General features: G+C 61.5%; 102 protein-coding genes and 2 pseudogenes (2 of these 104 running past the window's edge). 47 read left to right on the top strand and 57 right to left on the bottom strand.

Annotation, left to right across the window (positions count from 1 at the left end; translation table 11 throughout):
* On the top strand, window positions 1–1,590 hold the 3' portion of the coding sequence (locus tag PQR32_RS02060) for an ATP-binding response regulator (RefSeq protein WP_408221908.1). Its footprint begins 996 nt before the window's first position; the window shows 1,590 of its 2,586 coding nt (coding positions 997–2,586); its start codon lies beyond the left edge, outside the window; its stop codon occupies window positions 1,588–1,590.
* 46 nt (window positions 1,591–1,636) lie between these two features.
* Here PQR32_RS02060 and PQR32_RS02055 read toward each other — a convergent pair whose 3' ends face one another.
* Window positions 1,637–2,803, bottom strand: a complete 1,167-nt coding sequence (locus PQR32_RS02055) for an ATP-binding protein (RefSeq protein WP_408221907.1) — start codon at window positions 2,801–2,803, stop codon at window positions 1,637–1,639.
* Window positions 2,804–3,109: 306 nt separating this feature from the next.
* Here PQR32_RS02055 and PQR32_RS02050 point away from each other — a divergent pair, with 306 nt between their 5' ends.
* The gene (locus tag PQR32_RS02050; protein WP_408221906.1) at window positions 3,110–4,945 is read left to right on the top strand and encodes an ABC transporter ATP-binding protein; all 1,836 of its coding nucleotides are present in this window, start codon (window positions 3,110–3,112) and stop codon (window positions 4,943–4,945) included.
* A 34-nt stretch (window positions 4,946–4,979) separates the two neighbouring features.
* Here the strand turns inward: PQR32_RS02050 and PQR32_RS02045 are convergent, their stop codons facing one another.
* The gene (locus PQR32_RS02045) at window positions 4,980–5,207 is read right to left on the bottom strand and encodes a hypothetical protein (protein WP_408221905.1); all 228 of its coding nucleotides are present in this window, start codon (window positions 5,205–5,207) and stop codon (window positions 4,980–4,982) included.
* 423 nt (window positions 5,208–5,630) lie between these two features.
* Between PQR32_RS02045 and PQR32_RS02040 the strand changes: the two genes are divergently transcribed.
* From PQR32_RS02040 to PQR32_RS02025, 4 genes are read left to right on the top strand one after another with little or no spacing between them, the layout of a single operon-like run.
* Complete coding sequence (locus PQR32_RS02040) at window positions 5,631–6,902, top strand: efflux RND transporter periplasmic adaptor subunit (RefSeq protein WP_408221904.1); 1,272 nt, start codon at window positions 5,631–5,633, stop codon at window positions 6,900–6,902.
* 15 nt (window positions 6,903–6,917) lie between these two features.
* A complete protein-coding gene (locus PQR32_RS02035; protein WP_408221903.1) occupies window positions 6,918–10,043 on the top strand; it encodes an efflux RND transporter permease subunit in 3,126 nt (1,041 codons plus the stop codon).
* Entirely contained in the window at window positions 10,040–13,360 is a 3,321-nt protein-coding gene (locus PQR32_RS02030; protein WP_408221902.1) for an efflux RND transporter permease subunit, read from the top strand. The genes PQR32_RS02035 and PQR32_RS02030 overlap by 4 nt, the downstream gene beginning before the upstream one ends.
* Window positions 13,357–14,853 carry an efflux transporter outer membrane subunit gene (locus PQR32_RS02025; RefSeq protein ID WP_408221901.1) on the top strand — a complete coding sequence of 499 codons (1,497 nt, stop codon included), beginning with the start codon at window positions 13,357–13,359 and terminating at the stop codon, window positions 14,851–14,853. Before PQR32_RS02030 ends, PQR32_RS02025 begins: the two co-directional genes overlap by 4 nt.
* A 31-nt stretch (window positions 14,854–14,884) precedes the next feature.
* On the opposite strand, the gene PQR32_RS02020 is transcribed toward PQR32_RS02025, so the two are convergent.
* A complete protein-coding gene (locus PQR32_RS02020) occupies window positions 14,885–15,604 on the bottom strand; it encodes an ABC transporter substrate-binding protein (RefSeq protein ID WP_408221962.1) in 720 nt (239 codons plus the stop codon).
* Window positions 15,605–15,851: 247 nt separating this feature from the next.
* Between PQR32_RS02020 and PQR32_RS02015 the strand changes: the two genes are divergently transcribed.
* The gene (locus PQR32_RS02015) at window positions 15,852–16,508 is read left to right on the top strand and encodes a GMC oxidoreductase (protein ID WP_408221900.1); all 657 of its coding nucleotides are present in this window, start codon (window positions 15,852–15,854) and stop codon (window positions 16,506–16,508) included.
* 131 nt (window positions 16,509–16,639) lie between these two features.
* Here PQR32_RS02015 and PQR32_RS02010 read toward each other — a convergent pair whose 3' ends face one another.
* Window positions 16,640–16,867, bottom strand: coding sequence for a hypothetical protein (locus PQR32_RS02010; protein WP_408221961.1), 228 nt, complete (start codon window positions 16,865–16,867; stop codon window positions 16,640–16,642).
* Between the two features lie 299 nt (window positions 16,868–17,166).
* On the opposite strand from PQR32_RS02010, the gene PQR32_RS02005 reads away from it, so the two are divergent.
* The 3 genes from PQR32_RS02005 (at window position 17,167) to PQR32_RS01995 (ending at window position 20,069) form a co-directional block, all read left to right on the top strand.
* Entirely contained in the window at window positions 17,167–17,679 is a 513-nt protein-coding gene (locus tag PQR32_RS02005) for a hypothetical protein (protein ID WP_408221899.1), read from the top strand.
* A gap of 204 nt (window positions 17,680–17,883) precedes the next feature.
* Window positions 17,884–18,951 (top strand): catalase family protein, encoded by a 1,068-nt coding sequence (locus tag PQR32_RS02000; RefSeq protein ID WP_408221898.1) that lies wholly within the window; start codon window positions 17,884–17,886, stop codon window positions 18,949–18,951.
* Between the two features lie 251 nt (window positions 18,952–19,202).
* Window positions 19,203–20,069 (top strand): helix-turn-helix domain-containing protein, encoded by an 867-nt coding sequence (locus PQR32_RS01995; RefSeq protein WP_408221897.1) that lies wholly within the window; start codon window positions 19,203–19,205, stop codon window positions 20,067–20,069.
* On the opposite strand, the gene PQR32_RS01990 is transcribed toward PQR32_RS01995, so the two are convergent.
* On the bottom strand, window positions 20,070–20,126 hold the full coding sequence (locus PQR32_RS01990) for a hypothetical protein (RefSeq protein WP_408221960.1): 57 nt from the start codon (window positions 20,124–20,126) through the stop codon (window positions 20,070–20,072). It lies immediately after the preceding gene.
* A 10-nt stretch (window positions 20,127–20,136) separates the two neighbouring features.
* Between PQR32_RS01990 and PQR32_RS01985 the strand changes: the two genes are divergently transcribed.
* On the top strand, window positions 20,137–20,319 hold the full coding sequence (locus PQR32_RS01985) for a hypothetical protein (RefSeq protein WP_408221896.1): 183 nt from the start codon (window positions 20,137–20,139) through the stop codon (window positions 20,317–20,319).
* A 30-nt stretch (window positions 20,320–20,349) separates the two neighbouring features.
* On the opposite strand, the pseudogene PQR32_RS01980 reads toward PQR32_RS01985, so the two are convergent.
* The 14 genes and pseudogenes from PQR32_RS01980 to PQR32_RS01915 form a co-directional block, all read right to left on the bottom strand.
* Window positions 20,350–21,094: pseudogene (locus tag PQR32_RS01980) on the bottom strand (SDR family NAD(P)-dependent oxidoreductase).
* Between the two features lie 169 nt (window positions 21,095–21,263).
* Window positions 21,264–22,385, bottom strand: coding sequence for a porin (locus tag PQR32_RS01975; RefSeq protein ID WP_408221895.1), 1,122 nt, complete (start codon window positions 22,383–22,385; stop codon window positions 21,264–21,266).
* On the bottom strand, window positions 22,382–22,750 hold the full coding sequence (locus PQR32_RS01970; protein WP_408221894.1) for a Rieske (2Fe-2S) protein: 369 nt from the start codon (window positions 22,748–22,750) through the stop codon (window positions 22,382–22,384). Before PQR32_RS01970 ends, PQR32_RS01975 begins: the two co-directional genes overlap by 4 nt.
* A gap of 12 nt (window positions 22,751–22,762) precedes the next feature.
* Window positions 22,763–23,626 carry an intradiol ring-cleavage dioxygenase gene (locus tag PQR32_RS01965; protein ID WP_408221893.1) on the bottom strand — a complete coding sequence of 288 codons (864 nt, stop codon included), beginning with the start codon at window positions 23,624–23,626 and terminating at the stop codon, window positions 22,763–22,765.
* An 8-nt stretch (window positions 23,627–23,634) separates the two neighbouring features.
* Window positions 23,635–24,720 carry a branched-chain amino acid ABC transporter permease gene (locus tag PQR32_RS01960; RefSeq protein ID WP_408221892.1) on the bottom strand — a complete coding sequence of 362 codons (1,086 nt, stop codon included), beginning with the start codon at window positions 24,718–24,720 and terminating at the stop codon, window positions 23,635–23,637.
* Window positions 24,721–24,736: 16 nt separating this feature from the next.
* Window positions 24,737–25,603, bottom strand: a complete 867-nt coding sequence (locus tag PQR32_RS01955; protein WP_408221891.1) for a branched-chain amino acid ABC transporter permease — start codon at window positions 25,601–25,603, stop codon at window positions 24,737–24,739.
* Window positions 25,600–26,310 (bottom strand): ABC transporter ATP-binding protein, encoded by a 711-nt coding sequence (locus PQR32_RS01950; protein ID WP_408221890.1) that lies wholly within the window; start codon window positions 26,308–26,310, stop codon window positions 25,600–25,602. Before PQR32_RS01950 ends, PQR32_RS01955 begins: the two co-directional genes overlap by 4 nt.
* 2 nt (window positions 26,311–26,312) lie before the next feature.
* On the bottom strand, window positions 26,313–27,035 hold the full coding sequence (locus PQR32_RS01945; protein ID WP_408177171.1) for an ABC transporter ATP-binding protein: 723 nt from the start codon (window positions 27,033–27,035) through the stop codon (window positions 26,313–26,315).
* Window positions 27,036–27,055: 20 nt separating this feature from the next.
* The gene (locus PQR32_RS01940) at window positions 27,056–28,345 is read right to left on the bottom strand and encodes an ABC transporter substrate-binding protein (RefSeq protein ID WP_408221889.1); all 1,290 of its coding nucleotides are present in this window, start codon (window positions 28,343–28,345) and stop codon (window positions 27,056–27,058) included.
* A gap of 41 nt (window positions 28,346–28,386) precedes the next feature.
* Window positions 28,387–29,445, bottom strand: a complete 1,059-nt coding sequence (locus PQR32_RS01935; protein WP_408221888.1) for a maleylacetate reductase — start codon at window positions 29,443–29,445, stop codon at window positions 28,387–28,389.
* 6 nt (window positions 29,446–29,451) lie between these two features.
* The gene (locus PQR32_RS01930) at window positions 29,452–30,915 is read right to left on the bottom strand and encodes an aldehyde dehydrogenase family protein (RefSeq protein ID WP_408221887.1); all 1,464 of its coding nucleotides are present in this window, start codon (window positions 30,913–30,915) and stop codon (window positions 29,452–29,454) included.
* A 95-nt stretch (window positions 30,916–31,010) separates the two neighbouring features.
* Window positions 31,011–32,006: a hydroxyquinol 1,2-dioxygenase gene (locus tag PQR32_RS01925; protein ID WP_408221886.1), complete on the bottom strand. Its 996-nt coding sequence runs from the start codon at window positions 32,004–32,006 to the stop codon at window positions 31,011–31,013.
* Between the two features lie 34 nt (window positions 32,007–32,040).
* Window positions 32,041–32,532: a cupin domain-containing protein gene (locus PQR32_RS01920; protein ID WP_106301548.1), complete on the bottom strand. Its 492-nt coding sequence runs from the start codon at window positions 32,530–32,532 to the stop codon at window positions 32,041–32,043.
* 164 nt (window positions 32,533–32,696) lie between these two features.
* Window positions 32,697–33,662 carry a LysR family transcriptional regulator gene (locus PQR32_RS01915; protein ID WP_408221885.1) on the bottom strand — a complete coding sequence of 322 codons (966 nt, stop codon included), beginning with the start codon at window positions 33,660–33,662 and terminating at the stop codon, window positions 32,697–32,699.
* Between the two features lie 348 nt (window positions 33,663–34,010).
* On the opposite strand from PQR32_RS01915, the gene PQR32_RS01910 reads away from it, so the two are divergent.
* The 4 genes from PQR32_RS01910 (at window position 34,011) to PQR32_RS01895 (ending at window position 40,086) form a co-directional block, all read left to right on the top strand.
* The gene (locus tag PQR32_RS01910) at window positions 34,011–35,600 is read left to right on the top strand and encodes an MFS transporter (protein ID WP_408221884.1); all 1,590 of its coding nucleotides are present in this window, start codon (window positions 34,011–34,013) and stop codon (window positions 35,598–35,600) included.
* A gap of 429 nt (window positions 35,601–36,029) precedes the next feature.
* Window positions 36,030–37,316 carry a c-type cytochrome gene (locus tag PQR32_RS01905; protein WP_408221883.1) on the top strand — a complete coding sequence of 429 codons (1,287 nt, stop codon included), beginning with the start codon at window positions 36,030–36,032 and terminating at the stop codon, window positions 37,314–37,316.
* Window positions 37,313–37,825 (top strand): (2Fe-2S)-binding protein, encoded by a 513-nt coding sequence (locus PQR32_RS01900; protein ID WP_408221882.1) that lies wholly within the window; start codon window positions 37,313–37,315, stop codon window positions 37,823–37,825. The genes PQR32_RS01905 and PQR32_RS01900 overlap by 4 nt, the downstream gene beginning before the upstream one ends.
* Window positions 37,822–40,086 (top strand): xanthine dehydrogenase family protein molybdopterin-binding subunit, encoded by a 2,265-nt coding sequence (locus tag PQR32_RS01895; protein WP_408221881.1) that lies wholly within the window; start codon window positions 37,822–37,824, stop codon window positions 40,084–40,086. Before PQR32_RS01900 ends, PQR32_RS01895 begins: the two co-directional genes overlap by 4 nt.
* Before the next feature lie 36 nt (window positions 40,087–40,122).
* Here the strand turns inward: PQR32_RS01895 and PQR32_RS01890 are convergent, their stop codons facing one another.
* Window positions 40,123–41,055, bottom strand: a complete 933-nt coding sequence (locus PQR32_RS01890; RefSeq protein ID WP_408221880.1) for a LysR family transcriptional regulator — start codon at window positions 41,053–41,055, stop codon at window positions 40,123–40,125.
* 119 nt (window positions 41,056–41,174) lie between these two features.
* Between PQR32_RS01890 and PQR32_RS01885 the strand changes: the two genes are divergently transcribed.
* From PQR32_RS01885 to PQR32_RS01870, 4 genes are all read left to right on the top strand, one after another.
* Window positions 41,175–41,828 (top strand): DsbA family oxidoreductase, encoded by a 654-nt coding sequence (locus tag PQR32_RS01885; protein WP_408221879.1) that lies wholly within the window; start codon window positions 41,175–41,177, stop codon window positions 41,826–41,828.
* A 93-nt stretch (window positions 41,829–41,921) separates the two neighbouring features.
* Window positions 41,922–43,136 (top strand): MFS transporter, encoded by a 1,215-nt coding sequence (locus PQR32_RS01880; protein ID WP_408221878.1) that lies wholly within the window; start codon window positions 41,922–41,924, stop codon window positions 43,134–43,136.
* Between the two features lie 297 nt (window positions 43,137–43,433).
* Window positions 43,434–44,390, top strand: a complete 957-nt coding sequence (locus tag PQR32_RS01875) for an AraC-like ligand-binding domain-containing protein (protein ID WP_408221877.1) — start codon at window positions 43,434–43,436, stop codon at window positions 44,388–44,390.
* 259 nt (window positions 44,391–44,649) lie between these two features.
* Window positions 44,650–45,960, top strand: coding sequence for a carbohydrate porin (locus PQR32_RS01870; RefSeq protein ID WP_408221876.1), 1,311 nt, complete (start codon window positions 44,650–44,652; stop codon window positions 45,958–45,960).
* A 53-nt stretch (window positions 45,961–46,013) separates the two neighbouring features.
* Here PQR32_RS01870 and PQR32_RS01865 read toward each other — a convergent pair whose 3' ends face one another.
* The 11 genes from PQR32_RS01865 to PQR32_RS01815 all read right to left on the bottom strand — a co-directional run bounded on the left by PQR32_RS01865 (window position 46,014) and on the right by PQR32_RS01815 (window position 58,785).
* Window positions 46,014–46,979, bottom strand: a complete 966-nt coding sequence (locus PQR32_RS01865; RefSeq protein ID WP_408221875.1) for an AraC family transcriptional regulator — start codon at window positions 46,977–46,979, stop codon at window positions 46,014–46,016.
* Window positions 46,963–49,686: an ATP-binding protein gene (locus PQR32_RS01860; protein WP_408221874.1), complete on the bottom strand. Its 2,724-nt coding sequence runs from the start codon at window positions 49,684–49,686 to the stop codon at window positions 46,963–46,965. Before PQR32_RS01860 ends, PQR32_RS01865 begins: the two co-directional genes overlap by 17 nt.
* Before the next feature lie 577 nt (window positions 49,687–50,263).
* Entirely contained in the window at window positions 50,264–50,620 is a 357-nt protein-coding gene (locus tag PQR32_RS01855) for a BON domain-containing protein (RefSeq protein ID WP_408221873.1), read from the bottom strand.
* Between the two features lie 212 nt (window positions 50,621–50,832).
* Window positions 50,833–51,900: a porin gene (locus tag PQR32_RS01850; RefSeq protein WP_408221872.1), complete on the bottom strand. Its 1,068-nt coding sequence runs from the start codon at window positions 51,898–51,900 to the stop codon at window positions 50,833–50,835.
* Window positions 51,901–52,085: 185 nt separating this feature from the next.
* On the bottom strand, window positions 52,086–52,823 hold the full coding sequence (locus PQR32_RS01845) for an alpha/beta fold hydrolase (protein ID WP_408221871.1): 738 nt from the start codon (window positions 52,821–52,823) through the stop codon (window positions 52,086–52,088).
* Between the two features lie 336 nt (window positions 52,824–53,159).
* Entirely contained in the window at window positions 53,160–53,816 is a 657-nt protein-coding gene (locus PQR32_RS01840; protein ID WP_408221870.1) for a c-type cytochrome, read from the bottom strand.
* 37 nt (window positions 53,817–53,853) lie between these two features.
* Window positions 53,854–54,792 (bottom strand): fumarylacetoacetate hydrolase family protein, encoded by a 939-nt coding sequence (locus PQR32_RS01835; RefSeq protein WP_408221869.1) that lies wholly within the window; start codon window positions 54,790–54,792, stop codon window positions 53,854–53,856.
* A 155-nt stretch (window positions 54,793–54,947) separates the two neighbouring features.
* On the bottom strand, window positions 54,948–56,237 hold the full coding sequence (locus tag PQR32_RS01830) for an MFS transporter (protein ID WP_408221868.1): 1,290 nt from the start codon (window positions 56,235–56,237) through the stop codon (window positions 54,948–54,950).
* Between the two features lie 99 nt (window positions 56,238–56,336).
* Window positions 56,337–57,542, bottom strand: a complete 1,206-nt coding sequence (locus PQR32_RS01825) for an acetamidase/formamidase family protein (RefSeq protein ID WP_408221867.1) — start codon at window positions 57,540–57,542, stop codon at window positions 56,337–56,339.
* A 37-nt stretch (window positions 57,543–57,579) separates the two neighbouring features.
* Window positions 57,580–58,143 carry a GlcG/HbpS family heme-binding protein gene (locus tag PQR32_RS01820; protein WP_408221866.1) on the bottom strand — a complete coding sequence of 188 codons (564 nt, stop codon included), beginning with the start codon at window positions 58,141–58,143 and terminating at the stop codon, window positions 57,580–57,582.
* A 363-nt stretch (window positions 58,144–58,506) separates the two neighbouring features.
* Window positions 58,507–58,785, bottom strand: coding sequence for a YciI family protein (locus PQR32_RS01815; RefSeq protein ID WP_408221865.1), 279 nt, complete (start codon window positions 58,783–58,785; stop codon window positions 58,507–58,509).
* Between the two features lie 508 nt (window positions 58,786–59,293).
* Between PQR32_RS01815 and PQR32_RS01810 the strand changes: the two genes are divergently transcribed.
* Window positions 59,294–60,427, top strand: coding sequence for an FAD binding domain-containing protein (locus PQR32_RS01810; protein WP_408221864.1), 1,134 nt, complete (start codon window positions 59,294–59,296; stop codon window positions 60,425–60,427).
* 134 nt (window positions 60,428–60,561) lie between these two features.
* On the top strand, window positions 60,562–60,999 hold the full coding sequence (locus tag PQR32_RS01805; RefSeq protein WP_408221863.1) for a hypothetical protein: 438 nt from the start codon (window positions 60,562–60,564) through the stop codon (window positions 60,997–60,999).
* A 5-nt stretch (window positions 61,000–61,004) separates the two neighbouring features.
* On the opposite strand, the gene PQR32_RS01800 is transcribed toward PQR32_RS01805, so the two are convergent.
* Together PQR32_RS01800 and PQR32_RS01795 are read right to left on the bottom strand one after the other, a co-directional pair.
* Complete coding sequence (locus PQR32_RS01800; protein WP_408221862.1) at window positions 61,005–62,429, bottom strand: efflux transporter outer membrane subunit; 1,425 nt, start codon at window positions 62,427–62,429, stop codon at window positions 61,005–61,007.
* Window positions 62,426–63,400, bottom strand: a complete 975-nt coding sequence (locus PQR32_RS01795; RefSeq protein WP_408221959.1) for an HlyD family secretion protein — start codon at window positions 63,398–63,400, stop codon at window positions 62,426–62,428. Before PQR32_RS01795 ends, PQR32_RS01800 begins: the two co-directional genes overlap by 4 nt.
* A gap of 54 nt (window positions 63,401–63,454) precedes the next feature.
* Here PQR32_RS01795 and PQR32_RS01790 point away from each other — a divergent pair, with 54 nt between their 5' ends.
* Window positions 63,455–63,595 carry a hypothetical protein gene (locus PQR32_RS01790; protein WP_408221861.1) on the top strand — a complete coding sequence of 47 codons (141 nt, stop codon included), beginning with the start codon at window positions 63,455–63,457 and terminating at the stop codon, window positions 63,593–63,595.
* 414 nt (window positions 63,596–64,009) lie between these two features.
* A complete protein-coding gene (locus PQR32_RS01785) occupies window positions 64,010–65,149 on the top strand; it encodes an FAD binding domain-containing protein (RefSeq protein WP_408221860.1) in 1,140 nt (379 codons plus the stop codon).
* Between the two features lie 65 nt (window positions 65,150–65,214).
* On the opposite strand, the gene PQR32_RS01780 is transcribed toward PQR32_RS01785, so the two are convergent.
* Complete coding sequence (locus PQR32_RS01780; RefSeq protein WP_408221859.1) at window positions 65,215–66,519, bottom strand: porin; 1,305 nt, start codon at window positions 66,517–66,519, stop codon at window positions 65,215–65,217.
* A 342-nt stretch (window positions 66,520–66,861) separates the two neighbouring features.
* Between PQR32_RS01780 and PQR32_RS01775 the strand changes: the two genes are divergently transcribed.
* The 8 genes from PQR32_RS01775 to PQR32_RS01740 all read left to right on the top strand — a co-directional run bounded on the left by PQR32_RS01775 (window position 66,862) and on the right by PQR32_RS01740 (window position 75,487).
* A complete protein-coding gene (locus tag PQR32_RS01775; RefSeq protein WP_408221958.1) occupies window positions 66,862–67,767 on the top strand; it encodes a LysR family transcriptional regulator in 906 nt (301 codons plus the stop codon).
* 292 nt (window positions 67,768–68,059) lie between these two features.
* Window positions 68,060–69,172 (top strand): alkene reductase, encoded by a 1,113-nt coding sequence (locus tag PQR32_RS01770; RefSeq protein ID WP_408221858.1) that lies wholly within the window; start codon window positions 68,060–68,062, stop codon window positions 69,170–69,172.
* A 267-nt stretch (window positions 69,173–69,439) separates the two neighbouring features.
* On the top strand, window positions 69,440–70,078 hold the full coding sequence (locus PQR32_RS01765; protein ID WP_408221957.1) for a TetR/AcrR family transcriptional regulator: 639 nt from the start codon (window positions 69,440–69,442) through the stop codon (window positions 70,076–70,078).
* A gap of 295 nt (window positions 70,079–70,373) precedes the next feature.
* The gene (locus PQR32_RS01760; RefSeq protein ID WP_408221857.1) at window positions 70,374–70,859 is read left to right on the top strand and encodes a VOC family protein; all 486 of its coding nucleotides are present in this window, start codon (window positions 70,374–70,376) and stop codon (window positions 70,857–70,859) included.
* A gap of 2 nt (window positions 70,860–70,861) precedes the next feature.
* Window positions 70,862–72,085: an FAD binding domain-containing protein gene (locus tag PQR32_RS01755; protein WP_408221856.1), complete on the top strand. Its 1,224-nt coding sequence runs from the start codon at window positions 70,862–70,864 to the stop codon at window positions 72,083–72,085.
* A gap of 79 nt (window positions 72,086–72,164) precedes the next feature.
* Complete coding sequence (locus PQR32_RS01750; protein ID WP_408221855.1) at window positions 72,165–72,527, top strand: DUF485 domain-containing protein; 363 nt, start codon at window positions 72,165–72,167, stop codon at window positions 72,525–72,527.
* Entirely contained in the window at window positions 72,524–74,158 is a 1,635-nt protein-coding gene (locus PQR32_RS01745) for a cation acetate symporter (protein ID WP_408221854.1), read from the top strand. Before PQR32_RS01750 ends, PQR32_RS01745 begins: the two co-directional genes overlap by 4 nt.
* 372 nt (window positions 74,159–74,530) lie before the next feature.
* Entirely contained in the window at window positions 74,531–75,487 is a 957-nt protein-coding gene (locus tag PQR32_RS01740; RefSeq protein WP_408221853.1) for an AraC-like ligand-binding domain-containing protein, read from the top strand.
* Window positions 75,488–75,545: 58 nt separating this feature from the next.
* Here the strand turns inward: PQR32_RS01740 and PQR32_RS01735 are convergent, their stop codons facing one another.
* Entirely contained in the window at window positions 75,546–76,919 is a 1,374-nt protein-coding gene (locus tag PQR32_RS01735) for an MFS transporter (protein ID WP_408221852.1), read from the bottom strand.
* A 138-nt stretch (window positions 76,920–77,057) separates the two neighbouring features.
* Complete coding sequence (locus PQR32_RS01730; RefSeq protein ID WP_408221851.1) at window positions 77,058–78,191, bottom strand: porin; 1,134 nt, start codon at window positions 78,189–78,191, stop codon at window positions 77,058–77,060.
* Window positions 78,192–78,730: 539 nt separating this feature from the next.
* Between PQR32_RS01730 and PQR32_RS01725 the strand changes: the two genes are divergently transcribed.
* Window positions 78,731–79,288: a 4-hydroxylaminobenzoate lyase gene (locus tag PQR32_RS01725; protein ID WP_408221850.1), complete on the top strand. Its 558-nt coding sequence runs from the start codon at window positions 78,731–78,733 to the stop codon at window positions 79,286–79,288.
* Window positions 79,289–79,423: 135 nt separating this feature from the next.
* Here the strand turns inward: PQR32_RS01725 and PQR32_RS01720 are convergent, their stop codons facing one another.
* The 3 genes from PQR32_RS01720 to PQR32_RS01710 form a co-directional block, all read right to left on the bottom strand.
* Entirely contained in the window at window positions 79,424–80,005 is a 582-nt protein-coding gene (locus PQR32_RS01720) for an NADPH-dependent FMN reductase (RefSeq protein ID WP_408221849.1), read from the bottom strand.
* Window positions 80,006–80,249: 244 nt separating this feature from the next.
* A complete protein-coding gene (locus PQR32_RS01715) occupies window positions 80,250–80,939 on the bottom strand; it encodes a nitroreductase (RefSeq protein WP_408221956.1) in 690 nt (229 codons plus the stop codon).
* Between the two features lie 120 nt (window positions 80,940–81,059).
* The gene (locus PQR32_RS01710) at window positions 81,060–82,031 is read right to left on the bottom strand and encodes a LysR family transcriptional regulator (RefSeq protein WP_408221955.1); all 972 of its coding nucleotides are present in this window, start codon (window positions 82,029–82,031) and stop codon (window positions 81,060–81,062) included.
* A 104-nt stretch (window positions 82,032–82,135) separates the two neighbouring features.
* On the opposite strand from PQR32_RS01710, the gene PQR32_RS01705 reads away from it, so the two are divergent.
* Window positions 82,136–82,408, top strand: coding sequence for a hypothetical protein (locus PQR32_RS01705; RefSeq protein WP_408221848.1), 273 nt, complete (start codon window positions 82,136–82,138; stop codon window positions 82,406–82,408).
* Window positions 82,409–82,526: 118 nt separating this feature from the next.
* Here the strand turns inward: PQR32_RS01705 and PQR32_RS01700 are convergent, their stop codons facing one another.
* Window positions 82,527–82,808 (bottom strand): hypothetical protein, encoded by a 282-nt coding sequence (locus tag PQR32_RS01700; RefSeq protein WP_408221847.1) that lies wholly within the window; start codon window positions 82,806–82,808, stop codon window positions 82,527–82,529.
* 328 nt (window positions 82,809–83,136) lie between these two features.
* On the opposite strand from PQR32_RS01700, the gene PQR32_RS01695 reads away from it, so the two are divergent.
* On the top strand, window positions 83,137–83,349 hold the full coding sequence (locus PQR32_RS01695) for a hypothetical protein (RefSeq protein ID WP_408221846.1): 213 nt from the start codon (window positions 83,137–83,139) through the stop codon (window positions 83,347–83,349).
* Window positions 83,350–83,672: 323 nt separating this feature from the next.
* Window positions 83,673–84,845, top strand: coding sequence for a porin (locus PQR32_RS01690; protein ID WP_408221845.1), 1,173 nt, complete (start codon window positions 83,673–83,675; stop codon window positions 84,843–84,845).
* Here PQR32_RS01690 and PQR32_RS01685 read toward each other — a convergent pair whose 3' ends face one another.
* Window positions 84,846–85,253 (bottom strand): hypothetical protein, encoded by a 408-nt coding sequence (locus PQR32_RS01685; protein ID WP_408221844.1) that lies wholly within the window; start codon window positions 85,251–85,253, stop codon window positions 84,846–84,848. It lies immediately after the preceding gene.
* Between the two features lie 139 nt (window positions 85,254–85,392).
* Here PQR32_RS01685 and PQR32_RS01680 point away from each other — a divergent pair, with 139 nt between their 5' ends.
* The 3 genes from PQR32_RS01680 to PQR32_RS01670 all read left to right on the top strand — a co-directional run bounded on the left by PQR32_RS01680 (window position 85,393) and on the right by PQR32_RS01670 (window position 89,147).
* A complete protein-coding gene (locus PQR32_RS01680) occupies window positions 85,393–87,012 on the top strand; it encodes a class I adenylate-forming enzyme family protein (protein WP_408221843.1) in 1,620 nt (539 codons plus the stop codon).
* A 130-nt stretch (window positions 87,013–87,142) separates the two neighbouring features.
* Window positions 87,143–87,598 (top strand): TerB family tellurite resistance protein, encoded by a 456-nt coding sequence (locus tag PQR32_RS01675; RefSeq protein ID WP_408221842.1) that lies wholly within the window; start codon window positions 87,143–87,145, stop codon window positions 87,596–87,598.
* A 373-nt stretch (window positions 87,599–87,971) separates the two neighbouring features.
* Window positions 87,972–89,147: an FUSC family protein gene (locus PQR32_RS01670; RefSeq protein WP_408221841.1), complete on the top strand. Its 1,176-nt coding sequence runs from the start codon at window positions 87,972–87,974 to the stop codon at window positions 89,145–89,147.
* A gap of 21 nt (window positions 89,148–89,168) precedes the next feature.
* Here the strand turns inward: PQR32_RS01670 and PQR32_RS01665 are convergent.
* Together PQR32_RS01665 and PQR32_RS01660 are read right to left on the bottom strand one after the other, a co-directional pair.
* Window positions 89,169–89,807, bottom strand: a pseudogene (locus PQR32_RS01665) (electron transfer flavoprotein subunit alpha/FixB family protein); the annotation flags it as partial.
* A 143-nt stretch (window positions 89,808–89,950) separates the two neighbouring features.
* The gene (locus PQR32_RS01660) at window positions 89,951–91,681 is read right to left on the bottom strand and encodes an FAD-dependent oxidoreductase (RefSeq protein WP_408221840.1); all 1,731 of its coding nucleotides are present in this window, start codon (window positions 91,679–91,681) and stop codon (window positions 89,951–89,953) included.
* Between the two features lie 78 nt (window positions 91,682–91,759).
* On the opposite strand from PQR32_RS01660, the gene PQR32_RS01655 reads away from it, so the two are divergent.
* Window positions 91,760–91,972 (top strand): hypothetical protein, encoded by a 213-nt coding sequence (locus PQR32_RS01655; RefSeq protein ID WP_408221839.1) that lies wholly within the window; start codon window positions 91,760–91,762, stop codon window positions 91,970–91,972.
* Window positions 91,973–92,010: 38 nt separating this feature from the next.
* On the opposite strand, the gene PQR32_RS01650 is transcribed toward PQR32_RS01655, so the two are convergent.
* On the bottom strand, window positions 92,011–92,316 hold the full coding sequence (locus tag PQR32_RS01650) for a DUF4148 domain-containing protein (protein WP_408221838.1): 306 nt from the start codon (window positions 92,314–92,316) through the stop codon (window positions 92,011–92,013).
* Window positions 92,317–92,589: 273 nt separating this feature from the next.
* Between PQR32_RS01650 and PQR32_RS01645 the strand changes: the two genes are divergently transcribed.
* Entirely contained in the window at window positions 92,590–93,012 is a 423-nt protein-coding gene (locus PQR32_RS01645; protein WP_408221837.1) for a VOC family protein, read from the top strand.
* 26 nt (window positions 93,013–93,038) lie between these two features.
* On the opposite strand, the gene PQR32_RS01640 is transcribed toward PQR32_RS01645, so the two are convergent.
* On the bottom strand, window positions 93,039–93,560 hold the full coding sequence (locus PQR32_RS01640; protein WP_408221836.1) for a GlcG/HbpS family heme-binding protein: 522 nt from the start codon (window positions 93,558–93,560) through the stop codon (window positions 93,039–93,041).
* A gap of 342 nt (window positions 93,561–93,902) precedes the next feature.
* Here PQR32_RS01640 and PQR32_RS01635 point away from each other — a divergent pair, with 342 nt between their 5' ends.
* The gene (locus PQR32_RS01635; RefSeq protein ID WP_408221835.1) at window positions 93,903–94,910 is read left to right on the top strand and encodes a TIGR03571 family LLM class oxidoreductase; all 1,008 of its coding nucleotides are present in this window, start codon (window positions 93,903–93,905) and stop codon (window positions 94,908–94,910) included.
* Between the two features lie 79 nt (window positions 94,911–94,989).
* Here the strand turns inward: PQR32_RS01635 and PQR32_RS01630 are convergent, their stop codons facing one another.
* From PQR32_RS01630 to PQR32_RS01610, 5 genes are all read right to left on the bottom strand, one after another.
* Window positions 94,990–95,349: a LysR substrate-binding domain-containing protein gene (locus PQR32_RS01630; protein WP_408221834.1), complete on the bottom strand. Its 360-nt coding sequence runs from the start codon at window positions 95,347–95,349 to the stop codon at window positions 94,990–94,992.
* Window positions 95,330–95,458: a LysR family transcriptional regulator gene (locus PQR32_RS01625; RefSeq protein WP_408221833.1), complete on the bottom strand. Its 129-nt coding sequence runs from the start codon at window positions 95,456–95,458 to the stop codon at window positions 95,330–95,332. Before PQR32_RS01625 ends, PQR32_RS01630 begins: the two co-directional genes overlap by 20 nt.
* A 318-nt stretch (window positions 95,459–95,776) precedes the next feature.
* Window positions 95,777–96,391, bottom strand: a complete 615-nt coding sequence (locus PQR32_RS01620) for an HD domain-containing protein (protein WP_408221832.1) — start codon at window positions 96,389–96,391, stop codon at window positions 95,777–95,779.
* An 88-nt stretch (window positions 96,392–96,479) separates the two neighbouring features.
* Window positions 96,480–97,529, bottom strand: coding sequence for a patatin-like phospholipase family protein (locus tag PQR32_RS01615; RefSeq protein ID WP_408221831.1), 1,050 nt, complete (start codon window positions 97,527–97,529; stop codon window positions 96,480–96,482).
* Window positions 97,530–97,647: 118 nt separating this feature from the next.
* Window positions 97,648–101,106, bottom strand: coding sequence for an adenylate/guanylate cyclase domain-containing protein (locus tag PQR32_RS01610; RefSeq protein WP_408221830.1), 3,459 nt, complete (start codon window positions 101,104–101,106; stop codon window positions 97,648–97,650).
* 314 nt (window positions 101,107–101,420) lie between these two features.
* Here PQR32_RS01610 and PQR32_RS01605 point away from each other — a divergent pair, with 314 nt between their 5' ends.
* From PQR32_RS01605 to PQR32_RS01595, 3 genes are all read left to right on the top strand, one after another.
* Window positions 101,421–103,121: a 3-(methylthio)propionyl-CoA ligase gene (locus PQR32_RS01605; protein WP_408221829.1), complete on the top strand. Its 1,701-nt coding sequence runs from the start codon at window positions 101,421–101,423 to the stop codon at window positions 103,119–103,121.
* A 225-nt stretch (window positions 103,122–103,346) separates the two neighbouring features.
* Window positions 103,347–103,832, top strand: coding sequence for an adenosine-specific kinase (locus tag PQR32_RS01600; protein WP_132382561.1), 486 nt, complete (start codon window positions 103,347–103,349; stop codon window positions 103,830–103,832).
* A 48-nt stretch (window positions 103,833–103,880) separates the two neighbouring features.
* Entirely contained in the window at window positions 103,881–104,804 is a 924-nt protein-coding gene (locus PQR32_RS01595) for an ATP adenylyltransferase family protein (RefSeq protein WP_408221954.1), read from the top strand.
* A gap of 70 nt (window positions 104,805–104,874) precedes the next feature.
* On the opposite strand, the gene PQR32_RS01590 is transcribed toward PQR32_RS01595, so the two are convergent.
* Window positions 104,875–105,648 carry an MBL fold metallo-hydrolase gene (locus tag PQR32_RS01590; protein ID WP_408221828.1) on the bottom strand — a complete coding sequence of 258 codons (774 nt, stop codon included), beginning with the start codon at window positions 105,646–105,648 and terminating at the stop codon, window positions 104,875–104,877.
* Window positions 105,649–106,153: 505 nt separating this feature from the next.
* Here PQR32_RS01590 and PQR32_RS01585 point away from each other — a divergent pair.
* A complete protein-coding gene (locus PQR32_RS01585) occupies window positions 106,154–106,903 on the top strand; it encodes a response regulator transcription factor (protein ID WP_408221827.1) in 750 nt (249 codons plus the stop codon).
* Here the strand turns inward: PQR32_RS01585 and PQR32_RS01580 are convergent.
* Window positions 106,845–108,644 carry a hybrid sensor histidine kinase/response regulator gene (locus PQR32_RS01580; protein WP_408221826.1) on the bottom strand — a complete coding sequence of 600 codons (1,800 nt, stop codon included), beginning with the start codon at window positions 108,642–108,644 and terminating at the stop codon, window positions 106,845–106,847. The genes PQR32_RS01585 and PQR32_RS01580 overlap by 59 nt on opposite strands.
* A 625-nt stretch (window positions 108,645–109,269) precedes the next feature.
* On the opposite strand from PQR32_RS01580, the gene PQR32_RS01575 reads away from it, so the two are divergent.
* Together PQR32_RS01575 and PQR32_RS01570 are read left to right on the top strand one after the other, a co-directional pair.
* Window positions 109,270–109,539 carry a hypothetical protein gene (locus PQR32_RS01575; protein WP_408221825.1) on the top strand — a complete coding sequence of 90 codons (270 nt, stop codon included), beginning with the start codon at window positions 109,270–109,272 and terminating at the stop codon, window positions 109,537–109,539.
* 9 nt (window positions 109,540–109,548) lie between these two features.
* Window positions 109,549–109,839, top strand: a complete 291-nt coding sequence (locus tag PQR32_RS01570; RefSeq protein WP_408221824.1) for a hypothetical protein — start codon at window positions 109,549–109,551, stop codon at window positions 109,837–109,839.
* Here PQR32_RS01570 and PQR32_RS01565 read toward each other — a convergent pair.
* The 5 genes from PQR32_RS01565 to PQR32_RS01545 form a co-directional block, all read right to left on the bottom strand.
* Window positions 109,817–111,808: a sigma-54-dependent Fis family transcriptional regulator gene (locus PQR32_RS01565; RefSeq protein WP_408221823.1), complete on the bottom strand. Its 1,992-nt coding sequence runs from the start codon at window positions 111,806–111,808 to the stop codon at window positions 109,817–109,819. The genes PQR32_RS01570 and PQR32_RS01565 overlap by 23 nt on opposite strands.
* Window positions 111,809–112,166: 358 nt before the next feature.
* Window positions 112,167–112,373, bottom strand: coding sequence for a hypothetical protein (locus PQR32_RS01560; RefSeq protein WP_408221822.1), 207 nt, complete (start codon window positions 112,371–112,373; stop codon window positions 112,167–112,169).
* A 100-nt stretch (window positions 112,374–112,473) separates the two neighbouring features.
* Window positions 112,474–114,111: a molecular chaperone GroEL gene (locus PQR32_RS01555; RefSeq protein WP_408221821.1), complete on the bottom strand. Its 1,638-nt coding sequence runs from the start codon at window positions 114,109–114,111 to the stop codon at window positions 112,474–112,476.
* A 41-nt stretch (window positions 114,112–114,152) separates the two neighbouring features.
* Window positions 114,153–115,025, bottom strand: a complete 873-nt coding sequence (locus tag PQR32_RS01550) for an iron-sulfur cluster assembly protein (RefSeq protein WP_408221820.1) — start codon at window positions 115,023–115,025, stop codon at window positions 114,153–114,155.
* A gap of 5 nt (window positions 115,026–115,030) precedes the next feature.
* On the bottom strand, window positions 115,031–115,343 hold the final stretch of the coding sequence (locus tag PQR32_RS01545; RefSeq protein WP_408221819.1) for an amidohydrolase family protein. The gene runs 713 nt beyond the window's last position; only the last 313 of its 1,026 coding nucleotides appear in the window; its start codon lies beyond the right edge, outside the window; the stop codon is at window positions 115,031–115,033.

The following is a 115,343-nucleotide window of genomic DNA, read 5'->3' as shown; positions in this document are numbered from 1 at the left end:
TTCAACCTGATCAAGAACGCGCTGCATCATATCGCCACGCACCCGGCGGCCACGCTTACACTGACCATCGAGCAGCAGTCGGTCATGGTTCGCGACACCGGTCCCGGCATTGCGCCCGACATGCTGTCGCATCTGTTCGAGCCCTTCCGTACAGCGGGCAACTCGGACGGCACGGGACTCGGACTCGCCTATTGCCAGCGCGCGATGCGCGCCTTCGGCGGCAGCATCAGTTGCCGTTCGGAAGTCGGCAAATTCACGGAATTCACGCTGCAATTTCCCGTCGTCCCGAAGAGCGAAATCGTGGACCACGAGCGGCAGATTTTTGAACGCGCCACGCCTGTCTTCAAGGACAAACGCATTCTCATCGTGGACGACGACGCGGGCCAGCGCGCGCGAGCCTGTCGCGCGTTGTCGAAAGTGGGCGCATACCTGAACGAAGCGGAAAACGGCGCGATCGCATTGACCGTACTCCGGGAATCGGCTCCCTACGACCTCGTGTTGATGGACATCAACATGCCGGTTCTGGATGGCTACGCGACGGCCGAGGAAATTCGCGCGGGTCACGATTATCCGAGCTGGAATGTCCTGATTGCCGCCTATACGGCCGAGCCCGGAACGGTGGTGCGCGTGCTCGCCCGACGCGCCGGCATGGACGAAATCATCAGTAAATCCTGCAGCGTGCTCGAATTGATCACGACGCTCCAGGCGCTCTTCGAAAACGGCAACCGGCACCATCTGAGCCAGCAATCCGACGCGTTCTCCGGCAAATCGATCCTGGTCGCGGACGACGACACCTACAGCCGGCTGGTGGCCAAAGCCTATCTGGAGCGATGCGGAGCGAGCGTCGTCGAGGCCGAGCATGGGCAGGCCGTGCTCGCGCATCTGCAGGCGGACGGCGTGATCGACGCCATCGTCATGGATATGAAGATGCCGGGAATGGGTGGCCTGGAAACGACCGCGTCGATTCGCGCCCGCGCCGACTCGTACGCCGCCGTGCCGATCATCGCCTTGACCAGCCAGTCCGATATCAAGGCAGTCCAGACCTGCCTGGCTGTGGGCATGAACGAAGTCATGATCAAACCCGTGCAAGCCAGTTCTCTCTATGCGTGCCTTGCGAGACAGTTTGCACAGCAACGCGGCTCGACCGTGGCGACGACGGCCGGTCTGCCGCCGTCGCCGCCGACCACGCCGGCCGGCAGGCTGCCCATCGTGACGGAAAGCGAACTGCTCGACGAGAAACACCTCGAAGAACTGGCGTCGCTCGATCTGCTCGACGAATCGTTCCTCAAAGGCATCGAGCAGATTCGCCAGCTCGTGGCGCGGCTGGCGACCAGTGTCGCGGCCGCCGACCTCGAATCGACGCACGGCGCGCTGCACCTCCTGCTTGGCGTCAGCGGCAATATCGGCGCACGAGCGCTGCATCAGTTCGCGCGGCAAATCTATCCGCGCGTGGTGGAAGGCGAATGGCCGGTGGAAACCGATTGGCTCGCGCGCATCAGCATATTGAGCGAGCGTTCAACCGATGCGCTGCAGACGTATTTCGCCACGGCCAAGGCACGCCGCGATCATCGGGATTTTCTGAGCGACTAGCGGTGATACACGCGACCATGCAAGCGGCCATGCAGGCCACGCGATTTCATCGCGAGGCCACCTGACTGTCGGACGGTTCTTCGTCGTCAGCGGTGTGCATGTGGCTATTGAAACTCGGAAAGCCCATGGTCACCGTGGTCCCCGCGCCGACCGTGGATTCGATCCGCAGGCATCCGCCGAACGACTGCATGATGCGGTTGCAGAAGATCATGCCCATGCCGTGGCCGCCGGCGCCCGCGTAAGTGGTGACCGGATCCTGCAGCAGACGCGCTTTGACCTCGGGCGCGATCCCCGGGCCATTGTCGCGAATGCGGATCTCGGGCTCAGGGAACGCCACCACTTCGAGGCGCAACGAAGGCGCGCTGCTGCCGTCGAGCGCGCGCAGCGCGTTGGACAACAGCGAAGACAACACGAGCGCCACGCAATTGGGCATGGCGTGCACGACAAAATCCCCTTCCACGTCGACCTTGACCCAATCGCGCTGCGACGCGACAAACGGATAGGTGTCGAGCAGCGTGGCGATCAACCGCGTCGCTCTGACCGCGCGCGTGCCGCCGCCCGAGGCGGACTTCTGGCCGCCGCTCTTGTGCACCGTCGCCCAGAAAGACGAGATCAGCGTCAGGCAATACTGCGCGTTATTCAGCATCGACTTTGCCGCGAGGCCGATCTCTCTTTGACGCTCCGGATCGTATTGCTCGGCCACGTCGTTCTCGACGGAGCGCGCGAATAGCGAAATCGTGGCCAACGGCGTATTCAGCTCGTGGGCGAGAAAAGCAAGTGTCTCGTCCATCGCCAGCAGCCGCTGTTGGCGCGTTTCCCGCTCCGTGTAGCGCGCGGTTGCCAGTTGCAGGACCTCGCGCACCATGTCCGTTCGCAGCGGCTTTTCGATAATACGGAACACGTCGCCCGTATTGACCGTTTGCAACAGCATGTCCTTGTCGGCATAGGCGGTCACGAGAATGCGCACGATTTGCGGATACTCCTGCGCCACCTGGCGCAGCAGATCGTCGCCGTCGCGTCCCGGCATGCGGAAGTCCGTCACCAGCACGGCAATCTCCGAAGCGTGCTTGCCCAGCACCGTCATCGCCTCATCGGCGCTTTGGGCGACATACACTTTGTAATCGGCACTCATCGCGCGCGCGAAGTGGTTGCGCGACATCTCGTCGTCGTCGACGAAGAGAATGGAAAACGGCGGCTGCATAGGATCACTCATCGCATTCCCAGCGGATGGCGGCGGGTCGACATTGCACGGATCCCACGTTGCGGATGATAAAAACGGCTTGCCGGTGACACGCGCCGGACCGTTTTGGAGTTTGGAAGTATAGGGTATCGCGTCAGACAAAAAACGGGGAAACACCGCACGCCCTTACCCAATATGCATCGCCGCCGTCAGACCGGCTCGCTGCTTGCGAAGGCACGCCGCTTGCGTGCTGCCGGAACCGGACTTCTCGACTGTCGGCTGCCTGTCGGGGCGGCACAGCATGGACGCCCGACTCCTTCCACCTGGGCAAGCGCTGTCATGGAACTGATCAAGGATGCCGACACCGGCCGGGCCGGGCGCGTGCGCAGGCGGCGGCAGTCCCGTGTGCTGTCCCGCTACGCCGGGCGGCCCCTGCGGCTGATCTGGCGTTACGTGGCCCGTCACAAGCTGGCGCACGCCATCGTGCTGGCCAGCGTCGTGGCGGCGGTCGGCTGCGCGCTGGGTTCGCAATATGGGATCCGCAATCTGATCGACGCGTTGCCGGGGGGCCGCGCCCATCCGCAACACGTGATTCATGCGTTTGCCGTGCTCGTCGCGCTGATCCTCGCCGACAATCTCTTCTGGCGCATTGCCGGCTGGATTTCGGCGCGCACGTTCGTGGCCGTGACGGGCGACATCCGGCGCGAGATGTTCGACTATCTCACCGTGCACGCCCCCACCTTCTTCGCCGACAAGCAACCCGGCGTCCTGTCGAGCCGGATATCGGCGACGGCCAACGCGGTCTACGTGATCGAAAACACGGTGGCGTGGACGGCCTTTCCACCGTGCCTGACCGTGGTCGGGGCGATCGTCATGGTCGGCGCGGTCAGCGTTCCCATGAGCCTGACGCTGGTCGCCATTTCCGCCGCGCTGGCGTTCTGCCTGTTCCTGCTGGCACGCAAAGGCACCGCCCGGCACGAGACGTTCGCCGCCCAGGCTGCCTCGGTCGATGGCGAACTCGTGGACGTCATCGGCAATATGGGGCTGGTCCGCGCCTTCTGCTCCGTGGTGATCGAGCGGCGGCGCTTCGACGCGCTGCTCGCCGCCGAAGGCGACGCCCGCAAGCGCAGCCTGCTTTATCTCGAGAAACTGCGCCTGTTGCACGCGTTCGCCACCTGCATTCTGTCCGCTTGCGTGCTCGGGTGGACCGTGTGGCTGTGGAGCGTCGGCCGTGCGACCACCGGCGACGTCGTTCTGGTCGGCTCGCTGGGTTTCTCGATCCTGCACGGCTCGCGCGACATTGCCGTGGCGTTCGTCGACCTGACCCAGCACGTCGCCCGGCTTGGCGAAGCGTCGGAGACACTGCTGATCCCGCACGCCATGCCCGAACCGACCAGGGCGACGCCGCTCGAAGTCCGGCAGGCCACCGTGGACTTCGAAGACGTGACGTTCGCGTATCCGGGCCGCCGCCCGGTGTTGACCGGACTGAACCTGCATATCGGCGCGGGCGAGCGCGTCGGTCTCGTCGGCCCCTCGGGGGCGGGGAAATCGACCATCCTCGCGCTCCTTCAGCACTTCTACGAGCCGGGCTCCGGCTGCGTGCGGATTGCGGGCCAGGATATCGCGCATGTCACGTTGCAAAGCTTGCAAGGCGCCATCTCGGTCGTGCCGCAGGACGCGTCGCTATTTCACCGCTCGCTGCTGGACAACATCCGCTACGGCTGTCCCGACGCGAACGAGGCCGACGTGCGCCGCGCGTGCGAGGACGCCTATTGCCTCGATTTCATCAACGCGATGCCCGAAGGGCTCAACACCGTTGCGGGCGATCGCGGCACCAAACTCTCCGGCGGACAGCGGCAGCGCATCGCGATCGCCCGGGCCATTCTGAAAGACTCGCCGATCCTGCTGCTCGACGAAGCGACGTCGGCGCTCGATACCGCATCCGAGATCGCCATTCAGGCGGCGCTCGAACGGCTCATGAAACATCGCACTGTCGTCGCGATCGCTCACCGGTTGTCGACCTTGCAGTCCTTCGACCGGATCGTGGTGCTCAACCGCGGCCGCGTCGTTCAGCAAGGCACGCCGGCCGAACTGGCCGCCGTGCCGGGCATCTATCGTGACACGCTGGCGCGGCAGATCAGACGCACGCCTGCCCCGCGCCCCGATCTCATGTGATTCGCGACGCAGGCGGCGGCGCCAGGGAATCCGCTCACGCGCCGTCGCGGTCGCCGTCGCCAAACAGCCGGCGCACGAGTTCACGGCCCCGGCTGGTCAGCCGCAGCGTCGACGTGCCGCCCACTATCACGCCCTCCTCGCGCCGGTCGATTTCGATCAGGTCGTATCGGCTCAGCGCGAGCACCTCGGGATCGATGGCCTCCGGACGCCGCCCGGTGCCCGCGAGACGCAGCAGTGTCGCGAGTTCATGATGGCTCAGCATCGGTTACCTCGTCGGTTGAGACTGGACAATGCCGTCATGCTAGTGCGCGAGTCCGACATTCAGGCTACGGTTCTGTTGCGTCAAGTTACGCGGTTACATGTCGGCGCAGCGCGCGTGATTCCCCTGCTCCGCGATGACAGCCCACGTCGTCGCTACTTTTTTCCGTATGGCCGCGCTCGCGCCTGGACAGACGGCAAGGCGCCACCGCCCGGCCGATCGTAACAAATCGAAACGCCCGTCAAGGTACTGTCGTGAGAATTAGCTCCACAGTCGGATAGACTCTGCTAGTGATTGTCTGGATTCCTGTCGCCGGCGACGGCGATGCCCCATCCTGGGAGTTCGTATGACGCTCTTCGACAGCAATTGGCCGGGCCGTCCTTCGACGGCGTTCGCCGGGTGCCACGGATCCGGCGGGAGACCGTCATGAGCGAAGCGTCGTCAAGCCCGGTCAAGCGTCCGCGGCGTGGCCGCATCGTGTTCGCGCTCGTGGTGCTGGCGCTGATCGCGCTGGTGGTGTTCCATCTGTTGCGTTCGAAGCCGGCCAAGCCCAGCGTGGCGCCCCAGGTCGTGACGGTCGCCACCGCCACCACGGGACCGATGCCGGAGACGCTGAGCGAACTGGGCACCGTGACACCCGTCGCCACCGTCACCGTGCTGCCGCAACTGAGCGGCTACCTGACCGCCGTCGGCTATCGCGAAGGCCAGGATGTTCAGAAAGGCCAATTCCTCGCGCAGATCGATCCGCGCCAGTACGAAATCAGCAAGCGGCAGGCCGAGGCGCAACTCGCCAAGGACAAGGCGGCGCTCGCCCAGGCGCACGCCGATCTCGCGCGCTTTACGCAACTCAACGAGCGCAAGTCGATCGCCGAACAGACCTATGCGGATCAGCAGTTTCTCGTCCAGCAGGACGAAGCGGCGGTCAAGGCCGACGAAGCCAACGTCGCGCAATTCGTTCTCGACCTGATCTACTGCCATATCACCGCGCCGGTGTCGGGCCGGGTCGGATTGCGCCTCGTCGATCCGGGCAACTACGTGACCGCGTCGAGTCAACCGGGCATTGCGGTGATCACGACGATGAAGCCGACCACCGTCGAATTCACCGTGCCACAAACCGCGCTCGACAAGGTGCTGCAGCGCGTCAACGTCGGCGCGCAGCTACCGGTCGCCGTATTCAGCAGCGACAATTCCCGGCAAATCGCGACCGGCACGCTGTACGCGATCAACAACCAGATGGCGACCGCGACCGGCACCGTCACGCTGCGCGCAACCGTCCCCAACGACGACGAGGCGCTCTTCCCCAACGAGTTCGTCAACGTCAAGCTGCTGGTCGATACGCTGCAAAACGCGGTGCTGGTGCCGACACCCGCGGTGCAGAGCGGCGCGCCTGGCGACTATGTCTATCTCGTCAACGCCGACAATACCGTATCGGTGCGCAAGGTCACGCTGGGACCGGGCGACGGCCAGCATACGGTGATCACGTCGGGGCTCGCCGCGGGCAACGTGGTCGTTACCGACGGTATGGACCGCTTGAGCGACGGCGTCAAGATCAAGGCGTCGGCGACGCGGCCGGGGTCGGGTGCCGCGGGCGCGTCCGGCGCGTCGGCTGCGACGCCGGCGGCACCGCCCGCCTCCGCGTCCACTGCGCGGCGCACGCCTCCCGCGTCCGCGCCCAACACGGCTTCCACGGCCTCATAGCAGGCCGCCCCGTCGATGAACTTCTCCCGCCTGTTCATCCTGAGACCCGTGGCGACGTCGCTGCTGATGGTCGCGCTCGTGCTCGTCGGCCTGGTCGCGGTGCGCTTCCTGCCGGTGTCTTCGCTGCCCGACGTCGACTATCCGACCATCCAGGTCCAGACCTTCTATCCTGGCGCGAGCCCGAACGTGATGGCGACTACGGTCACCGCGCCGCTCGAGGTGCAGCTCGGCGAGATTCCTGGCCTGCAGCAGATGGTGTCTTACAGTTCGGAAGGCGCGTCGGTGATCACGCTGCAATTCGATCTCTCGCTGAATCTCGACATCGCCGAACAGAACGTGCAGCAGGCGATCAACGCCGCCAACAGCTTCCTGCCGGCTGGCCTGCCCGCGCCGCCGACCTACGCCAAGGTCAACCCGGCCGATCAGCCGATCCTCACGCTCGCGGTCACGTCGAAGTCCATGTCGCTGACGCAGTTGCAGGACACCGCCAACAATCGCCTCGCCACGAAGATTTCCGAAGTCCCTGGCGTCGGTCTCGTGACAACCGCCGGCGGCAACGTACCGGCCGTGCGTGTCGAAGCGGACCCGCAAAAGCTCGCCGCCTACGGCCTGAATCTCGACGATCTGCGCACGCTGCTCGCCAATGTCAACGTCAGCCAGCCGAAAGGTAATTTCGACGGACCGGAGCTCGACTACACGATCAACGCGAACGATCAGATTGTCGATCCGCAAGACTATCTGGCCACCGTGATCGCCTATCAGAACGGCGCGCCGGTCTATCTGCGCGATGTCGCGCGCGTGAGTCAGGCCGCGCAGGACGTGGAACGCGGCGCGTGGTACAACCGCACGCCGGCCATCGTGCTGAATGTGCAGCGTCAGCCGGGCGCGAACGTGATCGCCACTGTCAATCAAATCATGAAGCAGTTGCCAGCGCTCGAATCGACGCTGCCCGCCGGCCTGCAGGTCACGGTGGTGGCGAACACCACCGGCGTGATCCGCTCGTCGGTTTCGGACGCCGCGTTCGAACTGGTGCTCGCCGTCGTGCTGGTCGTGCTGGTGATTTTCGTGTTCCTGCGCAATGTGCCCGCCACCATCATTCCGAGCATCTCCGTACCAGTGTCGCTGATCGGCACGCTCGCCGTGATGTACCAGCTCAACTATTCGATCGACAACCTCTCGCTGATGGCGCTGATCATCGCGACAGGTTTCGTCGTGGACGACTCGATCGTGATGATCGAGAACATCGTGCGCTATCTGGAGGAAGGCAAGACGCCGCTCGAAGCCGCGCTCGAAGGCGCCGGGCAGATCGGCTTCACGATCCTCTCGCTGACGGTCTCGCTGATCGCGGTGCTGATTCCGCTGCTGTTCATGGGCGGCGTGATCGGCCGGCTCTTCAGCGAATTCGCGATCACGCTCGCGGTGACGATCGTGATCTCGGCGGTGGTCTCGCTGACCGTCGTGCCGATGCTGTGCGCGCGTCTGTTGCGCGCGCAGGCGCAGCGCCATCCGAGCCGCTTCGAGCGCATCAGCGAAGGCCTGTTCGACAAGACGCTCGCCGCATACGAACGCGGCCTGCGCTGGGTACTCGATCACCAGATGCTGACGCTGGTGGTCGCGCTGATCACCGTCGCGCTCACCGCGATTCTGTACATCGTGATCCCAAAGGGCCTGTTCCCGGTGCAGGACGTCGGCGTGATTCAGGGCATCAGCGTGGCCGACAACTCGGTGTCGTACACGGCGATGGTCCGGCGTCAAAGCGCCCTCGCCGACGCGATTCTGAAAGATCCCGACGTGGTGTCGCTCACCTCGTATGTCGGCATCGACGGCACCAATCCGACGCTGAACAACGGCCGCTTCCTGATCAATCTGCGCCCGCGCGACGACCGCTCGGTCACCGCCGAGGAAATCGGCCGACGCATCCAGCAGGAAGTCGCCGACGTGCCCGGCATTCGTCTCTATCTGCAGCCCGAGCAGGACCTGACGCTCGACACGTCGATCTCGCGCAACCAGTACAACTTCGTGCTGCGCGGGCCGAACCAGCAGGCCTTCAACCAGTACGTGCCCGCGCTGATTGCGCGCATGAAGCAGATTCCCGCGATCACGGACGTCACCAGCGATCTGAACACCAACGGCCTGAGCGTGAACGTCGAAGTGAACCGCCAGCTTGCCGCGCGCTACGGCATCACGGCGGCCACGATCGACAACGCGCTGTACGACGCGCTCGGCCAGCGCATCGTCTCGACCATCTTCCAGCAGTCCGACCAATACCGCGTGATTCTGGTGGCGAAGCCCGAGACGATTCCCACGGTGCAGTCGATCGGCAATCTGTATTTGCCGAGCCAGACCAGCAGCACCGGCCAGGTGCCGCTGTCGGGCATCGCGAAGATCAGCATCACGCAATCGCCGCTGTTGATCAGCCATCTCGCGCAGTTCCCTTCCGTCACGATCTCGTTCAACCTCGCGCAGGACGCGTCGCTCAGCGCAGCCGTTGCGCAGATCCGCGACGCCGAGAAAGCGGTGGATCTGCCGCCTTCCATCACGACGTCGTTCCAGGGCGCGGCCCAGGCGTTCGAAGATTCGCTTTCCAGCGAAGTGTATCTGCTGATCGCCGCGCTGGTCGCGGTGTATATCGTGCTCGGCGTACTGTACGAAAGCTACATCCACCCGGTGACGATTCTCTCGACGCTGCCGTCGGCCGGTATCGGCGCTCTGCTTGCGTTGATGATCGCGGGCAGCGACCTCGACGTGATCGGCATCATCGGCATCGTGCTGCTGATCGGCATCGTCAAGAAAAACGCGATCATGATGGTCGACTTCGCGCTCGAGGCGGAGCGCGTGCACGGCAAGCCGGCGCGCGAAGCGATCTTCGAAGCGTCGCTGCTGCGCTTCCGGCCGATCCTGATGACCACGCTCGCCGCCATGCTCGGCGCGCTGCCGATGCTGCTCGGCACCGGCACCGGTTCGGAACTGCGCCGGCCGCTCGGTCTCGCGATCATCGGCGGGCTCACGCTCAGCCAGGTGCTGACGCTGTTCACGACGCCGGTGATCTATCTGTTCTTCGACCGCGCCGCGCAGCGCGTGAAGAACCGGCGCCGCGCCGCGAATGACGGCGCCGCCGCGCCGCCGGAGAACGCACCGTGAACATCTCGGCGCTCTTCATCCGGCGTCCGGTCGCGACCGCGCTGCTGGCGGTCGCGATCCTGATCTCCGGCGCGCTCTCGTATTTCCGGCTGCCGGTCGCGCCGCTGCCGAATATTGCCTTTCCGGTGATCGCGTTGCAGGCGAACATGGCGGGCGCGAGTCCGGAAATCATGGCCGCCACGGTCGCCGAGCCGCTGGAGCGGCGCCTCGCCACCATCGCCGACGTCAGCCAGCTCACCTCGATCAGTTACGTGGGTTCGTCGCTGATCATCGTCGTGTTCGGCCTGAACCGCGATATCAACGGCGCGGCGCGCGACGTGCAGGCCGCCATCCAGGCCGCGCGCGCCGATCTGCCGACCACGCTGCGCAGCAACCCGACGTATCGGCAGTACAACCCGGCCGGCGCGCCGATCATGGTGCTCGCGCTGACCTCCGACACGCTGACCAAAGCGCAACTCTACGACTCCGCCGATTCGGTGATCCAGCAGCAGTTGTCGCAGATCGACGGCGTCGGGCAAATCACGCTCGGTGGCGGCGCGTTGCCCTCGGTGCGCGTCGAACTGGAGCCGGGCAAGCTGAACAGTTACGGCATCGGCCTCGAGGACGTGCGCGCGGCGATCGGCGCGGCGAACGCGAACAGCGCGAAAGGCCATATCGACCAGGGCGAGCAGCGCTACGTGGTGACGTCGAACGATCAGATCAGCAAGGCCGCGCCGTATCGCGACGTGGTGATCGCCTATCGCGACGGCGCGCCCGTCCTGCTGCGCGACGTCGCCCAGGTGCGCGACTCGAACGAGAATATCCGCAATGCCGGGCTCTATAACGGCAAGTCGGCGGTGCTCGTGATCGTCTATCCGACGCCGGGCAGCAACGTGGTGCAGACAGTTGGGCAGATCCGCGCGCGCCTGCCGATCATCGAAGCCGCGTTACCGAGCGCGATACACGTGAACGTCGCCATCGACCGCTCGGAGTCGGTGCGCTCCTCGGTGGCCGATACCGAGCGCACGCTGTTCATCGCGGTGCTGCTGGTGGTGGGCGTGGTGTTCGTGTTCCTGCTGTCGCCACGCGCCACGCTGATTCCGGCGGTCGCGCTGCCGCTCTCGATCGTCGGCACCTTCGGACCGATGTATCTGCTCGGCTATAGCATCGACAATCTCTCACTGATGGCGCTGACCATCGGCACCGGCTTCGTGGTCGACGACGCCGTGGTGGTGCTGGAGAACATCGTGCGTCATCTCGAGGCCGGTCTCGAGCCGAAGGAAGCCGCGCTGCGCGGCAGCGCCGAGGTCGGCTTCACGGTGATCTCGATGAGCCTCTCGCTGATCGCCGTGTTTCTGCCGATCCTGCTGATGCCCGGCATTGTCGGGCTGCTGTTTCACGAGTTCGCCGTCACGCTCTCGATCGCGATCCTGCTGTCGCTGCTCATCTCGCTGACGATCACGCCGGTCATGTGCGCCTACCTGCTCAGCCGCGAGCGCGCGATGCATTCGCCGTCGCGCTGGGCACGCTGGGTCGAGGTGCAGTTCGAGCGCTTCAAGCAGGCGTATTCGCGTTCGCTTTCGACCGCGCTCGATCACGCGCTCGCGGTCGTCCTTCTGCTGATCGGCCTGCTCGTGCTCAACGTGTTCCTGGCCCGGTTCCTGTCCGCGACGTTCTTTCCGGAGCAGGACACCGGCATTCTGATCGGGCAGATCATCGCCGATCAGAGTGTCTCGTTCAACGCCATGGAAAAGAAGCTCGCGCAATTGCAGGCGATCGTGAAGCAGGACCCGGCGGTGGCGTCGGTCGCGGGCTTCACCGGCGGACGCGCGCTGAACACCGCCAACGTGTTCATCGAACTCAAACCGCTTGCGCAACGGCACCTGTCGGCGACGGAAGTGGTCAACCGCCTGCGACCGAAGCTCAATGCCGTTTCGGGCGCGCGGCTCTTCCTGCAGGCGCAGCAGGATCTGCAGATCGGCGGACGCCAGGCCGCTGCCGAATACCAGTACACGCTCACCAGCGACGATGCGAACGCGCTCTTCACGTGGGCGCCGAAACTCGTGACCGAACTCGGCAAATACCGCGGCAAGCTGGAGGACGTGAACTCGGACCTGCAGCAGAACGGCTTGCAGACCTACGTGAACTTGAGCCGCGCGACCGCCACGCGCTATGGTTTTCAGCCGAACCAGATCGACAATGTGCTGTACGACGCCTTCGGCCAGCGCACCGTGTCGACCATCTACAACCCGCTCAATCAGTACTTTGTCGTGATGGAAGTCGCGCCGGCCTACTGGCAGTATCCGCAAGCGCTCAACCAGATTTACCTGAGCACGGCCGCCGGCAACGCGAACGGCACGCAGCAGACGCAGATGTCGAGCGCCACGGTCAAAGCCGTACAACAGGCGGCGGCGGTCAGCAGCGCGTCGAGCACCAGCGCAAATACGAACTCGCTGAACGCCGATGCGGAAGCGAACCAGCAGACCAACAGCATTTCGAACAGCAAGGGCGGCAACTCCAGCGGCAGCGCGGACAGCACCGCCGCCGAAACCATGGTCCCACTCTCCGCGCTGATGACCTTCTCGAACAGCCACACCGCGACGCAGGTGAACCACCAGAGCGGCCTCGTGGCCGGCACCATCTCGTTCAATCTGCCGGCCGGCGGATCGCTCAGCGAGGCCGGCGAGATCATTGCGCAGGCCGAGCGCGACATCGGCATGCCCGCGTCGGTGCACGGCGCGTTCGCGGGCGCCGCGCAAGCGTATGCGCAGTCGATGGGCGCCGTGCCGTTGCTGATTCTCGCCGCGCTGGTGGTGGTCTACCTCGTGCTCGGCGTGCTGTACGAGAACACGGTACACCCGCTCACGATTCTGTCGACGCTGCCGTCCGCGGGCATCGGCGCGACGCTGGCCTTGCTGATTTTCGGCACGCCCTTTTCGGTGATCGCGATGATCGGCATCATTCTCCTGATCGGCATCGTCAAGAAAAACGGCATCATGATGGTCGATGTCGCGATCCAGTTGCAGCGCCATGACGGCATGAATGCACGCGATGCGATTCACGAGGCCGCGGTGGTGCGGCTGCGCCCGATCATGATGACGACCGCGGCCGCCGTGCTGGGCGCGGTGCCGCTGGCGATCGGCATCGGCCAGGGCGCGTCGCTGCGCCAACCGCTCGGCGTGACGGTCATGGGCGGGTTGCTCGTGAGCCAGGTTTTTACGTTGTACACGACGCCGGTGATTTATCTGTACCTCGACCGGCTGCGCGCGCGACTCGCGAAATGGTCAGCGCGCCTGCCGTGGAATCGCCGCGGCGAAGCACCGGATACGAGCGCATGATGAAGACGATCTCCCCCACCCGACTGGCTGGCGCGATGCTGGCCTTATCGACTGTGTTGACAGGCGGCTGCACGGTCGGCCCCGACTATCATCGGCCGCCCGTCGCGACGCCCGCCACGTGGAAGGAACTGCCCGGCTGGACCGAAGCGCAGCCCGCCGCCGAGCGTCCAAAGGGCGACTGGTGGACGGGCTTCAACGACCCGCTCATCAATGAGTTCGAGCCGCTCGTGTCGGTGTCGAATCAGACTGTGCGCCAGGACTATGCGAACTACCAGGAGGCGCTCGCCGAAGTGCGGCTTGCGCGTAGCGCCCTGTTCCCGACGATCGGCGTGACCGGGTCGGTGACCCGCGCACGGTCGTCGACCGGCAATTTCAATAGCAGTTCATTCGGCGGCGCTGCGGGCGCGAGCAGTTTCCAGCGCGTGAACAACGCCGGCTCGCTCGAAGCCAATGCGAGTTGGGCACCCGACCTGTGGGGCCTCGTGCGACGCAACATCGAGGAGAGCGCCGCCACCGCGCAGGCCAGCCAGGCGACGCTCGCGAACGCCACGCTCTCCGAGCAGATCGCGCTGGCGAACGCCGTCATCGATCTGCGCGTGACGGATGCGAATATCGACTTGCTCACTCACACCGTCGATGCGTTCGAGCAATCATTGCGCGTCGTCGCCGAGCAGGACAAGGCGGGCACTGTGCCGCCTTCCGATCTGGTGACCGCGCAGACGCAACTGGAGTCGGCGCAATCGAGTCTGATTGCGCTGGGCGTGGCGCGGGCTCAAAACGTTCATGCGATTGCCGTGCTGGTCGGCAAGAATCCGGAAGAGCTGGACATCCCCCCGAACACCACGCTGCCGACGCTGCCATCCATTCCGGTCAGCGTGCCGTCCACGCTGCTGGAGCGCCGGCCCGACATTGCCGCCGCCGAGCGTCAGATGGCGGCGCAAAACGCCGCGATCGGCGTGGCCGTTGCCGCGTATTACCCGACGATTTCGCTGTCGGCGCTGGACGGCTTCACGCAGTCGCCGTTGGCCGGCCTGCTGCACATCGGCAACTATGTCTGGTCGTTGGGCGGCCAGGCGAGCGAAACGCTTTTCGATGGCGGGCAGCGCAGCGCGCAGGTCGACGCGGCAAGAGCGTCTTACGAAGCGGCCGTGGCCAATTATCGCGGCACCGTTTTGACTGCGTTCCAGGGTGTGGAGAACGACCTTGCCGGCTTGCGGATCCTCGCGCAGCAAGCCGAGGTGCTGGAGCGCGCCGTACGCGATGCGACGCGCGGCACCGAGATCGCGCGCAATGAATATCAGGCGGGGACGGTGGACTTTACGACGGTCGCGACGGCGCAAGCCACTCAGTTGAATCTTCAGCAGACCGCATTGAACGTGCAGCAAACACGGCTGCTCGATGCGGCGTCGTTGATCGGCGACCTCGGAGGCGGCTGGTCCGCGAGCGAACTGAGTGATCCGCGCAAGACAGGGCAACAGAACGCGTCGCCCTAAGGCTGCCTCGTCGGCCCATTGATGTATGGTGCTAGTCGTTGGCTTTCGCCACCACCGCGCCGGTGATCCGATGCCGCGCCAGCGACGCCGTGACGAAGCCGGACGCTTTCATGTCCTCGACGAATGTCGACAGGTATGCGGCCGCGTCGTCGCCTTTCGCTTTAGGTACGCCCATCGCCTGACGGATCACCATGAAGCGCTGGTCCAGTATGCGCACTCCGCCTGTTTTGGCGGCGTCCTTTTCGAGCTGCTGCTTGACGCCAGCGGCCACGTCCAGATGCTGATCGAGAAAGCCTTGCACAACAGCAGGAGAAGTTGGAATCCGCACGAGCGTCGCGTGGTGTAGTTCGCGGGTCAGAAACAGATCGTAGGCGCTGCCTTTGCCGACCGCGACCGTCACGCCGGGTTGATCGACCTGCTCGTTGGTGGCGATCGGCGATGCGGCGCGCACGAGATAAAAACCTTCTATCAGCACATACGGCTTCGTGAATGCAATTTCCTGTCCGCGCTTCGGATCGACCGCGAAGAAACCGATGTCGGCCTTGTCCTGCTCGACGTTCTCAACCGCGGCGCCCGCCGACTTCACCGCGACGAGTTGCAGCGGCACGCCGAGCCGTTTGGCGAATTCGGTGGCGAGATCGACGGACACGCCGACCGGCTTACCCGTTGCCGGATCGAGCGCCGCCAGCACGGGATTGCCGAGATTGATCGACGCGCGCAACGTGCCGCTCGGCGCGAACACAGCGGCCATCGTGGCGCTTGCTGGTCTCGACGTTGTGGCTTGCGGGGCGCTCGCGTCGTTGGGTTGCGCGAATGCGGGCAAGACCGCGCTGGATACCAGGAAGGATGCCAACGTCGTGAACACACCGCTGTGTCGTTTCATGATTGAAAGCTTCTTCGTCGTGGATGGTGTTTGATCAGCGTACCAGAGTTATGCAAGCGCTCGGCCTGCCGCGCATCTTTCCGAATTCAACATTGCAACCGTCGCTGATCTGCCCGTGGGAAATCGGCTGCAGGACCACCCGTTTTTCTACAACGTCTACGCACTCAAGCGTGAAGCAAATTCGATGAAGCCCGCCGCCGGCGCGTTGGTGTGGACACGCTCCCAGAGCGCGGCGCCAGGCGATCTCGATCTGCACATCTCGGGCACGCATCTGATCGACCCAAAGGTCAGCCCCACCGGCGGCGCGATCGTTCTGGCCTGTGCGGTGACGCTGCCGAAGTCAGTCGGTCGGTTGCGACTCTCGAGCCGCGATCCACGCGCTGAACCGGATATTCGCTACAACTTTTTCGATGACCAGAATGATCTCGACCGCCTGGTCGAAGCCGTGCAACTGTCCCGCCGGATTGGCCGAAGCGCACCGTTGCTGGACGTGATCGATCACGAGATGGCGCCGGGCAATACCGTAGACGATGGCAAAGCGCTCAGGGCGAACATCGTTTCGAATGCCGCCGCATATCTGCACCCGACTTCGACCGTGCCGATGGGCGCCGACTCCGATCCCACCGCTGTGGTCGACGCGTGGGGCAAGGTACGCGGCGTCGAAGCGCTGCGGGTCGTCGACGCATCGATCATTCCCGACATCCCGTCGGCTGCGACGAACGTCACCACCATCATGGTGGCCGAACGCATCGCCGCGAAATTGTCCGCGTGAGTCAGCGCGGATTCCAGCTATGACAGCATCCTGGAGAACTAAACATGAGGACCCAAGCATTGCTCGCGCCGACAGAAGGCCCGAGGCTACGTTCAACACCGAATGCGTGGCGCCAGCGCCCCACATCTCCCTCAGGATAGCGAAGCAAGCATGTTCGACAGCCGTCTGATGTGAGCCTTGAAGGCGTCGCTCGCCTCACGATCGGTGGTGGGATTCAGATGCGACGTCTCAGCGAATTGAGCCTGCTCGTGGAAATCGTTAGCGACCGCGCGTCGCACGTCCGAAGGCAACGACCGTACGATCGAGACCAGTAATGCCTCTTCGGCGTGAATCATGCCCAGAATCGAATGCGTGTCCATGAAAACACCTCCGTTGATGGCGCGATAAGTCAAATCTAGCATGGTCCGCGCCGAGTATTCCGGTTACTTCCGCATACCTCTCGTTACAAACCGCCAGCGGGCGGTTGGTTATGATGTGCGATCGCATCGCTCTGAGCACCCGTTGGCTAATTATGAGGAATATCGGAAAAGCATTGGTAGTCGGCCTGGTGCTTGCAGAGGTCGCATTCGCTGTTTATCTACTGTCCCCAAAAAGCGACCCGTCGACGCGCGCGCCCGGCGCCGTTACAGACGGCTCCCCAGCGTTGGCCGCAGATAAGGTGCAAACCGGCACCCTGCATGTGACCGCCGACAACGCAGCCGGCACGCTGCCGCGCAGCGCAAGCACGGACGACTCCGCTCGCGTCCCGATGCAATCTGTGGAGGGACACATCGCGCCTGCGCCCGAACCGTCGACCCAGCACGCCGCAGAAGTGCCGCGGCAAGAAGCACAGCCGCATCCGCAAACCCCGCAAACCCCGCAAACGCCCGCATTGGCCGCGGCCCCTGCCCCCGCCGATTCAAAAGCAGCCGCCGTGCAACAGACCGGACACGGCCGTGACGGTCTGCACCGCCGCGATTCGAGTTCAGTCTCTTCCGCGGCGACGGACGAACTCGTCAAGGAATCCGCCAAGCTCGATCCGGCTCTCCCGCCGCCTGAGCCATTTGTGCACGATGATCAGCCACATCGCAGCTCGAACGCCGTCGCGGCCGCGATGACGCAACAGCTCGTTAAAGAGTCCGCCAAGCTCGATCCGGCATTGCCGCCGCCGAACCCGTCGGGCATGCACTGAACGGGTGAACCGCCGCGCGCGCGATCGCGGTGATCATGGTGATCACCGCGATCGCGCGCGCCGGATGCTGAAGCGATCATGCGTTCGATTGCGCCGTAGTCTACGATGTAGTTCAGATCCATGCGCTCCGGCAGCGGCACGATGGCTACCTCAGCGCGGGCTTGGACGCATTCCCATCGCGGCGAACCTTGATGGAGGACGAGCATGGCCAACGACTCCCCCGACAAAGCAGAACGCGGCGCAGGCTGGATCGACCAGCCCGAAGACGCAAAGGTCATCGCCATCCTCGTCGAGAAAATCAAGGCGCAGCAGGCGGCGATTGCAGCCAGTAGCAACACTCATCTGGACGGCCGCATCGACCGCGGTCAGCATCAGAAGCAAACGCTCGGCGCCTTCGGCACGCTGCGGATCTTCGAAACGATACCCACTGCGCTCAAGCATGGCCCCTTTGCGAAACAGGACGATCTGGCGCCGTCGCTTTGCTACCGGGTCGCCTGCCGCTTTTCTAACGGGCAGCCCTGTCCTTTCTCCGACCAGGCCGCCGACGTTCGCGGTGTCGCCATCAAGTTCTTCACCCCGCAAGGCATTGAAACCGATCTCCTCATGACCAATGAGGGCGGCCGCTCGCATGCGAGAAACGCGGTGCAATTCATGGACTTCGCCGATATCCTCGTCGCCCAGATCGCCAAAGGCGCGCTTGGGGCACTGGAGCAGGCGTCGATGGAAGTGCTGAGCGGCAAACTGGGGCCCGTCGAGACAGCCCGCATCATCGCGATCGTCGCCAAGGAGACGACCCTGCACTCCGTCGAGAGTCTCACGACCGAGCGGTTCTGGGGCTCGGTCGTCAAGCTGGGCGCCGCGGCCATCAAGTACTCGCTTCAGCCCGAAGATACAACCGTGCAAGGGACGAACGGCGACCGCCACGGCGACGACTATCTGCGCGAAGACCTGCTGAACCGCTTAAAAACCGGCCCGCTCAAATGGCAACTCTGCGTGCAGTTCTTCGTGGATGAAGAAAGCACGCCGGTCAACGATGCATCGGTCGTATGGACGGGGACGCCGATTGCGATAGGCGTGCTGGAGATTGCGTCACTGCCCTCCGCCGACGAGGAAGCGCGCATCAACCAGATGGCATTCAACCCGGGCAGCGGCTTCGAACCGCTCGGCATCACGCACGCACGCAAGGACGTGTACGCGGCCAGCGCCGCGAACCGCAAGGACCGCGGCGTATTGTCGAGCGATGAGGCGCGCCGATATATAGAACCCATGTGAAGTTCGAGTTCGAGCATAGCGACGCCCTGCGACCGCTCACTGCCGCTCGACCCAACTTGCGAATGGCGGCGGCCTCAGCACGTTTCTACTCATTGACGCATCTCCTCTCATTTGTTTAAGTAGAGCTTACGAGAACAATATCCCGATGTCCGTGACATCGAATCGAACCGCTGACTTAAGCGTCTTTTTTTGTTGAGTCGAAGGACCGCTGCTGCGCACGGTAGCCGAGGTTCATCGAGGAGAAGTGTGGCATGACAACAGTACCAACCGACGGCGACAAGCCCGTCTGGATCCTGCAGGGCAGCTTCGGCCGGGCAACGGTGAATTTCATCAGCCGTCCGCTTGTGGCTCACGCGCATTCTCAATACCAGTTCCTCTTCAAACTCGGCGGAAGCGATTGCGTGTTCCGCATCGGCGCTCAAGACCGCACGCTGAGCGCCGAACGCGCGATCTGCCTGAACCCGTGGGTCGAACATGCAAAGGGCGGCAGCGACGACCAGCCGTCGTTGATACTCTCGCTCGTTATCGAGGCGCCGTGGCTGCGCGCGCGATTGCAGCTCGGTGAACACGGTACGGCGAACATCTTTCCGGAACCGCTCGTCGTGGTGACGCCCGACGTTCACCATCACGTCGAACGCCTGGCCGCTGCGATCACCAATCATCTGGTGGCTCAGGACGACGGCTGCATGAGCATTCTCGAAGATCTGATTACCGCGCTTGGGCGTGACTTCGCAGACCCGGCCCTGACCGCCGGCATCACGCCGTCGGGCCGGCCGGTCGACTTCCGGATCCACAAAGCGCTGAACTTCATCAAACACACTTCGCTCGCCAATCCAACGGTGGCAGAGGTTGCCGCACAGGTCGGATTGTCGCGTTCGCGCTTCTTCGAGCAGTTCCGCCGCTGCATGGGCGTTTCTCCGCAACACTACATCGACTGGGTTCGTATGTCGCACGCAATCCAGCTGCTCGGCACGAGCGATAAACCGCTGTCCGACATCGCCGCGGAACTCGGCTTCGAAGAGCATAGTCACTTCACGCGCTTCTTCTCGCAGCATATGGGCGTCCCGCCCAGCGAGTTCCGCAGACGCTCGGTAACGCTTAACGTGCACGCCGGTTAATCATTCAGACTCATCGGCATCCGACGGCGCGCCGCTGGCGCCCAACGCGCCGACCAGATGACCGTCGATGAAGATCGGCAGCGCACCTCTTCAGTTCAAGCGTACGCTGGCAACTGAAGGGCACCGTGATCAAAAGGCCCACGGATTTACCACTGAGTCCGATAATTTTTTCGATGCGCCATTGAGCGTCGGCTCGCGCAACGGCGAGCCCAGCCTCTTTCTGTTATCGATGCCGCATCGCGTGCCATGATGTTCGTGTGAGCTACGCCAGCTAGCGGGCTCAATTCAGGCGGCGGCCACCGTCGACGACTATGGTCACGCCCGTGCTGAACGTCAGATGCGTCGCGCACGCCTCGATTGCGGAAGCCACATCGTCCGGCGTGCCGATGCGGCGAAGCGGTGTCGTCGCCGCGACTTTCTCATTGAAGTCGGCGCCGCGCCCGGGCACGAAAGTCGTATCGACCGCTCCCGGAGAAACGTTCAATACCCGAATGCGCGGCGCCAGCGCGCGGCCCAATGAAGCCGCCATCACGTCGAGCCCCGCTTTGGCGGCACAATAGGCGATATTGCTGCCCTGTGGTGCCCGAGATGGACGAGACGTTGACCACCAGTCCGTCGCCGCTTGCATCGAGTAACGCACGGAAAGCGCGGATCGCCGCAAACTGCGCTCGCCAGTTCACGGCAAATATCTGGTCGATCAACTCGTCCGTGAGTGCGTCGAGATTCGCGTGCGGCACCGCCTGCGTGATGCCGGCCGTATTGACCAGCACATCCGTGCGCCCATATTCGGCTTGCACTTTCGCGGCCAGATCGTTGAGCGCGCTACTGTCGGTGATCGAAACCGCCGCGGCGAGATGGCCGCTCCCCGGCAGCGAGCCGGCAACCCCTTGCGCCTTCTGCAAATCCCCATGACTGGTCACGACGATCCGCGCGCCCAGTGCCGCCAGGCGCCTCGCCGTCGCACTGCCGATACCGCCGGAACCGCCGATTATCACGCAGACCTTCCCTTCCAGAGACTGTGCCATGTCAACGCCTACGCATGATTGGAATACCCATTGTCACGCCGTACGAGCGACGCCGTAACGACAGCGTCAGTGGGGCCCTCTAGAATGGTACCGTTTCCCGAAAAGTACGCCTGACAACCACTTTCGAAATTCGGACATTCCTTGGGCTGGGCCGCGCACGCCTGGGTCGTCAGAAGCTGGTACGCAAACCGACGCGCGCAAGCGTCTGCGACCGGTTGCTCGCTGCGCCGTCCGGTTGCAGCAAACCGTTGATCCATGCCCGCGTCACAGCCGCGTCGCCACTGGCGCGCTGATAGATCGCTTCGACATAGGCGGTGGTGCGTTTCGAAAAGCTGTACTGCAACGCGGTGGTGACCTGTTGCGCCTTGTTGTTCAGCAGCACATCGTTGCCCTTCATGTACGCGTAGTCGAGACCGAGTGTCCACGGACCTGATATCGTCCACGACGCGCCGCCCTTGTAGACGTCGATCTTCGCGCCGCTCGCGGTGTTTTTCGTGTTGGTGTAGAGCAGCATCCCCAGCACGCTGCCGAAGTTGTAGTGCGCGCCGAAGCCGAAATTACGAATGCCGTCGTGACCGTCGCCCAGTTGCGGATACTTCACCTCGACATACGCCGCGCCGACGCCCAACGGACCGCTCGCATAGTTCGCGCCGAAGCTCATCGTCGAGTCCGACGAGAACGAGCCGGGCACGCCACCGAATCCATAGAGCGCACCGAACGTGAACCCCGCGATGTCGGGACTGCGATACTTGACCGAGTTCCCTACGCGTGTCGTGCCCGCCATGCGGTCGAAATCGAATGAACCGGTCGGATTGTTCGGCACGCCCAGCGCGGTAAACGGCCCCTGGCGAAAATCGTAGATGCCGCCGAACAGGAACGCGCCGTCATACAGGCCGAGCGTCAGCGTCTCGAACATGAAGTCGTACTGGTTGCCGAAGGTAAGCGAGCCGAAGCGGTCATTAGTGAGCCCGACCAGCGCCGTGCGGTTGAAAATCTGTCCGGCGCCCGGAATCGTCGCGCCGCTGCCCAGATCGAACTGCGACGTGAGTTCGAAAATCGCCTTGTTGCCGCCGCCCAGATCTTCGCTGCCTTTGAACGTCAGCAGGTCCGGCGAGAGCACGCCGCTGTCGAACAGCGTCGCGGCGCCGCCATGCTGGTTATTCACATACGTGACGCCCGCATCGATCACGCCTTGCAGCGTGACACTGCTTTGCGCGCCGGCAATGGCTGGCGCAATGCATGCGAACGTGCAGCCTGCGATCGCGAGGCGCTTCGGCCTTTTGCCTTTCATGTTTGCCTCCTCCAGTCGTTGTTGAATATCTTTCGTTGTTCGATGCGGATGTCGACCGGCGTGAGCGACGCGCCCTCGCACGGTCCATCGACGCACACACCGTCCTCGAAGCGAAACATCGCGCTGTGATGCGCGCACATCAGCAGTTCGGCGTCGTAGGCCCAGAACGTGTTCGGTTCGTAATTCAGCGGAATCGAAAAATGCGGGCACACGTTGCGGTAAGCCCACGCGTCTTCGCCGCGACGCAGAACCACGACGCCTGGTGCGCCGGCCTGGTCAGCGGAGATTTCAAGCGCGCCGCCATCGGGAACATCGTCGAGCGCGCAGAGAAAGCCTTGGTGAGGTTCGGGATTCGCCGCGTTCATCGCCTCGCCTCCTCATGCGTGCCGCGCAGACAGCACGAAGTCGCGCTGCACTTCGAAGAACGGACTCGGCAGCGCCCACTCGTTGGCGGCGGCCGCGTCGTGATTCGGCACGTAGTCGATCACGAGCGACGGCTTCGAGCCGAACACTGCATCGGAGTGGACATAGGGATCGCCCTCGGAGTAAAGCGCTGTTGTCAGCGTCTCGTAGCCCGGCGCAACGATCAGGAAATGGATATGGGCAGGCCGCATCGGATGACGGCCGGTCGCCATCAGCATCTGTCCGACCGGGCCGTCAGTCGGGATGGGATAGCTGGTCGGTTTGATGGTCCTGAATGCGTATTCGCCGTTCGGCCCCGAGCGGAATTTGCCACGCAGGTTGCTCTCGGGCTGATCGGGATCCTGGCCTTCATACATGCCGTTGTTCGCCGTTTCCCACACCTCGATCAAGGCACCGGCCACCGGCGCGCCGCGCTCGTCGACGAGGCGGCCATGAATCAGCGTCGGCTCGCCTTCCGTGCGGGCGATGTTGGCGCCGAATTCTTCTTCCTTCGCGCCTTCGCGATAGAACGGACCGAGCAGGCTGCTTTCGGTGGTGACGCCGCCGCGCCCGTGATTGATGGCATCGATCATGATCGACAGGCCGAGCGTGTCCGAGAGCAGAATGAATTCCTGGCGGATGCCGTTACACATCTTGCCGGTGGCCGTCAGGAATTCGATGCCACGGCGCCATTCGTCGCCGGTCAGTTCGACTTCGCTGGCGAATGCATGCAGGTGTGTGACCAGCGCGGTCATGATCCGCTTGAGGCGTGGATCGGTGCAATCGGCAAACGTATCGAGCACGTTCTGAGTTAGCTGGTGGATGGTTTTATCGTTCATGGTTGGCCTCATGCGCGGTGGGCCGCCGAGTCCGCGTCGAGCGAATCGGTCGCGCCGTCCGGCGAGCGTTGTTGAGACGGACCGGCGTCGCGAAACACGACGCGCCGGCCCACGGGAAACAATTGCAGGCCGTAGCGGTGCGACACGAAGCCCCACAGTCCCTGCGGAAAGAACATCGTCACGACGATCGCCAGCGCGCCGAGGCCGATCAGATACCAGGTGCCGAAATCGGACAGGAACTGATTCAACAGGAAGAAAATCAGCGCGCCGACAATCGGCCCTTCGAGCGTGCCGAGGCCGCCGATCATCACGATGAAAATGCCGAACGCGCTCCAGTTCACCGAGAACGCGGCGTCGGGCGAAATGCGCAGGTTGCCGACGAAGTACAGGCCGCCCGCCAGCGCGGTGCCGCACGCCGACACCAGATAGACGATCAGGCGCGCGCGCTTCACGTCGACACCCTGGCTGCTCGCCGCCACCGCGTTGTCGCGCATCGCGGTCAACGCGAGACCGGCTTTCGAGCGCAAAAACAGATACAGCAGTCCGATCGCCGCCGCGACGATGGCCAGCGCCAGCCACAGCGTCAGCGACTCGCGCAGCGCACGCGGCACGTCCTGCAATGCGGTGAGACTCGTCCCGGAACCGCCGCCGAGCACCGAGACGTTCGCCACCGTCAGCCGGAAAACTTCGGCGATCACCCAGGTGCCGATCGCGAAGTAGCCGCCTTCGAGCCGGAACGCCACCATCGACACAGGAATCGCCACCACCGTCGCAATCACGGCAGCAATCGGCACCGCGATGAACGGCGAGATGCCGCAATAGTTGGCGAGAATCAGCATCCCATAGCCGCCGATGCCGAAGAATGCCTGCTGGCCGATCGACACCATCCCGCCATAACCGGCCAGCAGGTTCCACATCAACGCGAATACCAGGTAGGACGCCAGTTGCACGAAGTCGCGCATGGCATCGCGTCCGGCCCACCACGGCGCGCTCGCCACCGCCAGCGCGACGATCAGCAGCACGATCACCGCCACGCGGCTTGCACGGGTCGCGCGCCGCACTTCGAAGCCCGCTGCGGGCTGGTTCAATTGCATGGTCATGTCGAAGCCTCTATGCGGTTTTGGGCAGCAAGCCCTGCGGCCGTGCCACCAGCACGCCGAGAAACACCACGTGGCCAAGCCAGATGCCCCAGCCAGGGTCGAAGTAAAAGCCCACCTGCTGCGCAATGCCGAGCGCCATGCCGCCGACGAAGGTGCCCCAGAACGACCCCATTCCGCCGATGATCACCGCCTCGAACGCATACAGCAGCAGCGCCGGGCCATCGGTCGGCGACACCGCCGTGCGCATCGAATAGAGCGCCGCGGCCACCGCGATCAGCACGAAGGCGATACCCATCGCCAGCGCATAGGTGCGCCGGTACGAGACACCCATCAGTTGCACGATCTCGCGATCGTCCGAGGTGGCGCGAAACGCGCGGCCGAGCGGCGTGCGGCCGAACAGCCACTGCATCGCGAAGGCGAGCGCCACGGTTGCCACCAGCGTGACGAGCGGCAGATAGCCGAGCGTGATGCCGCCCGCGAGCGTGATGCTCTGCGATTCGAAACTGCCGGTGGCGATGGAACGCGGGTCCGCGGAGAACATCTGCTGCAACACGTTCTGGATCACGATCGACAAGCCGAACGTGACGATCAGCGACGGCAGCGGATCGCGGCTGCTGACGCGGTTCAGAAGCGCGAACTGCACGGCATACCCCGCGCCGAACGCGATCACGAGCAACAGCACGAGCGCGACGGCGAGCGGCAAATGAGCGAAGCTCGTCAAGGCGAACAGCACGAACACCAGCAGCACAATGAAGTCGCCATGCGCGGTATTGGTGAGCCGCATCACGCCGAACACCAGTGACTGACCCATCGCGAAGAGCCCGTAAAGCGCGCCCAACAGCACGCCCTGTACGACGATTTGGATGAACGTGTTCATGCGGCCACTCCAAAATACGCCTGCGTGATCGCCTCGTCCGACACTTCGGCGGACACGCCTGTCAACGACACGCGCCCTTCCTGCAGGCAATAGAAACGCGACGACACGCGGCGCGCCAGTTGCACGTCCTGCTCGACGACGATCGCGCTCATGCCATGCGAGACGATCTCAGGCAAAGCCGCGTAGATTTCGCGCACGATGACCGGCGCGAGGCCGAGCGAGAGTTCGTCGCACATCAGCAGATCGGGGTTGCTCATCAACGCGCGGCCGATCGCCACCATCTGTTGCTGACCGCCAGATAACGCCGTGGCCGCGTGATGACGGCGCTCCTGCAATGCCGGGAAGAGCGCATAGACGCTTTGCAGATTCCAGCGCCCCGGCCTTTTGCTGAACGCGCCGAGCAACAGGTTCTCTTCGACGGTCAAACTTGCGAAGAGACGCCGCCCTTCCGGCACCAGCGCAATGCCCATGCCGACGATGCTCGCCGCCGCAGCAGCGCCGATCGGCTCGCCGCGATACAGGATCTGATCGGCATTGCGCGGGCGCAGCAGCCCCGCCACCGATTTCAGAAAGGTCGATTTACCCGCGCCGTTCGATCCGATCAGCGCGATCACTTCGCCCGGCGCCACCGTCACGTCGATGCCGAATAGCGCCTGGAAGTCGCCGTAAAACGCGCTCAGCGCGCGAGTCTCCAATAGTGCCGACATGCTCAAGCCTCCAGTCCGAGATACACGCGCCGCACTTCGGGGTCGTCCATCACGGCGGCGGGCAGGCCCTCCGCGAGCCGCTTGCCGAAGTTGATGACCAGCAGACGGTCGGCCACCGCGAGCAGCGCATGCACGACATGTTCGATCCACACGATCGTCACGCCACGCTCCTTGACGCGGCGAATCTCGTCGACGAGCGCGTGCGTTTCGGGTTCGGTGAGGCCGCCGGCGATCTCGTCGAGCAGCAGCAATTGCGGCTGCGTGGCGAGCGCGCGAGCCAGTTCGAGCCGCTTGCGGTCGAGCAGTCCCAGCGTGCCGGCCAACTGGTTGGCACGGGCTTTGAGGCCGGTGCGTTCGAGCACGTCGACGCAGACGTCGTAGGCGGCGTGGCCAGTCAGTTCGCCGCCGAACGTGGCGCCGACCAGGAGGTTCTCGAACACCGTCATCCCGCCGAATGGCCGCGGCACCTGATACGAGCGGCCGATCCCCGCCGCGCAACGTCGATGCGGCGGCAAGTGATTCACATCCGCGCCGTCGAATTCGACGCTGCCCTGATCGGGCCGCACGTCGCCGCTGACGAGGTTGAACAGCGTGGTCTTGCCGGCGCCATTTGGGCCGAGAATGCCGTAGGTTTCGCCGCGTTCGACCGCGAAGCTGATGTCGTCGGTTACCTGTAGCGCGCCGTAACGCTTCGACACGCCGGTGAGTCTGAGCACTGGGTTCATCACTGCTCTCCGCGTTGATTTCAGACGATCAGCTTCAGCGGGCCGGATAGCGGCACGCTCGGCGCGAGCTGGTTGTTGACGATTGCGAGATCGAAAGGATGCTTCTGACCTTTCACCCATTGGCCGCCGACAAGTGGCGTCTTGGCGACGTTTTTCACCGGGCCGCTGCCCCACGCGACATGGCCGACCAGCGTATCGAGCTTCGTCGAGGCCACCGCGTCGCGGATCGCTTCGTTCGAGTCGACGTCTTTCGCGCGCTTTAACGAATCGACGGCGATTTCGAATAGCGCGTGAGCGAAGCCGATCGGTTGGGTCCATTGCTTCGAGGTGACGCGCTCGTAGTCGTCGGCGACTTGCCGCGCGCTTTGCCCTGTCAACGACGATTTGAACGGATGCGAAGGCGACCACCACACCTCGGTGGAGAGTCCGTCGCCGAGATCGCCGAGCGCTTCGATCGAGGTCGGAAACAGCAGCGCCTTGCCGATTGAAATGACCTTGGGCTTCAGACCTTGTTGACGCGCCTGAACGAGAAAGTTCTTGGCGTCAGGCGGAATCACGACGCCGGTGACGATCTGCGCATTCGACTGCTTGAACGACGAAATCTGCGCGGAGAAGTCCTGGGTCATGCTCTGGAAGCGGCCCGGGTCCTTCAGCGTGAAGCCCTTCTGCGCGAGTACGGGTGGAAAGCCGAGCTTCGCGTCGCCCCAGGCGTTGCCGTCGCCATCGTTGGGAAAGAGGCCGCCTACGCTGTGATTGGTCTGCACCGATTGCCACATGCCGGTGTAGACGGTGATCACATCTTCCAGTCCCCAGAAGAAGTGATACGTGAAGCGAAAGCCCTTCTTCGGATCGCCCTTTCTGCCGAAGAACCACGGCTGCCACGGCACCACCGTCGAGACGCACGGCATCTCGTTCAACTCGCACGCGTCGCTCACCGGATTGGCCGTCTCCGGCGTGCCGGACACCAGCATGATGTCGACCTTGTCCTTGAGGATCAGGTCGTTGGCGACTTCGCCGGCGCGGTTCGGATTCGACTGGCTGTCCTTGACGGCAATCGACACCGGATACGATTTGCCGCCGATCACGATGCCGTTTTTCAGCGCCGTCTGCATCTGCTGGATCGTGAAGCGATCCGCTTCGCCGAACGGCGCGAGCGGCCCGGTTTGCGGCGATACGTAGCCGATTTTCAGCGTACGCGGGCCGGCCGAGAAGACGAGCGGCGAGAACGCCGAAGTCGTGGCGGCAAGCGCGCCGCCTGCCGCGAGGCTGACAAAGCGGCGGCGTCTCGCATCGAAGGTATGTGAGTCCATGGTTGTCTCCTGAATTTTTTTGTATGAATGAAGTGGGCGCACTAGTCCGGGCGCCGCCCGTCGAAGGCGGCTTCGAGCAAAGCACGCAGCGGTATTCGTTCGACCGGCCGCGGATTCCAGTACGGGTTCTTAAACGCGAGATCGAGTGCGACATCGAGATCGGCTGATGTCAGTCCGATGTCTTTCAGCGCAGTAGGCGCGCCGTGGTCGTGTGCGAGATCGAACACGGCTTGCGCGGCGTCGTCGGCGTGCAATGCGTGCGCGATACGCTTCATCGCTTCGGGGGCGGCTGCACGGTTATAGGCGAGCACATGCGGCAATACGATGGTGTGCGTCTCAGCGTGCGGCAGATTGAAGGTGCCGCCGAGCGTATGGCACAGCTTGTGATGCAAGGCCATGCCGACACTGCCGAGCACCGCGCCGCATAGCCAGGCGCCGTACAGGCAATCGCCGCGCGCCGCGAGATCGCCTGGTTGTTGCATCACGCGAGGCAGCCCCTGGCCGAGCGCGCGGATGCCCTCTTCCGCCATCAGGCTGATGATCGGATTCGCGTCCTGTGCGTAGAGCCCTTCCGCCGCGTGGGCGATGGCGTTGATCCCGCTCGTCAGCGACAACGTGGGCGGCAGCGAGGTCGTCAATGCCGGGTCGTAGATCACCGTCTTCGGCAGCACACGCAGATCGCGGCCGGTCTTTTTGACGCCGCCCTCGGTGAGGCCGTAAATCGGCGTCATCTCGGAGCCTGCATACGTGGTCGGAATTGCGATGATCGGCAGCGAGGTTTCGAGCGCGATCGCCTTGCCGAGTCCCGTCGTGGAACCGCCGCCTATAGCGATCGCGCAATCGGCGCCGACGCTTGCGGCGAAGTCCCGTGCCGCGCGCGCGGTTTCGACCGGCACGTGCATCACGGCTTCGGCGTAGACGCCTGCCGCCCGCGAGCCGAGACTTGCCGCGAGCGCTTCGGCCTGCGCGCGCTGTTGTGGCGTGGACAGCACGATCGCCCGCGTGGCGCCGAGCAGGCCGATCTCGCGATCGAGCTGGTCGAGACTGCCCGCGCCGAAGATCACGCGTGACGGCAGGCCGTTATAGATGAACGGTTCCATGGCGGTTCAGCGCGGGTAGTAAGGCGGAATCTGCGCATCCACGTTGACCCAGACCGACTTGGGCTGCGTGTATTCGCGCATCGCTTCAAAACCCATTTCGCGGCCGTAGCCGCTTGCGCCGACGCCGCCGAATGGCGACGCGGGGCTCACGCGCTTGTAGCAGTTGATCCACACCATGCCGGCACGAATCTCGCGCGCTACAAGGTGCGCGCGTTGCAGATCGCGTGTCCAGAGACCCGCGCCGAGACCGTATTCGGTGCCGTTCGCGATGGCGAGCGCTTCTTCGTCGGTGCGGAATGTCGTGACCGTCATGAACGGCCCGAACACCTCTTCCTGCGAGACCCGATGCTCCGGCTTCGCTTCGACGATAGTCGGCTCGACATAGCAGCCGTTGGCCAGCGCGGCATTGTCCGGCGCTTTGCCGCCCGCCAGCACGCGGCCACCCTGTTCACGGGCGATATCGACGAATGAGAGCACGCGGTCGCGGTGCTGACGCGAAGTGAGCGGTCCCATCTCGGTCGACGGATCGAGCGGATCGCCGATTTTGATCGTGCGGCTCAACGCGGCGAACTTTTCGAGCACTTCATCGGCGATCGACTCATGCACGATCATCCGCGAACCGGCGATGCAGGCCTGCCCCTGGTTGTGGAAGATCGCGAACGCCGAGCCTTGCACGACCGCATCGATATTCGCGTCGCCGAATACGATGTTCGCGCCCTTGCCGCCGAGTTCGAGTTGCACCTTCTTCAGATTGCCGCTCGACGCCTGCACGACCTTGCGACCCACCGCGGTCGAGCCGGTGAAGGCGACCTTGCTGATCTCCGGATGTTCGGCGATGTACTGACCCGTCACGTGACCCAAACCCGGCAGAATGTTGACCACGCCTTCAGGGAAACCCACTTCGGCCATCAGCTCCGCAATCGCGAGACTCGACAGCGGCGTGAGTTCGGCGGGCTTCATGATCACGCAGTTGCCCGCGGCGAGCGCCGGCGCCATCTTCCAGCTCGTGAACATGAGCGGGAAATTCCACGGCACCACCTGCCCGACAATGCCGACCGGCTCGCGTGTCAGGTAGTTCAGAAAGCCCTGCTCGACCGGAATCACCGAGCCTTCGAACTTGTCGGCCATGCCGCCGAAATAGCGGAACGTGGCCGCGGTGCGTGGCACGTCGAGATTGCGTGTATCGCGGATCGGGTGGCCAGTATCGAGCGATTCGAGGCGTGCGAGCTGGTCGGCATTCGCTTCGATCGCGTCGGCCAGCTTCAGGAGCAGGCGCCCGCGCTCCATCGCGGCGAGATTGCTCCACTTCGGAAACGCCGCCTTTGCCGCCGCGACGGCGCGATCGACATCGGCCGGGCCCGCCATCGCGACATCGGCGATTACCGAGTTGTCGTGCGGATTGAGGGAGGCGAGCGTTTCGCCGTTTGCAGCCGGCACGAAGCGGCCGCCGATGAAGAGTTGCGTTTGCATGTCAGTCCTGTGCAAATAAAACCTGGACGCGACTTTCCCCGCGGCGCCAGCGGTCTGGCGCCGTTCGATCGACGATCGGGGGGAATGCCGATGAGTTACATCTGGATCGGATACGGCGGCAGTTCACCGCTTTCGTAGCGCTTGGGCAGATCGGGCGTCGCGTTCTCCCACACCAGCAGCATTGAACGCTTCTGCGAGTAGCCCTTGTGACGGATATCAGCCGGCATCGCGGCGATATCACCCGCGTTCATGGTGATGCGTGCGCGCGGCTCGCCGCTGTCCTTGTCGGCGACGTCCCAGATGATCTGGTCGGACAGTTGCAGGAACCACTCGACGCGGTCGTTGCCATGAAACACCGGCAGCACGAATTCCTCGGTGGTCGGGCAGAACAGGCTCTGCTGGCACACCGACGTGACCGATGGATTCCACGTCACGTCCGAGCGCGACAGGTATTTGAAAAGACTGAACGCATGCAGCGCGCCTTCGAAGCCCGGCTCCGCGTGAATCTCGGGTTCGTCCTGACCGACGTCGGCAAACTGGCGATTGACGGGCAGATCGTCGCGTAACGGCGAGTCGCCTTCGAGGCCCGGCATGCGCTTGGTGGCAATCCGCGTGCGCTCGATCGCGGCGATGTTGTCGCCGTGTTTCGTGCCGAACGCGGAGCCGGTTTCTTCCGGCGCGGCGAATGGGTCGAAGCCTTCGTTGACCCAGTCCTTCAGGATCGCCTTGAAGGTCGCCATGATGAGCGGCGTGTCGAACTGCTGGATATGATCGACGCCGGCGTCCTTGAAGCTCGCGTTATACGCACCGGCGTACATGTCGACCTTGCCGTAGTGATTGCGCGTGCCGATCACTTCGTCGAAGTTGACCCAGCCGTAGAAGAAGCCCCACGCCACGTCGCGCATCATCGCGCGCAGGAAGTCGTCGGCATGCATCTGGTGCGAGCGGATCTGGCCTTTGGCCGGCCATCTGACGGTAGCGAAATAAGCGTCGCGGCTGAATTCGAAGTCGCCGAGGCAGAACGTGCGATAACCGGTGACCGCGTCGGCCTCGCTCGCGGTGACGTTTTGCAGGGTGCTGAGTTTGTCCATGATGGGCTCCGGAAGATCGATCGTGTAGAGGGATTCAGTGGATGCAGATGTCGGCCCACTTCTCGACCGAATAGCGTCCGAGGATCGTCTGCACGAGCAGCACGCCTTTTGTCTTCGCTTCGAAGCGATAGGCGGCGCCGGCGGGCAGCAGTGCCTGATGACCGCGGCGCAGCCGCACATGGCCCATCGACTGGCCTGACGGCTGGCCTTCGAGGCGCACGCTGCCTTCGGTCTGCGCGTCGACCAGCGGGCCGTCCGACGGCTTGATGAAATAGATGTCGATCTCGCCGTCGAGCACGACCGCGAACTCATCGTGCGACGCAGCAAACCACGGCGACGAACCTTCCGCGCGCAGCGTCTCGATCACGTACTTGAGATTCTTGCCGACGACGACTTTCTCATAGGGCTCAGCACGGCTCGCCACGTCGAACACGTTCGACATCGCGTAGTGCTCCGGTTTGCCCTTGATGATTTCGATGGAGCCTTTCCGAAAGTTGTCCAGGCTGCCGAACCAGGTTTGTTGCATGTCTGCCTCCAGTTGATCCACGAATGCGTTGCTTGCATCGAAGATTAAGCGGCGACAGGCGCTACAGCAATGTTCTGAGGGTCGGGAAACGCGAACCCTGGGTGCTCCAAAATCGCGCCAGGGAAACTACCTGGTGGCGAACCCTCATCGGCCTCGAGCGAGCGTCAGCTGTCGGACAGTTCCTCGCCGACGCTTTTCGTTTCGTCGTCCGGCGGCGCAATGCCGAGCGCCCTGTCCCACTGCGGTTCGCGCAGATAGCGCGCGCGCAGGAAGTCAACGAAGGCCTTGACCTTGGTGGTCGAGCGGTGCGAGGCTGGATACACCGCCGACAGCCACAGCGGCGGCGCCGCGTACTCCGGCAGCACGCGCTCCAGCCGGCGTTCGAGCAGATCGGCGGCGGCGACCATGGTCGGCAGATAGACGACGCCCGCGCCGGCCCGCGCGAATTCGAGCAGCAGATGCACGCTATTGGTTTTGAGCACCGGATTCAGCGCGATTTCGAAGCACTCGTTGCCGCGCATCAGCGGCCACTTGTCGCCCCAAGGGTAGTACGAATAGCGGGCGAAATCGTGCCGCAGCAGATCGAGCGGTGTCTCGATCAGCGGTTCTTCCTTCAGATAGCCCGGCGCCGCACAGAGCACGCCGCGCACCGGGAAGAGACGCCGCTCGACCAGCAGGTTCGACGCCGGCGGATAGATTTGCAGCGCCAGATCGAAGCCTTCCTGAACCGGATCGATGACCCGGTCGTTGACGGTCACGACGAACTCCACGCGTGGGTACGCGGCGCGGAATTCGATCAGCGTCTGCGAAAAATGGCCGAGCGCGAAGCCCGGCAGGACGTGGATATTGAGCGTGCCAGCGAGCGCCTGCGGGTCGCCGCGCGAGCGGCCGGACAGATCCTGGACCCTGGTGACCAGTTCGGCGCACTCGCGGTAGTAGGTCTCGCCGAGTTCGGACAGGCGCACCGCCCGGGTCGAACGATGAAAGAGCGGCACGCCGAAATGGTCTTCGAGCTGCTTGACGCGCGAGGTCACCACCGATTTGGCGACGCCTAGCTGGCGCGCCGCGCCGGCGAAGCTCTGCGCTTCCGCGGCGCGGACGAACGCTTCCATCGACGTGAATAGGTCCATGCTGTCTCCTGTGTCGACCGGAGTTAGCGCTTTAGCGCTTACTCCGGTCCCATGCAAAGCTGTCGACCGGAGTTAGCGCTTTAGCGCTTGCTGCGGTCCCATGCAAAGCTGTCGACCGGAGTTAGCGCTTTAGCGCTTGCTCCGGTCCCATGCAACGCTGTCGACCTCAGTTAGCGCTTTAGCGCTTACTGCGTGGCCAGCGCTCCGCCGTCGGCCTCATCCGGTCTGTACCGAGATCCTATCGCGAATTCGCCGGCTTCATTTTGTACCGCTCGTGCCCAGCGTCCAGATTTCTTATTCCTTCTGTATGATATGGATTCCTACCGACATCCACCCGCGGCGTAATCGATGAATTCCACTATCATCCCGGGCACTTCAAACACCCCGGCTTCGACCGCCGCGAGCGCATCTCCGCCATCTCCAACTGCTCGCCCTTTCCCTGCGATCGTCGCCGTGCTGCTCGGCGCGATGATTTCGACGCTGACATCCCGCATCACATCGCTTGGACTCGCCGATATCCGCGGTGCGCTCGGCGTCGGATTCGATGAAGGTGCGTGGATCAATACAGCCTTTACCGCTTCGCAAATGTTCATTGGGCCTATTGCGGTGTGGGCCGCCTTCGTCCTTGGAACCAGGCGGGTATTGCTGGCCGGCGCGGTCGTCTTCATGGCCGCCGAAACGCTTCTGCCCCTCAGTACTAACTTTGCGTGCTTCATCTTTTTCCAGGCGCTTGCGGGCCTCGCTTCCGGCGTATTCGTGCCGGTTACCGTCGGCTTCATTGTCCGCAGCCTTCCACCCAAGCTTATTCCTTTTGGCATTGCGGCATACGCGATGAACCTGGAAATGTCGCTGAACATCTCCGCCACGCTCGAAGGATGGTATAGCGAACATCTCAGTTGGCACTGGTTGTTCTGGCAAAATGCCGCGCTTACCATCCCCTTCATCCTCTGCCTGCTCATGTCGGTGCCGAACGAAGCAATCCGGCAAACTCCCGCGCGCAGCGACCATGCCGGCATGCTGCTCGGCGCGAGCGGCTTCGTTTGCCTGTTCGTCGCGCTGGATCAGGGTGAACGTCTGTTCTGGTTTCAATCGCTGTTCATCACGGGCATGTTCTACGTCGGTGCCGTATTGCTGGCGGCCTTCGTGCTACTTGAACTGGTGACGGAAGCGCCCGGCATTGCACTTTCATACCTGCTGAAGCCTAACGTCGCGCTCCTGGTGGTGCTGGTCGGATTGATCCGCTTCACGGTCCTGAACACAAGCTTCATTCCATCCATTTTTCTTGCCAGCGTGCACGGATTGCGGCCGCTCGAGGTCGGCAATACGCTTCGCTGGGTGGCCGTTCCGCAAATCCTGTTCGCTCCGTGCGTGGCGTTCATGCTTCTCCACTTCGACGCACGCCGCGTCATCGCGATTGGCTTTGCCACGGTCGCCCTCGCCTTCGGTCTCGGCACGCAACTCACACCCGACTGGGCAGAAGGCAACTTCATTCCGTCGCAACTGCTGCAGGCGCTCGGTCAGACAATGGCACTCACTTCGATCATCTACTTCTTTGCCAAACACGTCACTGCCGAACACGCGCTGACGTTCGGTGCGGTTGTGCAAACCACCCGCCTCTTCAGCGGCCAACTGGGCACGACGTCCATTGCAGTGACCCAGCGCGTCATGGAGCAGATCCACTCGAACCTGCTCGGCCTGCATGTCAATCTGTTCAGCAGCGAGACCCTGGAACGGTTGACCGCACACAGCTCGCTATTCGGCGTGACGTTGAACGGCAATACCGCTGACGTGCCGGCCGGGGCGATCGCCCTGCTGGATCGAGCCGTTCGCGTTCAGGCAACAACCCTTTCACTCGCGGACAATTACCGGCTCGCGGCGGCTTGCGCAATGTGCGGCATTGCGTTGACGCTACTGCTACGACGGGCACCCGCGCCTTGATGCCATCTGCAACGGGTTGAAACCAAACCACCCGATGCTACCGCCTCACGACAGCAAATACATTGCATGTCGCTGAATTTTTCTTAAACGGCCAATGAGTCGAGGTCATGCGATCCAGTGCCGTTTCGGGCCACGCCGCAGAGTAGCCCGGCGGCGCAAGACCAACGGATTTAAGCTTTCTTCAGGCCTCCATCAGGACATTTAGCGACGGTCTCGATATGCTTTGTCCAATCGCCATGACGCGACAGCGCAAGAGCGAAAGCCTCGTCGGCGCTCGTCGTGCTAGCTGAAAAAGTTGGCTCGATTTTCACCATAATTTATCGATCGAACATTTATAGTAGAATCAAAACAGCGCACGCACATCCGTGCGTTTGAGCGTCGGGCATCCCTGACGACATCGAAAGGATTCTTTTTGCGGAAGGTGCTGCGATGACTCGCAAGCCGATCATTTTCGCGGCCATTGCCGCAGTTGTCGTGGCGTGCGCCGTTGCGGCCGGCATCATGTGGGAGCCCAGCCTCGCCGAGGTGCGTCCCCCTGCTGCTTCCTCGTTCGACCGCCAACTCAAGCTCGACGGCGCCCGCGTCGTGGCGCTCGGCGACTGCGCGGTGTGCCACACTGCCAAGGGCGGCAAGCCGTTTGCCGGCGGCTTGCCGCTTGCCACGCCATTCGGGACGATCTACGCGACCAATATCACGCCGGACCCTGAAACGGGCATCGGCGCATGGTCGCAGGAAGCCTTCGCACGGGCGCTGCGCCACGGCATCGCACGCGACGGCCACCCACTGTACCCTGCCTTTCCGTACATCCACTTCACCCGAATGTCGGACCACGACATCGCGGCGGCCTATGCATACCTGATGAGCCGCGATCCGGTCAACGCAACCACGCCCGACAACAAGCTGATCTTCCCGCTCAATTTCAGACCCTTGGTGGCGTTCTGGAATGTGCTGTTTCTGCGGCCCGGCGAGCGCGCGGCGGACGCATCGCAGAGCGCGGAATGGAACCGGGGGCATTTGCTGGTGGATGGATTGGGACATTGCGCCGCCTGCCATTCTCCGTTGAACGCAATCGGCGGTGAGAAATCCGGCCAGGCGTTCGATGGCGGCCAGGTCGATGGCTGGGAGGCACCGCCCCTCAACCAGTTGGGCGATGCCGTGAAACCGTGGAGCAGGGAACAGTTGGTGACGTACCTGAGGACCGGCCGCGCGAGCGAGCACGGCGCCGCCGCCGGCCCGATGCTGCCGGTCACGCACGACCTGGCCACGGTGCCGCAAGAAGACGTCGAAGCCATCGCCACCTATCTTCTTTCGATTCAGAAACCGGCCGTGATGACAGTCGTGAAGACAGCCTCCGAGTCGATGCAGGATGCCCAGTCAGCGAGCGTTCAGCGCGGCGCGATCCTGTTCAACGGCTCGTGTGCGTCCTGTCACGGCAGCGGCTCGCCGATGCAAACCATCGGCACACGGCCCAGTCTTGCCTTCAGTACCGCGGTCAACGCAACCACCCCGCGCAATGCGATCCAGATGATGGCCGGCGGCGTGCCCTGGCACGGCGAGGATGCAGTGAACTACATGCCGCCGTTCGGCGATGTATTCAGCGACGACCAGCTCGCCGATCTGGCGGCCTATCTACGCTCGAGCTACTCGACGCGCATTCGATGGGACGCGGTCAGCGACACCGCATCAAAGGTGAGAAAGGAGAACGAGACGCGATGATCCAGCTCTCAGTAAATGGGGTGCAGCACGCCCTGGATATCGATCCATCCACGCCATTACTCTACGCGCTGCGCAATGACTTGCAATTGCATGGGGCCAAGTTCGGCTGCGGGCTCGGACAATGCGGCGCATGCACGGTCATTGTGGGCGATCGCGCGGTATTTTCCTGCTTGTTGCCCGTATCGGCGATTGGCAATCGCGCGGTTCGAACCATCGAGAGCCTGGGCACGATTGAACATCCGGGCGCCTTGCAAAAGGCCTTTGTTGAACACCAGGCTGCGCAATGTGGCTACTGTATCGCGGGCATGATCATGCGCGCCCAGGCGCTGCTCGATCGCACGCCGCATCCCACCGAAGCGCAACTGCGCGAACACATGGAACCGAACCTTTGTCGTTGCGGCACCCACATGCGCATTCTGGCGGCGATCCGGCAAGTGGCCGGCCTACCCGAAGGCGGCGGTGCCGATGCCTCGACCGGCGTGGCATCGGGCAAAGGAGTCACGCAATGAGCGCACACGACGATCACGTCGACGAAGGGCGCCGCCGCTTCATGCTGTCCGGCGCTCTCGTGGTCGGTTTCAGCCTGGTTCCCGGTGTGAATGCACTCGCCCAGGAAGTCATCGCGGATGAAGGCAAAGCCGTGCAGATCGGCAAGCAAACCGAAGCGCTCGCTGGCAGCCTGAAGACCAATCCGTTGCTCGACGCGTGGATCAAGATTTCGCCCAACGGCAAGGTGACGGTCTTCACCGGCAAGGTGGAACTCGGCACGGGCGTACGCACGGCCTTACTGCAGGTGGCTGCGGAAGAACTGAACATGGCGCCGTCGCTCATCACGTTCCTCACCGCCGACACGGGCCTCTCGCCGGACGAAGGTTTGACGGCCGGCAGCCATACGATTGCCGACAGCGGCACCGCACTGCTCAATGCCGCCGCCCAGGTGCGCGGCATTCTCGTCGACGCGGCCGCGCAACGCCTCGGTGTCGATAGCGCGACGCTCGTCGTCAAAGACGCCGTGATCGCCGCGCCGGACGGGCGCCGCGTGACCTATGGCGAGGCCGTGCAAACCGTCGATCTGCATCGGATGGCGACGCCCACTTCGCCGTTAAAAGATCCGCACTCTTTCAAGGTGATCGGCACGTCGCTGCCGCGTCTGGACATTCCAGGCAAGCTCACCGGCGGTGCGAGCTATGTGCAGGACATGCACCTGCCCAACATGGTTCACGCGCGCGTGGTGCTGCCGCCTGCCTATCAGGCTCACCTGTTGGACACCAATGAAGCCGAGGTCATGAAGATGCCCGGCGTAGTCAAGGTCGTCAAAAACGGCAACATGCTGGCCGTAGTGGCAAGGGGCGAATGGCAAGCGGTCCTCGCGCAAAGGGCCCTCTCGGCCGGCAGCAAATGGAGCGCCGGCCGCCCACTGCCTGATCCCAACACCGTCCACAGCGAACTCAAGAAAATCGCCACGCAACAGATCGAGATCGCCAATGCTCATTCGCCCGCGGCCGCGCCGGTCAAGACGCTGAGCGCGACCTATATCAAGCGCTATCTGTTGCACGGTTCGATCGGCCCGTCATGTTCAGTCGCCACGTTCGAGAACGACACGCTGACGGTATGGACCCACTCGCAAGGCGTCTATCCATTGCGCGACGGGTTGGCGGAAATGCTCTCGATGCCGAAGGAAAAGATCCGCTGCATCCACACTGAAGGCTCCGGCTGCTATGGGCACAACGGCGCCGACGATGCGGCCGCGCACGCGGCGCTGATCGCGATGACGTTGCCCGGACAGCCGGTTCGCGTGCAATGGATGCGTGACCAGGAGCATACGTGGGACCATTTCACGCCCGCGATGGTCACCGAGGTCAGCGCATCGCTCGACGCGCAAAACAATATCGTCAACTGGGACTACGCGCTATGGAGCAGCTCTCATAACGAGCGGATCGTCAACGCGGGACGGTTAATGCCGGCCACCTTGCTGGCGAAGCCATTCGTATCCGCGCCCTCCACGCCGATGGTGCAGCCCGAGGGCGGCGGGGATCGCAATGCAATCCCGCTCTACACGCTGCCGAACGTGCACGTCATGAACAACTTCTCGCCGACGATGCCGCTGCCCACCTCGGCCATGCGTTCGTTAGGCGCGCATACCAACGTGTTTGCAATTGAAAGCTTCATGGATGAGTTGGCGTTTGCCGCACGGATGGATCCTGTCGAGTTTCGCCTGAAGCACCTTCAGGATGCGCGTGCGCAGGATGTGATCCGGCTCGCGGCGAAGCAATTCGGCTGGCCGCGGCCGCCGCGTCAAGCTGGGCGCGGCGTGGGGTTTGCGTTCGGCAAGTATAAGAACCTCATGGCCTATGTCGCGATTGCGGTCGAGCTTTCGGTCGAGCGTGAAACGGGCCTGGTGCGCGTCGAGCATGCCGTCGCCGCGGTCGATTGTGGTCAGATCGTCAATCCGGACGGTGTCCGCAATCAGATTGAAGGCGGCATCATCCAGTCTTCGAGCTGGACGCTATACGAAGAACTGCAATTCGATACGAAGCAGATCCGCAGCTTTGACTGGAGCAGCTATCCGATCATGCGCTTCCCGGCGGTACCGGCGAGCGTGAAGGTGCATTTGATCGACCGGCCCGGCATGCCGTTTCTAGGTAGCGCCGAAGCCTCGATGGGGCCAACCGCGGGTGCGCTCGCCAATGCGTTGTTCGATGCAACCGGCAAGCGTCTGCGTCAGATGCCCTTGGGTGGCGAAAACTTGCGCAGACAGATCGAGGTTTGATCGAAGTGACAAAGCCTCTCTGACTGCGCCCGGCTCTCAGCCTTCCAGCGAGGTGTGAAGCCGCGCTTCGAGAAACTGAACGAGGGCCCGCACTTTGCTGGAGTGGCGGCGATTAGGCAGATACGCTGCGTAGACGATTGCATCGCTGCTATGAGGAGTCGCGTCGAAGTTCTCGAAGAGGCGCATCAGGCGTCCCGCGCGAATCTCGGCGGCGACCAGCCACTCGGGTAGCAACGCGATGCCGCGTCCCGCAAGCACGGCTTCGAGCAGGATGTCGAGACTGTTCGACAGCAAATGGCCGCGCACTTCGACGCGAGCCTCAGTGTGTTGCCCCACAGCCTCGCGGCGGAAGGTCCAGATCTGGCGAGTCCGATAGCCGCCGCCGTACGCCACGCGCAGGCACTCGTGTGTATCGAGCGCTTGCGGCGTTTGCGGCGTGCCGCCGCGTTCGAGGTAGTCGTGGCTCGCCACCACGTAGCGTGGATTGTCCGCGAGCTTTCTGACGACCAGGTTGGCGTCGCGATTGGGCAGGCCGATTCGTATCGCAACGTCGATTCTGTCGAGCGCGAGATCGGCAAAGTGATCCGCGACGACAACATCGAGAAACACCCGGGGATTGTCGGACAGGAAAGCCGCGAGATGCGGACCGAGCCGTAACCTGCTGTAGGTCGACGGCACCGCGATGCGCAGCGCGCCGACCGGCGACGCGCCGCTATCGAATACGCTCTCGTCCGCTTCGGCCAGATCGTCGAGCACCTTGCCGACCTGTTCGACGTACGCAATGCCTGCGTCCGTGAGACTGACCTTTCTCGGTGTCCGGGTCAGAAGCGCAGTACCCAATGAGGCTTCCAGCGAGTCCATCAAACGCGTAACCGACGAAGTGGCCACACCCAGACGCTGGGCGGCTTTCGAAAAGCCGCCGGCATCAGCCACCTCCAGCAACGTATTCAGGGCGAGGAGCTTGTCCAATGTATGGCCTCAACGATGACTGGGTTGCGCCCGACGCAACGTGGGATTGCATTTTAGCCCCATTCATAAAATTTCTCGCAACGCCTATGCTGTGTGCGTTACCTAGTGAGGGATGCAACATGCAAGCCATTCAGGTCGAGGTCAATTACGACTTCATATGTCCGTGGTGCTGGATCGGTCAACGAAATCTCGCCGCGGCGCTCGCCGATTCCGGTGTCGGCGCGGCCGTTTCGATCCGTTACGTGCCGTTCGAGTTGAACCCGTCGATGCCGCCCGAAGGTGCGGACCGGCGCAGCTATCGAACTCAAAAATTCGGAAGCTGGGCACGCTCGCAAAGCATGGACGCGCAGGTCGCTGCCGCCGGACTGACAGCAGGCGCCCAGTTCAACTACGACAAGGTGCTGCGCACGCCGAACACGCGTCTCGCGCATCGTCTGATGCAGTTCGCTCAAGATCGTCACGAGCCGCAGAAGACCGCTGCGCTCTATCAAGCCATCTACGCGGCTTATTTCTCGGAAGGCCGCGACATTGGTTCGCTCGATACGCTGGCCGCCATCGCTGCCGAACATGCTTTCGATTCGGACCAGGTTCGTGCGTATCTGCTGAGCGCTTCAGGCAATCAGGAAATCGATGCGGCGCGCGCCCAGGCGGACGTACTCGGCATTCAGGCGGTTCCCGCCATCGTGGTTGCAGGTGAGTTCATTAGCGGCGCGCAACCGCCCGCTGTATTTGCGCATGCACTGCGTTCGGCCGCGCAACGGAACGCCGCGTGAGAGCGCTCGAAAACGACGCGCCGTCGTGGTCGGCGGCTCGTTGAGCTCACATCCGAATCCACGTTTATCCATTTTTGATTTCAGGGAGTTTTCATGTCAACCCAGTCGTCCACCACTGCCGGCAGCGCAAGTCCGGCAAAGATGACAAGCGGCCTGATCGCGCTGTTCGCTTTCTGTTGCGGTGCCATCGTCGCGAATCTCTACTACGCGCAACCCATTACCGAGCTGATCGCGCCTGCCATCCACATGTCCGGCGGCACCGCGAGCCTGATTGTTTCATTGACGCAGATCGGCTACGCATTCGGCCTGTTCTTTCTCGTACCGCTGGGTGACCTGCTGGAGAACCGTAAGCTGATGATCACCACCGCGCTGGTGTCGATCGTGAGCCTCACCGCGGCGGCCTTCGCGCATCAGCCGGGTTGGTTCCTCGTGATCTCGCTGCTCGTCGGGTTCAGCTCGGTGGCCGTGCAAATTCTGATTCCGCTCGCCGCTCATCTCGCGCCGGACGAAAGCCGCGGCAAAGTGGTCGGCACCATCATGAGCGGACTGCTGCTCGGCATTCTGCTGTCACGGCCGATTTCAAGCATGGTCGCCGGACATTTCGGCTGGCGCGCGGTGTTCGGCTCCGCCGCTGTCGTGATGACAATCGTCACCACCGTGCTCGCGCTGACCATTCCGCGCCGACAGCCGGATCACAAGGCGACCTACTTCGAGTTGATCGGTTCGCTCGGCCACCTGGTCCGCACCATGCCGGTTCTGCGCCATCGGTCCTTGTATCAGGCGCTGATGTTCGCTTCGTTCAGTCTCTTCTGGACCGCGATCCCCGTCGAGTTGATCCGGCATTTCGGGCTCTCGCAAAACGCCATCGCCATCTTCGCGCTGGTCGGTGCGATCGGCGCAACCTCGGCACCGGTTGCGGGGCGTCTGGCCGACGCAGGTCATACAGTGCGCGCGACCTTGATTGCGCTCGTGGTGGGTGCGCTCGCCTACACGCCTGCATTGATCCATCCGGCCTGGGGCGTGGCGGGGCTCGTCGCGACCGGCATCGTCCTCGATTTCGCCGTGCAGATGAACATGGTATTGGGACAACGGGAAATCTATGCGTTACATGCCGCGAGCAGAAACCGTCTGAACGCGCTGTATATGACCAGCATTTTTGTAGGCGGTGCCTTCGGCTCTGCGCTCGCAAGCCCGCTCTATGAGCACGGTGGCTGGCCGCTGGTCGCCGGGGTCGCCACCGCTTTCCCGCTGATTGCGCTGGCTCACTATCTGGCGATCGGCCGCCCGCACGCCGCTCGCAACGCTTGAACAATCGGTCTAGCCATGAAACCGGCCGCGAATGTGGCTCGGTTTCATGTCGTTGCGTCACTATCGCAGGTTCTGAAACCCGCCGCCCGGCAAGGACGAATCTTTCATTCGCATTTCTATTTCATTCGTTAACCATTGAATGAAATAGAAAAATACGCCGTGTCGTTCCACACGCATCACGCTTCAGAATAAAACGGGGCACCATTTCGGCTCCGATCTACTATGCTGCCAGTGCGCCACACCGTCGATTGCGGTCATTAGTCTGTCAAATCGCATGCCTCGCTCCGGGAGATCACCATGCCCTCGGTTTTCAGCCTTGACTCTGTGCCGGTCAACCAACGATTTTCGGCTTACCGCGATCAGGTGGAAACATACTATGTTCCAGTCAGCGTGAAATGCGATCACCCGGAGCGGTTCAATGCCTGGATCAACGGCACTAACCTTGGCGCAGTCACCGCCGGTACGTCCCTTCTAGGTGAGCAAGACGTTGATAGAAGAACAGAGCATATTGCACGCTCCGAGGACGACCGGATAAAACTCATCGTGCCGCTGTCGGGTGCAATCTACGTCGCTCAGGATTCCAAACATACGCTCATCCGTCCGGGTGAGTTTTATGTCACTGATCCCGCCAGACCTTACCAGGAAAGTATCGTTGAAGACTTGACGTTCATTTTCTTCCTCCTCCCGCGCAACCTGCTGACGTCGAAGATCAGTCGAATAGAAGACATCACGGCGATCGGCTTTGATCGTGAACGCCCTTACGCACGACTTGCGGTCGATTTCGCCCATAGTCTCTCCATCGTCCTTGACGCTATTGAGCAAGCAGCGGCGAGCCAAGCCGGCATCATCGCTTCCGATCTTTTCGTCATGGCATTGTGGGAACGCATGGACGAGGTGCAGACTCATGCTACGGTTCATCGAACCGCGCAGTTTCGTCTAGCCAGGGCATTTATCGACAGGCATCTCGCGGACGTGAATCTCGATCTCGGGAAAGTCGCAACCGCGATGCAGTTTTCGACTCGTTATCTGCACGGACTGCTTTCGGAAGGCGGCCTAAACTACCGCCAGTATGTGCTCGAGCGAAGACTCACACAATGTGCCAAGGATCTGACCACCGCTGGCAACGCGGATCTCTCCATTGCGGAAATCGCGTCTAGATGGGGCTTTTCTGACAACGCGCACTTCAGCCGGTCGTTCAAGTCGTTCTACGGAATGTCGCCTCGCGACTACCGTGCGTCCAATCAGTCTCGCTAGTTTTGCCTGTCGCTTCTCGCCGATGCTTGCCGGCATCTCATGTCCGCAGTCATCGCACGCGTTGATCGTCGGGATAGTCGACGCTTATCTGGTCTTCCAGGCTGACTGCATCATCATAATTTTTCAATCCTGTTTAAGGACAGCGTCCAGTTCGAACCGTACACTCCGCCTCGTATCTGGAATACCCCGGTCGTGGGTCGCCCCTGCCGGAAACCATCTTGTCGGAGCGAGATAAGGCAATTGATCGAACCAGGATGGCATGAAACAAATCGCCCGATTCGCGCGGGTTGTCATTGCGACGACCATGATCCGGTTGCTCTCGCTCTCCACTGGCGTCCATGCGCAAACCGTTGGAGCCGACTGCACCAGATACGACCGTCTAAACACCAGAGCATTGCAGACAGAAACCAGTACGCCAGCGTGCGAAACCATGTTTCCTGAACTCGGCGGCGCACGCGTATGGCTGGCCGACAAAGGGGTTGGGTTTTCCGTCGGGACGTTTGGCCCTAGCTATGAATATGACGTGCTGGGTCACAACCACACCCCTCAGTTGTACGGCGGTCAGGATCCGAACTGGAGCCAGCTCATATACGGAACGCTCACGTATGATCTGTCGCGGGTCGGTTTCTCAAGTGATGCCCAATTCACCATCCGTGGCGTCTGGGAGACCTCGAATTATCCCGCGAACAATCCTCACTTTTTCTCGGTCAACATCTTCGCAATCAACCAGCGCTTTCTCGACGGCCGGATTGAAGTTCAATACGGCTACTATCCCGTCATCGGCCAGTTTTACGGGGTCGTGCTGGGCGGCAATGCTTCGCAGGCCGCGCTAGGGCCAGTCAGCGTCATCCCCGTTGAAGTCGGGATGTCGTACTACGAGCCCACACCTGCGGTCGACCTGACGGTCAGGGACTCGAGCAAGCGCTGGTACGATCATTTCTCCATTACACGTAGCACGACACCCGCGGGTGTGATAGCGGACGTAGCCGACAATCCGACGGGCTTTCGACTGACGGTTATGGGAGCACGGGCAATGTTCGTCAACGAGTTTGGTTATCAAACAGAAGCATCGGCCACTAGCCATGCGATGTGGTTTCGCGCCGGTGGAATTTATAACACCAGTCATTACACCGACTACTCAACGGGCGGGGTGAGCAGCAACAACTATGGTGCGTATCTGGCCGCAACTGTGCAGATAACCAATCCGCACGGCGACCCACGCGGACTGTACGGAGATGTCAAAGTCGACTACGCGCCGCAGGACCGCAACGTATTCACCAAGGACTATCAAGTGACTCTGTACTACCTGGGTCCCTTTGAAAACCGCCCCGGCGACATGATCGCAATCGGCTTGACACGCGACTACTTCAGCAGCGACGCCCAGGCGCTCGAGCGTAGTTTCGGCGTCTCGCCGGCAGCGGCATCACTTGCGCTTTCCGTTTCATATGCCGCCCGGGTGACACGTGGCCTCTACGCGGTGTCGGGTATCACATTTCAGAAGAATCCGGCATTCGCCCCAGTCCAGCCAAACGCCTTGCTGATTCAGGAAAATCTTTACTTCTCGTTTTGAACGACCTCGAGCAGGCTGCGCTGTGTGCGGATGCCACAATAGAGCATCGGATCTCACAGACCCGTCGAGGCGTTTCGCAACCGGTAGTCGTCGGGAGATATGTCGTACGCCGTTTCGAACGCTTTGCGAAAGCAGCCGACATGCAGCCAGCCACCCATCTTGCTGATATCCCGTACGCTGCAAGCGGCGAAGCGTGGATCCGACAGGATATGAAAGCATCGCGCCAGCCTGCGTGCCTGCACGAAATCTTCAAACCCGAGACCGGCATCTATTGTCAGCCGCTGCACTTGTTGTGTCGAAAGGCCGAGTCCTGCCGCGACTGTCTCTGCAGATAAACTGCGATCCGCCAGGCGCTCGTCGATAAAGAGCCTGATCCACAGCAACAGCTCCGACGAATCCGTGTCGCTCGTGAGAGGCGCCGCATGGGTATACGCGTTAAACGCAAACGCTAAAAGGCCCAGCGCATGCGCCGCTACCTGTTCGGATTGGGGAGCGGCAAGTTCATCCCACACGGTGGACAGACTGTGAATGAATTCGATTGCGAGACGCGCATGCGGCTGATCGACGGAGTGAGCGAGGCCCGTCACCTTTTGCGTCGAGCCGATTCGAGCGACGACGTCCTGCCGGGGCACCTGCATCCATAGGAAATTGCAGTTCCTGAGCGTCAACTCTTCGTAAGGACGCGCGGGATCTACGACAGCAAGTTGCCCTGGCCCAATCAGCGCCTCCTTGCCATCCTGTCTGAGATGGATTCCGCCGGTTAGAGGCATCCAGATCCCGATGGGATCCACCGTGGAACGGCCGATATGATACGAAGTGCGGGACACACGCTGCGCTTCACTGAGAAACGCAGAGCCTACGAAGAGCCGTCCGAGTAGACGTCCGTCCCACTTCGCTGTGAAGGTGTCTGTCTCTTCGCAACTGACAGACACGGGCACATGCAAGCTTTCCGACACATCCCGCCAGTACTCATAGCGCTCGGAGACCGGAAGATCGTCAAGATCAAATGTCGATCGCATGGACTGAGTCTCCGTGCTGTGAAGTATCGGTGCATGGAGGGGCGATGTGTTTCACACGCCAATAGAACGGTTCATTCCCACGGGACGAAAGGATCATTTTCCTTACGCGGCGCAATTCCGCAAGAAGCCAACGCTCGCCGGTCACGTCGCCATGCTTGATTACCTGATCGACAGCTTTCAATGCATTCATCGCGTCGCCACACTTCGCAAGCGCCAAGGCATAGCGGTACAACAGGAACGTCAGCGGCGCACGAAAACCAGTTTGCGCGAGACGCTCAATAGCGATCGAAAAGACCCGCAACCGAGCCGGGTTTGGCGATGCCATTGCCGCAACGCATTGTTCATAACACGCGCAAACCTCAATCCATATCGGGAAGGACATACGGAAGGCTCTCTCGTGCAGCTCAGTGATCGCATGCCGTGCTCGCACGACATCATCCGCCAGGATTGCCAGCGGAATAGCCGCTTCGACGAGCACGTAGCAAGTGATCATCTCATTGTCGTAATCGATCGCAGCCTGGAGAGTCGACTGGGCCAATTCCAGAGCGCATTGCGTCGCGCCCTGGACCCACAGTACCCGGGAGAGCGCCGCGCGTGCCACGATTCCATGTTTGATACCGAACCGGTTCGCGCTCGAGCGATCCGCTGGTTGATCGCAGGCGGCCAGCATTTCTTCGAGCCTCGCGCGGGCCTGCGGTTGATCGCCGAGATAATGCAGCGTGATCCCTTCGATGCCCAGGCCAAGCAGAGATTGCATCACATCATCCCGCCCACGCGCGAGGTCGCTGAAGCGCTGGGCCATCGGCAATGCGGCCTTGGGTTCACCGCTAAACTGATGCGCATTCCAAAGTCCCCATAGCGCGCGGGCCTCATATTCCGAGTTACTTTGCAACACCGCCTCGGCATAGAGGTTCATCCATTCCTGCCGGGCTTCATGGCTGGGGCCGTTCGTATAGACAAGTCCGGCAGCCAATGAGGCGCGCAATTTCAGCACGGCGTCTGATGGAATCTCGCTATCCATTGTCGAGTTATAAACTGCCAGCGCCTGCCTTGCACGGCTGCAACATTCACTCAGCAGTGACTGATCGAAGAGATACGGCACAGTTGCCGACGCGAGCGCAACGCCCACCGATGGATCGCCCGATGATGAAAACGACCACTCGAGCGCTGCGCGGATGTTGTCGAGTTCACAGGTGAAATCCGCGAGCCTTCTTTCGTCGGTTCGCTCGGCTCCTCCTACCGGCGCTTCGCCTAACAATGTGAGCAAATACCGCGCGTGCATGGCCAAAGCCGCATTTCGCTCGCCGTTGTCGTCCAGCTGCTGCAGAGCGTAGTCGCGGGTAGTTTCGAGAAGGCGGTAGCGTCGGCTATTGCCATCGAGTTGAGCGGCGACCATCGATTTACTCACCAGACCGCAGAACGCGTCGAGCGTCTCCCAGGCGGACGCGTGGAGGTCGACTGTGAGGAAGCAAATAGCATCGAATGTAAAGCCGCCAACGAATACGCCCAGGCGACGCAACATGGACCGTTCGATATCACTCAACAACCGGTAACTCCAATCTAGCGTCGCCCTCATCGTCTGATGCCGTGGCGGCGCAGTCCGGCAACCGCCCGTCAGAATCCGTAGACGGTCGTTGAGGCGATTGCCGATTACCTCCATGCCAAGTAAGGCGGCTCTCGCAGCAGCGAGTTCGATTGCCAGCGGGATGCCGTCGAGCGCGCGACACACGGCACCAATCAGAAGAACAGTTTTCTTGTCCACCGTGAATTCGGGGGAGACGCCCTTCACTCGAGCGAGGAAGAGCTGTGCCGCACCGGTTAGCATCACGGCATCTTCCGTGCTTACCGCATCAGGTACAACAAGCGGCGGCACGGGATACAACGTCTCGTCGGGTATTCGTAGCGGCTCGCGGCTCGTCGCCAAAATGGCGTGGCCCGAATTTCTCAATGCCAACGCAATGCTCGCTGCGGTGCCGACAACGTGTTCGCAGTTATCCAACACAATGAGCAACCGCTTACCGCGCGCCGCGTCGACGATCGTGTTGATTGAAAGTGGTCCACTCGAGTTTTTCATGCGCAGCCCGGCGGCCGCCGCGTCGAGAGCAAATCGCTCATCCGTCACCGATGAGAACGGTATCAACACCACACCGTCGGGAAACGCGGAGCCGGCTTTTCTCGCGGCTTCGATCGCGAGACGTGTCTTGCCGATCCCGCCGGTACCCACTAACGTCACCATTTCATGGTGTTTCAACACAGTCAGAACTTCCGCCAACGTGAGATCGCGGCCGAAGAGGTCTACGGCGCCGCCATTCGAAGTAACCAGTGCGTCGTCAACGGACGTGCCCCGAGCACCGTCGGGCAGCGTATCGCCTGCACACTCCGCCCGGACCGCGCTGGTGCATTGCAATAATTTATAGCCACGACCGGATACGGTTCTGATCAATTGGCTGCTGGCGCCAAAGACCTTTCTCAAGGCGGAAATCTGCACCTGCAGATTGTTTTCTTCCACTACGGTTCTCGGCCAGACGACGCGCAGTATCTCGTCTTTCGACACCAATTCGCCGTTGGCGTTGTTCAGAAGTTCCAGAATATCGAAAGCGCGCGAGCCGACTCGAAGCGGAGTGCCGTTGCGACGCACTTCACGTAGTACGAAGTCGATCTCCAGATCACCAATGCATAACACGGCAACCTCCTGTCTCTCAGACATACGCATACGCGGTGGCCAAAGAGACGTGACTGACGGCACCCTGTCAGACTCGCCGGTCACCCAATCCGGCGTCAGTGAAGTTGCGCGGAATCCGGCTCGCCATCGTCTCAGTGGCTGGAATGCAAACCGGTTTGTTGCACCGGTCGTGTGCATTTTAACGAGCTGGGTCCACGTTGACTTGTATCGAGTTCCACGGAAAGTTGATTCAGCCGGAACAGTTGCAAGGCACGCATGTACCGACGCGGCCATCTGCAACGCTGAAGAATTTTGGACGCGCTTAAATACACTCGTCGACAGTGGCACTAGCGTGAGTGCCACCATGCTTCAGCATGTTCACCGAGTTTGCGCTGCCTGTCAGCAATGAGTTGACCAGTGAGTTGGCCAATGAGTTGGCCAGTACCGCCGTCTGGAGGGGATAAGCATCCGCTCAAATCCACATGAAGGACGCCGTCGCGGCGAACGACGCCGGCTGCACGCTCGCGGGTTCCGGGCTCGCGAAAACGTCAAAATAGCTTCACACGCCGAACCGGCATCCGCCCAGGAAGCTGACGCGCGCCAGACCGCGGCGCGCGTCCGATTACTGAGCGCCTTCTTCTTCCAGCACAAGTCGATTATCGACCGACTGCACCTGGGGAACCCGTTTCGCGGCATCACCCGCGAGTTGGATCTGCGAGCTGTCCGGCACCGTCCCAACCAAAGAAACTACACCCCCTTTAACCAGTACGGCGATATTGCTGGAAGTCAAACCTTTCGTCGCATAGAGCGCATGGCGGACAGCCTTCGACAGTTGCCGGTTCTGTGCGCGGATCGCAGATTTGCTGGTGTTTGCAGTCGATTGCGGCGCGTTGGCATCGCTGGCAGTCTGGGCGAAAACCAGATCCGTGCTGAGCAATGCAATGAGGCCGCACGTCACGGTAAAGATGGAAAGTCGCATGATATTTCCCTGAAAGCGTTGACCGCTAAAAGTGGCTCGCAGAAAACCTGTGCTAGACAATGGCACAGACTGCGCATGAAATGGTCGTAGGGATTCCATCCCCACACCACTTAAATCTTATTAAAAAATTTGGCGCTTTTTCATTGATCTACCGGGTCGATGAGTGCCCCACGTCTTCACATTGTTATTGCGCGCCGGTTTCCGCCTCGCGCTCAAAAGAAATGAATCATGCCGGTAACGATCGAGCGCTGGTTGATGCCGGGGCTAGCCGGTGAGGTGCTTGAGATGCCAAGCGTACCTTGAGCGTTGTTTCTGGAAAGTCCCGCCTCCGTGTACAGATCCGTCGATTTCGACAGCAGGTAGTGAACGCCCAGTTTGAAGAAAGCACCATTGCGCTCGGAGTTCACACGGTCGGCCAGATACGTATAGTCCGAAACGAGCCTGAACGCCGGCGTAATATCGTACCGGCCACCGACCGAGTAGTAGTCCTGGCTGCTTCCGGTTGCGGGATCCTTGAAGTTCTGGAAATTCAGACTGACCTTGAACACGCTGCCGGTATACGCCAGGAATACGGTGTAGGCCCGCGCCACTGTGTGATCGGTTACCCCGGTCGGGTCGTTGCCGGAGATATAACCGGCGCTCGCGGAGACGGGCCCCAGCGCGTAGTAGAGCGCAGCCGACACCTCCCGTTGGTTCTGAAAATCGCCCGCGGTCCCGCCAAAGCTGTTCAACACGCTGGCACTCAGACCGTAGATCGTCGGTGTTTGATATTTGACAGAGTTGTTGGCCCATGTATATTGAAACCCGTTGAAACCTGTACGGGTCTGAAAGACCGTGTTTGCCACCGAGCCGAAATTCTCAAAGCCACTCGCATCCGTGCGATAAAGCACTTCGACGAACGGGGTGTAGTGGCGTCCAAACGAGATCGTCCCGAAGTCGTCTTTTCTCAACCCCACCCACGCGCCACGGTCGAACAGGAAACTGCCCGCCGAAGTCGGCTGGCCCGAGTTGGTGCTCTTACCGGCGCCCGGCAGGAAACCCGACTCCAGTCTGAACAGAGTCGCCATCCCTCCGCCCAGATCCTCCACCCCTGAGAAGATCAGCCGGCTGACGACCAGATTCGCCTGACCGTATGCCCACTGATTCTTATCAGTTGCGCCCACGCCATTCGTGAAACTGATGCCGCCGTCGATGATCCCGCTCAAGGTGACACTCGACTGCGCGTGAGCCTCGCCCATCACTAGAGAAACGGCTAAAACTGCCAAAATCTTCTTGTACATTCATGGTCTCCAATGTTCTGCCAATCGCACAGTCCCACGACTGGCTAGATTCGCAATACTAATCATTATGATTCGGACAGCGACCATCGAAAAGTTCTTCGCCAGGTCGACCGAACCCTGTTCCATGCGTCTCGCGCGATCTGGAAAGAGTCCTCTGGGCGCTGTTGCTGGGCTAAGAGGCGTTGCTAACGCGCGTAGCGCATCAGGAAATCCCGCAGCGCCGGATTGACCAGCTCAGCGTGAGTCAGGTTGGGGGTATGTCCCGCTTTGTCGACGAGGACAAAGCCCTTGCAGTTCGGCAAGCCGGCGGCAATCGATTCACCGCACAGCGGGCTGATGGCGATATCGTCGCTGCCGTGAAATACAATGGTCGAGTGCGTGATTTCGCGGAGCCGGGACGTAATATCGTCCCTTGAAATCAGCGCATTCACTGGATGCTCAAAATGCTCGGCGCCAATCCGCATCCATTTTTCGATCCATGCCGGTGAGGCCTCGTAGTCATCGCCGAGCAGGAATGCGGATAGATTCCGCGCCACGTGAGTGGCGCCGTTTCTGGCCCACTCTCCCCTGAGTTTTTCGAACGATTGTTGAACGTCCTCGGAGTCGATATCGCTGCGTGTCGATATCAGTGCGAGCGCGCGAAAACGATCAGGTTCGAGCAACGCCGCCCGCATCGACAGAAAGCCGCCTTGCGACATGCCGACAAGCGATGCCGAAGCAATCTCCAGGTGATCGAGCAGCGCGATCAGGTCCCTTGCCGAGTCCCAGTAGCTAAACGCGCTGGTGGTTGGACCCGTTGCGCCAAACCCGCGTTGGTCCCAGACAATGCATCGGAACGCATTGCTGAGTTCGGTGATGTTCGGCTGAAACATCTCCCCGTCCATCAGAAAGCCATGGCTGAAAACCACCACCGGCGCTCCCACTGGGCCCGATTCGTCGTATGCGAAGCGGATTCCTTCGCGCTCAAAATACCGCATGCGTCCCCTCCTGATGTAACTGACTGCTGCCGCATGGCCGTCGCCGATTCCGGACGCGACCCGCGGGTCTATTCGGTGCCGCTGGCTGGTCTAACCAACCAGCCGCAGTCTCCTGATAAAAACATCGAACCTGTAGACTTGCGACGGGGCCGCATTGGTCTGCCGGCATTCGCGGACCCTATCTCTTCGCCGCGCGTGCTTTTCGTGTCACTCACTATACGTCCAACATATGCAGGAGCCCTGATCAAACGGATCGCCGGCTTGCCGGATCGTCCGGATTTTTTATTGCTTCAGCGCCGCCACATATGCGGAAACAGCGGCAATCTCGTCCTCGCTCAGCAGCGGAACGATCAGGCTCATCAGCTTTCCCTTGCCTCCGCGCGCTCCGCTCTTCCATGCGTGGAGTTGCGTTTGGACATACTCCTCATGCTGACCGGTGATGCGCGGGAAGTCAGGCTCGATACCGCTTCCCGCTGGCCGGTGACAGGCAATGCACGCTGGCGCGCCGTTCGCGCCGCCGTGTGTATAGACCAGCTTGCCGGCATCGACGAGCGCGGCGTTTGAAGCCGCACCCGGCGTGGGCTTTTGCGCGGCATAGAAAGCCGCGAGCGCTTTCATCTCGTCCGGCGAGAGGTCTTTCACCATCGCCTGCATGATTTCGTTGTGCCGCAACGGCGGCACGCCAGGACCGCCCTTGAACTGCGTGAGCTGCTTGTACAGATACTCCGGATACTGGCCAGCAAGGCGCGGATAGATGCCGACCGTGCTGTTTCCGTCGACGCCGTGACAGGCCGCGCAGCGTTGTGTCGTTAGTTTTCCGACGCGCGCGGTCAGATCGGCGGCCTGCGCGCTCGCCGCGGCGCACAGCAGGGCAGCGGCGATCAGCGCGCCCCGCGCCGACGCGCCCGCCACGCTTCGTGCGAAAGCGTTTCCAGCCATTGCGTGTCTCCTCGCATTGGGTAATGGCGTTGTGTTGCTACCGCGCGCCTACGGAGTAGGACGTGTCGGTAATCACCGGGTTGCGTAGCACGCCGAGACCGTCGATCTCAACCTCGACACAGTCGCCAGGTCGCATGTGAACGAGGCCGGGCGTGGGAAAAGGCCCATATTGACGACTGAGATCCTTGCCTTCCTTGTCCTCGGGTTGCGGCTTCAGCGCGCCGGGCGTGCCCATTGCGATGAAATCGCCCGGCCGCAAACGGTAGCCCTCGCTGAGATAGCTAACGACCTTGGCCACATCCAGCAACATGTCATCCAGCGGCGCTCGTTGGCGCACGACTCCGTTGATGCGTGTGAGGACCGAGTGCGTCGCAGGGTCGCCGAACTCATCGCTTGTCATCAGCCACGGCCCATACGAACCGGATGCTTCAAAATTTTTGCCGAGACCGAACTGGCGGTTGTGCATCTGATACTCGCGCACCGATCCTTCGTTGATGCACGTGTAACCGGCCACGTGCTCCATCGCCCGCTCGACCGGGATGAAGCGGCCAGGCTTGCCGATTACGACGCCGAGTTCGCCTTCATAGTCGAAGGCGCGCGCCACTGCTTCCGGTGGCGCGACGATCGCTTCATTCGCGCCCACATACGAGGCGGCCGTGCGCATGAACAGGTGGGGAAACTCCATCGAGGTTTGCAGTCCGGTCTCCGCGATATGGCTTTTGAAGTTCAGCGCGAGTGCCCACATTGCATTCGGCCGGTCGAGGAACGGCCTGAGCGTGACGTCGGCCAGCGCGCGGTCTCCGTCGCGGCCTCGGACTGCTTGCCGAAGTCGCGCGAGGCCATCCTCATGTTCGAGAATCGCAATCAGACTGGCGGGCAATTCGGGCGCGATATCGGCAACGGCCAGGAAGTGAGTTGGGCTGGTGACAACGCCCAGCGCGATACGGCCGGCTTCGGCGTAAGCGATGATTTTCATGATCGAGGTTTATCCGTGAGATGAAATCAGGAAATAGAAGCTTGGATTGGACGAGCCTGCTTTCCGACAAGCGCAATAAGCGCCTCGCAGACATGGCCGCCCCCACCGCCGGCGGCGTGGCAGCGGGATACTGAATCGGAATCGCGGCAGACGGCTTAGTGCTCTGTCACAGTGTTACTGACGAACCCGCGTGCGCTTCGGCGACCGGCCAACGCCAGCGCGCCGAGCAGGAGAATCGCAGCCGCCGCGGGCAGCACCGCGGTCAGCACGATGTCGCGTGCGGGCCACCCGATCGACAGCAACGCACCGCCAATCGCTGGGCCGACGAAGGACCCGACGCGCCCGATCGCATGGCCCCAGCCCACGCCGGTCGCGCGTATTTCTGTGGGGTAGAAGGAAACCGCCAGTGCGGTCTGGCCCATGATGCCGTTGACGAGCCCTGCCCCGATCACCGCGATGAGCACGAGCGCAATGCCAGGCGCTACAGTGATTTGACTCAGCACGCCGATGCTCAGGATCATGAGCACGCCGCCGAGCGCCAGCGCCGACTTCAATCGGAGCCTGCCAGCGATTGTCATCATCGCGACCGCCACGGTCATCAGGACGTTGCCGGCCAATCCGCCGACGCTGAAGGCTGCCATGCCAACCGATGCATGATCCGACGTAAAACCGAACGTGGGCAGCAGTGTAGGCAGCCAGAACAGCAGCGCGTAGACGTCCGTAAAGATCAGGAAAGAAAATGCCCACAACAGACAGGTGTAGAGGCCGAGCCCATCCTTGAACAGCAACTTGAACGGATTGGCCGTTCGCACGGCTTCGCCGCTGACGGCGGCCTTACCCTCGGCCGGCAGAATCCTGAAAAATACCGGCACGAGGACGAACGGCAACGCACCGCCGACGACGAAGATGGACTGCCAACCGAACTCGCTCATCAACGGGCCGCCCGTCACCCCGCCTATTACCGCGCCCACCGACATCCCGGTTGTCACCAGCAACGACGCCGCCACTTTGTGTTTCGGCCCGATGATGCTGGCCGACGCGGTAATGGCGATCGGCAGCGCGCCACCCAGGCCGATCGCAGCGATCAGGCGCGTGGCGGACAGGCTGACGACGTCGGCGGCGAACATCGTCACGAGCGTGCCCCCGCCGAATAGCACGACACTGGTGAGCCCGACGACGCGGTTGCCGAACCGCTGCGCAAGCGGTCCGCTGATCATGAAGCCGATTGCCGCGCCGATATTCGTTGCCACGAACACCGGTGTGAAGCGCGCGGGCGCGAGGCCCCAATCGCCAGCCAGTCTCGGCACGACGAAGGAAATCGACGTGGTGTTGAAGCCGTCCAGCACGATCACCAGAAAACACACAACGAGGGCCCACAACCAGCCGTAATCTCGCGTCTGCCCGAGGTCGTTGCCGCTCATGGCCCGCTTGTCTTTCGCATCCATCAAATCATCTCCTTGCAACACGCGCGCACTGCCCACGAGCCGCGCTGGACCATCGGCGGCGCGCCGGAATCAACCGATTCCAGGTCCGGAATGAACCGCTCAGGTTCGCGTGAACGTCGAGATACGCTGCTGCAGGGTCGTCGAAAAAATATTCTTCGGCAGCATGCAGTGAATGCCCTTCGGAGGAATCGTCGCGTATACGGTGGCGGTCTGGTTTGCGTATTGCGTGACGCGGAAACTGCCCGCCACGCTGAAGATGCCGTAGCAGTCCTCCGGCGCAATGCCGGTCGCCGCGGAGAGCCAACCGATCATCTGACGCAGACACGCCACCAGCGAATTGTCGAGCGAGTCGGCAAAGCCGAAGCCGATCCAGTGGCCGGGTGTTTCCGCCATCGGAACATTCAGCGCCGCGCGCTTGTGCAGCACGTATTGAATGCGCATTTCTTCGAAGGCCGTTTCGATCGACGTTTGATCCACGTTGCCTTCTCCCGACGCGCCCATCGATCCTCCGGTCCACACGCGCCCGCCCGCCATGTGGACGGGCAGCAGGATCGACGTGCCGACGCCGAGCACCGCGCAATCCAGATTGCCGCCGTAGTTACCCGCGAGGTTCGCGCTCACCGGCTTGTCGCCCACCGGTTGCGTGCCGATATACGCCTGAAACGGCTTCAACGGAATATTGACGCCAGGCACATACGCGGCCGCGCTGCGTTCCTTGTCGAACTTCAGATAGCGCAGGTAGGGCTTGAAATCGTGCGGCAACGCGCCGACGCCGGGAGGCGCCGAATTCCATCCCCAATCGATCGGGCGCATGCTCAGCATCCGGCATTCGATCAGGTCGCCCGCCTCGGCGCCCTCCACCACTACCGGACCGATCAGCGAGAACGCGCCGTTCGGATACTTCTTGCGGATCGGCTCGCGCTCCTTGAACGTCATGCCGTACTTCGCCTCGTTGCCCCAATTGGTCCACGTGCCGTCGTACCACACGGTGTCGCCTGATTTGACCGCGGCGGCGACCGGCGTATCCGGCTCCATCTGGCCCACGCATACGGTCTCTTGCGAAGGCACGAGCCTGACGAGTGCACCGTCCGGCGATGCCAGTCCACCGGCCTGCCCCGGCGCGGCCGTGCTTTGCGCACTAACCGCGCGCGACAATCCGAATGCACCGGCGGCCAGCGTACCGAAGCCGAGCTTCAGCATCGTGCGACGGCAAAGGGCGGTTGCATCCAGCGTCGTCGCGCTACCTTGCTCCAGTGCGCTCTCTTTGATGACGGATTGGGGATCCTGCTGTGTCTCGTTTTTCATAGGTATTCCTGATCTGTTCTCGATGGACCGGCCGGATTCACCGAGCGGTCGATGCACCGATCGATTCGATTGCGCCCTTGACCATCTGTTCATCTATATCCGAAGGCGCCCCGCTCGCGCCCAGCGCGCCCAGCAGGTGTCCGCCGGAAAAGATCGGCAGGACGCCACGCCCCGGCAGAAACGGCGCGTAGTAGCCAGCGCTGGACACGTTGCTGTATTCCGACGGGTCGTCCTTGAAACGTTGCTCCAGCGTCGCGCCCGACTGCCCGCCAAGCGCGACCGATGCGAAGGCCTTGCCGCGCGCGAAGTCGAGACTCGCAAAAGGCGCCCCGTCCATGCGCGCCGCGGCGATCAGATGACCGCCCGGATCCACCACGGCGAAGCTCAGCGCAAGATGGTGCGCACGAGCCTCAGCGGTGCCGGTGTCGATAAGCTTCATCGCCTGAGTCAAGCTCAGCGAATAGGTCCTGACAGCCGCAGTGAGTTCCGGCGTCGAGGTGAGATCGGCCGCGTCGGCTCTCTGCACGCCGGCGACGCATAGCGAACAAAGCGACGCGACCGCTGCCGCCTTGATCAACCGGAATGGACTATTGAACTTCACACTCGTCTCCTCTTTGTTACCGCGCGGCATGACTGCGCGGCTCGTCTTGAACTGAAGCGTACGTCTGCACCGTTCGAGAGTCGTAACCGGAAAGCCCGCACATTTACCGCTGAGTCCGATTAGTTTCATCGCGCTCGAACCAGTCACGTACAACACGATATGAGCCGCCCCGAACGATTTGCACGCTATGCAGGCACACACTGGATCTCTCAATACGGATCAGCCGATGGAGCGCCGGTTTTGTCGCCAGGTGGGGATGAATCGATACAGGAGGTGCCCGCCGCCGCGGAACTCCCGCCGCAGAATTAGACGGACATCGTCAAACACGGCACGGCGCATCGGCACGCGCCGGTCGTCAATCGCTCAACCCACCCGGCGATGAAAACGATGAATTCTGACTTCGTCCCAGACCCCAGCTGCGAAGAGCGGGTCATTGCGATTGAATGCCTCGACTTCGCCGCGCGTCTGCGCTTCCACAAGAAAGAAACTGCCGATCTTGTTCTCGCCGGCGTCGTCCACCAATGGACCGGATGTGACAAGCGTGATCGGCCCGCTCTCCAGATAGGCGCGATGTTTCGGGGTATTGGCATCGCGAAGGGCCAGAGCACCAGGCTTATCGGTGCAGAAAACGATCCAATGCATGATCTTCAGTTCCTGGCAAAGTCGGACGGGATTGGTATGCGCCTGCTGAGCGGCACAAAGAATCCCGTGGGTTGGTTCGCACGGGCAGCCTTTCGCGGTGCCTTGCGAATCTGAATAAGCTGTATGGCTGGAAAACTGATGCAGTATCGGTCCATCGCGGCGTAACCGGATGCGCTGCACGTCCTGTGACTTACCGAATGGTCCGATTTTTTTGACGTTGGGTAGGCCGACTTGCGCTGTGCCTGCATCCGTTCAGAATGATTTAGGTTTTTTAGCGCGCCGGACGAAATGCTTTCGAATATGCTCGATGGACTGTTCGTGAGTGTCCGGTCGTATGCGCCGCGGTCGAGCTATCTCCCCACGCGTAAACTGAATGAAAGTGCGCTGCCGGTTTGAACGGCAATGGATCGGCAAGCAGGCGGCGTGAACCACCAGTCCGCCGTCAAACGGCGACCACTTGCGCAGGCAGATCGCGGCCTAACGCCTCGACATTGAGCAGATACCCGATATGAAGATTGCAATCGCAGGCGGTTCGATTTCGGGGCTTGCAGCAGCCCTCACGCTGAATTGCAGCGGGCACGACGTGCTCGTCTACGAACGCTCTGCGCATGCGCTGCGTGGTCGGGGCGGTGGCGTGGTGGTGCTGCGGCGCATGCTGCGCTTCCTCGAGAATCACGGCCACTACTGCCGCGACATGATCAGCGTGCCCACGCATCGCCGCCGCTGGATCGATGTCAGCGGTTCCGTCACGCGCGACGAACCCGAGATGCTGCCCTTCTCGTCATGGGACGCGGTCTATCGCTCCCTGTGCAGCATGCTGCCGGCGGAGCGAATTCGCTACGGGTGCGAAGTGGCAGGCTTTGACCAGGACGCGCACGGCGTCGACGTTCATTTCGACGATGGCCAGACAGAACATGCGGACATCCTGATCGCCGCTGACGGTACCGGCTCACGCCTGCGCGCCCTGCTCTTTCCCGACTATCACGCGTCGTTCGCAGGCTATATCGCGTGGCGCGGCATTGTCGACGAAGCCACCTTTAACGCCACGGATATCGCCACTCTCGTCGAAAACATGACGCTGCACCGGCAGCCCGGCGAACTCTTCATGGCGTTCCTGATCCCCGCTCTCGACGGCTCGCTGGCGCCGGGCAAGCGGCGCTTCAACTGGCTGTGGTATCGCAACGAACCTGACGCCGAAAAGCTGCGACGGCATTTGACCGACTCCACCGGGCGCAAGCATCACGCCTCCGTCAGCGCGGGACAGTTGGCAGCAGCGTCGCTGGCCGACCTCAACAGTCTCGCCGCACAGCGTTTACCCGCCGTTTTGGCACAACTGGTCCTCGCAACGCCAGCGCCGTTCGTGCAAGCCATTTTCGATGCGTTGAGCCCCGCCTTCGTCGACGGACGGGTAGCGCTGGTCGGCGACGCGGCCTGCACGCTTCGCCCGCACACAGGCTCAGGCACGTCGAAAGCAGCAGACGACGCAGTGTCCCTTGCCGAGTTCTTGCCCCCAGACAGCGACGATGTTGCTCGACACCTCACGGACTGGGCCGCGGCCCGGCGCATCGCGGTCGCGCCCTTGCTTCAGAAAGGCCCGCAGCTCGCGGCCGTATTCGGACTTGGCAGCCCACTTCCAGAGTGACGTAAGCATCTGCGCCCGGGCGCCGGAGGAAACCCTGGAATTTAACAAGCTTTAATTTGGGTAACACTGTGCTATCGATCAAACTTGTTGGAGGTCAACACGCGTCGTGTCCGACACACATGTCTGAGGTAGCGATGAAACTCGACGACCCAAAGAGTCAGGACGGAACGCCGGCGTTCGAGTCCTATTTCATTCAGAGTGCGGACTTATCTAGTCAAGCCAGGAAACCGATGCATCTAACGTGGCCGATCCGGATTCTGGTCGCCGCCATCTGCCTTTTCTCTCTTGTCGAAATCCCGCTGGAATTGGATCCCGCGGGAGGCGCGACAGCCACGCTGGCGCTGGTCACGGCAAACGCAATATGGCTTGGTCTGGGTGCCGCGGCTTTGCGGGGGGTTCGCCGCGCCTTCGGCATTTTCATGATTCTGTGTGGGATCAGCCTTGTGGCGATCGTCCCCGGACTGCCCGACGAATATCGTCATTCCACGTTGATTTTCGTGCTGTCTTGTCTCGAGTGTCTATTGAAGGCGAGTCTGCTGTTTGCGTGGGCCGCATTCTCTGGTAAGCCCTGACGTCCTCAATCGTTGCGGGCGGCTTTCTCCATTCCTGGAGGTGCTTCGCTAGCAGGCGTCCATCCACCTCCAATCGCCCGTACCAAAGTGACGATGGCGACCGCCTGCGCCTGGCGGCTATGAATCAACTCACGTTGAATCGACAGCGCCTCGCGATCGGAATCGACAACCTCGAAATAGTCGACGTAACCGTGTTCGTAGCGGCTGCGCGACAGCCGGGCTGCTTGCGACGACGTCGAGGCCGCCTTCTCATAGGCGGCAATGCGCAGGCGCTGCGCCGCGACATCGTTCAGCGCATCCTGGACCTGCCGCAGGGCATCGAGCATGAGCGCTTTGGAATTGGCGTCCGCGATCATATAACCCGCTTGCGCGGACTCGATCTCGGCGCGTCGGCGGCCGCCGTCGATCAGCGTCAACGCCGCGCTAATGGCGAGGCCCCACACCGAGCTGTTACGGTCGAGGAACGAACTCAGATCGCGGCTTGCAAAGCCGCCGTCCGCCGTAAGCGTCAGGGTCGGCAGATACGCGGTCCTGGCAATGCCGATCTGCAAGGATGCTGCGTCCAGCCTGCGTTGCGCGGCATAGATGTCCGGGCGCTGTTCGAGCAGCGCCGACGGCAAGCCGACCGGGATATCGGGCAACTCGACGGGAGCAAGTCCCGCGCCGATCGTCAGATCAGTAACGGAGCGCCCTGTGAGCACCGCGAGCGCATCGACGAGATTGTCTCGTTCACGCTCGCTCTCGGCGAGGTCCGCGTTGGCCGTGTTCAACTCGGTGGCTGCGCGCAGGGCGTCGAGGTCGCTGGCGGCGCCCGCCTTGACGCGGCGCTGCACCAGTTGCAGCGCGGCCTGCCGGAGTTCAATGGTCTGCCGCAACTCCGCACTATCCTGTTCGACAAAGCGCAAGGTCAGATAGTCGCTCGCCACTTCCGTCGCAACGCGCAGGCGCACCGCGGCCGCATCCGCCTGCACCGCTAACGCATCCTCACGCGCCACATCGGCTTGGCCTTTGAGACGTCCCCACAGGTCGACCTCGTACGTGGCATCGACGGGTAGCGCCCATGTGCGCAGCATCCGCTTCGGCAACGCATCGTCCACTGTGCCGGAGACGCGGTTGCGCGAAAGCGATGGTCTGATTCCGACCGTCGGCACCTGGTAGGCGTCGCTGGCCATGACCAGCGCACGTGCCTGGGCAATGCGTGCGTTGGCCGATGCAATTTCGTAGTTGTTCGCCAACGCGGCATCGATCAGGCTGCCCAGCAGCGGATCGGCGAACAGTGCGGGCCACGCGCCGTCGGAGATGGCGGGCACATGGGTCGACGCAGCGTGGCGAAATGGCGCGTCGCTCAATGCAAGCGGCGTGCTTGATCGCGGTGTGACGCTGCATGCCGTGAGCGCGCAAACCGTCAGCAGCATGACGCGCCCGCTCATCGCGAGTTTCCCCGCGGCGCAAGCGTTGCCGTGACTGACAACCCCGGTCTGATCCGGTAGTCCGGGTCTTTCAGGCCATCAAAGCGTATCTTCACGGGCACCCGTTGGACCACTTTCGTGAAGTTGCCCGTCGCGTTGTCGGGCGGCAACAGAGCAAACTGCGCACCGGTGGCCGGTGCGAAGCTGTCGACGTGCCCGTGGAAAGGCGTGTCCGGCACCGCGTCGATGTGCAGATCCACGGCATCGCCGACCTCGACATGCCTGAGCTGCGTCTCCCGGAAGTTCGCCACGACCCAGACGTCTGCCTCGACCACCGTCAACAGCGGCTGCCCCGGCACAAGGCGCTGGCCCGTTTCGACAGTTTTCTTTCCCACGTATCCATCGGTGGGCGCGATGATATTGGTGTACGTCAATTGCAGCGACGCGTCGCGCAAGTTGGCAGTGCTCTGCGACTCCAGTGCCCGCGCCGCCAGCAAACCCGCCTGCGCCGCTTCGAGCTGAGCGGTGGCCTGGCGCACGCGCGCATGCGCTGTTGTGCGCGCGGCATCCGCCGCGTCGAAATCCTGCTGCGAGAGGCCCCGTGGTGCTTCTGCAGTCAGCTCGCGGGCCCGCACGAAATTCAGGTCGCCCTTGCGCGCGTCGGCAGTGGCGGCGGCAATGGCGGCTTCAGTCTGACTGATTTGCGCACGCGCGCTGTCCTGGTCCGATCTGGACTGCTCCACCCTCGAGCGTTGCAATGCGACCTGCACGTCAAAGTCACGTGTGTCCAGACGCACCAACACCTGACCAGCATGGACAAACTGGTTGTCGTCGACCAGCACCTCCTGCACCGTGCCGCTCACCCGGGATGAAATAGTGTGCAGGTGACCGGTCACATAGGCGTCGTCTGTACTGCGCTCACCCTTCACAAATGCAAAGGCCAGAACCGCGGCTAGCAGCAGCGCAAACGCCACTAGCGCGAGAATTGCCATTACCTTTGGCCGCGCGGACGATGTCGGCTCTTCACTGGTCTTGTCCAAAGTGAAATGGCTCCTCTGACTTGCGGGATTGCCTTGCTCACGACCATGCCGAACGCTGCGATTCGTGGTGAGCCGAACCGCAGCGACGCTGCCGGCGTTCTGATCGGCGCAAGTGGTTTTACTGCGTTCTTCGTCGCGCAGGGCTGAGGAGAGCGCCTGCCCTGTTTATGTGCCTCCAATACTACCGGGTTGTGCCATGAAAAAGCCTTGCCCAAAGCTTAATTTCCCTTAAGGAAACGATACCAGGTTCACGCTATGTGGCGGCATGGCACGCAATACGGTGTCTTCACTGACGACCAACTCGCGTGTGGGTGGCGATTGCCGACAGGCACAATGAATTTGAAAGACCTTAGCTGCACAAATTGGGAGGCGCAAGCGTCAGAAAGGACGTTGACGTTGTGCGCGCTTCTTCAGAACAATTAACCTTGCCGACCTCACCTGCTTCTGCCGGCCGAGGCATACACTGGGCCTATGCAGTCGGGCTTTTGTAGACGGCCGAGGAAAGCCAATCAGACGAGCGACTCGCCTTATAGCCCCCAACAAGACCATCAGGAGCGCGATATGGGCCATGCCGCCCAACCCCGGGCCGCCATCATCGGCGGCTCGCTTAGCGGCCTGTTCACCGCGACTGCGCTTCGTGCGGTCGGCTGGGAGGTCGAACTCTTTGAGCAGTCCCCTAACGAACTCGACAGCCGGGGCGGCGGAATCGTACTGCAGCCGGACGTCATGGAAGCCTTCAGGTTCGGCGGGGTCGCACTGCCCGCCCCTCCCGGCGTGGACTCCGGCGAGCGCATCTATCTCGACCAGTCCGACCGCATTATCGAGCGGTTCGACATGCCGCAGACGCAGACCTCCTGGAACCTGATTTACAGCACGATGAGACGTGCGTTACCGCCCGAAGTCATTCACCCGGGCGAGCGCTTCACCCATTTAGAGCAGATCGGCGAAACGGTCACCGCGCATTTCGAAAGCGGCCGCGTGCAACACGCGGATCTACTGGTCGGCGCCGATGGTGCGCGCTCTACGGTCCGCGCCCAGTTGCTGCCTGGCCTCGAACCCTCCTATGCAGGCTATATCGCGTGGCGCGGCCTCGTCGAAGAAAATGATCTGCCCGCCGAAGCCGCGGACATTCTGCGTGACCGCTTCACCTTCCAGCAGGGCGAAGCGCATCTGATACTGATCTATCTCGTACCGGGAGAAGACGGTGCGGCCGAGCCTGGCAGGCGCCGCTGGAACTGGGTCTGGTATCGGCCAATGTCGCCCGACAACCTGAAGACACTGATGCTCGACCGGCACGGCAAGCAACGCAGTACCTCTTTGCCGCCCGGCGCCACGAAGGATGACGATATCGTCGAGTTGCGCACGGCCGCCAGCAGGCTGCTTGCCCCAACTCTACAACTCCTCGTGAAAGCGACGGCCGAACCGTTCGTTCAGGCAATTCAGGATCTTCGGGTGGAACAGATGGTGTTCGGCCGGGCCGTCCTGCTCGGTGATGCCGCATATGTCCCACGTCCACACACCGCTGGCAGCACCGCCAAGGCGGCCGCGAATGCGGTTGCGCTAGCTCGTACCCTCTCGGCCGGCGACACCCGCTTGCAGTCCGCCCTGTCCCGTTGGGAACTATCGCAAAGACGGCTAGGGATCAGCATGTCGGAACTCGGCATCTCCCTGGGCGACCGCATTATGAAGCCTCGCGGTTAGCGCCTGACCGGAATGGTGAAGACCGTCGCGGCGGCAACCGCAGCGCCGCCGCTGGTGATCAAGGCTTAGAAACGGTGGGCCAGTCCTATCGTGTCCACCACCTGCTGGTTTCTCGCAGACGGCGTCAGTCCCGCGATCGACGCCACCGCGCTTTGTCCCAGCGAGTTCGTTCCGGAGGCACGCTGATAGGCGGCGACCATATAGACGTCCGTGCGTTTGGAGAAAAAGTAATGGGCACCGACCGTCACCTGCTGATAGCGGGCACTCTGATCATTGGGACCATCGTCCTTGGTGAACGAATACGACAATCCCAGTGTCACGGGTACCGAAACCTGATACTGCAGGTTCGCTTCAACCGTATTGAAGGTAGAGCTGCCCGCGTACGACAGCGGATTGGGTCCCGAAGACGAACCCAGTCCGGCAAATCGCGTGTTGGTATAGACGAGGCCCAGCGTCGCCGGGCCAGCCATGTATGAGCCGCCCGCACCAAAGATCTGCTCGCGGTGCGCCGACGCGTAACCCGCGATGATCGGGTTTCGTTGTGCGGTTGTCGCCGACCCCAGGGATCCAAAATTGTTCGTTGCGGCGCCGCCCGCCGTGGGCGTTGCTCCATACATCGAGATATTGGGTTCAAACGCGTCCACAAACGCGATGCCCAGACGGACTGCGCCGCCGGTATAGCCCATCCCGACGGACCAGATCTGATTCTCCGAAAAACTACCCGCGACACCGCCGGCAGCATACAGTGCGTTGGCAGTGATGCCGTTCCACGTGGGCGAGGTGTATTTGAGCGAGTTGTTCTGCCGATTCGTACCGCCGATGTTGTCGAGATCATCGGGATGGGATCCGATATAGCCGGCCCACTGCGTAATGACCGCGAGGGGAGACACGAAATCCCACATCGACGAATACTGGCGGCCGAACGTGACACGCCCAACCGGCGCCGATAAGCCGACAAACGCCTGCCGGCCGAACAACAGCCCGCCTTGGCCCAACGTGCCATTCGCCGCACTAAATCCGTTTTCGAGCGTGAACAGCGCGGTCATCCCCCCACCGAGATCCTCCACTCCCTTCAGGCCGAAGCGGCTGCCGAAGTAGGCGGATGTCGTTGCGTCCATCATGGAGTATTGTTGCCGCCCTGTCAGTTGACCCGCCGAGCGGCCCGTCTGTGCATTGTTCACGAAAACAATGTCCGGATCGACCACCCCGTACAACGTGATGCTGCTTTGCGCGTGGACCGCGGAAATAGACATCGTCAGCAGCGCAATTGAAGCCCCTATCTTTTTCACTGAAAGATCCCCTCTTGATGTAGTCGAAATTTTTTCGACATGAGTAGTAGTCCAACCTAAGCGGGTTCGATCCCGGCGCACATGATCATCGTCAGCGAACGGCGCCTGTCGGTCCGCATGTCGTCGCTTTGTTCCTTGCGGCAAAATATAAATGATCGATTGATAACTTGCAACGCGCCGCGTGTTGGGGTATTGCCTGATTTCGTCCCCACATGCCCGTGTGTTTTAATTGTTCGACTGATAATCAGAGCACGTTCGATCACGACCGGGTCCTGATTCGCTTGCAACGTCAGGTCGCCGACCAGACAGGCGTTTCCACATCCGAACGATCGCCTGGTCTGAGGATATTTCGTGGAGACTGCATGGCGGCGCTAATCCGTTGGCGCGGCCATCGCAATAGCAGCACGCCGGATGGAACAAGTTATGGACAAGCTATCGGCTCTGCGGGCATTCGTGGAAGTCGCCGAGGCGGGCGGTTTTTCGAGTGCGGCACGACGCCTCGATCTGGCGACGTCCTCGGTCATGCGCTCCGTCGATTCGCTCGAGAAGCAGCTCGGCGCCGTACTGCTCAATCGAAGCACCCGCCAGGTCACCCTTTCCGACGCGGGGACTTCCTACTACGCCAAGGCCAAAAAACTCCTTGAGGATATGGCTGACGCGGATGCGTCAGTTTCGGACAGAAGCGGTGAGCCATCGGGCCCACTCCGCGTTTCCGTGCCGGTCGCATTCGGCTCCCGACGCATCGCACCTGCCCTCGCGGCGTTTCTGCGGAAATACCCAAAGCTCCAACTGGACATCAAACTAAGCGACGCTTTTGTCGATCTGGTGAGCGAGCGAATCGACGTCGCTATTCGCCTCGGTGAGGTGGCGCCCATGGCCGAGGTTGTCAGCAAGCGCGTGGGCATCTTCGCTCGTTATCTCGTCGCGAGTAGCGAATACCTCGATCGAGCAGGCTATCCCGCGTCGCCCGACGAATTGGCAAACCACGAATGCCTTCGATTCACCTACACGACAGAGCCTCAAGTCTGGACGTTTTCGAGTGGTAACGAAGAAAAGCGTGTGCCCGTGGGCGGCCGGCTCAAGGCAAACAGCTCCGAAGTTCTGCGCGAAGCGGCGCTGGATGGGATGGGTATCGCGCTCCTTCCCGACTGGCTGGTGGAATCCGACGTTCAGTCAGGAGCCCTCACGCGGCTGTTCGCCGAATTCGAGGCGGGCCCCAACGACGCACGGGCTGTTGTGAGCGCGCTCTACCTTCCCAATCAACGCGGATCGCACAGAGTGAAAGCGTTCATCGATTTCGTGTCCGAACTGGCCAACGGGTCTGAGTGACCGCTCGCGTCAATCAATAGCAGCCGGCGTTCGGCCGCTGCTGGCCAATGCCGCCACGCCGGCAACACCTTCCTCGAGCTTTGCATGCCACGCAATGCTGCGTGGCGCGCCGTTGGGATTCCGCCCAAGTCCGGTCTCACCTACCCTTACATGCATCGACCAACCGCACAGACCGGTAGCGCCGGCGCATGACGGTCAACCGCGACCGCCAGTCGCGCGGCGATAAGCGGAGCTGCGAAATGCAAACGGCGGGTCTGCACGGCACACTTCACATCCTTGACGGAGCTACACCATGACGAAGCACCTCTTCAATCCGATCAAACTCGGCCGGCTCTCCCTCGGCCACCGCATCGCGATGGCGCCCCTTACGCGCTCGCGTGCAGGCCGATCGGGCAATGTGCCGACCGACCTGAACGTCGAATACTATCGGCAACGCGCCAGCGCGGCGCTGATCGTGAGTGAAGCGACGCAGATTTCACAGCAAGGCCAAGGCTATGCGTGGACGCCGGGTATCCACACAGAAGAACAGATTGAAGGCTGGCGTGCCGTCAGCAAGGCTGTGCACGAAGAGGGCGGTCACATGTTTCTTCAATTGTGGCACGTCGGCCGTGTGTCACACCCCGTGTTCCAGCCCAATGGCGGCCTGCCCGTTGCACCGACCGCCATGCCGGTGCCCGGAAAGACGTTCATTCTCGATGAAGCCGGCAACGGCGTGTGGGGCGACGTACCGGTTCCGCAGGAACTGACCGTCGAAGGCATTCGGGACATCGTCGCCGACTATCGGCGCGCCGCAAGCAATGCGATCGCGGCCGGCATGGACGGCGTCGAAATTCACGCGGGGAACGGCTATTTGCTGGACCAATTCATCAACAGCAGCAGCAATCATCGGCAGGACAGCTACGGCGGCAGCATCGAAAATCGCGCAAGGCTGCTGCTCGAAGTCGTCGCTGCGGTCAGCAACGAAGCGGGTCCGCAGAACGTCGCTGTTCGCCTGACACCGATGGGACGGTTCATGGGTATGAGTGACGAAACGCCTGAGGCAACGTTCGGCTATATCGTGCGAAAGCTCAATGACTATGGCCTCGCCTATCTGCATCTGGTCGAGCCGGCGATGGTGGGCACGGAGAAGGACGAGAACTTCGATCCGCGTTGGGACGCCATCATCAAACTGCTGCGAGACGAATACAAGGGCGTGTTGATGATCGCCGGCGGCTATGATCGTGAGACCGCGGAAAAAGCGATCGCCAGCGGGCGGGCTGATATTGTCGCGTTTGGACGACCCTTTATCGCGAACCCGGATCTGCCGGCCCGCCTGCGCAGCGGCCACCCGCTGAATGCCGCCGACAGTAGCAGCTTCTTCGGTGGCGATGCGGCCGGCTACATAGACTACCCTGCCATGACTTGAGCGGGAACTTTCGCACCAGGCCACGGTGGGCGAAACGAGTACCGATACCGGGCCGGTCTAACTGGCCCGTGTGCGGCGCCCACTGGTTTGAGATCGCCTCTTCGAACCTGCTATATTTCCCTCTCCAGTGATCATCCGATAAGGGAACGAGGGAAGAGGATGCCAAAGCCGAAGCGCCCAATCAAGCACCCCAAAGGGCAAGTCGAAGAGGGGCTCGCCCATGCTTCGCGAGACCTGGCGGAGGCGCCGGTAACCGCCACGCGGCGCATGCTGCCGGAAGACCGCGAACAGCAGATCGTCGAAAAAGCGATCGAGCATTTCGCCACCCACGGCTTTTCCGGCAGTACCCGCGAACTGGCCAAGCAGATCGGCGTGACACAGCCCCTGCTCTATCGTTATTTCCCTAGCAAGGAAGCGCTGATCGACCGCGTCTACAACGAGATCTACCGTTGGGATCCGCAATGGGAAAGCCTGATCGCCGATCGTTCGATTCCTCTTCAGGAACGCTTGTGCACGCTCTACAAAGCGTATTCACGGGTGATCCTGCAGCGCGAATGGATTCGCACTTTCATTTTCGCCGGCCTGACTCGGGAGGGCATCAACACCCGCTATCTCGACAAGCTGCGTGAACGCGTGTTCGGACCGGTGATGCGGGAGTTGCGCGCCGCCTATGGCATTCCGGCACCACGTACGCGCGCCGCGCAGGAAGCCGAACTCGAACTGATCTGGAGCCTGCATGCGGGCATCTTTTATATCGGCATGCGCAAGTGGGTATACGGCCTCCCCGTACCCAAGGATCTCGACGCGCACGTCGAGCGCATGGTCGACGTCTTTTTGAACGGTACACCAGCCGTGTTGACGAAGATGACGACCGCTGGCGCCACGCGCGTACGCTCAGCCTCGTAGAGTCTGCTGACGCTTTCGTCGTCACCGCTCGCGTGACGTGAAGCGGCGTCGGCAACCGCTGGTGCCGCGACGACGGCTGGTTCCGACGCCATGGCAATCCGCATGGAGACCGCAACGGCTCGCCTGCCCGATGCGGCCCAATTTCCCCGCACTTAACTTACGATTGCGCCCGAGCTGCCACCACCCAGCAAAACAGTAGGGTAAACACCGGCGCATCATTGCTTTCTCCCAAAGACACGTTGACCTACAATTTATCAACCGATCACTAATCGATCGATAAATTGCAGGAGGCCTCATGGCGATCACCAAGCTAGCCCATTACTCGATTCGTACAACCGACCTCGAAAAATCGCGCCGCTTCTATGAACGGGTTCTCGGCTTCAAACAGGGATACCGGCCGCCCTTCGATTTTCCGGGCCTTTGGCTCTACAAGGGCGGAGACGAAGCCGACTTCGGCACGGTGCATATCATCGGCGTCGATCCGGAAAATCCGGAAGGACTGACAGCATACCTGGGCGACAAGGAACTCCCAGCCACCGGCACCGGTACCGTCGATCACATCGCCTTCCTTGCGACCGGCGTCGAGGACATGTGGAAAACGCTGGAAGCGGAAAACGTCGCGTGGCGCGATCGCACCGTGCCAAGCCTCGGACTGCACCAGATTTTCATCGAAGACCCCTCGGGCGTCACGATCGAGCTGAACTTTCCCGCCGCAGAAGTGGCGCATCTCGCGATCCCACATCCGGGCGCCGCTAAAGAAGCAGCAAACACAGGAGATTGAACATGATGAACGCTGCTAGCAAACCTAAAGCCATCGTGGTCGGCGGTTCCTTGGGTGGACTCTTCGCCGCGAACCTTCTCACGCGCAACGGCTGGGACGTCGACGTATTCGAGCGGATTCCCGAGGAGCTCGCGAGTCGCGGAGCCGGGATCGTGACTCATCCTGAACTGTTTGAAGCCCTGAGCGCAGCCGGCGTCCAGATCGACGACTCGATCGGCGTCAAGGTGCAAGCGCGGGTGACGTTCGACCAGCAGGGTGCCGTGCTCTCGGAACGGGCAATGCCCCAGACACTCACCGCGTGGGGCAAGATGTATCACGTCCTGCGCTCTGCCCTGCCTGACGTTCACTACCATTCAGGAGGCACCGTCGTGGCTGTCGAAGACGGCCCCGATCATGCGACGGTGAAGCTCGGCGACGGAACGGTCCATCGGGCCGACATCGTCATCGCCGCCGACGGATTCAAATCCGCCATCCGGGAGCAGTTTCTACCCGAAGTCAAGTTGGAATACGCCGGCTACGTGGCGTGGCGCGGGCTCGTCGACGAGATGAGCTTGTCGCAGCAAACCCGCGACGCGCTGTTCGAGAAGTTCGCGTTCTGTCTGCCGCCACGCGAGCAGATCCTCGGCTATCCCGTGGCCGGTCAAGGGAACAGCACTGTGCCCGGCGAACGCCGCTATAACTTTGTCTGGTACCGGGCCACCAGCGAGGACGTCGACCTGCCGAACCTGCTGACCGACGCGACCGGAAAACGCTGGACCGGAGGGATTCCGCCAACGCTGATCCGCCCGGATGTCCTTTCGGATATGGAAGAAGCCGCAGTTACGCTGCTCGCACCGCAGTTTGCCGAGGTCGTGACACGCGCGACGCAGCCGCTCTTCCAACCCATCTTCGACCTCGAGGTGCCGCGCATGGCGTTCGGCCGAGTCGCATTGTTGGGCGACGCGGCGTTCGTCGCTCGCCCGCACTGCGGCATGGGTGTCACCAAGGCGGCGAGCGACGCCATGGCGCTGGTCGCGGCCCTCACCGCCACCGCCGACGTTCGCGGCGCACTGGCCGAATACAGCCGCGTGCGCACCCAGGTGGGCGCAGCCATCGTCCAGCATGCGCGTCACCTCGGTGCCTATATGCAGGCACAACTCAAGAACGACACCGATCGTTTGATGGCTGAGCGCTATCGCACCCCAGAGGCCGTCATGCGTGAAACAGCCGTATCCGCGCGCTTCTGATTGCTTTGCACAGAACAGCCCGGCCCTCGGGCCGGCTCATTCGCTCAGACAGATAAAGGGCGATTCGAAAGGAGACATCATGGAGCACACCGTCCCAACCTACCAGGCCGCCGAGCGGCATGGCGCCGCGGATCGGGCCGTCACGGCCAATCCCTTGCTGAACGATCCACGCTTCAAGGCGCTGGTGCGTGCGCGCCGGGCGTTCTCATGGACGCTTACGCTTCTCATGCTGACCGTCTACTTCACTTTCATCCTGACGCTCGCCTTCTCGCCCACGCTGCTCGGCCACCCGGTCGCCCAAGGTTATTCGACGACCTGGGGTATCCCCATCGGTTTCGGCATGTTCGTTTTTACTTTCGTCCTCGTAGCCGTGTACGTCGCACGTGCAAACTCGTCTTACGATCGCGCCATTAGCGAGATCAGGAACGGAGTCCGACCATGAAGCGCCTGACTGCTTTAGCAAGCCTGTTGCTCACAAACTTTCCCGCATGGGCCGCGGGTTCATCGGGCGTCGCGCAGGGACACAATCCCATTGCGATCGGCATGTTCCTCGTGTTCGTCGCATCCACGCTTCTGATTACCCGTTGGGCGGCCCGCAAGAATCACAGCGTTTCCGACCACTACGCCGCGGGCGGCAAGATCACGGCTTTCCAGAACGGCTGGGCCATTGCCGGCGACTACATGTCCGCAGCGTCATTGCTCGGCATTTCGGCCCTCGTCTTTACGAGCGGTTATGACGGTTTGATCTACTCGATCGGCTTTCTCGCCAGCTGGCCAATCATCCTCTTTCTGATTGCCGAGCCGCTACGCAACCTCGGGCGCTATACCCTGGCCGACGTCGTATCGTACCGCCTGCAACAAGGCCCAATACGCGCATTTGCGGCGTCGAGTTCGATCGTGATCGTTCTGCTCTATCTGGTTTCGCAGATGGTGGGAGCAGGCAAGCTCGTCGAGTTGCTGTTTGGCTTCAACTACACGATTGCAGTGGTAATCGTCGGGGTGTTGATGGTCGTGTATGTGTTCTTTGGCGGCATGTTGGCCACCACGTGGATCCAGATCATCAAGGCGGTCCTGCTTCTGGCAGGCGCCGCCTTCATGGCGTTCATAGTCCTTGACCGCTTTGGGTTCAGCCTCAATGCGCTCTTTTCGCAAGCCATTCTCGCGCATCCCAGGCATCTGGCGATCATGAGTCCGGGCGGTCTCGTGTCGGATCCGGTTTCCGCGGTGTCGCTGGGCCTCGCGTTGATCTTCGGCACTGCCGGATTACCCCACATCCTGATGAGATTCTTTACGGTGGGTAACGTCAAGGCTGCCCGCAAAAGCATTCTTTACGCGACCGGCATTGTTGGCATCGGCTATGCCCTGATCATCATCATCGGCTTCGGCACGATTGCATTGGTCGCGATGGATCCGAGGTATCACACGTCGTCGGGTTCCGTGATTGGTGGCGCGAATATGGTTGCGATCCATCTCGCCCACGCGGTAGGTGGCAATATCTTTCTCGGCTTCATCTGCGCGGTGGCTTTCTCGACCATCCTGGCTGTGGTCGCGGGCCTGACGCTGGCCGGCTCGTCGGCCATCTCGCATGACCTGTACGCGAATGTGATCCGCAAAGGCAAAGCTTCGGATCACGAAGAAATGCGTGTTTCAAGGATAACAACGCTCGTGCTTGGCGTACTGGCCATCCTGCTCGGCATCGCGTTCGAAAAGCAGAATATCGCGTTCATCGTGAGTCTTACCTTCTCGATCGCCGCCAGCTCCAATTTTCCCGTGCTCCTGCTTTCCATCTATTGGCGAGGATTGACAACGCGCGGTGCTGTGCTCGGCGGCTCGCTAGGGCTCGTAACGGCCGTCGCACTGACCATCCTCAGTCCGACTGTTTGGGTTCAGGTGCTTGGACATGCCCATGCCATCTACCCGTATGAATACCCTGCGCTCTTCTCCATGATCGTTGCATTCGCCGGTATTTTCGTCTTCTCCCTCACCGACAGGTCGGCACATGCCGCTCGGGAGCGCAGTCTGTACGACAATCAACTCGTCAACTGCGAACTTGGCATGGTGGAACAGGGCTAGTCCCACGTCAGCACATATATATAAAAAGGCAGACAGCTTCTTGGGTTGTGCTTGCGGCCGGCGACATGGCGGCTCGTTCGTGAACGCGCCTCTCCCTGACAGAACGCTTTCGAGCCACACGAATTGGATTCTGCGCCGTTCCTGCTGGGTGTTTGGTTGCGCACTTGCATATGGCGCGCTGGCTGATGCGCGCTACAACGGCTACAGTGCAATGGAGATGACACGTGTGTGTGGTCTGGTGTGCGCCGCGCAGCGCTGCGCGGCATTTGCCGCAGCCTGCGCGGGACGCCGCCGAATCCGTACCGATCGTTGAATCAGGCACCGGGCCGCCAGGCATGACGACCATATGGCGTGCCGCATGAGGAGAAGATAATGGGCGCAAGCATGAATCTCGACGAGGTTCCCGTCAGTCGGCGCTTCAGTTACTGGCGGGACATGGCCGAAGAACTGTATGTCCCGGTCAGCCTCTCGTGCAGTTCGCCGAAGACATTCCGCTTTCAGTGGGACAGTCGTTTCGTGGGCGATACATGGGCCGGCACATCGTTGATGACGCCGTTGCATGTTAGCCGGACACGTCAGCATATTGCCCGCTCCGAAAACGACGCAATCAAGGTGATCGTGCCCTTGTCGGGTGCGATCTCGGTCAGTCAGGACGGCCATGAAGCGCAGGTGCGCGCGGGGCAGTTCTTCGTCATCGATCCAGCAAAGCCCTATGAGGAATCGATCACCGAAGACCTCCACTTCATCTGGCTGCACGTGCCCCGCGCGTCGGTCACAGCACAGATCGGACGGATCGAAGCGGTCACAGCCACCGCCCTTGGCAACGAGACTCCTTACGCTCGACTTTCAATGAACTATGTGCTGAGCTTGTCGAAAGTCTGGGACGACATGACGGGCGATGCCGGCGCTCACGCGAATTCAGTGGCGCTGGATCTCCTGACCATGGCGTTCTGGGAACGGACGCAGCAGGTGCGTCTCCACACGAGCGTCCATCGCACCGCGCTGTTCCAGCGAGCAAAGTCGTTTATCGATGAACATCTGGCAGACCCATCGCTAACGCTTGCCGGCGTCGCGGCAGCACTGGATATCTCCACGCGACACGTGCGGGAACTGCTGGCGGAGGGTGGCGTGTCGTATCGGCGATATGTGCTCGAACAGCGGCTTGCGCGTTGCGCAAAGGACCTTGCCGATCCATGCATGGCACACCGAACCGTGACGGATATCGGGTACTCATGGGCATTCTTCGACTCCGCACATTTCAGTAAGGCATTCAAGGCGGCATATGGCATATCGCCGCGCGACTATCGCTCGATCGCTTATCGGCTTTGAACCGGCGGTATGCGCCATATGGCCGCGATGGACTGGACTGCTGTTGTATCGCCGCACCTCATGGACTCGGATCAACAATCGCCGCCTGCAAGCTTCCCTGCTTGTTGTTGACCGATACCGCGACAAGCAATGCGATGGCTGCGACCAATGCGGGCGCGGCCATCGACGTCAAAATGGCGATCATGCTGTAGCCGGCAGCAGAAAGCGCTCCGCCACCAAGCGCGCCGAGAATGCCTCCCAAGCGCCCGATGCCCAGCATCCACGCAACGCCGGACGCGCGCCCGTGTGTAGGATAGAAAAGCGCCGCGAGGGCCAGCATCGACATTTGCGCGCCCGTCATGCAGACACCCGCCACGAAGGTCGCGATTCCAAGCGAATGGACATTGGCCGTGCCTTGTCCCATCGCGCAGACAGCGGCGCCCAGCAACAGAAATGCGAGGGCGACCACTCGCCATGGATTGAAGCGGTCCATCAACCAGCCACAACCCAATGCGCCGATTACGCCTCCCGCCGGAAACAGTGCCGACACCAACGACGCCTGGCGCAAGGTGAACCCCGCGTCATGGATCATCGTCGGCATCCAGCTCGTCAGCATGTAGTAGACAAGCAGGCCCATGAAGTACGCCAGCCACAGCATCAACGTGCCGAACCTGTAACGAGTAGAAAGGATGAGAGCAAGCGGCGCGTTTTCCTTCTCCCCTACCCGGTCAGATACGGAGAACTTTGAAACAGTCACCAGCTCACCATTGGCAATTCTTCGAAGTACCCGGCGAATCCGATCATCCGGCCAACCCTTGATCACCATGAATCGCACCGACTCCGGCAGCGCAACAAGGGCACATGCAAGTAGGACGGGCGCAATGCCGCCCGCGAGGAAGATCGAGCGCCATCCGAAGTCAGGTATCAATGCAGCCGACACGACACCACCGGCCGATGCGCCTAAGGTGAATCCGCAGAACATGACGTTTAGCAGCAAGGATCGAGATCTCGCCGGCACATATTCCGACAATAACGTCGTCGAGTTGGGAAGTGCGGCGCCAAGCCCAATTCCGGTTAAAAAGCGAAAGACCGACAGTTGCCAAACACCCGACGCGAACACGCAGGCAATCGTCCACACGCCGAAAAAGCAGACTGATCCGATCAAAACCTTGCGACGCCCGATCCTGTCGGCAACAGGCCCTGCCAGCAGCGCACCGATTGCGAGACCCACGAGCGCCGCGCTCAGTACGGGTCCAAGCGCCATTTTTGTTACTCCCCACTCTTTCGCGATCGCCGGCGCAACGAAGCCGATCGCGCTGGTATCGAGTCCGTCCAGCGCGACGATCAGAAAACAGCAAAACAAAATCAGCCACTGATAGGGTGAGAACCTACGTTCGTCAATGAACTGTTCGACGTTGAGTATCTTCTGCTCGCCGATATCGTGTGTGCTCATGCAAACTCCGTGATCAAGCGGGCGGAGTGTTCGCCAGAACACTGTCCGCCCGCCTTGGTTGATGATTGCCCTGCGGATTCACGGAACACGATGCCCATCGCTTCTATCGGGCAACTCGCGCGCCGTCCTGGTGCCCAGTTAGAACAGGTGCCGAATCCCTGCCATCGCACCGAACTGACCCATGCCCGCCGCCGGCGTTGTGCCCCCGCCGCCCACGCTCGCAGAAAAACGCGCCTTGGCGCTGTTCCACAAATACGTACCGCCGATATAGACAGCAGTGGCTTTCGACAGGAAATAAGTGGCGCGAAGCGTTGTCATCGTTGCGCGCGCATCCTGCTCCCGGACCACGATCCGAAAGCCTTCGCCATCGATCACAAAGCTCGGTGTCACGAAATACTCGGCGCCTACGAAGTAGAGATTCGACCGTACATCGGGCGCCGCAGGGGAGTTCGTCTCGACATGTCTTCCGAGCCATCCCGCTCCGACCTTCAACCCGGCAAATTTCACGTAACCGTTCGCCGCGATACGCGTGTCCTTGTCCGCACCTGACGCGGTGGGAAAAGTGCCGATGCCGTCAAAGAAATTAGCGGCGGCGTTTGCACCGCCTCGCTGTTCGTCGTACGCAGTTGCAACGCCAAAGCTTGCCGCGTCGTACTTGAGCATGGCACTCCACTCGCGACATGGATTGAACTGGCCTGGAACCTGACCGGCGCATGTGCCCTGTCCCGGCGAATTGCCGGTGCCGGCCGCATCGCGCCCGAACGAATACGAGGCGCCGACTGTCACCCCTTTGTAGGTGGCTTTGTAGACAATACTGTTATCGCTCCGCGCATTGGGCAGATAGTTGTCCAGCGCGCCAATCGCGTGGACATCGGGGCCCAGCATGTCCGCATCTGACAAAGCCCAGTAAACCATGTTGTACTGGCGCCCGAAGGTCAGCGCCCCCCACGGCCCTTCAAGGCCTACCCACGCCTGGCGCCCAAAGAGCCGTCCTCCTTGCCCAATGTCTCCAGCTCTTGTATTGAAACCATTCTCAAGGGTAAAGATGGCCTTCCAGCCGCCCCCGAGGTCCTCGGCTCCGCGGATCCCCCACCGGGACGGCAATTCCCCACTGATGGCCGGCATCCGAACGACGTGGTCGCCGGCGGAATTTGCATGAGACACGTACTCGACGCCGGTATCGATCAAACCATACAGTGTGACGCTGCTTTGTGCGAAGGCCGATGCACTCAACATCCCGAGACCGAACGCTGCTACCCTTCCACGTTTCATACTCCTCCCAATGATTGGTTAGTCGCTTCGTTATCCAAAGTACTTTATCTGACACGGATCATTGGTCCGGAGCTTATGTTTGCAAATAAAAAGCAACAACACGGTGAAACACGGGGCGACGGAAATCCGAACCGCATCTGCCGAACGTTTGGAAAATTTAAATTCTCTTGTCAGGACCCAGACGAATGTACTTTTCTTTTCGCGGCGTGATCATCGGTGTTTTTCATGCACTAACTTCCTTAAGAGAGAACCACTGGACGCCTCGAATATCGAAATGAATTGTGTTCATATGCCTATTGAACGCAGCAACTCGTAGCATCCGCGGTGTCCCGACCGGTTTCCATTCAGTAGGCGGCACTTGAACATCATTCAATGTGGTATTGAAAACTCTCCCCTTCGTCATCGAGCAACGATGTGGCATCGTGACCGCAGCGGTGAGCGCCCAGTTGTTATGCGTCGACGGGCAAAGCCCACCATCTTCGACGCGGCGTCGTCGATTCGGACTGCACAGGCAGCCCTTCAGACCAGTGAGGACCAATTTGTCACAAGCTAATAAACCAAGCAGTAGAGATGAACTGATAGCGAAATGTCTGCCTTTTCTTGAGGAGGTCAAGGATCTGACTACGGGCAATGAGGTCGAACAGTGGCTCAATGAAAAATACGGCACATCGAGCGAGTTCTATAAAGATATCAAGCGCCTGATCACGATTGGCGTAGTGGAAGAAGGCTGGGCGGCCAACGTTGAAATATCCGGACGCCGTTATCGGCGAGCACGTCTTGTCGACCCTTCAGAAGAGACCTTTGGATTCAGCATCACGGCTGTCTATATGGACAGCACCGGCAATGACCAGAACAATCCTGAAGGAAGCTTCCGGGGCGATTACCACGCGCATCCCTACGGCGAATTCAACATGGTGGTGTCGCTAAATGAAGGCGCGGCCCTCGCCGGTCCGAACGGCTGGTGTTATGGCGGCTGGACCGCGCCGGCGCCGGGCAGTCATCACTATCCGGAAGCAAAGGGCGGTGCAATTATCGCTTTGTTTTTCCTGCCTGCAGGGCGCATTGCGTACAACGTCAAGGCGCCTGACGCAAACTGATCACGCGCAGGACCCGTCGGTAACGGCGTGTTCTGCGCTTGCGTCGCTTCGACACTGGTTTTACTTCAATCCGGAAGCTGGAGCGCCAGAACTGCATCACGCCGGGCGCGTTGAATTGCGCCCGGGCACTGACAATCAGTTGGTGGTCAGTTGCCTTGTTACGCCAACGAGGCCAAGACCGATACGTCGCACTTCGGCGTCCGCCTTCTCATCGACGAGTGCGCCGTTCTCTGCAAATGCCTGATGGGCAGAACCCAGCGAGAACCCTTGAGGAATCAGGATCGCGCCCAGCTTCTCAAGCACACCCCGCATTCCGAGCATTGCACGAATACCGCCCATCGGCCCCGGTGACGCCGAAACAACCGCTGCGACCTTACCGGCGAAAAGTGTCAGGCCGGAACTTCCGGTCGTGGTCGGCCTGCTTACCCAGTCCAGCATGTTTTTGAGCACAGCGGTGTAGCCACCGTTATGCTCAGGCGAAGCGACTAACAGCGCGTCATGTCTGGCGAACAATTCCTGCAGTGCTCGAACCCGCTCAGGGACACCATGCGCACTCTCGACATCAGCGTCATAAATCGGCAAGGGAAAGTCAGCGAGTGTGATAAACGTCACCTCCGCGCCATCCGTTTGCGCCGCAAACGCGGCTATTTCCAACAGTTTTCGATTAAGGGAATCACGGCGGGAACTCCCACAAAAGGCAAGGATCTTTACGGTCATATTCTGACAAGTAGTGGAGTCAAAAAAAGATTGAGGTGAACCGATTGAACAATTGCTGGCTGATCCATATCGTGTGTTCAGCTGAACCGCGATCGTGTCGCATACACAGTTTGGGACGCCCGCCCGGTGCGTATGGCTCGCGGATTATTCGGCAATGCGAATGCGCGCAGCGCAACCGCAACGTACGTGGATTCTGAAATGGAGAACGACTGGTTTACCGGTCGAACAACAACAGCCTTCGGCTCTACGCCTCTTCATCGAAGCCGACGAACGTTGTAAATCTTTCGACCGTCTCGCGCGGAATTGCGAGTCTGTTGACCACTGAATCGTGGTCTGCGTAACCCAGCGACATACCACACACCACGTCAAAGCCCGGCTCGAGTGAGAGATGCTCGGCGATGACCGTCTGATAGCGTACAAACGACACTTGCGGGCACGTATCAAGGCCTCGTGCGCGAGCTGCGAGCATGAGCGTCTGCAGAAAAAGACCATAGTCGAGCCAACTGTACTTTTTCAGTCTCGCGTCGATAGTGAAGATCAGGCCGACCGGTGCCCCAAAAAAACCAAAGTTTCGGCCTGTGGCGCGGGCGCGACCGGCAACGTCCGCCTTGTCGATACCAAGGGCACCGTAGTATCGCGCGCCGAACTCCTCCTGCATCGGGCGATAAGCCTCCGGCATGGGGTCTGGAATATGCTGTAGCGGCGGATGCAAATCCGCGACATGGGCGCGCACAAGCGCCTCGCTCAGCGACTCCTTACTTCGTCCGCGCAGCACGTGAACCCGCCACGGTTGCATGTTCGAGTTGCTTGGCGCTGTGCGAGCGACATCGAGAATGTCGATGATGTCTTTCTGTGAGACTGCATCGGGACGGAAAACGCGAACGGCTTTCCGTGACCGGATAACCGAATCGACGATTTGAGCGTCCGAATGCATTTGATGACCGGTCTCCGCGGCGTTAGGGATATCTATATGCATAGTGTCCCCATGATGGCATAGCCAGAACATCAAGCGCGGTGAAAAGACTGCAAGATGATCTTGAAGGAAACGGGACCGCTAGCTTCGAACCTGCCTGCCGATGTCGAGTATCTGCGCCCGCAGCCACTGCAACGCCGGGTCGTGGGCGTTCCGCGCATGCCACACCGCTCTGACCGCGGACTCCGGAGGCGGGTACGGCGTCGCTCGCGTTTTCAGCTCGCCGTAGCGCTCGAACTCGCGTCCCAATGGGGAGGGTACGATGGCGAACATCTCACTGTGACGCAGCAACGCAGGGATCGCCAGCGAATGGGCCACAGCGACCCTCAGCCGCGGTCGCGCCGATTCCTCTGGAAAGGCATCTTCCAACGCCTGCCGATCGAACATTTCCGACTGTCGCGCCAAACCCCGCTCGACGATAAAGCCGCCAACAGCGCCCTCTTCCGCGCCACCGAGCGAGACAGCGACAAGTGGGTAGCTCAACAGGTCGTCGTGAGTGACCGTGCGCTCGCCAATGGGGTGATCCTGACGCATCACCAGCACATCTCTCTGCTGCCACACCATCATCGACTGGAAGCGCGGAGGCACCTCCGCAAAAATTCCAATGGCGATGTCGATCCGGCCAATGTCAATCTGCCCGGCGAGATCCAACCGCGTGGAAGGCCGTATCACAAGATTGACCATCGGAGCTTCGGCGGCAAGTCTCTGACTGAGACGGCCGAGAAGAAGCATCGTGATGTAGTCGTTCGCCGCGACGACAAACTCACGTTCAGCAACGTCGGGCCGGAACGGCTCGTCGCCCAGCGCCACTTGAATCTGGTGGAGTGCGTTGCGCAAGGGGGCTGCCATCGCGACTGCACGCGCTGTCGGCTCCATTCCTTTCGAGGTCCGGACGAACAGGTCGTCCTCCAGTGCGTCCCGCAACCGCCCCAGCGCGTGGCTCACGGCGGACTGGCTAAGATTCAACCGCTTTCCGGCAAGGACCAGATTGCGGTCCTCGAATACTGCGTCGAATACACGCAAGAGATTAAGGTCGATCCGGCCGAGGTTCATATTTTTGACTGGTTGGCGTTGCAGTCGGATCATTTTACTCGCGGTAACTCGTGCTTCGGCGACTGCACTGCGAAGGCATCGACAGGAGGATATAGGACGCGTCGGTGACGGCTAAACTAGCTCTGAAAATCGTGCCAGGTCGAAGCGTCGCGGGTTTCCATAAAACCAACATCGCAACGAAACGCGGCAAGCTGCTTCAGGCGACGCTGAACCAGACGTCTAATCAGTCTGTACGACAATCCGAGTACGTGAGAGGCGTGTTGGTGTCGGATGTCACCGCGCCAACGAACATGTCGGATTCGAAAGATCTGCTTATGTTGCTGAAACCTTTGTTTGACGATAACCAGGTTGCACAGAACAGCGACACGTGGCAATAGACGCTTTCGGGCATACACGCGATGATTTTGCTAAACGCGTGTACAAGCTGAGATAGCCCGCCACAATGAGGGTTCGGTCGCAGAACGCTGGCTGATCCGCGCCCCGCGACCGGGCTTATCAATTGCCGCGATACATCAAGCCGACGCTGTCAGCCGGGGCAGGCCCTCCCGACTGCGACCTGACCGATTCGTTACCGCCGACGCCACTACTGTTTTCGTCAACCATGCTTCCCGGGCCTACTTCCGCGGCCATCGTCTGAGCGCTTTGACTGCGTTGCGCTGCTGGCTCGCCGACGTCCGGGCGATAGAAGGGTGCGGGGCCGTAACCGCTCGCGAACGCGGGAGCAGCCAGCGAGGCAGAGCTCGCGACTAATAGAGCGACGAGAAATTTCGACTTCATAAGGACTCCAGTAATAAGGTTGCTGAATACTCGAATGCACCCGGATCGGTCCATTTTCGGCGCGCAATTCAACGTTGATGGGAAGAGGCAAAGGGTCTGCCGCGCGCTGACAAAGAGGCTCAAACGAACAACGCATTTCCCCTGGAATGTGAGCAATATTGCTGACGCCGCGGCGAAAGCACAAACCGGTCGTCGTTGCGCCCGCAGCTACAAATGCACGGGTTATGCCAAGCCCGATCCATCCACCCTCTCACCGATCCTAACCACCTGAAAATAAAAACGATTTGACTTCAACCACCAGGACATCTTGTGAGAATGAAGAGCGGCGATGTCTGACTGTATCGAACGCTTTGTCGAACCGCTGTTTGCGGCAAACCAACTAGGCAAGGTCAATCGTCGCGAGCGTATGCGTGGGCCGAGAACGAGCGATGGCTGCCTTTTAGGCACGCGCATGCAACGTTCACAACTTGCATTGGCTATGAAGGCGGCCGCAGATCTTTTGTCAGATGTTCCTGGCCGCAGGCAGACCACTTCGATTTGATCCGTGTGCGAAAAAACCCGTACTTCACGGCTCGATATATCGCCATCAGGTTGCGCAGAAAGGTCGAGATATACCAAGCCAACAAAGGCGAAGAATTTTCGACTCATTTGCATCTGCGACGGCCTGAAGTTAGAACCGTCAGTCCCTGCTATCGCGCCACTTTCTCTTTCTACGGCGTTCGATGCGAGTCGGTCTGGAGAGCATTCGGCGCGCGCAAGTGTCAGAATTAAGCGACAGAAATTTTGTTTTTGCTTCGGTATCCCAGGGTGTGGGGTTACGCTCAACTTCGCAACAGCAACCTAACCGTCTGCGTGGAGAAATCGATGAAACGAATCGCTCTATCTACCGTTTCGCTTGCACTGCTCAGCGCAACCGGCGCAGTACATGCACAAAGCAGCGTTACCCTATACGGCGTCATCGATGAAGCGTTCCAGTTCGTGCACAACGCCGATCCGGCGGGCAAGAATCTGTACCAGCTGGCTGGCGGCAACCTGCAGGGCAACCGCTGGGGCCTGAAGGGTACAGAAGATCTCGGTGGCGGCCTGAAGGCAATCTTCCAGTTGGAAAATGGCTTTGATATCAACAATGGCCAGTTGGCCCAGGGCGGTCGTATGTTCGGCCGTCAGGCATACGTCGGCCTGGCGCATGAGGCATACGGTACCGTGACGCTTGGCCGTCAATATGACCCGCTCGTCGACCTGGTTCAGCCGCTAACGGCCGACAACTATTTCGGCAGCACGTTCACGACTCCGGGCGACGTCGACAACAACGACAACAGCTCGCGCACGAACAGCGCGGTCAAGTACACCTCGCCAACGTGGGCTGGCTTCCAGTTCGAAGGCATGTACGCGTTCGGCGGCGTGGCAGGCCAGACGGGTTCGCAGCAAACGTGGTCGGGTGCGGCAACCTACGGAACGGGTCCGTTTAGCGTGGCAGCAGGCTACATCCGCATGAACAATGCCAGCTCGAGCGTGGTACGGCCGAACAACGCCTTCACGAGCACGTCTGACGGCACGATCGATTCGATCGTCAACGGGGCATACGCAACGGCGAAGTCGATCGGGATCGCTTCGGTTGCCGTGCAATTCGTCACCGGCCCATTCACGGCCAGCGTGCGTTACAGCAATGCGCAATACAAGCCTGACGGAGCGTCGACGTTCGTCTCGACCGAGCGCTACAACGTGGCCGGCGGCTATTTTGGTTACCAGGTGACGCCAGCTGCGTTGTTGGGTCTCGGCTATACCTACACGCACGGTTCAGGCGACACGTCGGCATCGTACAACCAGGTTTCGCTGGGTGCGGACTACAACTTGTCGAAGCGCACGGACCTTTACCTGGTAGGCGCGTGGCAGCGCGCGAGCGGCACGCAGCGCAATCCGCGCAGCACTCCACCGCAGCAACTACAACCCGCAGTTGCTTCGGTGGCCGACTACGGCTTCACGGGAGACTCGCACACGCAAGAAATCGTCAGCCTCGGTATTCGTCACAAGTTCTAGTCAGAACTCGTTGCGCAGCTGAAGCGAGACGCTGTCAAAGACCAGCGACAGGCGCAAGCCGGTGGCTGGTCTTTTTTTCTTGAGTGAAACGTCTTGCTGCCTCACCCGTCGAGAAACCGCGTCAATGAAGCGCGCGACCGTGAAATGCGCCACCAACGAGATATAGAACGGCGCCAACCCGCCAAACAGCATGACGGAGGAGTTATACGAAATGGCCACACCGGTGGAACGCCCCTGCACGGTGAATATCTTGACCAGCATCCCCGGATGCGCGGCGCCTTGCTGCGTCACGAACAGCGTGCCGATGAGTTGCACGATCATCAGACGGCTGGCCGTGGGTTCAGCCAGCAAATACCAGAACAGCGGAAAGACGCACGTCAACCAGCTTACGTTAAAGAAGCAGAACAACTCATAGCGCCGACACGGTCCGCCAGCATGCCGAACGCCTGCGCACCGGCTAATTCTCCGCTCATTTTGCAAACGCACAATGCTTCACAGCACAGCCTGATTCGCACATCGAATCACGCATCACTGGAGCGAAGCAATCATGCAAAACGACGGGAATGCAGCCTTTCGGCCCTATGTTGACGCCTTACTCGACCAACTGGAAAACCAATCTGATCGTGCGGTCTTGCGCTATCTCGATCATGACGTAACGGGCAGGACCCTGCGAAGTACAATATTTCGCTATGCGCGGGCGCTTGCCGCGCTTGGCATCGGCCGGAGCTGCCTGGTTGCACTGCTCGCCCCCAATTGCCCGGACGCGCTAGCGATTCGCTACGCAGCAAACCTCCTTGGTTCGGCCACGATGTTCGTGCCTGGGTCTGCGAATGCCGAACGGCGCGCAGCCCTGCTGGCCCGCGTCCAACCGACGCTTCTCGTAGCCTTCCCGGAAACCCTTCACCACATTCCCGTTGCGGTCGAGGGCCACGTGGTCTTCGTCGGCGTCGGTCCCGCATCTTCACGCCTCGACAAGCTCGCGCAAGTGCAGTCGGACCTGCCATTGCGCAGACGACTAAGGGCCGATGACCTCGCGGTCGTCGTCTCATCGGGCGGCACGACGGGTGTGCCCAAATGCAGCCGACGGTCCTTCGCGACATATTCGTCGATGGTCGGCGCAGCGAACGACCAGAACCGGCGTCAGCTTATCAATGGCCCGCTCGCCTACCTGTCGCAAGTGCTCGTCGACACCACGCTCATCGGCGGCGGTACGGTTGTGCTGAAGCGTCGGTACGATCCCGCGGAGACGCTCGCGACGATCGAATCAGAACGCATCACCGACGTGCTTCTCGTCGAGCCTCAGTTGTTCGAAACAACGGACCACCCGGACGTCGGCCGGCGCGACCTGTCGTCGCTGCGCTCCATTGCGCACATCGGCGGGTCAGCGCCCGCGGTACTGCGGCAACGCGCGATCGCGCGTCTGGGTCCTGTGCTCACTCATATGTACGGTGCAAGCGAAACCGGTCTCGTCAGCATTCTGCCGCCGTCCGCATACGAGGCGAATCCGGACCTGCTGGCTTGCGCGGGCCGCATTCGACCTGGTGTCGAAGTACGTTTGCGTCGCGCCGATGGAACCCTGGCGTGCGCGGGACAATGCGGAACCATTGAAGTCAGGTCGGCCGCTGTGGCAGACGGTTACTACCATCAGCCGGTCGAGGAGGCACAAAAGTTTCAGGACGGCTGGTGCCTGACCGGCGACGCCGGCTTCATCGACGAGGCAGCCAATCTGCACGTTCTCGGCCGCGCGGCCGATGTCGCGGAGATCGACGGACTGGCGATTGGCCCCACCCAGATCGAAGACGCCCTGTGCCGCTTGCCTGATGTTCGCTACGCCGTGGCGCTGGCCGCAAACCAGTCTGCCGGCAAATATGGATGGAACGCGCTGATCGAACCGTGGGTCGCCGGGCAGACGGACGTCGCGCAATGCATGCGCAAGCTCGAAATCGCGCTCGGCCCGTTGGCCGCCAAACGGATCCGTATCGTCGTGGCAGATCGCGTGCCGCTTACTGAACAGGGGAAAGCAGACCGCACCGCAATCGAAATGATTCTGCGAGACGACCCGCTGTCGCGCCACGCCTCGCTCCAATCGGTCGGCCGTCTCGTCGCTGACGGGCGGTTGGGCGGCCGCCAGAATGCCTCCGCCAATAAACCCCAGCGCGCCGCATGACACACCCATCATTTCGTTTTCCTCGGTTAGCGAACGCGTGAGGTGAACTGAATTGTCACGGCGATTCACCTGGAACATCTCAGGATTCATTTCGCCGATTTGTTCTTGCCGATATAGAGAGGAGTAGCAAATGCGTCACTATCAATGTAACAGTCCCGAGGCAGCGGGCCGTATCCTGGCGGCATGCCTGCTATCCGATGGACACCTCAGCATCACAGAACTCGAGGCGCTCGATCGCTGCGGCATGGAAAGGCGCCTGTTGTTGAATCGACACCGTCTGCTCTCGATCGTGCAAACGCTGTACGAAGACCTGACGCGCTCCGGGTACCTGAACTGGAGCGACGTATGTCACGTCGATCCCACGACGCTCGCCTGGCTCGCGGCCGATGTGCAGGACCGACGGCTCCAGCGCGACATCATGGAGTTGTGCAGCGAGGCCGTCATGGCGGACCGTGGCCACTGCGATCGCGAAGCCGAGTTCCTGAGACTGCTGCGCGACGCGTGGCAACTTCCGGCCCGTCCTGTTCGGCAAGATGTGTCAACGGGCACATCCGCTTCGCACCGTGCAAGACTCAGCAGCAGATGACGGGCCGTTCCGCGTCATCCCGGCTGACGTGACCTCCTGGAAGCCCGGATCAGCCGCCCATTCGGATCCACCAGGCCGCGCGCCGGAAAACGCATGGCCTCTCGCGCCGCCAGCCATATAATCTGCAGCATGGCTGCGAGGATGACACGACGTCAGTGTCATCACCCGCGCGATCGACGGAGGCCGGTTCCACATGGATCACGATGTCTTTTCTGCCGTTGTGCTTGCGCTCATTGTTTCGGATGCGGCGCTCGGGTCGCATGTGCGCCAAGCCTGGCAGATCACCGTTGCTCGGAAGACTCGCATACCACGATGCGGCAATGCCGCGGGACTATGTCCCTCGCGCTGGCGGTACGAGACTGCGGCGGCATAGATGACGCTCTTCGGCACGCTTGCTCAGATCTGCAGGACGGCTCTATTCGGGCTCGGGCGTGAACTGGCGGCCTGGAAGCCTTCCGGAGCGCGCGCGACATTCGGCGCCGAGGCGATGCTCTCGGTCGCACTCTCTGTCGCGCTTGCAAACGCGTTGAATCTGTCAGACACGTGGTGGGCCGCAATCAGCGGCTTCGCCGTCATGCAAACGAGTTTTGCCGGCTCCGTGCAGCGTGCCGCACACCGCATCATGGGCACGGTGGCAGGCGCCGCGCTGGGAACCATGGCAGGGCCCTGGATTGGTGACCGACCGTGGCTGTTTGTGCCCGCGTTAGGGGCGATCGGCGCTGTCGCGGTGTATCGAGCCAACGGGTCCAAAGCGGCCTACGCCTGGATTCTGGGCGGCGTGACTGCCTTGATGGTGACGTACGAAGCGCACAAGTTCGCATCCGTCCGCGCGACCGCATTATTTGCGGCGCTGCGAGTCGCCGAGGTCGCGGTCGGAACACTGGCTTGCCTGCTGGTGGCAAGCGTGTTTCATTTCGGGCCGAAGTGGTACCGAAAGAACAGGACGCCATTGGCGGCTTCAGTCGCTCGTGCAACGGGCGATTCGGGCGTGCCTTCCGCCGCGGTTCTGACGCCGCCATTGGAATCGGCGCGCTCGACCCGCGTGCTGCTGTGCGTGCAGGCCGCGCTGTCCATCACAATCCTTGCATCCCTGACTTACGTTCTGCATCTGCCGGGCTTCGCGCAAGCCATGGTCACGGCGATCGCGGTGCTGATCGTGCCGCCGGGCCTGGCAGCAGACAGAACGCGGCAGCCGGTCATGGAAAAGATGGTGCAGCGCGTGGCCGGCTGCCTGCTGGCCGGCGTGATCGGCGTGGCGCTACTCCCTCTGATGCAGGGGCAAGCAATGCTGTGCATGCTCGCGCTGTCCATCGGCGTGTGGGCAGGATGTCACGTGCAAACGGGACGAGAGGGAGCAAGCTACGTGGGCCGGCAATTCACCATCGCGTTCATCATGGTGTTTGTCCAGGATCATCATTGGTCATCTGATCCGTTGCCAGCGCTCATGCGGCTGTCCGGCATTCTCGCCGGGATAATTGTGTTGGCAGCGGTGATGCTCGTGACCAGCCGGCTGTATATTCCGCCCATGCCCCAGGATGCAAGCCGCTAAGACCCGTCGAGAGTGATGCGTTCATTGCCGCGCGTTCAACTCGAGCAGTAGCGAAGGAACACAATCGAACAGGTCGCCAACCAGACCGTAGTCCGCGACGCTGAAAATCGGCGCCTCTTCGTCCTTGTTGATCGCGACAATGACCTTCGAGTCTTTCATGCCGGCCAGGTGCTGGATCGCACCTGAAATGCCTACCGCGACGTACAACTGTGGCGCGACGATCTTGCCCGTCTGACCGACCTGATAGTCGTTCGGCGCATAGCCGGCGTCGACAGCCGCACGCGATGCGCCTATCGCCGCACCGAGTTTGTCCGCCAGCGGTTCCAGCACCTCCCTGTAGTTCTCGCCGCTGCCCAGACCACGCCCCCCCGACACGATGATGCTCGCCGACGTCAATTCCGGACGATCCAGCTTCGTCACTTCGCGGCTCACGAATTGCGAAATACCGGCATCCGCGGCGGCCGCGATCACCTCGATCGACGCGCTGCCCCCGTCTGATGCGACCGGGTCAAAGCCCGTTGTACGGACCGTGACCACTTTCACCGGATTATCCGACTCCACCAATGCTATGGCGTTACCCGCGTAGATTGGCCGCTCAAACGTGTTCCCGGCAACGACAGAGATGATGTCGCTGATCTGTGCGACGTCGAGCCGCGCCGCATGCCCTGCGGAGGCCGACGACGCGAGAGAGCAACGCGAGGCCGGCATTCGGGATCACACCATGACCTAACTCAGGCGCGGAAAACCACGCCGACTCGATGTCGAACTCGTCTGAATGAGATGTCGAGCGTGTGGGAATACGCTCACCGCGCACCGGCCAGGCAACCGTGAATCTGCGCCACCACGGCCGCGCCCTCACCCACTGCCGACGCGACACGCTTGGTCGATCCTGAACGAACGTCGCCGATGGCAAAGACACCCTCGACGCTCGTCTGCAACGGCATCGAATGGACGCCCGCTTCCCCAAGATCGGTCCCCGTCAATACAAACCCCTTGCTGTCGAGCGACACGCTGCATGTCTTGAGCCATTCAGTATTCGGTTCCGCGCCAATGAATACGAACAGATGATGTGCCGTCATGCTCCCTTCAATGCCGCCAGCACCGCGGTAGTGCACGCGCTCGAGGCGCGCCGCCCCCTCGAGCGCGGTCAGTTCGATGCGCGTATGAAGCGTCACGTTCGGCAGCGATGCGACACGTTCGGCCAGATAGTGCGACATGCTGTGCTCGAGGCTCGCGCCGCGAATGAACATATGCACATGCTCGGCGTGTGATGCCAGAAACACCGCCGCCTGCCCCGCGGAATTGCCGCCACCGACCAGCAACACCGGCTCCTTGCGGCACAGCCTTGCTTCGATCGGCGTAGCCCAGTAATAAACGCCACAGCGTTCGAAGCGCGGGAGGTCCTCGACATCAGGTCGCCGATACTCTGCACCACTGGCGATGACCACAGTGCGCGTGGTAATGCGGCGGCCATCGGCAAGCTCTATGACAGGCGGTTGCTTGTGGCAATACAACGCCTTGACCTCGCACGGGATGCCGATATGTGCACCGAACTTCTGCGCCTGGACGAACGCGCGGCCCGCGAGAGCCTGACCGGTGATGCCGGTGGGAAAGCCCAGATAGTTCTCGATGCGCGCACTCGTACCGGCCTGGCCGCCGGGTGCGCGACAGTCGAGCGCCGCGACCGACAGTCCCTCGGATGCCGCGTAGACGGCCGCCGCGAGTCCCGCCGGGCCTGCGCCGACGATCGCCACATCGTAGACGTGCGTCGGATCGAACTCGGGAATCAGTCCGAGGCAAGATGCGAGCTGCCCCTCGTCGGGATTTCGCAGCACCGTACCGTTCGGACAAACGACAAGCGGAAAGTCATCGGGCTGCGGCGTCAGGCGCTCGAGCAGTGCAATGGCTTCGGCATCCTGCTCTGCATCGAGCGTCATGTTCGGAAAAGCATTGCGGCGCAGGAAATTCTGCAACGCGAGGAGTTGTGGATGATTGGATGAGCCGACCAGAATCACCCCTTGTCCGCGCTCGATCACGAGGACACGCCGGAGAATCAGTGCGCGCATGATCTTTTCGCCAAGATCTGCTTCACTGATCATCATGGCGCTGAGTTCGTCGGGCCGTACCAACACCACTTCGACATCTTCGACGACATGCGCGTCGACAACCGCAGGCTTGCTCGAGAGCTGGGTGACATCCGAGGTGAACTCGCCGCGCTGCGTATAGGTGTGAATGACCCGTTCGTGGCCAAGCCCATCACGGCCGACTATCCGGACTTTGCCCGACAGCAGGACGAACATTCCGGGGCAAAGACTTCCCGCACGGTAGAGCAAATCGCCTTTGACGTAGCGGGACAAGCTGCCGAATCGGCGCAGCTTGTCGACTTCCGCATCGGTGAGAACCGGAAACATCTGTTGGTATCGCGGGTGATCGCGCACGGTCGGGTCATCGGCGTGCGCGTCGTCGATACGGCTTTCGTCCGTGGACGGCTGAGGGATGGGTGTACCGCCTACCAGCCCTGACTCGTTGCTCATCGCCGCTTCTCCTCCAATGCGTGATGGACGCCGCCGTCGCCTGGTCGACTGCCGCCGATGGCTCCGACGCGTCAATCAATGGAAACGGCTGCCGAATATGTCCGCTCGCCTTCCATCGACAGTCACCAGTGCGCGGGGGCGATGACGGGGCGCGATGGCCACCTGCGCAATTGCAATGAAAAGAGTAATCGAGTTATCGCCGACGGCCAAGAATTCTTGTATTCGTTCCCTGCGGCCGCTTCGGGCTTGATGGATGAGCGCCCTGCGGAAACCCAGGGCGGGATGCCGTAACGTCCGCGCCCTGGTACCAGAAGGAGGACTATCACCGCTCAGCGGCTATACATTGCATTCCAGTCCGCAGCCGACACGCCACCACCCGACTGGGATGTGCTGCTCGACGCGCCACCGTAGTTGATCGCCGATCCATCGTGTGCCGCCACCTTCGCTTCGGCGGCCTGGATTGCATCAGGATAGTGCGTCGGATCGCCGTCACCGACGTGATAACCCACGCTCTCCAGTTGCACGAGTTCTGCGCGGACCTGCGCACGTGTCGTGTGCTCCGTCGATTGAGCGAACGACACAGCGGGAATCACAAGAGCGCTGGCAATAAGGACTCCACGGATAATTGATTTCATGGCAAACACCTCGATAAATGTTGGACCTGCCTGCAACAAACTCAGTTGTTTGAAGCGGTGAATGAAGTCTATGCTTCAACCTTGTCGGGGTTAACCCCAGATCAATCAAGACATCGTTTACCGGGTGCGCGTGAATGCACGCAACGACTGGCTCGCAATGCACGAATGAGCGTCCCGACTACATCAATTGCGATCTGATTGCGCCACCGCGCGCGTCATCGATCGACATTGCTTTTCTGCGGTAGCATCATCACCACACCCCGGAGGCTCGAAATGACTGCGAAACCGCTGACGCTTGGCATCGATCACATCGGCTTGACCGTTCGCGATCTGAATCTCACTCGCGACTTTTTCATCAATTGTTTGGGATGGACGCAAATTGGAGAGAAGCCGGATTATCCGGCTGCATTCGTCTCCGACGGGCACGTGATGCTGACGCTGTGGGAAGTGCAGAATCAAGCGGGCCGTGTGGAATTCGACCGCAAAACGAACGTCGGCCTGCACCATCTGGCCCTGCGCGTCGGCAGTGAAGCAGCGCTCGAGGACGTGTTCTCGAAGGTGTCCAAGTGGCCCGGTGTCGAAGTTCAATTCGCACCCGAACTCCTGGGTGCCGGCCCAAAGCGGCACACGATGATTTTTGAACCGGGCGGGATTCGGCTCGAGTTCGACTTCGATCCGCGAGTCCCGGCCGCCTGAGCGCGCCGCGTTACCGGGCAGCAGGCTCAGCGCGGTAAGCGGTCCGCAACTTTCGCTACACCCGCCGCAGCGCACACTTCGTCCTTGTCTCCGCCGGGTGCGCCGCCGATACCGAGCGCGCCCACTATCTCTCCGTTCACCTTGAACGCTACCGCGCCCGGCAACGCCATGACGTTGTGCACGGTCGCAAGTTGCGGTGCGTACGGACTCGTCTTCATCAATTCGAAAAAGCCACTCGACCGGTCAAAGCCGAATTCGGGCCCTAGCGTCACGACGGTGAAGGCTTTACGCATGCTCGATTCAGCGGTATGTACCGTGCTCCTGTCTCCGCGCAGTACCACTTGCGGGACGCCATCCATATCGAGCACCGTGGCGGTCACCCAGTAATGCTTCGTTTCGCACACGCGAATCGCTTCTTTCGCCGCGTCGAGAGCGACGTCGAGCGGCAATGTGTAGTGGTAGCCGGGCGTCTGCGGTTCTTGCGCCTGAATAGCCGGCGACATGAGCGACGCAACGCATAGTGACGCGGTCAGACTAAGACGTTTCATGATTACACCGTGCCGCGCCGCCACGACGCCGTTTGAACAGATCGGTAAAGCGCAGTAGTGCGCACAGGGAGCCTGGGTACATATTGGCTGATAAAACCGGCATGCGGTCCAAGCGAACTATAGGAGTCACGGCGGCTGTTTGGCACGACATCTCGCTGAACAACAGTTTTTCCTTGCTGGAATAAATGCTTCCAGGAGGACGTATTGGTTGTTTGCGTACGCCGGATGGAAAAGGTCTTGTGAACACGGTTGTTGACTCCGTGTATCAAGTGTTGTTTGTATGGCTGCGTTTTTCCTGGACGAGAAAGTGCGTAACCTCGCACCACGCTTTGAGGAAACGCCATGGACATGTCCGTCACACCTGCCCGCACCGACGCAACCGCAGCCACGATTCGACTGGAGTCGCAGCCGGGATACAGCCGCGTATTCCAGCCGCACGAACTCACTGTCGGGCTGATTCTGCCGTTGGAAACGCACCCTGGCATGCCGCACCCTACGATGCGCGACCACATTTCGATGGCGCAACGCGCGGAGAGTCTGGGCGTCGCGGCATTATGGGCACGCGACATCCCGTTCTTCGATCCCGCTTACGGCGACGCCGGGCAGATCTTCGAGCCGCTGATCTATCTCGCGCAACTCGCTGCCGCCACGCACAACATCACGCTCGGCACGACGGGCATCGTGCTGCCGATGCGCGAGCCGCTGCTGTTGGCGAAACAGGTCAATTCGCTCGATCAACTGACGGGCGGACGCGTTGTGATCGGCATGTCGAGCGGTGACCGGCCGTCTGAGTATCCCGTCTTCGGCATCGACTTCGAGACGCGCGGCGAACGGTTCAGAGACGCCTACGGCATTTATCGGAATGTCAGCGAACGCGCGTTCCCGCAGTTCGCCTCAGCGCGCTTCGGACAGTCGGCGGGTGGGCTGGATATGCTTCCCAAGCCGCCGTACGGCCGAACGCCCGCCATTGCCGTCGGCCGTTCGCAGCAAACGTTGCAGTGGATCGCCGAGAACATGGATGGTTACCTCGGGTTCGTGCCGGATCCATCTGAGTTGCGCAGCTTCGCAGAAGAATGGCGAAGCCTCACACGGTCCGCCACCAACACGGCTGCATTCAAACCACTCGCCTTTGGCGGATTCCTTTATTTGCATCCGAAGCCTGATCATCCGTTTACACGAATTCGCGGCGGGTTCGCCATAGGCAGCCGTGCGTTGAGAGACTTCCTCGAGCAGGCGCGAGACGCCGGTGTCAATCATGTCGCACTCAACCCTCGGGTCACGCCGCGCCCGTATGTCGAGATACTCGATGAACTCGGCTCGATCGTGCTCTCCGCTTTCCCTCCTCAATGACGGCACCGAGGTGTCCGTAACGTCGTCGCTATTCAACTCCGGCACCGTACCGCGCCGTTCTTCAGGATATAGCGGCGATCTACGCCTTGATGGGCATCGTCCCGAAAGCAGCCTCGTCGGCGCTTAGCGCTTGTGCGATCGACTCGCGCAAGAAATCAATCCATGTTCTGATCTTCGCGTCGAGGTACTGGCGCGATGCATAGACCGCGTAAATATTCAGAAGCTGAAGATGATAGTCGGGTAGCACTCTAATCAAGAAGCCGGACTTGAACGCGGATCTTATCGTCAACGTCGGCAGCGCACCGATGCCCATGCCTTCGTGCAAGGCGGCCGCCATCGCATCGGGTACGTTGACCTTGAAGCGGGCGTTCTGCAGCCGGAATTCACGCTCCCCATCCGGACCGACCAGCAGCCAGCGTTCAGCCGGAAAAATAGGCATCGCCTTCGAGTTCGGAGACCGAACGTGACACATAACCTGTCGTCGCATCGAGTTGCTGTGCGGCGGCCGTAAAGCTGCCGGCTTCAGCGACCTCGACGAAAATCTTCATGTTACGGAACGTGTCGATACGTGCGACTCCACCGACGAGTTAAGGCTGCATTTGCCATCTTATCGCCAGGCGCGCCGACCCATGGACTGTTCTTAAGCTGCTGGGCGACGCTGTGCCCGCCGGTGCCGCAAGCATTGGCACGGCGCATCCGCTATCACCGCCATGAATAAAGACTGAAAATTTCGCGGAGTTTGCCGCCTTGAAGATTCGCAGCATGTTGCCTACGAAAGTCGTTCGAGGCGAACTCAGTACTTGCGTCGATCGCGTCGGCCAGGAGACCCTCGCCGAGCGGGGCAGACCCGTGCCGCCATCTCCCGGTCATTGCGGCACAGGCAGGCTGAGCCGCCACATCAGATTGCCCCGCGCCTTCGTTTCGCAGCGGGCACGGAAAAAATCGGTGTGATAGATGCGCGGACGTGTCAGCAGGTTGCCCAGAATCGTCCGTTCGTGCATGTCGTAGGCGCGGTCGTCGAGGTCGGGACGTTCCGCTCTCAGGCGCACCCCGTCCTCGCGAAAACGGCTGCGTCTAGCGCCCAGCACCGCGAGATCGATATCGCAGGCAAAGCGATCGTCCAATCCGGACGGCACACGCTTATGCTTCGTCGCCAGGATCATTTCGCCAATGCGCTCGCCCGCGGCGATACGGTCATCCGCCCATTGCCGGAACCAGTCCGCGCTGCGTTGCTCGTTGTCCCGTGCGCCGGGAACGTAAATCACGTCGTGACACCACAGCGCAAGTTCCACGTCATCGGGATGAGGAATCGCGCCACGCGCCTGGTCGAGATCGCGCAGACAGCGGCGGACATGACGCAGGGTGTGGTAATGACGCGTCGGCTCGGCATACAGCCGCGCCAGATCGGCATAGGCGGCCTCGCCGCGCAAACCTCCGCTGCGTGACCACAATGCGATGAAGCGCGCCTGCGTCTGGCTCATTCCAGCCCCTTTGCACCGTGCACGGTGTGAGCGTCCGGCGCCGCACCCGTCATGACCCCGTTGCTTTGCGCCGATCGACTCGCAATCCTCAAAGAAACTCCTCGCGAATGTCGATACTCGAGCGTTGCCCAACGTTCCGGTAGTGATGCGTGAGCCAGGCATCGGCCTCGCTCCGCCCGTTATCGCGTAGTCCACAAAGGAAATCCCAATCGGCGTTGTACTTGCTGGACACGCTGAGCGCGCACATTGCCTCGTCGGATCGAATGGAATGGATCAGCATCTCCTTCATCTCGCCACCATCCACTTTGTTTTGCTGGATCAGGTCGGTGACGAAGGCGATCGCGCGCATCTCACGCATCAGCGACGAATTGAAGCTGATTTCGCTGACGCGGTTGAGAATGTCGGCAGCCGTAATCGGCACGCCCCGGCGAACAAGCGGGTTGATGTGGACGATCACGACGTCGCGCGTCTTGCAGTGGTAAATCAACGGGTAGATGGCCGGATTTCCCATGTAGCCGCCGTCCCAGTAGTGTTCGCCATCGATGCTGATCGCCTGGAACAGCGTCGGCACGCACGCGGATGCGAGCACGGCGTCCGCACAGACATCCTCGCCCGTGAAGAGGCGTATTTTCCCCGTCTCGACGTTGGTCGCGCACAGATACAGATGGATGGGACATCGCTTTCGCAACTCGGTGAAATCGACCTGACTGTCCAGCACCTCGCGCAGCGGATTGAGGTTGTTCGGATTGAACTGGTAGGGCGAAAAAATGCGCAGCGCCATGTCGGCGAACGCATATAGCGGCGAATGATCGAACCCGAAGCTGTGCGTCCCTTTCAGCCACGGCATCCAGCGCAATGGGTTGTAACGCTCGGCGGATTGCGCCACGGCGTACCAGAAGTCGTGCAGCGCCTGCCGTGCGCCGTCCTCGCCTCCTTTCAGCAGCCCATACGCGAGCACCGCGGCATTCATCGAGCCGGCGCTGGTTGCACTCACCCCTTCAATCGCGAGCCTGCCGTCCTCGAGCAACCGGTCGAGCACGCCCCACGTGAACGCGCCGTGCATCCCGCCTCCCTGCAAAGCCAGCGCGACCGGCTTGTGCTCGTCACGGCCGCGACGTCCTGGATTCTTCGTCGTCATTTCCCGTCTCCTCGCTCACTGCGGATCGGTAGCACGCGCCCGGCGCAGCGCGCCGGTCAATCACGCGCCGGGCGGCGGCACGCCGATGCGCGAGTCAGCGCCATCGATCTCCGATCGTTCACCTCTTGCACAACGACAACGCATCGAGCAAGGCTTTCGCCTCTCGCATGTCGGCGGTGTCAAAGCCTTCTGCGAGGCCGCCGTACACCTCAGACAACGCCTGGCGCCCGTCCGCCGTTTTGCCCTGGCATTGCCACAGACGGGCGAGGCTCGATACGGCCCGCAATTCGAACGACCTGGCGCCCTGATGGCGGGCCACTTTGATCGCCTGATGAAAGCAGGCCTCGGCTTCTTCCGCACGGGTGGCATCGTCGATGCGATCGCCCGGCGCGCCGAGCAGCAGATGCCCCTTGATCCGATGTAACTCCGCCTCGTAGCAGTGCTCGCCTGAACGACTCACCATCGCCATCGCTTCGTCGATCGCGCCGAGGCCCGCCTCCGTCTCTCCCGCTCGCCGGTAGCTGTCGGCAAGCAGCGCCAAAAAGTACGAGTAGCCCATTTCGGCCCCGGTCGCCCGGTAGCCGGCCAAGCCCTCGCGTATCTGCGCAATCCCCTCCTGGAGGCTTCCCTGCTGGTTCAGCACGCAGCCGCGCAGAATCGTTCCCCACGCGAGCCAGAACGGCATCCCCTGCTCGGCCGCGAGCGACATGACGGCCTCCGCGTACTGGCGGGTCAGCGTCGCATCACCGCGAAACTGATGCAGTTGCGCCGTGTAGGCCAATGTCAGCGCCAGGCTCGAGCCGCCGCTGTATTTCCGGCCCAGTGCAAGCCCCTCCTGACTCCGCTTGCTTGACTGATCGGGGTATCCCTGATGCCACAAGATCCAGGCCATAAAGTTCAGCGCGCGCACGCCCGGATCGATCACGTGGTCGTAGACCTGCTCCTCGTGCCTTTCCTGGAGATAGAAAACCAGAGCCTGTTCCTGGTGGACACGGGCAGCGTCGAGATCGCCCTGGAAGAACAGGCTTGCCCCGAGCGCAAGATGCGCCTCCACGAGCACGGCCGGTTTCCCGGTCTGGCGTCCCATGCGCAGCAGCCGTTCTCCCAGCTCGATCACGGTACGGTACTCAGCGCGCAACTGGTAATAAGTCCTCAGTCCCAATTGCACCGAAAAGATCTTCGATGTCTCGCCGATCCGTTCGCACAACGCCAGCGCGCGCGTGTACGCCGCCACGACCTCCGGCGCGCCATAGCCGCGGACGGCCATCAAGGCGGGCCCCAGCGAGAGCAGCAGCGTCAGTTCCTGCTGAGCGCGTTCGGGCGTGTCAGGCAGATGCTCGAGCAGTTCCCGCGCCGCGCCGAGATGACGCATCGCGTCCAGATGGGCGGAATGCTCGAGCGCCTGTTGCCCGGTGCGGTGCAGGTATTCCACGGCCTTCGGGACATTGCCGCTCAGCCGGTAGTGATGCGCCAACTCGCTCCAGTAATCCGCGATGCGGGCGGAGAACAGCGCCTCGATGGCCTGCGCCGCACGCTCATGCAACGCGCTACGGCGCTCTGTCAGCAGCGAGCGGCCGGCGACTTCCTGGGTCAGCGCGTGCTTGAACGAATACTTGACCTCTGGAAACGCCGGACGCTCGTAAATGAACTCCGCGGCTTCCAGCCGGGCCAGCAGCTCCCGCAACGCGTCATCGGTCGGGGCGCCCGGCCCATCGCAGATGCGCTGGACCAGACTGAACGAAAACTCCTTGCCGAGGACCGCAAGTGCCTGCAGCAAGTCCTTCTCCGCGACAGGCAGCCGGTCGATGCGAGCGGCGAGCACACCTTGCACGGTGGTCGGAATATGCAGCGCAGCCGGGATATGCTCGATCCGGAAACGGCCGGGTTCGCCGAGCAGCGATTTCTCTTCGACCAGCGTCTGGACCACTTCCTCCATGAAGAACGGGTTGCCCTCCGTCTTCTCCAGGACGAGCTGTTTGAGCGGCACGAGGGTGGGATCGTCCCCAAGCAGCGCCGAGAGCAATCCCTGGGCCTCCGCCGGACCCAGCGGTTCGAGTCGCAACTGGCTGCAATGGCCCACGCGTTCCCAGACAGGCTGATACTCCGGCCGGTAGTTCACCAGGAGCAGGATCCTTGAATTCGCCACGCGGTCGATGAGGCTCAAGAGGAATGCTTCGGTCTCGCGGTCCAGCCATTGCAGATCCTCGAACAACAACTCGATCGGCTGATCGCGGCTTTCCCGCGTCAGAAGCTCGATGATCGCGTCAATGGTCCGGTCACGCCGGATCTGCGGATCCATTTCCGCGAGCGCCGATCCTCGCTCGCCGATGCCGAGAAGATAGAGAAGGTAAGGCACAAGATCCTCGAAGCTTCGCTCGAGGGTCAGCGCCTTGCCCGTGACCTTTTCCCGGCACTGCCGCTCGTCGTCCCGAGCGGTGATCTGGAAATAGTTCTTCAATAGCTCGATGAGCGGCAAATAGGCGAAGGCCTTGCCGTGCGAAACCGAAAACGTCTCCAGCAACACACGATTGCCCTGAGAGCGCTCCTTGAACTCATGGAACAGGCGCGACTTCCCGACCCCGGCCTCGCCTGCCACCGCGACGACCCGTCCGCGCCCCTCGTTTGCCTGCTCCAGCGCCGCATGCAAATGGTCCAGTTCGATCTGGCGGCCCACGAATCGGGCAAGGCCGCGATATGCCGACAGTTGCAGGCGCGTGCGCAACGCGCCGGGGCCCAATACCTCGTACACGACGAGCGGTTCGGGGACCCCTTTGACCTGCGTGGCCCCCAGCGCCTTGAACTCAAAATAGCCCGTGGCGAGTTTGTGCGTACATTCGCTCACCAGAATCGACGAGGGGGCGGCGATCCCTTCCATCCGGGACGCAATGTGGATCGTGTGTCCGACCGGATCGTAATCGGTATGCAGGTCGTCCGTGCGGATCGAACGCACGACGACCTCACCGGTGTGGATACCGACGCGAATTTGCAGCGGAATCCCTTTTTCCAGACGAATCCTGTCCCCGTGGCGGCGCATTGCATGCTGCATCCGCAGCGCCGCATACAGCGCGCGCTGCGGATGGTCCTCGTGGGCGATGGGTGCGCCGAACAATGCCAGGATGCCGTCGCCAAGCGATTTGGCGACATAGCCCTCGTAGTAGTGGACGGCTTCCATCATCAGCGCGACGACTGGCTCGATCAGGCGCTGGGCTTCTTCCGGGTCCAGGTCGTGAACCAGCGCCGTGGACCCCGCCATGTCGGCAAATAGCGCCGTGACGGTCTTGCGCTCGCCGGCGATCTCGCCCCGGGCTTCCATGGCCGCCTGCTCGGCGCGGATGCGCTCGGCAAGGTGGTGTGGCGTGTAATGGACAGGCGCCGGAGACGGCTCTGAAACGGACCGGGAAGGCAGGGGCGACCCTGCGGGCCCATCAGCCAGTGGCGCGCCGCACTCGCTGCAAAACTTGGCGGAAGACCCTGCCGCTTGTCCACAGCGCGGACATGTGCGTGCCAGCATGGCACGGCATGCTTCACAGAAGCTGGCCCGAGCGGGATTCTCGAATCCGCAGTTTGTGCAACGCATACGATCCCTTCCCTTGTCCGGTGCCTGCTTCTAAACATTAGGCGCAGGACCCGGTTGCGACAAGAGCGCCCTCCAGACCGTATCGTGAATTAGCCGACTCAGGACTTCTTTCAGGAAGGCGCCATTGACGCTAGCAATATTCCCGTTAGCCATTTGCAACAGGTCTGGGGCTAGCCTATCTTGAATCACTGAACAGGATTGGTTGCGTGGGTTAAGTCAAAGACCAATAGAAGCATCAACCGGTCATTTCGAGCGCAGAGAGTCAGCCTTCGAGTGCCAACGGGAAGCGTTGAGAACAACTGGGAGACGCGGCTATGACGACACCGCTGCATGGACAGATGATGGACGTGCCGCTGACGGTTTCTTCGTTGTTGGCGCATGCGTCACGCTACTTCGGCACGACGGAGATTGTGTCGAAGCGGATCGAGGGCGACGTGCATCGCTACACGTATCGCGACTGCGAGCGGCGCGCGAAGCAACTGGCGCAGGCGCTCATCGCGCTTGGCGTCGAAGCGGGTGAGCGAGTCGGCACGCTCGCATGGAACGGCTACCGGCACCTGGAGACGTACTACGGCACGACGGGCTTCGGCGCCGTCTGCCACACGATCAATCCGCGGCTGTTTCCCGACCAGATTGCCTATATCGTCAATCACGGCGACGACAGCTATGTGCTATTCGACCTCACGTTCGCGCCGCTCGTCGACACGCTTGCGCCGCAATGCCCGAACGTGCGCGGCTGGATCGCGATGACGGACGAGGCGCATATGCCGCGCATGTCGACGGACGCATCGTGCTACGAAGCGTTGCTCACGGAGATAGACGGTCAATTCGACTGGCCGCTCATCGACGAGCGAAGCGCATCGAATCTTTGCTACACGTCGGGCACGACGGGCAATCCGAAGGGTGCGCTGTATTCGCATCGCTCCACCGTGCTGCACGCGTTAGGCGCATCGCTTCCCGATGCGATGGGCCTGTCCGCGCGCGATTCCGTGCTGCCCGTCGTACCGATGTTCCATGTGAACGCGTGGGGCATTCCGCACGCCGCGCCGCTGACCGGCGCGAAGCTGGTGTTCCCCGGCAAGGACCTCGACGGCAAATCGCTCTACGAGTTGATGGAGGCCGAGCGCGTCACGTGTTCGGCGGGCGTGCCGACCGTGTGGCTCGGGCTGCTCAACTATGTGCGCGAAGCGGGCGTGCGGTTCTCGTCGCTGGAGCGCACGATAATCGGCGGCTCCGCGTGCCCGCCCGCGATGCTCAGGATGTTCAAGGAAGACTATGGCGTCGAGGCCATCCATGGGTGGGGCATGACGGAGATGTCGCCGCTCGGTACGCTATCGAGACTCAATCGGGAGCAGATGCAGCGCTCGCCCGAAGAGCAACGCAAGCTGCTCGAGAAGCAGGGACACGTGATCTATGGCGTCGACATGAAGATCGTTGGCGACGGCGGGCGCGAATTGCCGTGGGACGGCGTCGCGTTCGGCGATCTGCATGTGCGCGGGCCGTGGGTGATCGACCGCTATTTCCGCCACGATGCGTCGCCGCTCGTCGATGGCTGGTTTCCGACGGGTGACGTTGCCACGATCGATCGCGACGGCTTCATGCGCATCACCGACCGCAGCAAAGACCTGATCAAGTCCGGCTGCGAGTGGATCAGTTCGATCGACATCGAGAACGTGGCCGTCGCACATCCCGCGGTGGCGGAAGCGGCATGTATTGCCTGCGCGCATCCCATGTGGGCGGAGCGGCCGCTGCTGGTGGTCGTCAAGCGTCCCGATACCGATGTGACCCAGGACGAGCTGCGTGGATTCTACGAAGGCAAGGTCGCCAAGTGGTGGATTCCTGACGATGTCGTCTTCGTCGACGAGCTGCCGCACACCGCGACCGGGAAGCTGCACAAGCTGAAGCTGCGCGAGCAGTTCCGCGATTACATATTGCCGTCGGCACGCAAGGTTCAGAACTGTCCGCTGACCGATCCGGTGACGGCGGGCTCCGGGTCAAAGCCTGTACCGGAATGATTGAGACCGGATGCACCGCGCCAGACACGAATGCCGACTGGTAACGAGAAAACAGAAGGCTCGCGAGTCCTCATCGGCGAACAGTGCTTCCGCTGACGGGCGGTTAGTACTAGCCTAGAAGATGGGGTAAAGCGGTGGACTGGCCGGCGCAAATCGCCGAAGTCGCAATCGCCGGTCATCAGTGCGTCTTTACCGGTGTGCTGTCGCAACGGAGCGAGGTCCGATATGCAATTGTCCGCCGTTACAATCGTCAAGCCCGAAACGACTAACTTCATCCTCGGGCAAACCCATTTCATCAAATCCGTCGAGGATATTCACGAGGCAATGGTCGGCACCGTGCCCGGCATCAAGTTCGGACTGGCGTTCTGCGAGGCGTCCGGCAAGCGCCTCGTGCGCCGCTCCGGCACCGAGGAGAGCCTGGTCGAGATGGCTTGCAAAAACGCGATGAGCGTCGCCGCGGGCCACAGCTTCTTTGTTTTTCTGGGGGACGGGTTTTTTCCGGTCAACGTGCTGAACGCGATCAAGGCGGTGCCCGAGGTATGCCGGATCTTCTGTGCGACAGCGAATCCCGTCGAGGTGCTGATCGCAGAAACGGACCAGGGCCGTGGCATCGTCGGCGTGATCGACGGATTCTCGCCGCTCGGCGTCGAAAGCGAGGAAGACGTGCAATGGCGCAAGGATCTGTTGCGCACGATCGGTTACAAGCTTTAGCGGCGATCGATGATCGTGCCCAATGACGAACGTGTCTCCCCTGCAAACATGGAAAATCGATGCCTTCCACCGGGAACCCTATGGCCTGCCATGCTGCGCCAGGCGGAGCACGCGCTGCGTTGCGGCGCGTTGCAACCGGTCGAAACCATCCAGGCGGTGATCGAAAGTGGCGGCATCCGCTTTGTCGTGCGGCAAGTCTCGAGCCTGACCCGCAAGGAACAGCAGCGCCGGCAAACGCAAAAGCTTCATGGCGGGGAGCGCCCATCGGAGAATCCATTCCTTCCCTACGAGCCGGATCTCTTTGTCGCGGATATCTCTGACACGCATCTGGCTTTGCTCAACAAGTTCAATGTCATCGACAATCATCTGCTGATCGTTACCCGTGAGTTCGAACCGCAGGACGCGCTTCTCAACCTCGCCGACTTCGAGTCGCTGATTGCCTGTATGGCCGAGTTCGACGGCATTGGTTTCTACAATGCAGGCGCTGCCGCGGGAGCGAGTCAGGCGCACAAGCATCTGCAAATCATGCCGCTGCCGCTCGGAGACTCTGAACCGCCGGTCCCCGTTGAGCCCATTCTCGCAACCACGCTCCCCGATGGTCTGCCGCAATGCGTACCGGGCCTGCCATTCCGGCATGCGTTTGCGCGCCTGGAACCCGGCGCCGCGATCTCCGTGAATGCGGCGCAGTCTGTCCTCTCCTGCTACCGTGCACTGCTCGAGGCCGCCGGCGTCCGAGCGGTCGAGGCCGGCGGTGAACTTCGTCAATCGGCGCCATACAACCTGCTCGTTACACGCCGATGGATGCTGCTCGTGCCGAGATCGGAAGAGCGTGTCGAGGGCGTATCAATCAACGCGTTGGGATTCGCCGGATCGCTGTTCGTGCGCGACGCGGCGCAGATGAAAGTGATCGAGCGGCTCGGCCCGATGGCCGCGCTGCAGCGGGTCGCGCTACCCGCGACCGGTCTGCGATAGTGCGTCGATGCGGCTATGTGAGAGCCACGCCCAGTACGACCGGTTTCCGATCGGCGGACGCGGCCAACGATCAGGTGCGTTTAGCCAGGTAGGCATCGACCAACTCGACCAGTCGTTCCCGCCCGAAGCTCCCATCGTGTCCAGCGTGGACCACTTGCACGGGCAAATCACGCAAGCGCTTCATCGTGCGCACATAAGTCGGAATGTCAGCACCGCCTATCTCGTCCAGCAGCGGGCCATCGTAGATCGCATCGCCCGAAAACAGTGTGCCGGATGCCGCTTCCCATAGGCCGATGCTGCCCGGTGAGTGGCCGGGTAGATGCAGGACTTCAAAATGCCGGTTGCCGAGATCGACGATGTTCCCTTCCTTGACGATTTCCGTGACGGTTGCGGCGCGCACGCGATAGTCGGACATCGAGTAATCAGCGCTGGGAAGGGCCGTGATCAGATCGCCGTCGAACGGATAACCTGCTTCGCGATACCGGCGAATTGCTTCGTCGCCCAATACCGACGCCAGAAGGGTGCCCGACTCACGCGGCGAGCGCAGGTTGTCTGCCTCCAACTCGTGAACCAGCGTGTGCTCGAACTCATGATGTCCGCCGATATGATCCGAGTGCGTATGCGTGGCAACGGCGGTGACGTCCTTCTGCAGCAGGTGCCTGGCTGCATCCAGCAGACTGACGATACCCATTCCTGTGTCGATCATCAGGTCCCGGTCGCGGCCGCGCACATGCCAGATATTGCAGCGCATCAGCGGCACGACGTGGGGTTCCCAAAGCAGGGTAATGTCGTCGCTGATGCGTTTGAGTTCGAACCATCGGTCGGCAATCGGTAACTGGGTCATGTGGGGTCGCTCACGGTAAGAGTCGCTACTTTGACACACTCCGCAGCACACTTCGAGAGCGTTGAGACTGGCATCGTCGATTTGGTGCGCAAGGCTTAACAATCACTCGCCGGAACAGTCTATCGACGGATGGTTCGGAAGCTTTCTCGCCGACAAGCCGCTCTTCAGCGCAGATCGCGAGTCAGTGCTACTCGCCGGACATGGCGTGTCGCGGCCGGCGGCCGGCTGTCATCGACCTGTTGCGGCTCCCTGCTCTCGCGCGACCTGAACGGCTCCTTTCAAGCTCCTCCAGCCGTTCGCCCATCAGGTCGGGCGGTGGGTGCCGAGTGACGGGCGAAAACCGCCACTTTCGAGGCAACGCCACATGGGTCAGCCGCCACCGTCCGTGACATAGGGCCCCTGCGTGTACTATTCGTGTTGAACACAGCGGACGACTGCTACGGATATAGCATCATCAGCAGTGTAATTGCAGCTCGCTTCGAAAGCGGTCCTGGGAGACGATGAGATGCGCGTACTGATCGTCGATGATCACGAGCTGTTCAGAGCCGGATTGGCGCTGCTGCTGAGAGAGTTCTTTCCGAACATCGAGTTGCTGCACGCGAGTACGTTGTCTCAAGGCGTGAAGCATGCGCTTGGCGAGCTCCTGAACATCGTATTTCTCGATCTCGATCTTCCCGACGGCCACGGTTGCGGCGCGCTTGCCAAACTGAAAGAGTCGCGCCCGTCGTTACCGGTGATCGTGATATCGGCCGATGAGAGCGTGGAAACCATCAGTCGGTGCATCGAACTTCGCGCGATGGGATACGTACCCAAGTCGTCACCTCCTGAAGCGCTTCATGCAGCGATAAGCGCAGTGCTTGCCGGGGGCGTGTTCCTGCCCGCCGCCAGCATCGCGAGGCTCAGGCGTGACATGGGCACGGACGAGGCTCCGGTAAGTGGGCCTGGGAACGCACAGCCGAGCGGTAATTCGGAAATGAGCAGCGCATCCGAGCTGGGACTCACTCCGAGAGAGTTCGAAACGTTGGCGTGGCTGGTGCGCGGGCTTCCGTCGAAGGCGATTGCGCTGAGAATGGGGCTCGAAGACATTACGGTACGAAAATACGTCAGTCATTTGCTCGCGCATTTCAATCTGCGGCGCCGTACGGAGCTCATCGTCATGCTGGCGGATAAAGGGATCAAACTCGGCGCGCCGCCAGTCACGGATCCCGCACATGATCGAAGCCCGTCGGCCATTGGGCAGCAACGAACCGACTGACTTCAGCGAGCGTGCTTTCCGGCGCGGAAGACTTCCGCAACAGCACGAACGGCTCGGCGAAATCGCGAAGTGCGTTCGGAGACACCAGTTCGCCAGTGATGAATGCGACGGGAAGCACGCCCGCCCAGGCGAAATGCTGCCTGATCCGTTCGGCAACCTCAATGCCAGTCGGCCCGTCGCGCAGCCGGATATCGGTGACAATGATGTCGGGTGCGCGGCCATCGTCGGCGAGAATCGCTTCGAATCCCGCCATTGACCCGGCGGTATCCACCAGTGCGCCAGCACTGAGGAATAATCGGCGCAGGCCCTCGAGAACGGTCGGTTCGTCGTCGCAAAGCAGGATGTATCTGCCGTTAAGGATGGACGTGCATGCTGCGTTCGCTTGATCTTCCGTCACGATGACGGGTGCTGATTGCGATATCGGCGCGTACAGGGAGAAGCGTGACCCGCGCCCTTCGACCGACCAGAAACGCATGCTGTGCTTCGGCAGAATTCCGACAACCCGATTGACGATAGACAACCCAAGTCCAAGGCCTTTCGACCGGTCGCGGCCAGGGTTGTTAATCTGATAGTACTCGGCGAATATCGCATCCCGATGCGCGGGCGAGATGCCGATGCCCGTGTCCCATACGTCAATGCGAAGCCGTTCCCCAATCAGCACCCAGCCGATTACGACTCCCCCCGCGGAGGTGTTCTTGATCGCATTCGATACAAGATTGGACAATGCTCGTTTGAACAGGGAGCGGTCGCTTTCAATGGGTGGAGGGTGGCGCCGACGCTCGCTGATTCTGAATTCGATATCTCGCGATCTCGCCGGTTCAAGGTATTGCTCGAAGACCTCCATAAGCACGGTCTGCGTATCGAGTGGCGCCAGGTGCGGAACGTATGAACCCAGTTCGCTATAGTCCTGAATGTCCTTGAACATATCGAGAAGGTCGCGCGCGGTCTCCTCGATGACACCCAGGTCGCGATCCACTGCGTATCCGTCCCTGGTCCTCGTCCGGGCGCTTCGAATGAAGAGGTTGATTGCGGCGAGAGGTTGCTGGATGTCGTGATACGCCGATGAGAAGAACCGCTCTTTCTCCCTGACGAGGTCTCGCATGCGTAGGTTCTGTTCGTTGACTGCGCGTGACGCCGCTTCGACGCGCGCCTTGGCCGCGCGCAAGGTGCGCCGATACATGAATTCGCGCCTCGCGGCACGTTCCAGCGGAATGCTGACTAGCAAACCGACGATATACATCATCGGCACCATCGTGGCATGCGCAATCACCGACTCCACGCGCGCGTCGACGCTCTGGCCACTGGGCTTGAGATAGAGCATGACAAGGTAACTGACGATGCATAGCCCGATCAGCCACGCCGCCGTGATTACTCGAAGCCGGAAGGCCATGAATATCATGAAAAGGGCAAACGTCAGGATCGGGTAAGCTTCCCGCCAGGCCAGGTCGCCCGGATAGATCTGTACCATTCTCAGGACCGCGAACCAGCAACCGATCGTCCAGACACTGAGCAGCCCGACGGCCCAGCGCTCGTCGAGTGCGCGCGGGCTCCATAACAGCACGGGCACCGTCATGCCGATCGTCCCGGCGATTCTCAGGAGAATGAGTTCTTTGTGGTGCAGATGGGAGGGATCGAGTACGTCTAACCGCCCGAAGTCGTGGATGGAAAACACGACCCACAACGCGGTGAAGATTGTGATGGCGAGCCTCCGCTGTCCGAAGAAGCGCCGCGCGTAGTCCATCCGGAACGCGTGTTCCTGAGCCGCCGATCTGAACCTGCGTACTACGAAGCCTGACAATCTCATAAGGCTGCTTGAACAGGAAAGCCGCCGTGGGCGGATAGTGTGCGACGTCGAGAGGCTGTATCGGCGCACCACGGGTAGACAGGTCCCTACCGAACGCGGCTAACGGAGTAAGACAGCACATTCCAGCGAAAGCGGCGCCGGTGGTCATGGGCGCACGACACCATCGTGCGTAACCACATAAAAACAGAATAACAGGTCGCCATTTCTACCATCAGCCACAAATGTATCAACTACGGGATGCGTCCATGCCTGCACTGGAAGGTTCAGCAAGGCGCTCCGCCATCATTGAAGGCGAATAGCTGATACGTCACCGGGATGGGCCAGCGGGAGTGCATACATCTTTCGTCTGCGTTGCTGGTCCGTCGCCTACGCATGTGCGTTGTGACGGCGTTTCGCCTGACCAACAATGAATATGACAGCAACGCTGGAAAGGCATTCGTCGAGTGCATCCAGATCGGTTGATCGTTGCAACGAGCCGAACCTGTCTTTGTTCGTGCGAAGACTGCTGTGGGTCGGCGAAAGATGCACAGGCCGATCTCTTAAACTCCGAGGGAGTACTCCCGTGAAACTTTATCAATCGATCACCGTCTGTCTTGCCCTGATAGCTGGAGTTACAGCAGACGGATGTTTCGCCCAAACGGCGATCAACCAGCAGGGGGCGGTAACGGATGACAACGCCCCGCAGGTTTCAGAGGTCGCGGTTCCGGCCGTCACACCGGCACCCTCCGTGCCCGTTGGAAAAACACGCGCGCAAGTGATGCGCGAGCTGGAAGATTTTCAGAAAAATGGCGGCCCAGCACTGATGCTTGATATTTACCGAGGCGGCGGCTAATGAAGCGTCGTGAGCCAGAAGGGCGTTTCGACCATCGAATGGTTGTCGGCGTGTTCCGACACAGCCGACATTGCAGGACTACGGACCGGCCGATTGCTAAAATCTACCTCGCGGGCGGGACGCGACCAACGTCGGCGGTCCTCTGACAGTCGACCTCCGCTGCGGATCGCAATCGGCTTTCTGATCAGCATCCTTTTCTGGTGGCTGGTCGTCTATCTGCCCGAGCGTCGCCAGCGCGCGAACTGCCTGCCCAACTCTGCGAACATCGCGAACAACCTCATTCCTTTCCCGCTGGTTTGACGATACCTTCCAGCTGATAAAGCTCGATCTTGCGATAAAGGGTGCTGCGCGAAACGCCTAACGCGCGGGCGGCCTGCGCAAGGTTGCCGTGCGCAATGTGCACCGCGCGTGCAATGGCTAAACGCTCCGTTTCTTCGAGACTCGCCCCCTCGTCCCGCAGCAACGGTACGGCCCCGGACGTCGCGATTTCATCGAGCAACTCGGCAGGCAGATCATCGAACGACACAGCGGGTTCGCCGGACGTCAAAAGCATATTCTCGATCACGTTGCGCATTTCCCTTACGTTGCCTGGCCACGAATAGGCGCGCAACACCGCCATGATCTCCGCGCTCAGTTGTCGTTCGGGGACCCCGTGGCGCAAGGCAAGCTTCCGGTTAAAGTGCTCGACGAGCAGATCGATATCAATGTCCCGTTCACGCAGCGGCGGAATACGTATACGCGTAACACTGATCCGGTAGTACAGATCGCGGCGAAAGTGACCGGACTCGACCTCTTCGCGCAGATTACGGTTGGTCATTGCCAGCAGGCGCACATCGACGCGCCGCGGCTGCGTATCGCCAAGCCGGTAAATGATGCCTTCTTCCAGTACACGCAACAGCACAGGTTGCAGTTCGAGCGGCATCTCGCCGATCTCGTCGAGACAGAGCGTCCCACCATGAGCCAGCTCGAAACGGCCGGCCCGCCCTTCCGTTGTCGCGCCAGTAAAAGCGCCGCGCACGTGACCGAACAACTCGCTGGCAATCAGTTCTTTCGACGCCGCCCCGCAGTTGTACGCGACGAACGGGCCGCCTCCGCCTTCTTCGCCATGAATAGCGCGCGCGAACAGTTCCTTGCCAACCCCTGTTTCGCCCTCGATCAGTACCGGTACGCGCCTGCTGGCAAGTTGGCGCCCACGATTGACGGCAGCCAGCATCGCCGCACTTCGCCCCTGGATCTGCGCGAAGCAGTTGCGCAGCGGATCAGCCTCTCCGCCGCGCTCCGCGACCCGCGCATGGATCGGGCGGGTTCGCGCAGGCACGACCAGCATCGCGCCAATCGTGTTGCCGTCAACGACGACAGGATTGAACCATTCGGCGTGCAACCCGGCGGGCAAATGCTGCGTCCAGTCCTCCACGGCAGAAGTCTCGCTCATCCCCGGGAAACGCTCGCCGATGCCAACCGGCAATGCGACTCTGCCCGTGGTATGCACGAGCCGGCCGCTGCGGTCTATCGCAACCATGCCGGTTGCATCCGACGACGACAACCGTTGCAGACAAAAGGCCAACAAACGCATATGCTCGCGCGCGGCCTGCTCGGCGAGGACCATTTCGATCTGGCGCGCCGCGGTCACGGCCAACGTGAGGTTGTTGATCTGATAGGTGGAAGGCGGTCCGGAAATATCGAGTACACCGATCACCGCTCCAGTGCCCGGTTCGCAAATCGGCGCCGCTGCGCAACTCCATGACTTGATGCCTTCACAGAAGTGCTCGGAGCCGTGGATATAGGTCGGCTCGCGGGTCGCCAGCGCGGTGCCGATACCATTCGTGCCAGCTCTGCCCTCGCCCCAGTCGCCACCGATGGTCAAATGGATTTTTTCGCCGGCCGCCCGCGTGCGCAAATCGCCGGCCGCTTTAAGGATTACGCCGTCCTGGTTCGTGAGCAGCAGGATTGAATGTGAATCGGCGAAAAGGTCGGCCGTGACCGTGAACAGGCGGTCGGCCGCTGCCAGCAGGTCCCGATGGCGCCAGCACAGCGCCGCAACCTCGTCGCCGTGTACCGCGATCGGCGCCGAGACCGCAGTCGGACTGACGCCGGACTGCAAGCTGCGTTGCCATGAGTCGATGAGCGCCGGGGGAGCAGACGTCGACGGCTCGCCCGCCAGAAAACGCTCCCACGCGAGCATCGTACCCCGGTCGGAATGACGGAGGTTGGCGCGCTGCGCGTTGGCCACGATGCTGCGCATCGCGGCCTGATCACCTAGACCCAACATGCTGCCAATCTGATGTCTCCTCGCCACAACTTTCCTCCTGGGCGATGGGTTAACGCGGAACCGGGCTCTACGGCTGGCTTCGTCTTGACTAGCTAGGATGTTATGGCTGGGCGTATCGGGCGGACTTCTATTTTTCAAACCCGGCAGCTATCGCGCGTCCAGTATAGGCCTGGATTTTCAACATGTCTTTTGGGGGAAACACGGTCAGCGCACTGGATCGCGCCCCTTTCTTAGCTTCTTTTGCCGTACGCCTGAATTCGTCACGCACGTTCGCCAAACGCGATCATCTGTGCGTGCGCTCGCCGTCGCGCCGCAATTCGCAAGAGCGTCCGTCCAAGCAGGCAAACAGGCATGTCGATTACACCATTGCTTTAATGATCGCACCGGCGACGCCGCGTAAAAACGGAGCGATCGTTGCGCTGACATTGTTGACCAGAATACCTGACCCAAACAGCGTAATGCTCCAGCCCAGTGTGAGCTTGAGCAGGCGCGTCGAAGGCATCGCGCGAAGATACCGGACACTCATCGCAATTGCGCTGAAGTGGCGGGCCGTTCCTGTAGCCATCGTTCGTCTCCTTCTACCGGTAGCCGCCTGGTTCGCGCCGGCAGCGGCCTTGCTGTGCCGGTCCCCGGATACGGAGACCGGCTATGTCGACCTCACGCGTCTACTGGCGGCCGAGCAGTTCGGCGCCTGCGCCTAGCGCCGGTCCGGCGGTCGGATCGATCGTCTCCGGCTTCTTGGCGATCAGCGTCTGGGTGGTGAGAATCAGCCCTGCTACCGATGCCGCATTGCGCACCGCGCTATAACTGACCTTGACCGGATCGATGATGCCGGCCGCGACAAGGTTGACGAATGCGCCGCTACGTGCGTCGAGACCCATGCCGGGTTCTGCACGCACCGCTTCGCTTACGATGGCCGCGCCGTCGAGGCCGCAATTCGTCGCGATGTGAAAGAGCGGCTTCGCCAACGCACGCTGCAAGAGCCGTGCGCCTTGCTGCACGCTGCCGTGGCTACGAGCAATGACGCCCTCCAGTTCGGACGAGACCCGCAACAAGGCCATGCCGCCGCCCGGCACGACGCCTTCGGCAATCGCCGCGCGCGCCGCGTGAATCGCATCGTCGATCAGATGCAGTCGACGTTTCTGTTCAACCGGCGTCGCGCCACCCGCGAGAATCAGCGCGGTGCCGCCCGACAGTTTTGCAAGGCGCACCTGAAACTTGTCACGCTCAACGTTCTCCGGCGCCATCTCATACTGGCGCGCCACCTGCTGACGGCGCGCCGCCACCGCCGACGGATCGCCGCCGCCGGCAGTGATGATGGTCTGGTTCGACGAAATGCGTACCTGCCGCGCGCTACCGAGATCGCGCAATTCAGTGGCCTCCAGCTTCCCGCCCAGGTCGCGCGCGACGACCTTGCCGCCTGTGACGATTGCGATGTCCTCGAGCATCGCCTTGCGCCAGTGTCCATACTCCGGTGGATGAATCGCCGCCACAGGCATGCCGCCGTTGTCGCGCCATGCGAGCAGCGTCATGACACAGGCCGGCGCCACCTCCTCGGCAATGATCAGCAACGGACGTTTACTCCGGGTCGCCAGTGCCTGAAGCGCCGCGACTTCCTCCTGCGATTGCAGCCGCTGGTCGGTCATCAGAATGAGCGGGTTATCCAGCACCACCTGCATTCTCTCGATGTCCGTCACCATGTGGTGTGACAGGTAGCCACGATCGAAAGCCATCCCGTCCACCACCTCCAGACGCGTTTCGACGGTGGTGCCGTATTCCACATCGACGATCCCATCGGCGCCCACCCGCTCCAATGCTTCGGCCACCAGCTTTCCGGTGAATTCGTCGTTGGCTGCCACCACCGCCACGGCGCGCACTTCGTCACCGCTGCGCAGGGGCGTTGCAGCACGCTTGAGCGCGTCGATTGCCTCGTTGACGGCCAGTTCCAGACCTTGCACCAGTTCGACAGGATTGGCGCCTTGCGCGAGGCAGGCGAGGCCGTCCTGGACCAAGGCGTCGGCCAGAACGGTGGCGGTGGTCGTGCCGTCTCCGGCAACTTCGTTGGTCTGCTTGGATACTTCGCGGACGACTTGCGCACCGATATTCTCGAATGGATCTTCGAGCTCGATCTCGTTGGCAATGCTGACACCGTCGCGCGAGATGATCGGCGTGCCGATTGGCCGGTCGATGATCGCGTTCATTCCGCGCGGGCCGAGCGTGCCTCGCACTGCCTTGGCCAGTTTCGCAACGCCTCGACCTAGCGCCATGCGCGCGTCGTCGTCATGCAACATGATATTCGGCATGATCCTGCTCCTCCTGATCCGGTTAGTTCGGATTGCTGTTTTTACTTTGCTGCGTCGCGTGTCTCTCGTGCTGACGCGAACGTACCTCCGGGCTTCGAACCGCCAGTGCGGACGAAATGGACCGGTTTGATCTCGACCGCTGGCGCTGGGGCGCAGCTTTCGCCATAGCGGGCAGCCAGAAGACCGCGGCAAAGCGCGCCGTTGAATTCGGCATTGACGCCTACCCTTCGCAACGCGCGCAGGTATGCACCCAGCCCGTCTGGATTCAGCGGTGCGCCTTCCGCGTCGATAAAAGCCGGTTCATCCGTCTGCTCTGCTTCGTCAATACAGCGCCCCACTACAAAACGCCGCTCGCGATAGCGCGCGACCAGGCGCTGGGTTTTCCCGTCGTCCGCGCTCGTGCTCGCAAGCACCGATAGCTGCGCCATGTTCAAGCGCATCAGCATCGCAGGCTCGTTGCCTTGCGCCAGCAGCCAGCTTAAAAGCGCTTCCTGTCGCCGCTGAAAAGCCTTGACGAGAAAAATGCGCCGCACGTCCTCCACTCCGCCATTCGCTTCGCTGCCAAAGGTTTGCTGGAACGACCGTCCGGCGGCTACGCCTCGATTGATCTCGGCGGCATACATATGCTCGTCGAGTGTGATCGTGATGTCTGTCACCCATGGCAAGGCCGCTATCGCCTGTCGCATGTCGTCCGCCATCAGGTAGGCGAAGTTGGCCGCACACCAGTAGGTCGGCAGGCGAAAGCCGATCGATACGCAGCCGCCGTCGACCCCCACTGCGGTGACGAAACCCAACTCCGTCACCGACTCATCGAGTTCCGGGTCGTCGACCGCCGCCAGCCGGGACCAGACCTCGGCGACCCGATCGGAAGCGCTCTTCGACACGATGACAGCCGGTGCTTGCACAGTGCGCATGGTGCTCATGCGCCGACCGTTGCCGGTTGCCGGACGTCCTCCAGCAACGCCTTTTGCGCCTCGATGTCGATGCCGTACAAGCGCGCCGCGTTGAGCCCAAGAATCTTTTTCTTGGCCGTCAGCGTCAACTGGACGCCGGTTTCCTTACTCACCGACTCGGGCAGTTCGAAGGCCATGAACTTCTCGATCAACCATTTCGGCGACCAGATGCCATAGTCGCTGCCGTAGAGGATCTTGTCCTCGCCAATCCAGAACAGCAGTTCCGAGATTACATGCGCGAAGTACTCAGGCCGTGTATGGATGAACGGCAGCACCACG

The sequence above is a fragment of the Paraburkholderia dipogonis genome (assembly GCF_046027395.1).
In the GTDB taxonomy this organism is placed as follows: Bacteria; Pseudomonadota; Gammaproteobacteria; order Burkholderiales; family Burkholderiaceae; genus Paraburkholderia; species Paraburkholderia dipogonis_A.
This window is presented reverse-complemented; position numbering and strand designations above follow the sequence as displayed.

Bases quoted from the DNA above. Each gene is read 5' to 3' on its own strand.
- PQR32_RS01590 (WP_408221828.1), bottom strand. From the start codon at position 105,648: ATGACCCAGTTACCGATTGCCGACCGATGGTTCGAACTCAAACGCATC.
- PQR32_RS01600 (WP_132382561.1), top strand. From the start codon at position 103,347: ATGCAATTGTCCGCCGTTACAATCGTCAAGCCCGAAACGACTAACTTC.
- PQR32_RS01935 (WP_408221888.1), bottom strand. From the start codon at position 29,445: ATGGAACCGTTCATCTATAACGGCCTGCCGTCACGCGTGATCTTCGGC.
- PQR32_RS01640 (WP_408221836.1), bottom strand. From the start codon at position 93,560: ATGAAACGTCTTAGTCTGACCGCGTCACTATGCGTTGCGTCGCTCATG.
- PQR32_RS01670 (WP_408221841.1), top strand. From the start codon at position 87,972: ATGACGCTCTTCGGCACGCTTGCTCAGATCTGCAGGACGGCTCTATTC.
- PQR32_RS01970 (WP_408221894.1), bottom strand. From the start codon at position 22,750: ATGAACGCGGCGAATCCCGAACCTCACCAAGGCTTTCTCTGCGCGCTC.
- PQR32_RS01900 (WP_408221882.1), top strand. From the start codon at position 37,313: ATGATCCAGCTCTCAGTAAATGGGGTGCAGCACGCCCTGGATATCGAT.
- PQR32_RS01750 (WP_408221855.1), top strand. From the start codon at position 72,165: ATGGAGCACACCGTCCCAACCTACCAGGCCGCCGAGCGGCATGGCGCC.
- PQR32_RS01680 (WP_408221843.1), top strand. From the start codon at position 85,393: ATGCAAAACGACGGGAATGCAGCCTTTCGGCCCTATGTTGACGCCTTA.
- PQR32_RS01785 (WP_408221860.1), top strand. From the start codon at position 64,010: ATGGGCCATGCCGCCCAACCCCGGGCCGCCATCATCGGCGGCTCGCTT.
- PQR32_RS01550 (WP_408221820.1), bottom strand. From the start codon at position 115,025: ATGCGCACTGTGCAAGCACCGGCTGTCATCGTGTCGAAGAGCGCTTCC.
- PQR32_RS01995 (WP_408221897.1), top strand. From the start codon at position 19,203: ATGACAACAGTACCAACCGACGGCGACAAGCCCGTCTGGATCCTGCAG.
- PQR32_RS01985 (WP_408221896.1), top strand. From the start codon at position 20,137: ATGAAGATCGGCAGCGCACCTCTTCAGTTCAAGCGTACGCTGGCAACT.
- PQR32_RS01835 (WP_408221869.1), bottom strand. From the start codon at position 54,792: ATGAAAATCATCGCTTACGCCGAAGCCGGCCGTATCGCGCTGGGCGTT.
- PQR32_RS01645 (WP_408221837.1), top strand. From the start codon at position 92,590: ATGACTGCGAAACCGCTGACGCTTGGCATCGATCACATCGGCTTGACC.
- PQR32_RS01795 (WP_408221959.1), bottom strand. From the start codon at position 63,400: ATGGCAATTCTCGCGCTAGTGGCGTTTGCGCTGCTGCTAGCCGCGGTT.
- PQR32_RS01565 (WP_408221823.1), bottom strand. From the start codon at position 111,808: ATGTTGGGTCTAGGTGATCAGGCCGCGATGCGCAGCATCGTGGCCAAC.
- PQR32_RS01615 (WP_408221831.1), bottom strand. From the start codon at position 97,529: ATGACGACGAAGAATCCAGGACGTCGCGGCCGTGACGAGCACAAGCCG.
- PQR32_RS01840 (WP_408221870.1), bottom strand. From the start codon at position 53,816: ATGGCTGGAAACGCTTTCGCACGAAGCGTGGCGGGCGCGTCGGCGCGG.
- PQR32_RS02000 (WP_408221898.1), top strand. From the start codon at position 17,884: ATGGCCAACGACTCCCCCGACAAAGCAGAACGCGGCGCAGGCTGGATC.
- PQR32_RS01555 (WP_408221821.1), bottom strand. From the start codon at position 114,111: ATGCCGAATATCATGTTGCATGACGACGACGCGCGCATGGCGCTAGGT.
- PQR32_RS01650 (WP_408221838.1), bottom strand. From the start codon at position 92,316: ATGAAATCAATTATCCGTGGAGTCCTTATTGCCAGCGCTCTTGTGATT.
- PQR32_RS01960 (WP_408221892.1), bottom strand. From the start codon at position 24,720: ATGCAATTGAACCAGCCCGCAGCGGGCTTCGAAGTGCGGCGCGCGACC.
- PQR32_RS01910 (WP_408221884.1), top strand. From the start codon at position 34,011: ATGAATTCCACTATCATCCCGGGCACTTCAAACACCCCGGCTTCGACC.
- PQR32_RS01630 (WP_408221834.1), bottom strand. From the start codon at position 95,349: ATGCCTATTTTTCCGGCTGAACGCTGGCTGCTGGTCGGTCCGGATGGG.
- PQR32_RS01905 (WP_408221883.1), top strand. From the start codon at position 36,030: ATGACTCGCAAGCCGATCATTTTCGCGGCCATTGCCGCAGTTGTCGTG.
- PQR32_RS01675 (WP_408221842.1), top strand. From the start codon at position 87,143: ATGCGTCACTATCAATGTAACAGTCCCGAGGCAGCGGGCCGTATCCTG.
- PQR32_RS01915 (WP_408221885.1), bottom strand. From the start codon at position 33,662: ATGGACCTATTCACGTCGATGGAAGCGTTCGTCCGCGCCGCGGAAGCG.
- PQR32_RS01595 (WP_408221954.1), top strand. From the start codon at position 103,881: ATGGAAAATCGATGCCTTCCACCGGGAACCCTATGGCCTGCCATGCTG.
- PQR32_RS01865 (WP_408221875.1), bottom strand. From the start codon at position 46,979: ATGCGATCGACATTTGATCTTGACGATCTTCCGGTCTCCGAGCGCTAT.
- PQR32_RS01950 (WP_408221890.1), bottom strand. From the start codon at position 26,310: ATGTCGGCACTATTGGAGACTCGCGCGCTGAGCGCGTTTTACGGCGAC.
- PQR32_RS01870 (WP_408221876.1), top strand. From the start codon at position 44,650: ATGAAACAAATCGCCCGATTCGCGCGGGTTGTCATTGCGACGACCATG.
- PQR32_RS01625 (WP_408221833.1), bottom strand. From the start codon at position 95,458: ATGAAGATTTTCGTCGAGGTCGCTGAAGCCGGCAGCTTTACGGCCGCC.
- PQR32_RS02055 (WP_408221907.1), bottom strand. From the start codon at position 2,803: ATGAGTGATCCTATGCAGCCGCCGTTTTCCATTCTCTTCGTCGACGAC.
- PQR32_RS02045 (WP_408221905.1), bottom strand. From the start codon at position 5,207: ATGCTGAGCCATCATGAACTCGCGACACTGCTGCGTCTCGCGGGCACC.
- PQR32_RS01745 (WP_408221854.1), top strand. From the start codon at position 72,524: ATGAAGCGCCTGACTGCTTTAGCAAGCCTGTTGCTCACAAACTTTCCC.
- PQR32_RS01690 (WP_408221845.1), top strand. From the start codon at position 83,673: ATGAAACGAATCGCTCTATCTACCGTTTCGCTTGCACTGCTCAGCGCA.
- PQR32_RS01945 (WP_408177171.1), bottom strand. From the start codon at position 27,035: ATGAACCCAGTGCTCAGACTCACCGGCGTGTCGAAGCGTTACGGCGCG.
- PQR32_RS01930 (WP_408221887.1), bottom strand. From the start codon at position 30,915: ATGCAAACGCAACTCTTCATCGGCGGCCGCTTCGTGCCGGCTGCAAAC.
- PQR32_RS01740 (WP_408221853.1), top strand. From the start codon at position 74,531: ATGGGCGCAAGCATGAATCTCGACGAGGTTCCCGTCAGTCGGCGCTTC.
- PQR32_RS01700 (WP_408221847.1), bottom strand. From the start codon at position 82,808: ATGAAGTCGAAATTTCTCGTCGCTCTATTAGTCGCGAGCTCTGCCTCG.
- PQR32_RS01770 (WP_408221858.1), top strand. From the start codon at position 68,060: ATGACGAAGCACCTCTTCAATCCGATCAAACTCGGCCGGCTCTCCCTC.
- PQR32_RS01855 (WP_408221873.1), bottom strand. From the start codon at position 50,620: ATGCGACTTTCCATCTTTACCGTGACGTGCGGCCTCATTGCATTGCTC.
- PQR32_RS01620 (WP_408221832.1), bottom strand. From the start codon at position 96,391: ATGAGCCAGACGCAGGCGCGCTTCATCGCATTGTGGTCACGCAGCGGA.
- PQR32_RS01635 (WP_408221835.1), top strand. From the start codon at position 93,903: ATGGACATGTCCGTCACACCTGCCCGCACCGACGCAACCGCAGCCACG.
- PQR32_RS01850 (WP_408221872.1), bottom strand. From the start codon at position 51,900: ATGTACAAGAAGATTTTGGCAGTTTTAGCCGTTTCTCTAGTGATGGGC.
- PQR32_RS01605 (WP_408221829.1), top strand. From the start codon at position 101,421: ATGACGACACCGCTGCATGGACAGATGATGGACGTGCCGCTGACGGTT.
- PQR32_RS01925 (WP_408221886.1), bottom strand. From the start codon at position 32,006: ATGGACAAACTCAGCACCCTGCAAAACGTCACCGCGAGCGAGGCCGAC.
- PQR32_RS01715 (WP_408221956.1), bottom strand. From the start codon at position 80,939: ATGCATTCGGACGCTCAAATCGTCGATTCGGTTATCCGGTCACGGAAA.
- PQR32_RS01710 (WP_408221955.1), bottom strand. From the start codon at position 82,031: ATGAACCTCGGCCGGATCGACCTTAATCTCTTGCGTGTATTCGACGCA.
- PQR32_RS01825 (WP_408221867.1), bottom strand. From the start codon at position 57,542: ATGAAAAACGAGACACAGCAGGATCCCCAATCCGTCATCAAAGAGAGC.
- PQR32_RS01940 (WP_408221889.1), bottom strand. From the start codon at position 28,345: ATGGACTCACATACCTTCGATGCGAGACGCCGCCGCTTTGTCAGCCTC.
- PQR32_RS01975 (WP_408221895.1), bottom strand. From the start codon at position 22,385: ATGAAAGGCAAAAGGCCGAAGCGCCTCGCGATCGCAGGCTGCACGTTC.
- PQR32_RS01735 (WP_408221852.1), bottom strand. From the start codon at position 76,919: ATGAGCACACACGATATCGGCGAGCAGAAGATACTCAACGTCGAACAG.
- PQR32_RS01810 (WP_408221864.1), top strand. From the start codon at position 59,294: ATGAAGATTGCAATCGCAGGCGGTTCGATTTCGGGGCTTGCAGCAGCC.
- PQR32_RS01695 (WP_408221846.1), top strand. From the start codon at position 83,137: ATGTCTGACTGTATCGAACGCTTTGTCGAACCGCTGTTTGCGGCAAAC.
- PQR32_RS01775 (WP_408221958.1), top strand. From the start codon at position 66,862: ATGGACAAGCTATCGGCTCTGCGGGCATTCGTGGAAGTCGCCGAGGCG.
- PQR32_RS01720 (WP_408221849.1), bottom strand. From the start codon at position 80,005: ATGACCGTAAAGATCCTTGCCTTTTGTGGGAGTTCCCGCCGTGATTCC.
- PQR32_RS01580 (WP_408221826.1), bottom strand. From the start codon at position 108,644: ATGGACTACGCGCGGCGCTTCTTCGGACAGCGGAGGCTCGCCATCACA.
- PQR32_RS01730 (WP_408221851.1), bottom strand. From the start codon at position 78,191: ATGAAACGTGGAAGGGTAGCAGCGTTCGGTCTCGGGATGTTGAGTGCA.
- PQR32_RS01790 (WP_408221861.1), top strand. From the start codon at position 63,455: ATGGCTCCTCTGACTTGCGGGATTGCCTTGCTCACGACCATGCCGAAC.
- PQR32_RS02020 (WP_408221962.1), bottom strand. From the start codon at position 15,604: ATGGCCGCTGTGTTCGCGCCGAGCGGCACGTTGCGCGCGTCGATCAAT.
- PQR32_RS02025 (WP_408221901.1), top strand. From the start codon at position 13,357: ATGATGAAGACGATCTCCCCCACCCGACTGGCTGGCGCGATGCTGGCC.
- PQR32_RS01560 (WP_408221822.1), bottom strand. From the start codon at position 112,373: ATGGCTACAGGAACGGCCCGCCACTTCAGCGCAATTGCGATGAGTGTC.
- PQR32_RS01880 (WP_408221878.1), top strand. From the start codon at position 41,922: ATGTCAACCCAGTCGTCCACCACTGCCGGCAGCGCAAGTCCGGCAAAG.
- PQR32_RS01660 (WP_408221840.1), bottom strand. From the start codon at position 91,681: ATGAGCAACGAGTCAGGGCTGGTAGGCGGTACACCCATCCCTCAGCCG.
- PQR32_RS01655 (WP_408221839.1), top strand. From the start codon at position 91,760: ATGGAAACGGCTGCCGAATATGTCCGCTCGCCTTCCATCGACAGTCAC.
- PQR32_RS02040 (WP_408221904.1), top strand. From the start codon at position 5,631: ATGAGCGAAGCGTCGTCAAGCCCGGTCAAGCGTCCGCGGCGTGGCCGC.
- PQR32_RS01765 (WP_408221957.1), top strand. From the start codon at position 69,440: ATGCTGCCGGAAGACCGCGAACAGCAGATCGTCGAAAAAGCGATCGAG.
- PQR32_RS01760 (WP_408221857.1), top strand. From the start codon at position 70,374: ATGGCGATCACCAAGCTAGCCCATTACTCGATTCGTACAACCGACCTC.
- PQR32_RS02035 (WP_408221903.1), top strand. From the start codon at position 6,918: ATGAACTTCTCCCGCCTGTTCATCCTGAGACCCGTGGCGACGTCGCTG.
- PQR32_RS01920 (WP_106301548.1), bottom strand. From the start codon at position 32,532: ATGCAACAAACCTGGTTCGGCAGCCTGGACAACTTTCGGAAAGGCTCC.
- PQR32_RS01860 (WP_408221874.1), bottom strand. From the start codon at position 49,686: ATGTCTGAGAGACAGGAGGTTGCCGTGTTATGCATTGGTGATCTGGAG.
- PQR32_RS01815 (WP_408221865.1), bottom strand. From the start codon at position 58,785: ATGCATTGGATCGTTTTCTGCACCGATAAGCCTGGTGCTCTGGCCCTT.
- PQR32_RS01805 (WP_408221863.1), top strand. From the start codon at position 60,562: ATGAAACTCGACGACCCAAAGAGTCAGGACGGAACGCCGGCGTTCGAG.
- PQR32_RS02050 (WP_408221906.1), top strand. From the start codon at position 3,110: ATGGAACTGATCAAGGATGCCGACACCGGCCGGGCCGGGCGCGTGCGC.
- PQR32_RS01895 (WP_408221881.1), top strand. From the start codon at position 37,822: ATGAGCGCACACGACGATCACGTCGACGAAGGGCGCCGCCGCTTCATG.
- PQR32_RS01875 (WP_408221877.1), top strand. From the start codon at position 43,434: ATGCCCTCGGTTTTCAGCCTTGACTCTGTGCCGGTCAACCAACGATTT.
- PQR32_RS02010 (WP_408221961.1), bottom strand. From the start codon at position 16,867: ATGGACACGCATTCGATTCTGGGCATGATTCACGCCGAAGAGGCATTA.
- PQR32_RS01830 (WP_408221868.1), bottom strand. From the start codon at position 56,237: ATGGATGCGAAAGACAAGCGGGCCATGAGCGGCAACGACCTCGGGCAG.
- PQR32_RS01885 (WP_408221879.1), top strand. From the start codon at position 41,175: ATGCAAGCCATTCAGGTCGAGGTCAATTACGACTTCATATGTCCGTGG.
- PQR32_RS01610 (WP_408221830.1), bottom strand. From the start codon at position 101,106: ATGCGTTGCACAAACTGCGGATTCGAGAATCCCGCTCGGGCCAGCTTC.
- PQR32_RS01755 (WP_408221856.1), top strand. From the start codon at position 70,862: ATGATGAACGCTGCTAGCAAACCTAAAGCCATCGTGGTCGGCGGTTCC.
- PQR32_RS01955 (WP_408221891.1), bottom strand. From the start codon at position 25,603: ATGAACACGTTCATCCAAATCGTCGTACAGGGCGTGCTGTTGGGCGCG.
- PQR32_RS01585 (WP_408221827.1), top strand. From the start codon at position 106,154: ATGCGCGTACTGATCGTCGATGATCACGAGCTGTTCAGAGCCGGATTG.
- PQR32_RS01965 (WP_408221893.1), bottom strand. From the start codon at position 23,626: ATGAACGATAAAACCATCCACCAGCTAACTCAGAACGTGCTCGATACG.
- PQR32_RS01800 (WP_408221862.1), bottom strand. From the start codon at position 62,429: ATGAGCGGGCGCGTCATGCTGCTGACGGTTTGCGCGCTCACGGCATGC.